At 63.8% G+C, this 113113-nt stretch carries 107 protein-coding genes (2 of these 107 cut by a window edge); 49 read left to right on the top strand and 58 right to left on the bottom strand.

What is annotated here, in order from left to right; genetic code table 11:
• From MUO32_RS01630 to MUO32_RS01610, 5 genes are all read left to right on the top strand, one after another.
• On the top strand, nt 1-829 hold the 3' portion of the coding sequence (locus MUO32_RS01630) for a sugar ABC transporter substrate-binding protein (protein ID WP_257946485.1). 218 nt of this gene lie to the left of the window's left edge; 829 of the gene's 1047 nt are visible here — the last part of the coding sequence; its start codon lies off the left edge, out of view; it ends in the stop codon at nt 827-829.
• 68 nt (nt 830-897) lie between these two features.
• Nucleotides 898-1716, top strand: coding sequence for an ATP-binding cassette domain-containing protein (locus MUO32_RS01625; protein ID WP_257946484.1), 819 nt, complete (start codon nt 898-900; stop codon nt 1714-1716).
• Nucleotides 1713-2957, top strand: coding sequence for a sugar ABC transporter permease (locus tag MUO32_RS01620; protein WP_257946483.1), 1245 nt, complete (start codon nt 1713-1715; stop codon nt 2955-2957). Before MUO32_RS01625 ends, MUO32_RS01620 begins: the two co-directional genes overlap by 4 nt.
• A gap of 26 nt (nt 2958-2983) precedes the next feature.
• Nucleotides 2984-3712, top strand: coding sequence for an SDR family oxidoreductase (locus tag MUO32_RS01615; RefSeq protein ID WP_257946482.1), 729 nt, complete (start codon nt 2984-2986; stop codon nt 3710-3712).
• Between the two features lie 62 nt (nt 3713-3774).
• The gene (locus MUO32_RS01610; protein ID WP_257946481.1) at nt 3775-5406 is read left to right on the top strand and encodes an FGGY-family carbohydrate kinase; all 1632 of its coding nucleotides are present in this window, start codon (nt 3775-3777) and stop codon (nt 5404-5406) included.
• A gap of 47 nt (nt 5407-5453) precedes the next feature.
• Here the strand turns inward: MUO32_RS01610 and treY are convergent, their stop codons facing one another.
• A complete protein-coding gene (gene treY, locus MUO32_RS01605) occupies nt 5454-8054 on the bottom strand; it encodes a malto-oligosyltrehalose synthase (RefSeq protein WP_257946480.1) in 2601 nt (866 codons plus the stop codon).
• A 166-nt stretch (nt 8055-8220) separates the two neighbouring features.
• On the opposite strand from treY, the gene MUO32_RS01600 reads away from it, so the two are divergent.
• On the top strand, nt 8221-9732 hold the full coding sequence (locus tag MUO32_RS01600) for a malonyl-CoA synthase (protein ID WP_257946479.1): 1512 nt from the start codon (nt 8221-8223) through the stop codon (nt 9730-9732).
• Here MUO32_RS01600 and MUO32_RS01595 read toward each other — a convergent pair.
• Nucleotides 9720-10577 carry a LysR family transcriptional regulator gene (locus MUO32_RS01595; protein ID WP_257946478.1) on the bottom strand — a complete coding sequence of 286 codons (858 nt, stop codon included), beginning with the start codon at nt 10575-10577 and terminating at the stop codon, nt 9720-9722. The two genes, MUO32_RS01600 and MUO32_RS01595, sit on opposite strands and share 13 nt — an antisense overlap.
• 147 nt (nt 10578-10724) lie before the next feature.
• Between MUO32_RS01595 and MUO32_RS01590 the strand changes: the two genes are divergently transcribed.
• Nucleotides 10725-11912 (top strand): cyanate transporter, encoded by a 1188-nt coding sequence (locus tag MUO32_RS01590; RefSeq protein WP_257946477.1) that lies wholly within the window; start codon nt 10725-10727, stop codon nt 11910-11912.
• Between the two features lie 79 nt (nt 11913-11991).
• Here the strand turns inward: MUO32_RS01590 and MUO32_RS01585 are convergent, their stop codons facing one another.
• Nucleotides 11992-12828: a bifunctional allantoicase/(S)-ureidoglycine aminohydrolase gene (locus MUO32_RS01585; protein WP_257946476.1), complete on the bottom strand. Its 837-nt coding sequence runs from the start codon at nt 12826-12828 to the stop codon at nt 11992-11994.
• A 78-nt stretch (nt 12829-12906) separates the two neighbouring features.
• A complete protein-coding gene (locus MUO32_RS01580) occupies nt 12907-13497 on the bottom strand; it encodes an ankyrin repeat domain-containing protein (protein ID WP_257947148.1) in 591 nt (196 codons plus the stop codon).
• A 231-nt stretch (nt 13498-13728) separates the two neighbouring features.
• On the opposite strand from MUO32_RS01580, the gene MUO32_RS01575 reads away from it, so the two are divergent.
• From MUO32_RS01575 to MUO32_RS01535, 9 genes are all read left to right on the top strand, one after another.
• Nucleotides 13729-14652, top strand: coding sequence for a cation diffusion facilitator family transporter (locus tag MUO32_RS01575; protein ID WP_257946475.1), 924 nt, complete (start codon nt 13729-13731; stop codon nt 14650-14652).
• Nucleotides 14653-14746: 94 nt separating this feature from the next.
• Nucleotides 14747-15532: an ABC transporter substrate-binding protein gene (locus MUO32_RS01570; protein WP_374708575.1), complete on the top strand. Its 786-nt coding sequence runs from the start codon at nt 14747-14749 to the stop codon at nt 15530-15532.
• A gap of 76 nt (nt 15533-15608) precedes the next feature.
• Nucleotides 15609-16259 (top strand): amino acid ABC transporter permease, encoded by a 651-nt coding sequence (locus tag MUO32_RS01565; protein WP_257946474.1) that lies wholly within the window; start codon nt 15609-15611, stop codon nt 16257-16259.
• A gap of 3 nt (nt 16260-16262) precedes the next feature.
• A complete protein-coding gene (locus MUO32_RS01560) occupies nt 16263-16922 on the top strand; it encodes an amino acid ABC transporter permease (RefSeq protein WP_257946473.1) in 660 nt (219 codons plus the stop codon).
• On the top strand, nt 16919-17683 hold the full coding sequence (locus MUO32_RS01555; protein ID WP_308311240.1) for an amino acid ABC transporter ATP-binding protein: 765 nt from the start codon (nt 16919-16921) through the stop codon (nt 17681-17683). The genes MUO32_RS01560 and MUO32_RS01555 overlap by 4 nt, the downstream gene beginning before the upstream one ends.
• Before the next feature lie 45 nt (nt 17684-17728).
• Nucleotides 17729-19099, top strand: coding sequence for an aspartate aminotransferase family protein (locus MUO32_RS01550; protein WP_257946472.1), 1371 nt, complete (start codon nt 17729-17731; stop codon nt 19097-19099).
• 10 nt (nt 19100-19109) lie between these two features.
• Entirely contained in the window at nt 19110-20039 is a 930-nt protein-coding gene (locus MUO32_RS01545) for a 3-keto-5-aminohexanoate cleavage protein (protein ID WP_257946471.1), read from the top strand.
• 9 nt (nt 20040-20048) lie between these two features.
• Nucleotides 20049-20543 carry a GNAT family N-acetyltransferase gene (locus MUO32_RS01540; protein WP_257946470.1) on the top strand — a complete coding sequence of 165 codons (495 nt, stop codon included), beginning with the start codon at nt 20049-20051 and terminating at the stop codon, nt 20541-20543.
• Entirely contained in the window at nt 20540-21565 is a 1026-nt protein-coding gene (locus MUO32_RS01535) for a histone deacetylase family protein (protein ID WP_257946469.1), read from the top strand. The genes MUO32_RS01540 and MUO32_RS01535 overlap by 4 nt, the downstream gene beginning before the upstream one ends.
• Here the strand turns inward: MUO32_RS01535 and MUO32_RS01530 are convergent.
• The gene (locus MUO32_RS01530) at nt 21562-22515 is read right to left on the bottom strand and encodes a LysR family transcriptional regulator (RefSeq protein WP_257946468.1); all 954 of its coding nucleotides are present in this window, start codon (nt 22513-22515) and stop codon (nt 21562-21564) included. The genes MUO32_RS01535 and MUO32_RS01530 overlap by 4 nt on opposite strands.
• A 92-nt stretch (nt 22516-22607) precedes the next feature.
• Here MUO32_RS01530 and MUO32_RS01525 point away from each other — a divergent pair, with 92 nt between their 5' ends.
• A complete protein-coding gene (locus MUO32_RS01525) occupies nt 22608-23024 on the top strand; it encodes a thioesterase family protein (RefSeq protein WP_257946467.1) in 417 nt (138 codons plus the stop codon).
• Here the strand turns inward: MUO32_RS01525 and MUO32_RS01520 are convergent.
• From MUO32_RS01520 to MUO32_RS01460, 13 genes are all read right to left on the bottom strand, one after another.
• On the bottom strand, nt 23021-23467 hold the full coding sequence (locus MUO32_RS01520; protein ID WP_257946466.1) for a pseudoazurin: 447 nt from the start codon (nt 23465-23467) through the stop codon (nt 23021-23023). The two genes, MUO32_RS01525 and MUO32_RS01520, sit on opposite strands and share 4 nt — an antisense overlap.
• A gap of 124 nt (nt 23468-23591) precedes the next feature.
• Nucleotides 23592-24623, bottom strand: a complete 1032-nt coding sequence (locus MUO32_RS01515) for an extracellular solute-binding protein (RefSeq protein ID WP_257946465.1) — start codon at nt 24621-24623, stop codon at nt 23592-23594.
• 3 nt (nt 24624-24626) lie between these two features.
• On the bottom strand, nt 24627-25436 hold the full coding sequence (locus MUO32_RS01510) for an ABC transporter permease (protein ID WP_257946464.1): 810 nt from the start codon (nt 25434-25436) through the stop codon (nt 24627-24629).
• Nucleotides 25429-26364: an ABC transporter permease gene (locus tag MUO32_RS01505; protein WP_257946463.1), complete on the bottom strand. Its 936-nt coding sequence runs from the start codon at nt 26362-26364 to the stop codon at nt 25429-25431. The genes MUO32_RS01510 and MUO32_RS01505 overlap by 8 nt, the downstream gene beginning before the upstream one ends.
• A gap of 5 nt (nt 26365-26369) precedes the next feature.
• On the bottom strand, nt 26370-27470 hold the full coding sequence (locus MUO32_RS01500; protein WP_308311239.1) for an ABC transporter ATP-binding protein: 1101 nt from the start codon (nt 27468-27470) through the stop codon (nt 26370-26372).
• A gap of 119 nt (nt 27471-27589) precedes the next feature.
• Nucleotides 27590-29257, bottom strand: a complete 1668-nt coding sequence (locus MUO32_RS01495; RefSeq protein ID WP_257946462.1) for an amidohydrolase — start codon at nt 29255-29257, stop codon at nt 27590-27592.
• 126 nt (nt 29258-29383) lie between these two features.
• Complete coding sequence (locus MUO32_RS01490) at nt 29384-30472, bottom strand: ABC transporter ATP-binding protein (RefSeq protein WP_257946461.1); 1089 nt, start codon at nt 30470-30472, stop codon at nt 29384-29386.
• Between the two features lie 10 nt (nt 30473-30482).
• Nucleotides 30483-32729, bottom strand: coding sequence for a glycoside hydrolase family 2 protein (locus MUO32_RS01485; protein ID WP_257946460.1), 2247 nt, complete (start codon nt 32727-32729; stop codon nt 30483-30485).
• Nucleotides 32730-32739: 10 nt separating this feature from the next.
• A complete protein-coding gene (locus tag MUO32_RS01480) occupies nt 32740-33555 on the bottom strand; it encodes a carbohydrate ABC transporter permease (RefSeq protein ID WP_257946459.1) in 816 nt (271 codons plus the stop codon).
• A complete protein-coding gene (locus tag MUO32_RS01475) occupies nt 33552-34448 on the bottom strand; it encodes a carbohydrate ABC transporter permease (RefSeq protein ID WP_257946458.1) in 897 nt (298 codons plus the stop codon). Before MUO32_RS01475 ends, MUO32_RS01480 begins: the two co-directional genes overlap by 4 nt.
• Nucleotides 34449-34547: 99 nt before the next feature.
• Nucleotides 34548-35813 carry an ABC transporter substrate-binding protein gene (locus MUO32_RS01470; protein WP_257946457.1) on the bottom strand — a complete coding sequence of 422 codons (1266 nt, stop codon included), beginning with the start codon at nt 35811-35813 and terminating at the stop codon, nt 34548-34550.
• Between the two features lie 135 nt (nt 35814-35948).
• A complete protein-coding gene (locus MUO32_RS01465) occupies nt 35949-36995 on the bottom strand; it encodes a LacI family DNA-binding transcriptional regulator (RefSeq protein WP_257946456.1) in 1047 nt (348 codons plus the stop codon).
• Nucleotides 36996-37229: 234 nt separating this feature from the next.
• Nucleotides 37230-38582, bottom strand: coding sequence for an alpha-glucosidase/alpha-galactosidase (locus MUO32_RS01460; protein ID WP_257946455.1), 1353 nt, complete (start codon nt 38580-38582; stop codon nt 37230-37232).
• Nucleotides 38583-38705: 123 nt separating this feature from the next.
• On the opposite strand from MUO32_RS01460, the gene MUO32_RS01455 reads away from it, so the two are divergent.
• On the top strand, nt 38706-39632 hold the full coding sequence (locus tag MUO32_RS01455) for an AraC family transcriptional regulator (RefSeq protein WP_257946454.1): 927 nt from the start codon (nt 38706-38708) through the stop codon (nt 39630-39632).
• Here the strand turns inward: MUO32_RS01455 and MUO32_RS01450 are convergent.
• Nucleotides 39619-40314 carry a fumarylacetoacetate hydrolase family protein gene (locus MUO32_RS01450; protein WP_257946453.1) on the bottom strand — a complete coding sequence of 232 codons (696 nt, stop codon included), beginning with the start codon at nt 40312-40314 and terminating at the stop codon, nt 39619-39621. The genes MUO32_RS01455 and MUO32_RS01450 overlap by 14 nt on opposite strands.
• 158 nt (nt 40315-40472) lie before the next feature.
• Between MUO32_RS01450 and hpaR the strand changes: the two genes are divergently transcribed.
• Nucleotides 40473-40964 (top strand): homoprotocatechuate degradation operon regulator HpaR, encoded by a 492-nt coding sequence (hpaR, locus tag MUO32_RS01445; protein ID WP_257947144.1) that lies wholly within the window; start codon nt 40473-40475, stop codon nt 40962-40964.
• Nucleotides 40965-40982: 18 nt separating this feature from the next.
• On the opposite strand, the gene MUO32_RS01440 is transcribed toward hpaR, so the two are convergent.
• A complete protein-coding gene (locus tag MUO32_RS01440; RefSeq protein ID WP_257946452.1) occupies nt 40983-42389 on the bottom strand; it encodes a pyridoxal-dependent decarboxylase in 1407 nt (468 codons plus the stop codon).
• Between the two features lie 191 nt (nt 42390-42580).
• Entirely contained in the window at nt 42581-43432 is an 852-nt protein-coding gene (gene hpaD / locus MUO32_RS01435) for a 3,4-dihydroxyphenylacetate 2,3-dioxygenase (RefSeq protein ID WP_257946451.1), read from the bottom strand.
• Nucleotides 43433-43731: 299 nt separating this feature from the next.
• Here hpaD and MUO32_RS01430 point away from each other — a divergent pair, with 299 nt between their 5' ends.
• The 5 genes from MUO32_RS01430 to MUO32_RS01410 are packed head-to-tail and all read left to right on the top strand — an operon-like array spanning nt 43732 to nt 49267.
• Nucleotides 43732-44988, top strand: coding sequence for a Tm-1-like ATP-binding domain-containing protein (locus tag MUO32_RS01430; RefSeq protein WP_257946450.1), 1257 nt, complete (start codon nt 43732-43734; stop codon nt 44986-44988).
• Nucleotides 44985-45629 (top strand): HAD family hydrolase, encoded by a 645-nt coding sequence (locus MUO32_RS01425; protein WP_257946449.1) that lies wholly within the window; start codon nt 44985-44987, stop codon nt 45627-45629. Before MUO32_RS01430 ends, MUO32_RS01425 begins: the two co-directional genes overlap by 4 nt.
• Nucleotides 45630-45641: 12 nt before the next feature.
• On the top strand, nt 45642-47000 hold the full coding sequence (locus MUO32_RS01420; protein ID WP_257946448.1) for an aspartate aminotransferase family protein: 1359 nt from the start codon (nt 45642-45644) through the stop codon (nt 46998-47000).
• 1 nt (nt 47001) lies between these two features.
• Entirely contained in the window at nt 47002-48285 is a 1284-nt protein-coding gene (locus MUO32_RS01415) for an aspartate aminotransferase family protein (protein ID WP_257946447.1), read from the top strand.
• Nucleotides 48266-49267: a phosphotransferase enzyme family protein gene (locus MUO32_RS01410; protein WP_257946446.1), complete on the top strand. Its 1002-nt coding sequence runs from the start codon at nt 48266-48268 to the stop codon at nt 49265-49267. Before MUO32_RS01415 ends, MUO32_RS01410 begins: the two co-directional genes overlap by 20 nt.
• A gap of 9 nt (nt 49268-49276) precedes the next feature.
• Here the strand turns inward: MUO32_RS01410 and pqqE are convergent, their stop codons facing one another.
• Genes pqqE through pqqA form a run of 5 tightly spaced genes read right to left on the bottom strand, consistent with a single transcriptional unit; the run spans nt 49277 to nt 52394 of the window.
• A complete protein-coding gene (gene pqqE / locus MUO32_RS01405) occupies nt 49277-50365 on the bottom strand; it encodes a pyrroloquinoline quinone biosynthesis protein PqqE (protein WP_257946445.1) in 1089 nt (362 codons plus the stop codon).
• Nucleotides 50362-50634, bottom strand: a complete 273-nt coding sequence (gene pqqD / locus MUO32_RS01400; protein ID WP_257946444.1) for a pyrroloquinoline quinone biosynthesis peptide chaperone PqqD — start codon at nt 50632-50634, stop codon at nt 50362-50364. The genes pqqE and pqqD overlap by 4 nt, the downstream gene beginning before the upstream one ends.
• Complete coding sequence (pqqC, locus tag MUO32_RS01395) at nt 50631-51401, bottom strand: pyrroloquinoline-quinone synthase PqqC (protein ID WP_257946443.1); 771 nt, start codon at nt 51399-51401, stop codon at nt 50631-50633. The genes pqqD and pqqC overlap by 4 nt, the downstream gene beginning before the upstream one ends.
• Complete coding sequence (gene pqqB, locus MUO32_RS01390) at nt 51398-52303, bottom strand: pyrroloquinoline quinone biosynthesis protein PqqB (RefSeq protein ID WP_374708593.1); 906 nt, start codon at nt 52301-52303, stop codon at nt 51398-51400. The genes pqqC and pqqB overlap by 4 nt, the downstream gene beginning before the upstream one ends.
• Nucleotides 52293-52394, bottom strand: coding sequence for a pyrroloquinoline quinone precursor peptide PqqA (gene pqqA / locus MUO32_RS01385; RefSeq protein ID WP_069063320.1), 102 nt, complete (start codon nt 52392-52394; stop codon nt 52293-52295). The genes pqqB and pqqA overlap by 11 nt, the downstream gene beginning before the upstream one ends.
• Nucleotides 52395-52585: 191 nt before the next feature.
• Here pqqA and MUO32_RS01380 point away from each other — a divergent pair, with 191 nt between their 5' ends.
• Nucleotides 52586-53386, top strand: coding sequence for a phosphate/phosphite/phosphonate ABC transporter substrate-binding protein (locus tag MUO32_RS01380; RefSeq protein ID WP_257946441.1), 801 nt, complete (start codon nt 52586-52588; stop codon nt 53384-53386).
• Between the two features lie 101 nt (nt 53387-53487).
• Here MUO32_RS01380 and MUO32_RS01375 read toward each other — a convergent pair whose 3' ends face one another.
• From MUO32_RS01375 to MUO32_RS01330, 10 genes are all read right to left on the bottom strand, one after another.
• Complete coding sequence (locus MUO32_RS01375; RefSeq protein WP_257946440.1) at nt 53488-54195, bottom strand: ParA family protein; 708 nt, start codon at nt 54193-54195, stop codon at nt 53488-53490.
• Nucleotides 54196-54300: 105 nt separating this feature from the next.
• A complete protein-coding gene (locus tag MUO32_RS01370; protein ID WP_257946439.1) occupies nt 54301-55389 on the bottom strand; it encodes a chemotaxis response regulator protein-glutamate methylesterase in 1089 nt (362 codons plus the stop codon).
• Nucleotides 55389-56240, bottom strand: a complete 852-nt coding sequence (locus tag MUO32_RS01365; RefSeq protein WP_257946438.1) for a protein-glutamate O-methyltransferase CheR — start codon at nt 56238-56240, stop codon at nt 55389-55391. The genes MUO32_RS01370 and MUO32_RS01365 overlap by 1 nt, the downstream gene beginning before the upstream one ends.
• A 17-nt stretch (nt 56241-56257) precedes the next feature.
• A complete protein-coding gene (locus tag MUO32_RS01360; RefSeq protein WP_257946437.1) occupies nt 56258-56752 on the bottom strand; it encodes a chemotaxis protein CheW in 495 nt (164 codons plus the stop codon).
• A 2-nt stretch (nt 56753-56754) separates the two neighbouring features.
• Nucleotides 56755-58560: a methyl-accepting chemotaxis protein gene (locus tag MUO32_RS01355; RefSeq protein ID WP_257946436.1), complete on the bottom strand. Its 1806-nt coding sequence runs from the start codon at nt 58558-58560 to the stop codon at nt 56755-56757.
• Nucleotides 58561-58746: 186 nt separating this feature from the next.
• Complete coding sequence (locus MUO32_RS01350) at nt 58747-60438, bottom strand: methyl-accepting chemotaxis protein (RefSeq protein WP_257946435.1); 1692 nt, start codon at nt 60436-60438, stop codon at nt 58747-58749.
• Between the two features lie 17 nt (nt 60439-60455).
• Nucleotides 60456-60974, bottom strand: coding sequence for a chemotaxis protein CheW (locus MUO32_RS01345; RefSeq protein ID WP_257946434.1), 519 nt, complete (start codon nt 60972-60974; stop codon nt 60456-60458).
• Entirely contained in the window at nt 60971-62968 is a 1998-nt protein-coding gene (locus tag MUO32_RS01340) for a chemotaxis protein CheA (protein ID WP_257946433.1), read from the bottom strand. The genes MUO32_RS01345 and MUO32_RS01340 overlap by 4 nt, the downstream gene beginning before the upstream one ends.
• Nucleotides 62965-63333, bottom strand: coding sequence for a response regulator (locus MUO32_RS01335; RefSeq protein WP_244762952.1), 369 nt, complete (start codon nt 63331-63333; stop codon nt 62965-62967). Before MUO32_RS01335 ends, MUO32_RS01340 begins: the two co-directional genes overlap by 4 nt.
• Nucleotides 63333-63659 carry an STAS domain-containing protein gene (locus tag MUO32_RS01330; protein ID WP_257946432.1) on the bottom strand — a complete coding sequence of 109 codons (327 nt, stop codon included), beginning with the start codon at nt 63657-63659 and terminating at the stop codon, nt 63333-63335. The genes MUO32_RS01335 and MUO32_RS01330 overlap by 1 nt, the downstream gene beginning before the upstream one ends.
• 365 nt (nt 63660-64024) lie before the next feature.
• Between MUO32_RS01330 and MUO32_RS01325 the strand changes: the two genes are divergently transcribed.
• The gene (locus MUO32_RS01325; protein ID WP_257946431.1) at nt 64025-65749 is read left to right on the top strand and encodes a chemotaxis protein; all 1725 of its coding nucleotides are present in this window, start codon (nt 64025-64027) and stop codon (nt 65747-65749) included.
• A 234-nt stretch (nt 65750-65983) separates the two neighbouring features.
• On the opposite strand, the gene MUO32_RS01320 is transcribed toward MUO32_RS01325, so the two are convergent.
• Nucleotides 65984-67459 (bottom strand): PLP-dependent aminotransferase family protein, encoded by a 1476-nt coding sequence (locus tag MUO32_RS01320; protein ID WP_257946430.1) that lies wholly within the window; start codon nt 67457-67459, stop codon nt 65984-65986.
• A 133-nt stretch (nt 67460-67592) separates the two neighbouring features.
• On the opposite strand from MUO32_RS01320, the gene tauA reads away from it, so the two are divergent.
• The 8 genes from tauA to pta all read left to right on the top strand — a co-directional run bounded on the left by tauA (nt 67593) and on the right by pta (nt 76258).
• Entirely contained in the window at nt 67593-68609 is a 1017-nt protein-coding gene (gene tauA / locus MUO32_RS01315) for a taurine ABC transporter substrate-binding protein (protein ID WP_257946429.1), read from the top strand.
• A 152-nt stretch (nt 68610-68761) separates the two neighbouring features.
• On the top strand, nt 68762-69574 hold the full coding sequence (locus MUO32_RS01310; RefSeq protein WP_257946428.1) for a taurine ABC transporter ATP-binding protein: 813 nt from the start codon (nt 68762-68764) through the stop codon (nt 69572-69574).
• Nucleotides 69567-70394: an ABC transporter permease subunit gene (locus tag MUO32_RS01305; protein WP_257946427.1), complete on the top strand. Its 828-nt coding sequence runs from the start codon at nt 69567-69569 to the stop codon at nt 70392-70394. The genes MUO32_RS01310 and MUO32_RS01305 overlap by 8 nt, the downstream gene beginning before the upstream one ends.
• Nucleotides 70395-70500: 106 nt before the next feature.
• The gene (locus tag MUO32_RS01300) at nt 70501-70881 is read left to right on the top strand and encodes a nuclear transport factor 2 family protein (RefSeq protein ID WP_257947143.1); all 381 of its coding nucleotides are present in this window, start codon (nt 70501-70503) and stop codon (nt 70879-70881) included.
• Nucleotides 70882-70897: 16 nt separating this feature from the next.
• Complete coding sequence (locus MUO32_RS01295) at nt 70898-72298, top strand: FAD-binding oxidoreductase (protein ID WP_257946426.1); 1401 nt, start codon at nt 70898-70900, stop codon at nt 72296-72298.
• Nucleotides 72299-72342: 44 nt separating this feature from the next.
• Nucleotides 72343-74118 carry a sulfoacetaldehyde acetyltransferase gene (gene xsc / locus MUO32_RS01290; RefSeq protein WP_257946425.1) on the top strand — a complete coding sequence of 592 codons (1776 nt, stop codon included), beginning with the start codon at nt 72343-72345 and terminating at the stop codon, nt 74116-74118.
• A gap of 74 nt (nt 74119-74192) precedes the next feature.
• The gene (locus MUO32_RS01285) at nt 74193-75230 is read left to right on the top strand and encodes a YeiH family protein (RefSeq protein WP_257946424.1); all 1038 of its coding nucleotides are present in this window, start codon (nt 74193-74195) and stop codon (nt 75228-75230) included.
• Nucleotides 75230-76258 carry a phosphate acetyltransferase gene (gene pta / locus MUO32_RS01280; protein WP_257946423.1) on the top strand — a complete coding sequence of 343 codons (1029 nt, stop codon included), beginning with the start codon at nt 75230-75232 and terminating at the stop codon, nt 76256-76258. The genes MUO32_RS01285 and pta overlap by 1 nt, the downstream gene beginning before the upstream one ends.
• A 39-nt stretch (nt 76259-76297) precedes the next feature.
• Here pta and MUO32_RS01275 read toward each other — a convergent pair whose 3' ends face one another.
• The 3 genes from MUO32_RS01275 to MUO32_RS01265 all read right to left on the bottom strand — a co-directional run bounded on the left by MUO32_RS01275 (nt 76298) and on the right by MUO32_RS01265 (nt 80199).
• Complete coding sequence (locus tag MUO32_RS01275) at nt 76298-76834, bottom strand: GNAT family N-acetyltransferase (RefSeq protein ID WP_257946422.1); 537 nt, start codon at nt 76832-76834, stop codon at nt 76298-76300.
• 171 nt (nt 76835-77005) lie between these two features.
• The gene (locus MUO32_RS01270) at nt 77006-78361 is read right to left on the bottom strand and encodes a sigma-54 dependent transcriptional regulator (RefSeq protein ID WP_257946421.1); all 1356 of its coding nucleotides are present in this window, start codon (nt 78359-78361) and stop codon (nt 77006-77008) included.
• Nucleotides 78358-80199, bottom strand: coding sequence for an ATP-binding protein (locus MUO32_RS01265; RefSeq protein WP_257946420.1), 1842 nt, complete (start codon nt 80197-80199; stop codon nt 78358-78360). Before MUO32_RS01265 ends, MUO32_RS01270 begins: the two co-directional genes overlap by 4 nt.
• A gap of 221 nt (nt 80200-80420) precedes the next feature.
• Between MUO32_RS01265 and MUO32_RS01260 the strand changes: the two genes are divergently transcribed.
• Entirely contained in the window at nt 80421-81752 is a 1332-nt protein-coding gene (locus MUO32_RS01260; RefSeq protein ID WP_374708574.1) for a dicarboxylate/amino acid:cation symporter, read from the top strand.
• Nucleotides 81753-81805: 53 nt separating this feature from the next.
• On the opposite strand, the gene MUO32_RS01255 is transcribed toward MUO32_RS01260, so the two are convergent.
• The 6 genes from MUO32_RS01255 to MUO32_RS01230 all read right to left on the bottom strand — a co-directional run bounded on the left by MUO32_RS01255 (nt 81806) and on the right by MUO32_RS01230 (nt 85683).
• The gene (locus MUO32_RS01255) at nt 81806-81994 is read right to left on the bottom strand and encodes a hypothetical protein (RefSeq protein ID WP_257946419.1); all 189 of its coding nucleotides are present in this window, start codon (nt 81992-81994) and stop codon (nt 81806-81808) included.
• Nucleotides 81995-82131: 137 nt separating this feature from the next.
• A complete protein-coding gene (minE, locus tag MUO32_RS01250) occupies nt 82132-82395 on the bottom strand; it encodes a cell division topological specificity factor MinE (RefSeq protein ID WP_257946418.1) in 264 nt (87 codons plus the stop codon).
• A complete protein-coding gene (minD, locus tag MUO32_RS01245) occupies nt 82392-83207 on the bottom strand; it encodes a septum site-determining protein MinD (protein WP_257946417.1) in 816 nt (271 codons plus the stop codon). Before minD ends, minE begins: the two co-directional genes overlap by 4 nt.
• Nucleotides 83208-83235: 28 nt before the next feature.
• The gene (minC, locus tag MUO32_RS01240) at nt 83236-83991 is read right to left on the bottom strand and encodes a septum site-determining protein MinC (RefSeq protein ID WP_257946416.1); all 756 of its coding nucleotides are present in this window, start codon (nt 83989-83991) and stop codon (nt 83236-83238) included.
• Between the two features lie 449 nt (nt 83992-84440).
• On the bottom strand, nt 84441-85280 hold the full coding sequence (locus tag MUO32_RS01235) for a DUF1365 domain-containing protein (RefSeq protein WP_257946415.1): 840 nt from the start codon (nt 85278-85280) through the stop codon (nt 84441-84443).
• Nucleotides 85281-85302: 22 nt separating this feature from the next.
• Nucleotides 85303-85683 (bottom strand): DUF2147 domain-containing protein, encoded by a 381-nt coding sequence (locus tag MUO32_RS01230; protein ID WP_257946414.1) that lies wholly within the window; start codon nt 85681-85683, stop codon nt 85303-85305.
• A gap of 118 nt (nt 85684-85801) precedes the next feature.
• Here MUO32_RS01230 and MUO32_RS01225 point away from each other — a divergent pair, with 118 nt between their 5' ends.
• On the top strand, nt 85802-86203 hold the full coding sequence (locus tag MUO32_RS01225) for a DUF2177 family protein (protein WP_257946413.1): 402 nt from the start codon (nt 85802-85804) through the stop codon (nt 86201-86203).
• Here MUO32_RS01225 and MUO32_RS01220 read toward each other — a convergent pair.
• The 5 genes from MUO32_RS01220 to MUO32_RS01200 are packed head-to-tail and all read right to left on the bottom strand — an operon-like array spanning nt 86168 to nt 89902.
• Complete coding sequence (locus MUO32_RS01220; protein ID WP_257946412.1) at nt 86168-86764, bottom strand: hypothetical protein; 597 nt, start codon at nt 86762-86764, stop codon at nt 86168-86170. The genes MUO32_RS01225 and MUO32_RS01220 overlap by 36 nt on opposite strands.
• A complete protein-coding gene (locus tag MUO32_RS01215; protein ID WP_257946411.1) occupies nt 86761-87798 on the bottom strand; it encodes a cyclopropane-fatty-acyl-phospholipid synthase family protein in 1038 nt (345 codons plus the stop codon). The genes MUO32_RS01220 and MUO32_RS01215 overlap by 4 nt, the downstream gene beginning before the upstream one ends.
• A complete protein-coding gene (locus MUO32_RS01210; RefSeq protein WP_257946410.1) occupies nt 87795-88610 on the bottom strand; it encodes a DUF1295 domain-containing protein in 816 nt (271 codons plus the stop codon). Before MUO32_RS01210 ends, MUO32_RS01215 begins: the two co-directional genes overlap by 4 nt.
• Nucleotides 88611-88613: 3 nt before the next feature.
• Complete coding sequence (locus MUO32_RS01205; protein WP_257946409.1) at nt 88614-89267, bottom strand: ChrR family anti-sigma-E factor; 654 nt, start codon at nt 89265-89267, stop codon at nt 88614-88616.
• Nucleotides 89264-89902 (bottom strand): sigma-70 family RNA polymerase sigma factor, encoded by a 639-nt coding sequence (locus MUO32_RS01200; protein WP_257946408.1) that lies wholly within the window; start codon nt 89900-89902, stop codon nt 89264-89266. The genes MUO32_RS01205 and MUO32_RS01200 overlap by 4 nt, the downstream gene beginning before the upstream one ends.
• A gap of 166 nt (nt 89903-90068) precedes the next feature.
• On the opposite strand from MUO32_RS01200, the gene MUO32_RS01195 reads away from it, so the two are divergent.
• A complete protein-coding gene (locus MUO32_RS01195) occupies nt 90069-91370 on the top strand; it encodes an NAD(P)/FAD-dependent oxidoreductase (RefSeq protein WP_257946407.1) in 1302 nt (433 codons plus the stop codon).
• Between the two features lie 47 nt (nt 91371-91417).
• Here the strand turns inward: MUO32_RS01195 and MUO32_RS01190 are convergent, their stop codons facing one another.
• From MUO32_RS01190 to MUO32_RS01160, 7 genes are all read right to left on the bottom strand, one after another.
• The gene (locus MUO32_RS01190) at nt 91418-91876 is read right to left on the bottom strand and encodes an RpiB/LacA/LacB family sugar-phosphate isomerase (RefSeq protein ID WP_257946406.1); all 459 of its coding nucleotides are present in this window, start codon (nt 91874-91876) and stop codon (nt 91418-91420) included.
• Between the two features lie 15 nt (nt 91877-91891).
• Entirely contained in the window at nt 91892-92662 is a 771-nt protein-coding gene (locus MUO32_RS01185; RefSeq protein WP_257946405.1) for a triose-phosphate isomerase, read from the bottom strand.
• On the bottom strand, nt 92659-93432 hold the full coding sequence (locus tag MUO32_RS01180) for a DeoR/GlpR family DNA-binding transcription regulator (RefSeq protein WP_257946404.1): 774 nt from the start codon (nt 93430-93432) through the stop codon (nt 92659-92661). Before MUO32_RS01180 ends, MUO32_RS01185 begins: the two co-directional genes overlap by 4 nt.
• A gap of 80 nt (nt 93433-93512) precedes the next feature.
• Complete coding sequence (locus tag MUO32_RS01175; RefSeq protein WP_257946403.1) at nt 93513-94457, bottom strand: sugar-binding transcriptional regulator; 945 nt, start codon at nt 94455-94457, stop codon at nt 93513-93515.
• 73 nt (nt 94458-94530) lie between these two features.
• A complete protein-coding gene (locus MUO32_RS01170) occupies nt 94531-95466 on the bottom strand; it encodes a sugar phosphate isomerase/epimerase (RefSeq protein WP_257946402.1) in 936 nt (311 codons plus the stop codon).
• Between the two features lie 7 nt (nt 95467-95473).
• Complete coding sequence (locus MUO32_RS01165; RefSeq protein ID WP_257947141.1) at nt 95474-96985, bottom strand: glycerol-3-phosphate dehydrogenase; 1512 nt, start codon at nt 96983-96985, stop codon at nt 95474-95476.
• A 50-nt stretch (nt 96986-97035) separates the two neighbouring features.
• Nucleotides 97036-98586 carry an FGGY-family carbohydrate kinase gene (locus MUO32_RS01160; RefSeq protein ID WP_257946401.1) on the bottom strand — a complete coding sequence of 517 codons (1551 nt, stop codon included), beginning with the start codon at nt 98584-98586 and terminating at the stop codon, nt 97036-97038.
• Nucleotides 98587-99355: 769 nt separating this feature from the next.
• Here MUO32_RS01160 and MUO32_RS01155 point away from each other — a divergent pair.
• The 12 genes from MUO32_RS01155 to MUO32_RS01100 all read left to right on the top strand — a co-directional run.
• Complete coding sequence (locus tag MUO32_RS01155; protein WP_257946400.1) at nt 99356-100006, top strand: DUF2291 family protein; 651 nt, start codon at nt 99356-99358, stop codon at nt 100004-100006.
• Nucleotides 100003-101544: a sugar ABC transporter ATP-binding protein gene (locus MUO32_RS01150; RefSeq protein ID WP_257946399.1), complete on the top strand. Its 1542-nt coding sequence runs from the start codon at nt 100003-100005 to the stop codon at nt 101542-101544. Before MUO32_RS01155 ends, MUO32_RS01150 begins: the two co-directional genes overlap by 4 nt.
• A 13-nt stretch (nt 101545-101557) precedes the next feature.
• Nucleotides 101558-102598 carry an ABC transporter permease gene (locus MUO32_RS01145; RefSeq protein ID WP_257946398.1) on the top strand — a complete coding sequence of 347 codons (1041 nt, stop codon included), beginning with the start codon at nt 101558-101560 and terminating at the stop codon, nt 102596-102598.
• Between the two features lie 119 nt (nt 102599-102717).
• On the top strand, nt 102718-103665 hold the full coding sequence (locus tag MUO32_RS01140) for a D-ribose ABC transporter substrate-binding protein (protein WP_117370188.1): 948 nt from the start codon (nt 102718-102720) through the stop codon (nt 103663-103665).
• 116 nt (nt 103666-103781) lie between these two features.
• Nucleotides 103782-104636 carry a DeoR/GlpR family DNA-binding transcription regulator gene (locus MUO32_RS01135; RefSeq protein ID WP_374708573.1) on the top strand — a complete coding sequence of 285 codons (855 nt, stop codon included), beginning with the start codon at nt 103782-103784 and terminating at the stop codon, nt 104634-104636.
• A gap of 68 nt (nt 104637-104704) precedes the next feature.
• Nucleotides 104705-106219 carry an FGGY-family carbohydrate kinase gene (locus MUO32_RS01130; RefSeq protein WP_257946396.1) on the top strand — a complete coding sequence of 505 codons (1515 nt, stop codon included), beginning with the start codon at nt 104705-104707 and terminating at the stop codon, nt 106217-106219.
• A gap of 18 nt (nt 106220-106237) precedes the next feature.
• Entirely contained in the window at nt 106238-107911 is a 1674-nt protein-coding gene (locus tag MUO32_RS01125) for a glycerol-3-phosphate dehydrogenase/oxidase (RefSeq protein WP_257946395.1), read from the top strand.
• Between the two features lie 90 nt (nt 107912-108001).
• Nucleotides 108002-109702 (top strand): dihydroxyacetone kinase family protein, encoded by a 1701-nt coding sequence (locus MUO32_RS01120; protein ID WP_257946394.1) that lies wholly within the window; start codon nt 108002-108004, stop codon nt 109700-109702.
• Nucleotides 109703-110018: 316 nt separating this feature from the next.
• On the top strand, nt 110019-110846 hold the full coding sequence (locus MUO32_RS01115) for a phosphogluconate dehydrogenase C-terminal domain-containing protein (RefSeq protein ID WP_257946393.1): 828 nt from the start codon (nt 110019-110021) through the stop codon (nt 110844-110846).
• Nucleotides 110847-110967: 121 nt separating this feature from the next.
• Nucleotides 110968-111909 carry a D-ribose ABC transporter substrate-binding protein gene (locus MUO32_RS01110; RefSeq protein WP_160860763.1) on the top strand — a complete coding sequence of 314 codons (942 nt, stop codon included), beginning with the start codon at nt 110968-110970 and terminating at the stop codon, nt 111907-111909.
• 68 nt (nt 111910-111977) lie between these two features.
• The gene (locus MUO32_RS01105; RefSeq protein ID WP_257946392.1) at nt 111978-112616 is read left to right on the top strand and encodes a DUF2291 family protein; all 639 of its coding nucleotides are present in this window, start codon (nt 111978-111980) and stop codon (nt 112614-112616) included.
• A 2-nt stretch (nt 112617-112618) separates the two neighbouring features.
• A protein-coding gene (locus MUO32_RS01100; protein WP_257946391.1) for a sugar ABC transporter ATP-binding protein crosses the window boundary here: on the top strand, nt 112619-113113 show its start. 1050 nt of this gene lie beyond the right edge of the window; only the first 495 of its 1545 coding nucleotides appear in the window; it begins with the start codon at nt 112619-112621; the stop codon falls past the right edge of the window.

Raw genomic sequence — 113113 nt, 5'->3', positions numbered from 1 at the left:
CCAGCAGCAGCAGTTCAACTCGGTGATCGCGCAGGGCGCCAAGGTCATCGTGCTCGACCCGGTCGATTCTGCCGCTGCCGCCGCACTCGTCGAAATCGCCCAGTCGCAGGACGTCAAGGTCATCGCCTATGACCGTCCGATCCCCGCCAAGCCGGCCGACTACTACGTCTCCTTCGACAACCAGGGGATCGGCAAGGCCATCGCGCAGTCGCTGGTCGAGCATCTGAAGGCCAAGGGCGTCGCCGATGGCGCCGGCGTGCTCCAGATCAACGGTTCGCCGACCGATGCGGCCGCCGGCCTCATCCGCGACGGTATCCATGAGGCGCTCTCCGCTTCGCCCTACAAGACGCTCGCCGAGTTCGACACGCCGGATTGGGCGCCGCCGAAGGCACAGGAATGGGCCGCCGGCCAGATCACCCGCTTCGGCGACGAGATCAAGGGCATCGTGGCTGCCAACGACGGTACGGGCGGCGGCGCGATTGCGGCGCTGAAGGCGGCCGGCGTCAAGGAAATGCCGCCGGTGACCGGCAACGACGCGACGATCGCGGCGCTGCAGCTCATCATCTCGGGCGACCAGTACAACACGATCTCCAAGCCGTCGGAAATCGTGGCTGCCGCCGCGGCCGGCATCGCCGTCAAGCTGCTCAAGGGCGAGACCCCGGAAGCCACCCACAAGCTCTACGAAACGCCTTCGCAGCTGTTCGTTCCGGCTGTCGTGACGGCTGAAAACATCAAGGCCGAAATCTTCGACAAGGGCATCAACAAGCCTGAAGAAGTCTGCACCGGCGAATATGTTGAAGGTTGCCGCAAACTCGGCATCATCAACTAATCCAGCCCATCGTGTCCGGCCGCGTTGTTCGCGGCCGGACATTCCGGTCCGTTGAAAGGTGCAGGGGCATGACAGCCACGCAAAGTCTTCCGCCCAAGGGGCAATCGGTGCTGCGTCTCAGCGGCGTTTCCAAGAATTTCGGGGCCGTATCCGCGCTGACGGATATCGAACTCGATGTGAAGGCCGGTGAGGTCGTTGCCCTTGTCGGCGACAACGGCGCCGGTAAGTCGACGCTGGTCAAGGTGCTCGCCGGCGTGCACCAGCCGTCCTCCGGTACCATCGAATTCTGCGGCCAGCAGGTGGCGCTCGACAGCCCCGCCAAGGCGCTGGACCTCGGTATCGCCACGGTCTTCCAGGACCTTGCGCTTTGTGAAAACCTGGACGTCGTCGCGAACCTCTTCCTCGGCCACGAAATGTCGCCCTGGGCGCTCGACGAGGTTGCCATGGAAGTGCGTGCCTGGACGCTGCTGCGCGAGCTTGCCGCACGCATTCCCTCCGTCCGCGAACCCATCGCCTCGCTGTCCGGCGGCCAGCGGCAGACGGTCGCCATCGCCCGTTCGCTGCTGCTCAATCCGAAGCTGATCATGCTGGACGAGCCGACCGCCGCCCTTGGCGTCGCGCAGACGGCCGAGGTGTTGAACCTCATCGAGCGTGTGCGCGACCGTGGCCTCGGCGTCATCATCATCAGCCACAACATGGAAGACGTGCGCGCCGTTGCCGACCGTATCGTCGTGCTCCGGCTCGGGAAGAACAACGGCATCTTCACACCCGACTCGTCCAACCAGGAACTCGTTTCCGCCATAACGGGCGCCACGGACAATTCCGTCTCGCGCCGCGCCGACCGCAAGGCCGGTGAAGCACACGAACATCATGGGGGAGCAGCATGAGCCAGAATCCGTCCCAGCCGACACTGGACCGCAGCGACGAACGCGTGCGCCACGATGACAGCTTTGCCGCCATGGCCCGAGGCTTCGTCGACCGCGTGCGCTCCGGTGACCTCGGCATGCTGCCGGTCGCCGTCGGTCTCGTCGTCATCTCCATCGTCTTTTCCGCGCTGAACCCGATTTTCCTCGCGCCGAACAACCTCGTGAACCTGCTCTTCGACTGCGCGACGGTGGGCGTGATCTCGCTCGGTATCGTCTGCGTGCTGGTGCTCGGCGAAATCGACCTCTCGGTCGGCTCGATGAGCGGGCTGGCGTCGGCCATGGTCGGCGTGCTCTGGGTCAATCAGGGCTGGCCGATCGTCGGCGCCATCCTTGCCGCCCTCGTCGTCGGTGCAGGCGTCGGCCTGCTCTATGCGACGCTCTACAATCGCCTGGGCATGCCGAGCTTCGTCGCCACGCTTGCCGGTCTGCTCGCGCTGCTCGGCATGCAGCTCTACATTCTCGGCCCGACCGGCTCCATCAACCTGCCCTATGCTTCCTCGCTCGTGCGCTTCGGCCAGATCCTCATCATGCCCGACTGGCTGTCCCATACGCTTGCGCTTGCGCCGGGTCTCGTTATGATCGGTCGCGGTCTTCGCACCCGCAGCCAGCGCCTTGCCGCCAATCTGTCGGCGCAGCCGATGCGGGCGCTGATCCTCAAGGCCGTCGTGCTGACGGTCGCGCTGGAAGCTGCAGTCTTCTACCTCAATCTCGGCCGCGGCATGCCGTGGATGTTTGCCCTTTTCATCGCGCTTGCCGTCGTCCTCAACTATGCGCTGACACGCACGAAGTGGGGCCGCTCGATGTTCGCCGTCGGCGGCAACAAGGAGGCGGCGCGCCGCTCGGGCATCAATGTGCGCCGCATCTATATGAGCGCCTTCATGCTCTGCTCGACGCTCGCGGCCCTCGGCGGCATCCTCTCCGCCTCGCGTCTGGCCTCGTCGAGCCAGCAGGCCGGCACGGGCGACGTCAATCTCAACGCGATCGCGGCTGCCGTCATCGGCGGCACCAGCCTCTTCGGTGGGCGTGGCAGCGCCTATTCGGCCCTGCTGGGCATCATCGTCATCCAGGCGATTTCGAACGGCCTGACGCTGCTCAACCTGTCGTCCTCGCTGCGCTACATGATAACAGGCGGCGTTCTCGCCATCGCTGTCATCGTCGACTCGCTCGCCCGTCGCTCGCGCGTCAGCCACGGCCGCGCCTAACGAATACTGAAATGGAGTTTTAAACTATGGCTGACCTCATGAAGGGCAAGATCGCCGCCATTACCGGTGCCGCCTCCGGCATCGGTCTCGAATGTGCCAGAACGCTTCTGACCGAGGGTGCGAAGGTAGTGCTCGTCGACCGCGCGCAGGACAGACTGGAGCAGCTCTGCAAGGAGCTTGGCCCGAACGCCCTGCCGCTCGTCGTCGACCTCCTCAAGCCGTCAGACGTTTCCGGCATGCTCCCGCGCATTCTGGAGATCGCCGGTGGACTGGACATCTTCCACGCCAATGCCGGCGCCTATATCGGCGGGCCGGTGGCGGAAGGCGACCCGGATGCCTGGGACCGCATGCTGAACCTCAACATCAACGCGGCTTTCCGCTCCGTCCATGCGGTGCTGCCCTACATGATCGGGAAGAAGACGGGTGACATCCTGTTCACCTCCTCGATCGCGGGCGTCGTGCCCGTCGTGTGGGAACCGATCTATACGGCCTCGAAATTCGCCGTGCAGGCCTTCGTGCATTCGACGCGCCGTCAGGTGGCGCAGCATGGCGTGCGTGTCGGCGCTGTCCTGCCGGGTCCGGTGGTGACGGCGCTGCTCGACGACTGGCCGAAAGAAAAGATGGACGAGGCATTGGCAAATGGCAGCCTGATGCAGCCGAAGGAAGTGGCCGATGCCGTGCTCTTCATGCTGACGCGGCCGCGCAATGTCACGATCCGTGACCTCGTCATCCTGCCCAACAGCGTCGATCTCTAAGCGAGCGGCAAGCGGCATGATGCCGCTTGCCCAAGAAAATCCTGATTGCAGGCGGTAGATCCATGAACACTCCTTCCTCCGCACGCTCGGCGGGCGGCGAACGCTATCTTGTCGGCGTCGATGTCGGCACGGGCAGCGCCAGAGCCGGCATTTTCGACCTCTCGGGCCGGATGCTCGCGTCGGGCAAACGCGACATTTCGCTGTTTCGCGAGCCGGGCGCCATGGTCGAGCAGTCGAGCACGGAAATCTGGGCCGCCGTCTGCGCCTCGGTGCGCGAGGCCGTCGAGAAGGCGGGGGTCGCACCGGAGACGGTCGCGGGTATCGGTTTCGATGCGACCTGCTCGCTGGTGGTGCTGGGGGAGGGTGGCAAGCCGCTGCCTGTCGGCCCTTCGGAGGATCCGGATCGTGACATCATCGTCTGGATGGACCATCGCGCGGTGGATCAGGTCGAGCGCATCAATGCGAAAGGCCATGGTGTTCTGCGCTATGTCGGCGGCATCATTTCGCCGGAGATGGAAACGCCGAAGCTCCTGTGGCTTAGGGAGAACCGCCCGCAGGTCTTCGACGCAGCCTGGCAGTTCTTCGATCTCGCTGATTTCCTGACCTGGCGCTCGACGGGCGATCTTGCCCGTTCCACCTGCACCGTCACCTGCAAATGGACCTATCTCGCGCATGAGAAACGCTGGGATTCGAGCTATTTCCACGGAATCGGCCTCGGTGTTCTCGCCGACGAGGATTTTGCCCGCATCGGCCAGCATGTCGTCGAGCCCGGCACGCCGCTCGGCAAGGGCCTGACGGAACGCGCGGCTAACGAACTCGGCCTTGTCGCGGGCACGCCGGTCGCCGCCGGCATGATCGATGCGCATGCCGGCGGCATCGGCACGGTGGGCGTCGATGGCCCGCCGGAGAACAATCTCGGTTACGTCTTCGGCACATCCTCCTGCACGATGACCTCGACCCATGAGCCGGTTTTCGTGCCGGGTGTCTGGGGTCCGTATTTTTCCGCCATGGTGCCGGGCATGTGGCTCAACGAGGGCGGCCAGTCAGCAGCGGGGGCGGCTATCGAGCAGCTTCTCTCCTTCCACCCGGCGGCCGGCGACGCCACGGCGCTGGCGAAGGCGCGCGGCCTTTCCCTGCCGGTGCTGCTGGCGCAACTGGCGTCTGAAAAGACAGGGTCTCTGTCGGACGTGGCAAGGCTCGCGGATGGCCTGCATGTCGTGCCGGAATTCCTCGGCAACCGCGCCCCCTTCGCCGATCCCCATGCCCGCGCGGCCATTGTCGGCCTCGGCATGGAGCGCGATCTCGACAATCTCGTTGCGCTCTATATCGCCGGGCTCTGCGGGATCGGTTATGGCCTGCGCCAGATCATAGACGCGCAGGCGGCGGCCGGCGCTCCGATCGACAAGATCGTCATCAGCGGTGGCGCGGGCCAGCTCGATCTCGTGCGCCAGCTTCTCGCCGACGCCACGGGTAAACCTTTGCTCGCGACGCGCGCGGACGAACCCGTCCTGCTTGGTGCGGCCATTCTCGGCAGCGTCGCCGCCGGGGCGTTCCCGGACGTGCGCGCCGCCATGGCGGCACTTTCGGCAACGGATCGCACCTACGAGCCCGCCGACGGCGAGATCATCGCCCTGCATGCCAGGCGTTACGATGCCTTCCGGCAGCTGCAGAACTTGGCACGCGACATTCGCTAGAGTTTGTCAGGGAAAAGTGGGGGCCGGTTTTCCCGAAAAGACAGACTCTAGCGGCTGAGCAGCAGCGCGACAGGGTCGGTGGAGAGCAGTTCCGAAAGCGGGATTGTGCCGCCGAGCCTGACCTCCCGGTTGTCGAGCACGGATCGCATCGTGTGGCCTTCGAAACCGGCGGGAAGGGTCAGCGACACATTCCGTGATACCGCTTCGGTCAGATACAGCGCATCCGGCCGGGTCTTGCCGAAGACGAGGCGCGGAGCGGCCGTGATCGCAAACGCCTCCGGCGTGCCGCGCAGAAAAGCGAGGGCCTGTCGGGAACCGTCGGAAAGATCAAGCGGGCGATACGGTCCGCTGAACGGTCGGGGCTGTTCGTTGCGTGCGGCAAGCACGGTCGCGATGAGCCATTGTTTATAGTCGGCGAAGTTCTCACGCGTGGGACGCGGGCGTTCAGGCACGGTCAGGGACACCACGTCCAGCAGGGGGCGGTTATCCGGATCGACCAGCGAAAAATCGCCGCGCTCGCTGCCCTGATAAATGTCGGGAATGCCCGGTGCCGTCAGCTTGACCAGGGTCTGCGCGAGAGCGTTCATCAGGCCGGCATCGATGAAGGGCGCAAGCGTCTCCGCGAAATCGCCCAGAAAAACCTCATGGCCGAGAACATCCTCTACGAAGCCAGTGACGTTTTGCTCGTAGTCGATGTCGGGCCGGTTCCAGTTCGAGCCGATCTTGGCCTCGCGCAGCGCCTTCACCACATAGGGCACCATGCGTTTTCCGAGGTCCGCGCGGCCGTGTATTGGCCATATGCCGGCCAGCGCCTGATAGATCAGCCATTCGACATCGGGCTCCGGCACCGTGCGTCCCCCGTGCGAGCGACGGAAGCGGAAGTTGAGGCTGGCCCAGCGCTGCGTGGCGTCGATCCAGTGTTCCGGCGCTTCGCTGAGCGTGTAGAGCCGCGCCCGCGCATCCTCGCCACGTTTGGTGTCGTGGGTCGATGTTGTCGACAGGCTGTGCGGCATGGTCTGAAACCGTGCCTGCATGGCGGCATGGAAGGCGGCGGGACCTTCGGTGGCCTCGCCCGGATTGCCGCCGACTTCGTTGAGCGCGAGGAAGGCGTTTTCGCGATAGAAAAGCATGTCCTCCAGCGCCTTGGCCATGATCGGGCCGCTTACCTGCTGGAAGCGGCTGCGGAATTCGGCGCAATCCTTGAAGGTGCCGGCGACACGGTCGTCGACAAGCAGCTCCCAGACGAAATCGATCGCCTCGCGCACCTCCGGCAGGGCGCTCTCCTGTGCGGCCTGCCGCGCGGTCGCAAGACGTTGGCGGTCGCGTTCCATGACGCCGGCCGAGGTCATGTAGGTTCGGTAGACGGGGAGGGCGATGATGATCGCCCGCACCGCCTCGGTCAGGAAGCTGCGCGAAAGGTCGGCCTGGGCGAGGTCCGCGATGCCTTTCGCGAGCGTCGCGAGACGATGGACCTCACCTTCGAAATTTTCGGTCAGCATCTGCCGTTTGCCGGCTTTCGCCTCTTCGGCATAGGTGCCCCGATAGTCCTCGTTCTTCAGGAGACGAAAAGCCCTCGCAAGCCGCCCGCTCTCCTGCTCGTCGGCGAATGCATCGGCGAGCGAGGCGATGAATTCGTAGCCTGTCGTTCCCGCCACCGGCCATTCCGGGGCAAACGGCTCGTGCTTCTCAAGAATCTTTTCCACGACGATGTAGACGTCGGGACCGACGGCGGCGCGCAGGCGCTCCAGATAGCCCGCCGGGTCGGCAAGTCCGTCGATATGGTCGATGCGCAGGCCATCGACGGTGCCGTTGCGCACGAGGTCGAGGATCAGCCGGTGGCTGTCGTTAAAGACGGCGGAATCCTCGACACGCAGGCCGGCAAGACCGGCGATCTCGAAAAAACGGCGGTAGCTGAGATGCCGGCTCGCCGTCTTCCAGTCCGTGAGCATCCAGGGCTGCGCCGCATGGATGGCGGCGATCCGTTCGGGATTCGCCGAGAGGGTATTGAGGTGCTTTAGCAGCGCGTGGCGGGAACCCGACGCGGAGAGCGCGGCGGAGAGAACCGCGCGGCCCTGCGGATCCGCCTCTGGATCGGGTACGGCGGCGGACAGGCCCGCTTCCACCAGCAATGCCCGGCAGGTCTGCGGATGCAGCGGATAGAAACTGTCGTGGTAGGCGAGGGCAGGGGCATCGTGCCGCGCGTCGATGGCGAGCCGGATCGTACCATCGGCCAGTTCTTTCGCAAAATCCTCGCCAAGGAAAGGCAGGGTCAGCTTCTGTGACCAGTCGATGTCGAAATGGCGGGCAAAGACGCTCTCGGCGCCCCAGGCAACGACACTGCGCCACCATGGATTTTCAAGGCTTGCGGCCATGTGGTTGGGCACGATGTCGAGGAGGAGGCCCATGCCATTTTCATGCAGATCCTCCGCCAGCAGGCGCAGTCCGTCGAGGCCGCCGAGCGCGGGATCGATCTCGTCGGCACGAGTGGCATCGTAGCCATGCGTCGAGCCGCTGACGGCGGTCATGAGGGGCGAGGCGTAGAGGTGGCTGATCCCCAACCGTTTAAGGTAGGGAACCAATCGGCGCGCTCGCGCGAAGTCCATGCCGTTGCGAAACTGCAGGCGGTAGGTCGAGTGGGGAGATGTCATAAAGCCCAGAAGATGCGAGTAAAGCCCGGCCCTAAACGCAGATCCTCCCGTTTTGTTCCAAATGGTTCTTCGGACTTTGGGGATGGCCCTTTTGCCATCACGGTTCCCGCTGGCCTTCCCCGCAGACGATGTGACAAGGTACGCGCAGCAGGAGAGGAATTCATCCATGGGCAATCATCTTTTCGACGCGATCCGGGCTGTTGCAACGCCGGACGCGGTCTTCATCGAAACGGCCGATGGCAGGCGATGGACCTATGGCGACATGATCGCCCTCTCTGGCCGGCTGGCGGGAGCACTTCAGGCACTCGGCGTGCGTGCGGGCGATCGGGTCGCGGTGCAGGTGGAAAAGAGCCCCGAGGCGCTGATGCTCTATCTGGCGTGCCTTCGGGCGGGGGCAGTCTACCTGCCGCTCAACACGGCCTATACGCTGGCCGAGCTTGATTATTTCATCGGCGATGCCGAGCCGGCGCTTGTCGTCGTCGGGCCGAAATCGCGCGAGGGCGTCGCGGCGATTGCCGGAAACCATGGCGGCCGTGTCGAGACCCTCGATGCGTCCGGCAGCGGCAGCCTCATCGAGCGGGCGGCAGACGAACCCGTGGATTTCACCGATGTCGAGCGCGGCCCGGACGATCTGGCGGCGATCCTGTACACGTCTGGTACGACCGGCCGCTCCAAGGGCGCCATGCTGACGCATGACAATCTGCTCTCGAACGCCCTGACGCTGCGCGACCACTGGCGTTTCACGAGCGCCGACCGGCTGATCCACGCGCTGCCGATCTTCCACACGCACGGTCTCTTCGTCGCCTCGAACGTGACGCTGCTTTCCGGCGCCTCGATGTATCTGCTGCCGAAATTCGATGCGGACGAGGTTTTGACGCTGATGGAAACCGCGACCGTCATGATGGGGGTGCCGACCTTCTACGTCCGGCTGGTGCAGCATCCCGGCCTTACCGGCGAGGCGACCGCGAAAATGCGGCTGTTCGTCTCCGGTTCCGCGCCGCTTCTGGCGGAAACTCACAGGGCGTTTTCGGAAAAAACCGGGCATGCCCTTCTCGAACGCTACGGCATGACCGAGACCAACATGAACACGTCCAATCCCTATGAAGGCGACCGGATCGCCGGAACGGTCGGTTTCCCGCTGCCGGGGGTTTTGCTGCGCGTCAGCGAGCCGGAAGGCGGCAGGCCGGTGCCGGATGGCGAGACGGGCATGATCGAGGTGAAGGGGCCGAACGTCTTCAGGGGCTACTGGCGCATGCCGGAAAAGACGGCGGCGGAGTTTCGCGCCGATGGCTTTTTCATCACCGGTGATCTCGGGAAGATCGATGAGCGCGGCTATGTCCATATCGTCGGCCGCGGCAAGGACCTCGTGATCTCCGGGGGCTACAATATCTATCCGAAGGAAGTCGAGACCGAGATCGACGCCATGCCTGGTGTCGTCGAAAGCGCGGTCATCGGTCTGCCGCATCCCGATTTCGGCGAGGGCGTGACGGCGGTGGTGGTGCGTGCGAAGGGCGCGACACTCGACGAGAAGGCCGTGCTGGATGGTCTCAAGGACCGGCTGGCGCGCTACAAGCAGCCCAAACGTGTCCTCTTCGTCGAAGACCTGCCGCGCAACACGATGGGCAAGGTGCAGAAGAACGTGCTGCGCCAGACCTATGAGGATCTCTACAAGGCCTGATCGTAGGCAAAGTGCTTTCGAAGAATGTCGAGAACCTCGGTTGCGAGCTCGCCGACAATGCCGCCCCGTTCCCAGGAATAGAGCGAGGCGACGACGGGTGGCTCCGGCGCGAATTCGGCGAGCGGCTTGATCCGCCAGCCCCTGGCGGCGTCGATCGGCAGCATGGAGAGGCCGAGCCCGGCCTCGATGGCCATCAGCACGTTGCGCAGGCTGGCGGAGGTGAAGGCGACGTACCAGCGCCGCCGCTCCCGTTCCAGCCGCTCGAACATCGCGTCGCGATAGAGCCCGCCGGTCGGGAAGGTGACGAGCGGCACGGGATCGGGAAGATCGGCGGCCGCGTCCATGGCGGTGAACCAGGCGATGGGCTCTTCGAAACTCGCCCAGGCGTCGGCGTTCGGCGTGTCCTCCTTCAAGACCACGATGTCGAGTTCTCCGGCGCGGTAACGCCGTGTCAGGTCCGAGCGCAGGCCGGTCGTGACGTCCAGCCGGGCTTCCTTGTGGCGCTTGGTGAAGGTGGCGAAGACGCGGGCCATTTCGGGCGTGGCGATATCGTCGGGCATGCCGATGCGCACAGAGGTGGTGCCGGAGGTCTCGGCCACCAGCGCCAGCGCCTCGCTCTGCAAGGCGAGAATGCGGCGGGCATGGCCGAGCAGGCGCTCGCCGGTCACCGTCAGGCGCACCGGGCGGGCGGCGCGGTCGATGAGGTCGCGGCCGATCATCTCCTCCAGGCGGGCGATCTGCTGGCTCATCGTCGACTGGGTCATGTGCAGCCGGTCGGCGGCAGCGGTGAAGCTGCCGGCATCGGCGATCGCTACGAAAGCCCGGAGCAGGCGCGGGTCGAGCACGATATCTCCATTGAAAACCGGAATGGTGGGTATCTAAACATGTAATTTGCGCATGATTCAAGCGAATGGTAGCGATGGAGTAGCAAGACGGCGCGATCCCGCGAGCCGCCAGATGACAGAAGTCAAGCGTCAGCAGGAAGTCGAACCATGGCAGATACGCGCGCCGCCCGTGATTGGGCAATGCTCGGGCTGGTCGTCCTTGTCGGACTGAACCTGCGGCCCTTCCTCGCCGCCCCCGCGCCCATTCTCAACGAGATCGTGGCGGATACGGGCCTCGGGCTTGGCGGCGTGGCGCTTCTGACGCTGCTACCGATGTTCCTGATGGGGGTCGGCGCCTTCGTGGCGCCGGGGCTGCAGGTGCGCATCGGCACGCGGCGCGGCCTGCTGATCGCTCTTGCCATCCTCCTGGCGGGTTCGGCATTGCGGCTCTATGCGCAGAACGGTGTCGCGCTGATTGCGACGGCAGCCCTCTGCGGCATCGGCGTCGCCTTCATCCAGGCGGCCTTTCCCGGCATCATCAAGGCGCGCTTTCCGACGAGCGTACCCGTCGTCACCGGGCTCTACTCCGCGATGATCATGGCGGGCGGCGCCTTTGGCGCGCGGCTGATGCCCGCCTTTATCCATGCCGGCTATTCCTGGCGGGCAGCGCTTGCCTGGCTGGCGGTGCCGGTCGCCATCGCGCTCGCCGCCGCCTGGCGCATCCTCTCGGACGTGCAGGCGAACCGTCCTGACGGCACATTGACGCGCCGGCTGCTGGCGCGGCCGCGCACCTGGGTGCTGATGGCCGCTTTCGGCCTCATCAATGCCGGGTATTCCTCGATGATCGCCTGGCTTGCGCCCTACTACCAGGCGCAGGGCTGGACCAGTGCCGACAGCAGCGGCCTCGTCGCGGTCATGGCCATCTGCCAGGCGGCCGCGGCGCTTGGCCTGCCGACGCTGGCGCGCGGCAATGTCGACCGCCGCCGCTGGTTGTGGCTGACCATCGCCTTCCAGGCCATCGGCTTCTTCGGGCTCGCCAATCTGCCGGAAGCCGCCCCCATGGTCTGGGCGGGGCTTTGCGGCGCGGGCCTTGGCGGCAGCTTCGCGCTTGCCCTCGTGACCGCACTCGACCATCTGCCGCGACCGGAGCAGGCCGGCGCGCTGGCCGCGCTCATGCAGGGTGGCGGCTTCCTCATCGCGGCGCTCGGCCCCTACGCCGTGGCGTTGCTGCACGACTGGACGGGCGGCTTTGCCGCCGGCTGGATGCTGCATCTCGGTTGCGTGCTGGTGACGGCGCTGCTCTACCTGCGCTTCGATCCGCGCCGCTACAATGTCGCCATGTCCCTTGTGCGTTGAACGAAAAACCCGCGCTTCGTAAGGGCGCGGGTTTTCAAAGAAGGGAAGCCGATGCGAACTCGCGTCGGCTGGAAATGCTCTAGCGGCGCGACCCGAAGGGTTTCAGCGCCATGTGACGGTTGACGTCCTTGTAGAGCAGGTAGCGGAACGGCTCGGGACCGCCGGCATAACAGGCCTGCGGGCAGAAGGCGCGCAGCCACATGAAGTCGCCGGCTTCCACTTCCACCCAATCCTGGTTGAGACGATAGACCGCCTTGCCCTGTAGCACATAGAGGCCGTGCTCCATGACGTGAGTTTCGGCGAAGGGAATGACCGCGCCGGGCATCAGCGTGACGATGGTGACGTGCATGTCATGGCGCAGGTCATTGGGATCGACGAAGCGTGTGGTCGCCCAGCCGCCGTTCGTGCCGGGCATTTCCGATGGCTTGATGTCCTTCTCGTTGAGGATCAGCGGTTCGGGATGCGGCAGGCCATCAACGGCTTCATAGGCCTTGCGGACCCAGTGGAAGCGCGCATGGGCGCCCGAACGGTTGCGCAGCGACCATTTCAGCCCCGGCGGCAGAAAGGCGTAGCCACCAGGTTCCAGCGTGTGCTTGCCCGATGGCAGCGACAGCTCCACTTCGCCATCGACGACGAAGAGTACGCCCTCGGCTTCCGGATCCTGCTCCGGGTTGTCGCTGCCGCCGCCCGGCGCCACTTCCATGACATATTGCGAGAAGGTCTCGGCAAAGCCGGAGAGCGGGCGGGCGATTACCCAGCAACGCGTGCCGTCCCAGAAGGGCAGGAAGCTGGTGACGATGTCCTGCATCACGCCCTTGGGGATCACCGCATAGGCCTCGGTAAAGACGGCTCGGCCTGTCAGGAGGTCGCTCTGCGGCGGATGACCGCCGAGGGAGGAATAGTAGCTGCGTTGCATCGTCTCAGGCCCTTTGATGTGAGTGTTTCCGATATTTTATGAACACGGCGTTGGCCGCCGCGCTGTTCTTGGAGAGCGCTATTTCGCCCCCGCCTTTTCGAGAAGAGCAACGATCTCGCCGAAGCCGCGCCCCCGCGCGTGCTGGAGCGGCGTAATGCCGTCATTGTCCGCGAGGTTGACGTTCGCGCCGGCCTTTATCAACAGATCGGCGATTTCGACATGGCGCCGCCCGCCATCGCCGAGGATGATGGCCTCGAGAAGGGCCGTCCAGCCAAGCCGGTTGACATGGTCGACATCGACGCCTGCCTTGATCAGCGTCTCGACCGTCTCGACATGGCCGCGCTCGGAGGCGGGGATGAGCGCCGTGCCGCCGTAGCGGTTGATGCTTTTGAGATCGGCACCGTGGGTGAGCGCCAGCTTGAGGATTTCCAGGTGCCCGCGGGCTCCGGCATAGAGATAGGGGCTGTCCTCGATATCGTCCTTGGCATTGACGTCGGCGCCGGCATCGATCAGTGCGCGGGCGGCATCCACCTTGTTGGCATGAGTGGCGACGAGAAGTGCCGTGGCACCGCTGCCGTCGCGCGCCTCGATTGCCGCGCCCTTGTCGAGCATGGTCTTGATCGCGGCGACATCATTGGCGGCGGCGGCCTTGTGCAGTTGAAGATCCATGGCGTCACCGGCAGCAAGAAGGGGAGAGCAGAGGGCCGCAAGGAAGAGCCAGGCCGACAGCAGGAAGAATTTCAGCATGCGCTATCCCATTGGTTTGTGAAGGTGAAACTAGCAGGGGGCGGCGCCATTAGAAAATTAAATGTGTAAATCCGGATCATGCAGAAGTTGGAATTTGGCCGTGCCTGAGGCTATAAGCGGCAAAGACCATCGAACACGCGAAAGGGCGGATCCATGACCACGGAACAGGGGCTGCTGCGCATTTCCATCGCTGTCACCATCGTGCTGGCCGGCGTCGGCATCCTGTTCGGTATCCTCTCGGGTTCCTTCGCCATCGTCTTCGATGGGGTCTACGCCCTGACGGACGCCGTCATGACCATCGTCGCGCTGCTCGTCTCGAACCTCATCGCCGCCTCGGCCTCCGGCAGCGGCAAGGGGCGTTTCGTCAAGCACTTCACCATGGGCTTCTGGCATCTCGAGCCGATGGTGCTCGGCCTCAACGGCATCATGCTGACGGGCGCGGCCATCTACGCGCTGATCAATGCCATCGGCTCCATCATGGACGGTGGACGGGCGCTCAATTTCGACCAGGCGATCATCTATGCCGTCGTGACGATCGCGGTCACGGTTACCATGGCGATCATCGGCACGCGGGCGAACCGTACGATCCAATCGGATTTCGTAGCGCTCGACGCCAAGGCCTGGATCATGTCGGCGGGGTTGACGAGCGCGCTGCTCGTCGCCTTCGTCATCGGCTATTTCATCCAGGGCACGCAGCATGAATGGCTCTCGCCCTATATCGACCCGGTGGCGCTGGCGCTCGTCTGCATCGTTATCATTCCCATTCCCGCCGGCACCATACGCCAGGCGCTCGCCGATATCCTGCTCGTCACCCCGGTGGATCTGAAAGGCCATGTCGACACGGTCGCCAAAGCGATTGTCGAAAAACACGGTTTTCTCTCCTACCGCGCTTATGTCGCCCGCGTCGGCCGGGGCCGGCAGATCGAGCTCTATTTCATTGTCCCCGAGAATTTTCCGGCGCGGAAATTGCAGGATTGGGATCGGATTCGCGATGAAATCGGCATTGCAATCGGCGATGAAGGCCCGGATCGCTGGCTTACCATTGCCTTTACGACCGATCCGGAATGGGCGGATTGAGCATTCCTTTGCGGAATGTTTGGCATTTTGACTATCTATTTGTGTAATGTATGGGCATGCCCGATCTTCCCCGCCAGCAACAAGGGGAACGAACATGTTCAAAAGCATTCTATCCTGCGCCATGGCCGCCGGCCTTGCCTTCTCGGTTCTCGCGACGCCCTTCGCGGCGAGCGCGGACGATCTGGAAACCGTCAAGGCGGCAGGCGAATTCAAGTTCGCCAACAGCGGCGCCTATCCGCCCTTCAGCTTCGTCGATGACAGCAACCAGACGGTCGGCTTCGACGTCGATATCGGCAACGAGATCGCCAAGCGTCTCGGCGTGAAGGGCACCGGCCTCAGCACCGCCTGGGACGGTATTATCGCGGGTCTGCTTGCCGGCAAATACGACTCGGTCATCGGCAGCATGACCATCACGCCGGAGCGTGAAAAGGCCGTCGATTTCGTCGGTCCCTATTACAAGTCCGGCCGCGGTGTCTTCGTTGTCGAGGGTTCCGAGGTCAAGTCGATCGACGACCTCAAGGACAAGACGATCGGCGTGACGCTCGGCGAAACCCACGAGAAGTGGGCCCGCGAGCGCGGCGGCTGGGAAATCCGCACCTACAAGGGCCTGCCGGAACTCTTCCTCGAGCTGAAGGCCGGCCGTATCCAGGCGATGATCGTCGATGCCGTTCCGGTCTCGATCGCCATCAAGGAAACCGGCGAGAAGTTCACCAAGCTCGACGTGCCGGAATTTGCAGGCACCGAGGACAAGATCGGCATCGCCATCCGCAAGGGCAATCCCGAGCTGAAGGCCGCCATGCAGAAGGCGCTCGACGACATGATGGCCGACGGCACCTACGAGGCCATCGCCATGAAGTGGGTCGGCTCGGACATCCGCTGATCGTTTTCGCATCCTGAGACGGCTGTCCGGCGGGAAATCGCGCCGGACAGCCTGACCGATTGCCGAGGATCCGGGAATGGACATCGCTCTCATCGGCCGCATCATCCCTGTCTTCGTCCAGGCGGCCTGGACGACCGTTCAGCTCTCGCTGCTTTCGCTGGTCCTCGGTCTTGCCGTGGCGGCGCTGATCGCGGGCCTGCGGCTTTCGCATCTGGCGGTGCTGCGCTTCATCGGCACTGCCTATGTCAGCGTCTTTCGCGGCACGCCGGCACTTCTCCAGATCTTCCTGCTCTATTTCGGCGGCCCGCAGATCGGCATCCAGCTCGAGCCCTTCGCGGCGGGCGCCATCGCGCTCGGCCTCAACATCGCGGCCTATATGGCGGAATCGATCCGTGGCGGCGTGCTGTCGGTGGATCGCGGCCAGATGGAGGCGGCGCGCTCGCTCGGTTTCGGCGAGGGCCAGTCCATGCGCTGGATCGTGCTGCCGCAGGCCGCCAAATTGATGATCCGCCCGCTCGGCGTCAATGCCGTTGCGCTGGTCAAGGGCACGGCGCTCGTCGCCACCATCTCGGTCGTGGAGCTCACCTATACGGCGCAGCGTTTCATCGGCTCCACCTACAAGCCCTTCGAGATCTTCGCGGTGACGGCGGTGCTCTACATGATCATGGTCTACGGCCTGACGCTTGTCATCGACAGGCTCGACCGTGCCTATGCCGAGGAGGCGTAAGCCATGCAGGGTCTCGATTTCAGCATCGTTCCGGAATATCTGCCGCTGATCGGCAAGGGCCTGTGGTGGACGGTCGTCATCTCCGTCGTCTCCGCCCTCTTCAGCATCATCGCCGGCATGGGCTTTGCCCTCATCGTGCTCTATGCGTCGCCCGTGGTGCGCTACCCCGTGCGCCTCTTCATGTGGCTCTTCATGGGCACGCCGCTGCTCTTGCAGCTGTTCCTGATCTATTTCGGCCTCGTGCAGATCGGCATCGATATCCCGGCCCTCTGGTCCGGCATCATCGGCCTCAGCCTGCATTTCGCCGTCTACAACGCCGATATTTTTCGCGCCGGCATTGTCTCGCTGGATAAAGGGCAGACGGAAGCGGCGCGCTCGCTCGGCTTCGGCGCCTGGCAGACGCGGCTCTACATCGTCGTGCCGCAGGCGCTGCGCAACACGGTGCCGGCCGTCGGCAACATGATGATCGCGCTCCTGAAGGAAAGCTCGATCGTCTCGATGATCGGCATCGCCGAACTGGTGCACAGCGCCCAGCTCGTCATCAGCGAGACCTACCGGCCCTTCGAATTCTACCTGACGGCCGCCGCCCTCTATTACGTCCTCAATCTCATTCTCGAAGCGGTCCTCGGCAGGATCGAACGGAAAGTGGAGCTTTCGCGATGACCGATGTCCGTCCGATGATCGAGGTGCGCGGCGCGCGCAAATTCTTCGGGCCGCTGGAGGTGCTGAAGGGCATCGATTTCAGCGTGGCGCGCGGCCAGATCGTCGCCGTGATCGGTCCGAGCGGTTCGGGCAAGAGCACGCTGCTGCGCTCGATCAACCATCTGGAAACGCTCGACGGCGGCGAGGTGTGGCTGGATGGCGTCAAGGTCAACCAGACGCTCCCCCGTCGCGCCTTCGAAAAGCACATCAACAGCGTGCGCCAGCAGATGGGCATGGTGTTCCAGCATTTTAACCTCTTCCCGCATCTGAGCGTGGCGGAAAACATCGCCATCGCCCCGATGAAGCTGAAGGGCATGGCGAAGGTGGACGCGCGGGCGCTCGCCCTGAAGATGCTCGACAAGGTAGGGCTCGCCGACAAGATCGACGCGTTCCCGGCGCGCCTTTCCGGTGGGCAGAAGCAGCGTGTCGCCATTGCGCGAGCGCTCGCCATGCAGCCGAAGGTGATGCTGTTCGACGAGGCGACCTCGGCGCTCGATCCGGAGCTGGTGGACGAGGTGAACCTCGTCATGAAGCAACTCGCGGCCGAGCACATGACCATGGTGATCGTCACCCACGAGATGCGCTTTGCCGCCGAAGTCGCCGACCGGGTGATCTTCATGGCGGATGGCGCGGTCGTCGAGGAGGGCAAGCCCGACGATCTCTTCCGAAATCCGGTGCAGGAACGCACCCGCAGCTTCCTCAAGAAGTTCCTCAACGGCTAGACTGTCTCCGGCCGCTGCATTTTTATCTTTTTCAATGGATCGATCATGAGCCAGCAATCGACTGCGCCCGGTGAACGCCCGGCATCGCACCTCTTCTACCAGTCCCGCATGCGTCGGCCGCTCGCCGACCGCGCCGAGGGCATCTATATCTGGGACGAGCACGGCCGGAAGGTCATCGACGGCTCCAGCGGCGCGATGGTCGTCAATATCGGCCATTCCAACCGCAATGTGCTCGACGCCATGAAGCGGCAGATGGACAAGGCGACTTTCGCCTATCGCCTGCATTTCGAGAACCAGCCGGCGGAAGACCTGGCGCGCCGGCTTGCCGGCCATATGCCCGAGGGGCTTGACCGGGTGTTCTTCGTCTCCGGCGGTTCTGAAGCGGTGGAATCCTGCCTGAAGCTCGCCCGCCAATGGGCGCTCGCCACCGACCAGCCGGAACGCTGGAAGGTCATCTCGCGCTTCCCCTCCTATCACGGTTCGACGCTCGGAGCGCTCGCCGTCACCGGCTACGACGAGCTGAAAAAGCCCTTCCTGCCGATGCTGCGCGACATGCCGCACATCAAGGCCCCGACCGCCTATCTCGACCGCGACAACTTTTCGATGGAAGAGCGCGGGCTTCGTTATGCCGACATGCTGGAGGAAAAAATCCTGGAGGAGGGCGCCGAAAGCGTGCTCGCCTTCATCATGGAGCCGATTGGCGGGGCCTCCACCGGCGCACTCGTGGCGCCCGACAGCTACTATCCGCGCATTCGCGAGATCTGCGACAAGTACGGCATCCTGCTGATCCATGACGAAGTGATGAGCGGCGCGGGCCGCACCGGCCGCTATCTTGGTGGCGATCACTGGAACTGCCGGCCTGACATCATCGCGCTCTCCAAGGGGCTCGGTGCCGGCTATTGCCCGCTCGGCGCGATGATCGCCCATTCGAAACTGGTCAAGCCGGTGCTTGATCGCGGCGGCTTCGCCCATGGCTACACCTATGCCGGCAATCCGCTCGCCTGCGCCGCCGGCCTTGCCGTGCTCGACGAGATCGAGCGGCAGGATCTGCTCGGCAATGCCACCCGCATCGGCGATCTGATGAAGGCCGAGCTTGAGGGATTGGCGGAACGTTATCCCTTTATTGGTGACGTGCGCGGCAAAGGCCTGCTGCTCGCCGCCGAATTCGTCTCCGACCGCGAGACCATGGCGCCGTTGCCCAAGGCGCTGGAGGCGCACCAGCGGGTCGTCGATATCGCCTATGAACGCGGCCTGATCATCTATTCGCGCCGCACGCGCGGCGGCGTGGAGGGCGACCATTTCCTCGTCTGCCCGCCGATGATCACCACGGAAGAACAGGTCGGCGAGATTGTCACGATCCTCGACGCGACGCTGGCGCAGCTTGCCGGCGAGCTGTCTTTGCCGGTGCGAAAATAAGGGGCAGGCCATGAAATCCAACAAGGTCATCATCACCTGCGCCGTCACCGGCTCGGTGCACACGCCCTCCATGTCGCCGCATCTTCCCTACAAGCCGGAAGACATCGCCGCCCAGGCCATCGAGGCGGCAGAGGCAGGGGCCTCGATCCTGCATCTGCATGCCCGCGACCCGGAAAACGGCCGTCCTACCGCCGATCCCAAGGTCTTCATGCGCTTCCTGCCGGTCATCAAGCAGGCGAGCGATGCGGTTATCAACATCACCACGGGTGGCTCCTCCTTGATGACGCTGGAGGACAGGACGGCGGCAGCGCTCGCCGCCGAGCCGGAAATGTGCTCGCTCAACATGGGCTCGATGAATTTCGGCCTCTACCCCATGCTGGACCGCCCGCGCGAATGGCAGCACGCCTGGGAGCCTGAACTTCTGGAGGCGACGCGCGGCACGATCTTCCGCAACACCTTCGGTGACATCGAGACGATCCTCAAACGCCTCGGCGAGGGCTGCGGCACGCGCTTCGAATTCGAATGCTATGATGTCGGGCATCTCTACACGCTCGCGCATTTTCGCGATCGCGGCCTGATACCAGGCACGCCCTTCATCCAGTTCGTCCTCGGCATTCTCGGCGGCATAGGGGCCGACCCCGAGAACCTGATGCATATGAAACGCATCGCCGACAAGCTGTTCGGCGACGACTACCGCTTCTCCGTTCTGGCGGCAGGCCGCAAGCAGACGCCGATGATCACCATGGCAGCGACCATGGGCGGCAGCGTGCGCGTCGGGCTGGAGGACAGCCTGTTCGATGGCCGCGAACTTGCCACCTCCAACGCCGTCCAGGTTCGCCGAATCCGCGCGATCCTCGAAGGCCTGTCGCTTGAAGTCGCGACGCCTGACGAGGCGCGCGCTATGCTCGGTCTCAAGGGCGGCGACCGCGTCGCGTTCTGAGGAGAGACCATGCAGGACAACATTCGAATTCGGCTCGCGCTCGTCGATGACGCCGAAACCATTCATGCGGGGCTGAGGGACATGGCCGCCGGCATGAAGGCCGGGCCGAAATTCGTCTCGACGGTCGAGGATATCAGGCACCATGGGTTTGGTGCGGTAGCGGCTTTCGAGGTGCTGCTTGCGGAAGCGGACAATGCCTTCGCCGGTCTCTGCCTGACGTTTGCGAGCTTTTCGACCTGGATGGGCACGCCCGGCATCTATGTGCAGGATCTTTTCGTCGCGGATGCTTTTCGCGGCCGGCGCATCGGAGAGCGGCTTCTGCATGCGGCGGCCCGTCGCGGCCGGGAAAAGGGCGCGCGTTACATGCGCCTCTCGGTCGACGTCGAGAACCCGAGGGCGCAGGCCTTTTACGACCGGATCGGCATCCGCCACTCCCGCGATGAGCTGATCCATATGATCAAGGGCGCGGATTTCGACGCCTTCGCCGGTGAGGACACAGCATGAAGACCTTTTTTGCCGAAGAACAGAAGCGTCACGACCCGACATTCTTCCTGTCGAGCGGTGCGCCGCAGCCGAACCCGGAGCAGCCGGAACGTGTCGAGCGTCTGCTTGCCGGCGCTCGGGCCGCAGGCACGGAAATCCTGCGGCCTGGAGATCACGGTCTCGGACCGGTCTCCGCCGTGCACAGCCCGGAATATCTCGATTTCCTGCGCCGCATCTATGAACGCTGGCAGCGTATCGAGGGCGCTTCGGCGGAAGTCATCCCGAACATTCATCCGATTGCCCGCACCGGCAGCTATCCGGCCTCGGCCGTGGGACAGGCCGGCTATCATATGGCCGATACGTCCTGCCCGATCTCCGAGCACACCTGGGAGAGTGCCTGCTGGAGCGCCTTCACTGCCGTCTCGGCCGCCGAGGCTGTCATGGCGGGAGATGAATGGTCCTACGCCCTCTGCCGCCCACCGGGGCATCATGCTTTCAGGGATGTTGCCGGCGGCTTCTGCTTTTTCAACAATTCCGGGATCGCCGCGCAGCATCTGCTGCGGCAGGCAAAGCGTGTCGCCATCCTCGATGTCGACCTGCACCACGGCAACGGCACGCAGGGCATGTTCTATGAGCGTGCCGACGTGCTGACGGTGTCGATCCACGCCGATCCGGTGCGTTTCTATCCGTTCTTCTGGGGACACGCGGATGAACGCGGAGAGGGGCTTGGCCTCGGTTACAATCTCAACCTGCCGCTCGCCCGCAAATCCGGCGATGCCGTCTATCTCGAAGCGCTCGCCGCCGCCATCCGCCGTGTCGAGGCGTTCTCGCCGGATGCGCTCGTCGTGGCGCTTGGCCTGGATGCTTTCGAGAAGGACCCGTTCGGCGGTCTTTCGGTCTCCACGCCCGGTTTCGCGCGCATCGCCGAGGCTATCGCCAGGCTTCGGCTGCCGACGGTCATCGTGCAGGAGGGCGGTTATCTCTGCGACGAGCTCGGCGACAACCTGACCGCCTTCCTTACCGGTTTTGGTGCAAAAGCCTAGGGATAGGTCCGTTGCTCGAAGGGGATCGTCGCAATCGCCTGGTGCAGCTCCGCCAGCAGCAGGCTTTCCGCACGGCTGCGGCGGGCCGAGCCGTCATAGACGACATGCACATCGATGACGGGCGCATTCTCATAGGGGGGCAGACGCCAGAGGCGGCCGGCGCGCACGTCTTCCTCCACGACATGGATCGGCAGCGGCCCGAAGCCGAAGCCGGCGATGATCAGGCGCTTGACCTCTTCGAGATGCGAGGAGGTGCCGACCGTCTGCCCCTCGAACCCCTCCTGCTGGCGCAGGAGGGCGACCGGCCAGAGCGCGCCGGACATCTGATCCGTCTTGAAGGAGACATAGGGTTCCTGGCGCAGCGTCGAGATCGGCAGGTCCTTCTTGCCGAACAGCGGATGCCGGGCGCCGCAGAAATAGCCGAAGCTCTCGCGGAAAAGCACGTCATATTCGAGCCTCGGATGACGCTCCTGCATCAGGCAGATGCCGAAACAGGCGTCGCGGTTCAGCACCGCCGCCACGACATCGTTGCTGGAGGCGACGGAGAGCGAGAGCGTGACCTGCGGAAAGGCGCTGTGGAACGCGGCGAGCGCCTCGTCGAGGAGCGGGCAGACGACATGGCTGGCAAGCGCGATCTCGATATGGCCCGTCAGGTCGCCGGGTTGCTCTTCCATATGCTGCGGCAGCCCGGAGACGATGTCGAAAAGGGCGACGCATTCGCTGTAGAGCCGTTGACCTGCGGGTGTCACCGCGAAAAGCGAGGCGTTCCGCTCGATGAGCCGGCAACCCATATGGGTTTCCAGCCGCTTCAGCGTGTTGCTGACGGTCGGCTGCTTGAGCGAGAGCTTTTCTCCCGCTGCCGTCAATCCACGTTCCTGCACGATCACCATGAAGGTGCGCAGCAGATTCCAGTCGATTTCCCAGACGAAACGCCGTCTTTGCCGCGCCATGCCTATCATTCTCCAAAGCTATGCTGTGGGGCAGACCTATTGCATGGCGCGATCCCGCATCAAAGTCCCAAGCCGGACAAAGGAGGTTTGCCGTGCCGTCTCTGACCTATCAGGGTGTTGTCTATCCCGCGCAATGCGATGCAATGGGCCATATGAACGTGCAGTACTACATAGCCGCGTTCGATCAGGCGCTTTGGCACCTGATGGCGGCGGCCGGCTATTCGGCAGACTGGATCACGACGCGGAAGGAAGGCTGGGCGGATCGCCGCTACGAGATCGATTTCCGCAGGGAATTGCCGGTCGGCAGCCTGTTCGAAATCCATTCTTCCGTCGTGAAGGTGGGGCGTACTTCGCTCACGACGCAGCACCGGCTGACGAACAAGGCGGACGATGCGCCATGCGCCGAACTGCTGGCTGTCTCGGTCTATTTCGATCTCGCCGCGCGGCAATCCCTGCCGCTGCCGGCCGCAATCGTCGCTGCGGCCGGCAATCTCGTGGAAGCCCCTTAGAGGCCGGCTGCCGCGATGGCGGCATCCATGCGCTCGCGCGCCTTCTTCGGCAGCTTGCCGGTCTTGACCACATCGAGATTGGCCGGCGCATCGCCGACGATCACCACACCCACCATGCCCATGCCGGTATGCGGGGTGCACTTGACGCCATAGGCGCCGGCCTTGTCGAAGGTGACCTTGTAGGTTTCGTTCATCTTGCTCTTGAAGGCTTCCGCACCTTCGGGGATCATGTCCTTGATCGTCTCGACATTGTGCCCCTTGTCGGTCGGGATGAAGGTGACGGTGTCGCCGAGGGCGACCTTCACGAAGGCGGGCTCGAACACCATGGCGCCGGCGGCGCCCTTGTTGAGCATATGCACTTCAAAATCTGCCGCACCGGCGGGAAGGGCGAGCGCGAAAAGGACCGCTGCTGCGCCGACGATGCTCTTTGCTATGATACGCACTGGAATTCTCCTTGCTGACGAACGTCAATCGTTCATGTGCAAGGGATAGGCCTGCCGCACCCCTCCTTCTTTGACGTTGATCAAACAAGGCGGAGGGGTGCGCGTGGCGTCCTGTCGCAGGCGCTTACTTCATCAGGTCGGTCCAGATCTTCGTATAGATCTGCTGGACGTCGGGCGAGCAGGCGAGGTTGAAGGACCCGGCTGCCTGGAACTCCGCCGGGATGTTGACCTCCGGTGCGGTCTTCATGTCCTCGGGCATGAACTGTTCAGAACCCTTGATGCCGTTGCCGTAGCGGGCGAAGGCGGAGATCAGGGCGGCGTTTTCCGGGTCCATGACGAAGTTCATGAAGAGCTTTGCGTTCTCGACATTCCTGGCGTCCTTGATAATGCCGAGATTGTCCATCCAGATCGGATACCCTTCCTTCGGATAGCCGTAGACGATGTCGGGGTTTTGCAGGCGGGTGCGGAAGGCGGCACCGTTCCACTCGACGCCGAGGGCAAAATCGCCCTTTGTAAGCGAGTCGATCGTGCCGTAGTCGAGCGAAAGCCACTTCGGCTTGGCGGCAAGCAGCACTTCACGCGCTTTCTTCAGCACCGCAAGGTCGTTCGTGCAGGGCTCGCCGCCGACATAGCGGATGGCGAGGAACATGATGTCGGACATTTCAGGCACGACATTGATCTTGCCTTCCAGTTCCGGCGGCGGATCGAGGAAGAGGGCCGACGTGTTCGGGTCGCCCTTGTAGACGGTCTTGTTGACGGCAACGCCCGTCGTGCCCCATTGCCACGGAACGGTGTAGTGGCGGCCCGGATCGAAGTCGACATTCAACCAACGCTCGTCGACATTCTTGAAATTCGCCATCTGGTCGGGCCGCGCCTCGAGCAGCAGGCCTTCGTCGATCCAGACCTTCAGCACGTTGGCGGAAGGCACCACCATGTCGAAGCCGTGGCCGCCCTGGCGGATCTTCGCCAGCGCCGTGTCGTTCGAATCGTAGTCCGTCACGGTGACTTTGACGTCGAATTCCTTCTCGAACTTCTTGATGAGGTCGGGATTTGTGTAGTTGCCCCAGTTGAAGATGTTGAGCTCGCCGGCCGCATGGGCGGTCGTGGAGCAGAGAAGCATGAGGCCGAGTGCGGCGAGCCTTGAGGTTCGTGTCATGGATCAATCCTTTTTGCGGCTGATGAAGAAGAAGGCGGTGACGATGGCGATGGACAGGAGCAGGAACACCGTCGAGATCGCGTTCATTTCGGGCGTGACGACGCGGCGCAACTGGCCGAGCATGTAGGTCGGCAGTGTGTCCTGCCCGCCCGATTTGACGAACTCGGTGATGACGACGTCGTCGAGCGAAATGACGAAGGCGAGCATCAGGCCGGCGAGAATGCCGGGCCACAGCAACGGCAGCGTCACCCTGCGGAAGGCCCTAAGGGGCGTCGCGTAAAGATCGGCGGCGGCGGTTTCCAGCGAGAGGTCCATGCTCTCCAGCCGTGCCCGGATCGGCAGGTAGGCGAAGGGGATGCAGAAGGCCGTGTGGGCGGCGACGAGATAGCCGAGGCCGGAATAGCCGGTCGCCATCTTGATGCGCGAGAAGAAGATCAGGAGCGCCACGGCGACGACGATTTCCGGCACCATCAACGGCATGTTGATGAAGGCGTATTTCGCGTCGAGGCCGCGATAGTTCCGTGTGCGCGTGGTGGCAAGCGCCGCCATGGTGGCGACCACGGTCGCGATGAGGGCGGCGCAGGCTGCGATCTGCACCGAGCGGATCGAGGCTTCCACCACCTTGTCATTGTTCCACGCCTCGGCAAACCAGCGCAGCGACAGGCCTTCCCAGGTGGCGATCGAGGTGCCGTCGTTGAACGAGAAGACGACGAGGGCTGCAATCGGCAGGTAGAGCAGGAAGAAGCAGACCACCGCGACGGTGGGAAAGCCCGCCTGTCGGCGGACGTCGAAGGTTTCAGTCGGATCAGCCATGAGCATTGCCTCCCTGACGTCCGGCGAAGCGGACCTGAAGCATGAGCGCCACCATGACGATGGCGAGCAGCGCCATGGAGAGCGAGGCGCCGAGCGGCCAGTTGCGGCCCTGGCCGAACTGCAGTTCGATGAGGTTGCCGAGCATCATCTTGCTGCCGCCGCCCAGCATGCGTGGCGTCACGTAGGAGCCGAGTGAGGGGATGAAGACGAGGATGGAACCGGCGATGACGCCGGGCTTGACCAGCGGCAGGATGATGCGCTTCAGCACGCGCCAGCGGCTGGCATAGAGGTCATAGCCGGCCTCGACGAGGCGGAAATCGACCTTTTCCAGGCTCGCATAGAGCGGCAGCACCATCAACGGGAAGAAGACATAGGTCATGCCGGTGAGGATGGCGAAGTCGGTGTACATCATCTGGATCGGCGCCGAGATCAGGCCGGCCTTCATGAGCAGCGTGTTGATCATGCCCTCGTTGCGGATGAGTTCCTGGATCGCGAAGGTGCGGATGAGCAGGTTCGTCCAGAAGGGGATGGTGATGAGGAACAGCCAGATCTCGCGTGTGCGCTCGGGCCGTGTCGCGATGAAATAGGCGGTCGGGAAGCCGAGCAGGAGCGTCGTGACGGTGGTCAGCAGCGACAGCCAGACGGAGCGCCAGAAGATCGACAGATGCGCATCGGCGATCGACCAGGTGCCGTCGAAGATATCCTTTTCGAGGAGTACGGCGATCCATGCGTCCGGCGAAAACGTCCAGACGACGTCGCCGTAGCTGCCGGGCATCAGGAAGGAATAGACGAAGACGATGGCGAGTGGCCCGATGGCCGCAAGTGCGATGATGAGGAGCGCCGGCGCGGAGAGGAGCCAGCGGTTGCGGATATCCTGCGCCTCGACGCGGCGCGCGGCTTCGTTTGCGGTGCTGGTGAGGGTGCTCATAGGTGTCAATCCTTCAGCACCTGGGCCGCGCCCGTCTCCAGCACGACGCCGACCATATCGCCTTCTGCGAAGGCCGCGCCCTGTTCGAGACTGTTCTGGCGGCGCACGCAGAAACTCTCGCCGCTTTCCAGCGCGACGCGGAAATGCGTGTCCGTGCCCACATAGACGACGCTCGACAGCTTGCCGCGCAGATGGGCGCCGTCCGGGTTGGCGACGATGGCGGCATGTTCCGGCCGCGTGACGACCGTGACCTTGCCATGGGGGACAAAACCTTCGGCCAGACGGGCGCAAACACGCGTGCCGCCGGGCAGCACGACATCCGCCTTACCGTCTGCGACCGTGGCGACATCGGCCTTCAGGAAGTTCGTCTCGCCGATGAATTCGGCGACGAAGCGCTCGGCGGGTCGGTCGTAGATATCGCGCGGGCCGCCGATCTGGAGGATCTTGCCTGCCGACATGACCGCGATGCGGTCCGACATGGTCAGCGCCTCCTCCTGGTCATGCGTGACGAAGATGAAGGTGATGCCGGTCTCCGTCTGCAGCCGCTTCAGCTCGATCTGCATGTCCTTGCGCAGCTTGTAATCCAGCGCCGACAACGGCTCGTCGAGCAGCAGCACCTTCGGCTGCGGGGCAAGCGCACGGGCAAGCGCCACGCGCTGCTGCTGGCCGCCGGAAATCTGCGCCGTCTTGCGGTCCTTCAGGTGTCCCATCTTGACGAGCGCCAGCATCTCCTCGACGCGGGCGGAAATCTCGGCCTTGGGGCGGTCGAGCATTTCAAGGCCGAAAGCGATGTTTTCGCCCACCGTCATATGCGGGAAGAGCGCGTAGTTCTGGAACACCGTGTTGACCGGTCGCTTGAACGGCGGCAGCGCCGCAATGTTTTGGCCGTAGAGCCTGATCTCGCCGTCCGTCGGATAGGTGAAGCCGGCGATCATGCGCAGGAGCGTGGTCTTGCCGCATCCGGAGGGGCCGAGCAGGGTGAAGAACTCGTTTTCCCTGATATCGACGCTTACATGGTCCAGGGCCTTGAACGCGCTGTCGCCCGCGCCGAAGACCTTGCTGACGTCACGGACTTCAATGGCACTTTTGTGGATTCGATCCGTCACTATCGATCGTCCTCCCGTTTTGCCCCTTGCGGTGGCGATGATTGTCGAATGGGTGCAGCGCATCGTGCCCGCAGCGTGCGCTGCGTGCCGATATGTCTTCCCGTTGAAAGAATGAGACCTCAGGCCTCGTAGGTGACCCGGCCGCCGCAGATCGTCGTCTTCGGACGGATCTCGTGGATGCGTTCCGGATCGATGGCCTCGATGTCGTTGTCGAGGATGACGAGGTCGGCGAAGTAGCCCGGTTTGAGCATGCCCTTGCGGTCTTCGGCAAATCCGGCATAGGCGCTGCCGATCGTATAGGCGGCGATGGCGTCGTGCAGGCTGACGGAATGGTCGGGATCGCCCTCCTGCCAGAGCTTCCGCGTCACCGCGGCGTGGATGCCGGCGATGGGATCGATCGGCGAGACCGGCCAGTCGGAAGAGAAAGCGAGTGCGGCGCCCGTCTCCTTGATGCGCCGCCAGGCATAGGCGAGGTAGCGGCGCTTTTCACCGATGCGCGAGAGGGTCGGCTCGAGCGGAAAGCACATGCCGCCCGGCGGATGGGGCGGCTGCATGGAGGCGACGACGCCGAGTTCGGCGAAACGCGGCATGTCCTCTTCGGTGATCAGTTCGACATGCTCGACGCGGTGGCGGCTGTCGCGCACGCCATTGGCCTTCTGCGCCGCCTCGTAACCGTTCAGCACGCGGCGCACGGCGCCGTCGCCGATGGCGTGCACGGCGATCTGCAGGCCGCGCCGGTCGATCTCGGTGGCGAGTTCGGCAAATTCCTCATTGCTGAAATAGGGCTCGCCGTGCCAGTCGGGCCGGTCGGCATAGGGTTCCACGAGGAAGGCGGTGCCGGATTCCATCACGCCGTCCATGAAGACCTTGACCATGCCCGAGGAGATCCATTCTCCGCGGTAACGCCTGTCCATCTCGCTTGCCTTTTCGAGGTCGGCGAACGTCATCGGCTTCTTGAAGTGGAAGGGGACCTGGCCGCGCACGGTGATGGTGCCGTCCTCCTCCAGCGCCGACAGGAGCTGGAGTTGGTAGAGATTGCCATCCATATTATGGAACGAGGTGATGCCGTGTCTGGCGGCGTGCGCAAGGCCGGCGCGCATGATCGCCTTGTCGGCCTCCCATTCCGCCGCCGTCGGTGCCGGATCGGGCTCGCCGCCGGTCTCGATGCCGAGATGCGTGCGGTTCGGGCCGGCAAGGTGCAGGACGGGCGACATGGCCTCGCCCTCGCGCAATTCGCCCGTCGCAAGGCCATCCGGCCCCATGACCACCTCGTTGCCGGGATTGACCACCTTGCCATGCAGGATGCCGGCCAGTTCCAGCGCCCTGGTATTGGCCCAGCAGGTGTGGTGGTCGGCGGCGACGATGACCACGGGACGGTCGGCGACGATGCGGTCGATATGATGGCGTGTCAGCGTCTCGGTTTCGGAGATGATCGTGTAGCCGGCACCATGCGCCTTCAGCAGGGCATCGTCCGGGTGGGCTGCGGCGTGGGCCGAAAGGCTCGCCTTCAGCGCCTCGAAGCCCTCGATCTCCGCGACCTGCAAATGCGGCAGCTCCTCGGCGCCGCCGAACATGTGGATATGGCTTTCGATGAAGCCCGGCAGTACGGACGTGCCGCCCGCATCGATAATCTGCGTCTCCTCGCCCTTCAGCGCGAGAACATCGCCGGTGCTGCCGACGGCGAGGATCCGCCCGCCAGCGAGCGCGATGGCTTCCGCGCGCGGATTGGCGTCATCCATCGTCAGGATGTGCGCATTTGTGACAATCAGATCGGCGGTTACGGGCATGCAGGTTCCTCCTCTTGCTACCCCGGACGCGATCATCGAGCGACCGTGTCTGTCCTTTGGCGCAGGCGACAAGACGAAGGAATACACCAAAGGGATAGGTGCCTGCCGGGAAGACGGATATCCGCATCAGCGGATGCGGGCACCTGCGGCGTCGAAGAGGAAGGATTTTGCGGCGGAGAGGCCGACGGTCAGCCGGTCGCGGTTGCCGGTTCCGCGAAAGCCCTGATGTTCGACGATGATACGCTCTTCCGGCGAGGCATTCGCGTAAACATAGCTCGTATTGCCGAGATGTTCCGCCACATCGACGTCGAGTGCCAGGTCCGCATCGCCGCTGCCGGCCGGGAGAAAGTGCTCAGGGCGCACGCCGAGGCTCACCTCGTCACCGGGCTTCGCCGTCGTCGAGGCAAGGGGAAGGCGAAGCTTGCCCTCGGGCTGGCTCGCCAGCGCCACGGTGACATAGCCCGGCTCGCCGGTGACCACGCGGGCCTTCAGGAAATTCATGCGCGGCGAGCCGATGAAGCCGGCGACGAAGGTGTTGTTGGGGTCGTCATAGAGATCGAGCGGCGCGCCGACCTGCTCGACGATGCCGGCGCGCAGCACGACGATCTTGTCGGCCAGCGTCATCGCCTCCACCTGATCGTGCGTGACGTAGATGATGGTCGATTTCAACGCCTTGTGCAGCTTGGCGATCTCGACGCGCATATGCACGCGCAGTTCCGCGTCGAGGTTGGATAGCGGTTCGTCGAACAGGAAGACATCGGGATTGCGCACGATGGCGCGGCCGATGGCGACGCGCTGGCGCTGACCGCCGGAGAGCGCCTTGGGCTTGCGCTCCATCAGGGGGCCGAGTTCGAGGATGCGGGCGGCGTCGTTGACGCGCCGCTCGATCTCGTCCTTGGCCATGCCGGCGAATTTCAGCGCGAAGCCCATGTTCTCGCGCACCGTCATGTGCGGATAGAGCGCGTAGGACTGGAAGACCATGGCGATGCCGCGCTTCGACGGATCGACATCGTTCATGACCGTGCCACCGATCGTCAGTTCTCCGGAGGAAATATCCTCCAGGCCGGCGATCATGCGCAGCAGCGTCGATTTTCCGCAGCCCGAGGGGCCGACGAAGACGACGAACTCGCCTGTCTTGATCGAGAGGTCGACACCCTTGATGATCTCAAGGGAGCCGAAACGCTTGCGAATGTCGGTAAGGCGCACATCGGCCATGGGCTCAATCTCAGCTGACGGTGAAGGTGATGGACTGCGGCAGCAGGCGGCGTGTCGAGGCGGTCAGGTAGAGCTTGCCCTTCTCGTCGCCGGCCTCCACCCAGAAGCCGGTCGCGCCGCCCTTCAGCGTGTGCTCACTCGGGCCGATGATACGGCCGGGGCCGGAGAGCACAAGCGACACCGGTTCCTCAAAATACGGCAAGAGGTTGCCGCACTGGTCGAGCACGCGCACGACGACGCGCACGGCATCCTTCTCGCCGGCGCGGAGCGCCGTGTCGTCGGCCACGACTTCCAGCGTCGTCGGCACCGGATCGGCCGGCAGCGTCAGGGTCTTCACGGCCTTACCGTCGACATAGCCGGTGAAGGTGCCTTCACGCCAGACGCGGCCCCAGGTGCCGAACTCCTCCGGCGTGACCGAGCGCAGGTCGAGCACGACGGGCGGATGCGCCAGATGCGGATAGTTTTCCTTGTCCGGATAGACGCGCTTGGCCGGCCATTCGCCGAACTTCACCTCGACATAGTCGCAGTTGGTGAGAACGATCAGCGGCAGCACGCCGCCGATGTTGCGCTCGCCGCGCGCCCAGAAGGTCACGGGCTGCATCACGACATTGTCCTTCGGATCGCCCTGCGATGCATAGGCGTAGGCCGCGAGCTTCGGGATGCGGTACATGTCGAGCACGCCGTGATAGCAGACGCGGTCGCCGGAGCCGAAATCCTTGTGCGTGTTGTAGTCGAACATGCACCAGCCGGTGGAACCCGAAATGTCGCTGTCGCCGGCCACCGCATTTAGGATCAGCAGGTGGCGGGTGACGTGTTCGGCCTGTCGCTGCTCCTGGTCGAAGCGCTTGGTCGGGTACATGTGGCCGTTATATTCGGTGATCATATAGGGGATCGGCTTGGTGATGCCCGTCGTCTCCACCCGGTCGCGCAGCACGACGCGGCCGCGGTTGTTGCCGGGCATTTCCTCCTGGCCCAGGATGAAATCGTTCATCGTGTAGACGTCTTCGAGCATCTCGGAGTTGGTGATGAAGCGCACGCCGCCGGTCTGGCGCGTCGGGTCGAGTTCGCGGGCGAGGCGGTTCGTCTCGGCATAGAAGGCGTGGTTATCCTGGCTCTCGTTGATGCGCACACCCCAGATGATGATCGAGGGGTGGTTCCAGTCACGCTCGATCATGCGGCGGACGTTCTCGATGGATTCCTGCTGCCAGGCCGCGCCACCGATATGCTGCCAGCCGGGGATTTCCTCGAAGCAGAGCAGGCCGATCTCGTCGCAGCGCTCGATGAACCATTTCGACTGCGGATAGTGCGAGGTGCGTACGATATTGCAGGCAAGCTCGTATTTCAGGATGTCGGCATCCTTCTCCTGCGCGCGCCGGCCCATGGCATAGCCGGTATGCGGCCAGGCCTGGTGGCGGTTGAGGCCACGCAGCTTCAGCGGCCGGCCGTTGAGCAGGAACCCGTCCGGCGTGAAGAGTGCCGTGCGGAAGCCAAAGCGCTGCGTCAGCACGTCCTCGCCGTGACCGGTCGAAAGTTTCAGCGAGAGGGCATAGAGGCTCGGGTTGTCGATGTCCCAGAGTTCGATGCCGGTGAGGCCGGTGAAGGTGAGCGTCGCTTCGTTGCCGTCGATGGCAGCCGAGGTCGCCGCGACATCCCCGCCGCCCTTGCGCCGAATTTTCGCGTCGAGCGTGCCGGAGATCGCAAGGCCCTGCGGATTGGCGAGGAAGACGCGGGCGGTGACGGTCTTTTCCTCGGCCAGCGCATCCGGCGTCTCGATCTTCACATTGGCGATGGAGACGGGGCTTGCCACCTTGAGCCAGACGTCGCGATAGAGACCGGCATAGCAGAGATAGTCGATCTGGCCACCGAAGGGCGGGATCTCCGGGTTTTCCGAACCGTCGATCTTCACGGTGATCAGGTTTTCGCCCTGCTTCAGATGCGGCGTCAGCCGCGCCGTGAAGGGCGTGTAGCCATCCTTGTGGGCGATGATTTCCTTGCCGTTCAGATAGACCACGCTGTCGGCCATGGCGGCGTCGAAGACGAGTGAGACTTCCCGGCCTTCGAAATCTGGCCGCCAATCGAGCACCTTCTGGTAGGTGAAGGGCTTCTGGTACTCCGTCTCGTCGAAATAATTGTAGGGCAGCTCGACGGCGCTGTGCGGCAGGCGCACGGTCTCGCCCTCCTGCACCACGCCTGCACGGGCGGCGTCGAAACCATGACGGAAGAGCCAGTTGCCGTTGAAGTTTTCGGTAATGCGCATGGAGGTATTCCTATTTGACCGAGCCGAGCATGCCCTGCACGAACTGGCGCTGCATGACGAAGAAGACGAAGAGGGTGGGGAGCGTGGCGAGGATCGTGCCGATCATGACCACGCCGTAATCGGGGTAGTAGGCGGAGGCGAGCGAGGAGACGACGAGGGTGATCGTCTTGGTCTCGTTCGACTGGAGAACGATGAGCGGCCAGAGATAGTTGTTCCAGTTCGTCATGAAGACGATGACGAAGGCGGCCGCATAGGTGGAACGCATCACCGGCATGTAGATGTAGAAGAAGATCTGCCACTCCTTCAGCCCATCCACCTTGGCGGCGTCGCGCAGTTCCGTCGGGAACGCTTTCGTCGACTGACGGAAGTAGAAGATGATGAAGGCCGATGCGATGGTGGGCAGCATGATCGCGATATGCGTGTTGATGAGCCCGGTCTTCGCCATCATCAGGAACAGCGGGATCATCAGCGCGCCGAAGGGGATCATCAGCGTCAAGAGCACCAGTGAATAGACGCGCTCGCGCGCCTTCGACTTGAACATCTCGAAGCCGTAGCCGGCGAGCGACGAGACGACGATGGTGAGCACCGTCGCCAGCACCGCGACCTTGGTCGAGTTCCAGAAGACCAAGGGCACATCGACCTGCGTGAAGAAGTTCACGACGTTGGTGCGGAACGCCGCGCCGAAACTCGTCTTGCCGCCGATGATGTCGATCGAGGTGTTCGACGCGCTGACCAGCATCCAGAAGAACGGGAAGATCGACAGGAAGGCGGCAAGGCCGAGAAAGGCATATTGCAGCGCCGTGCCGAAGTGACGCGAGGTGTTCATGACCGGTCCCTCGCGGCATAGAATTGGAGGAACGAGAGCAGCGCCACCATGATGACGATGACGTAGGAGATCGTCGCCGCGTAGCCGAAGCTCGGCATGAAGCGGAAGGTGAGGTTGTAGATGTAGAGCGAGAGCGTGATGGTCGAATTGGCCGGGCCACCCTTGCCCTCGGTGAGGTTGTAGACCTCGTCGAATAGCTGGATCGTGCCGATGGTCGAGATGATCGTCGTGAAGAGGATCACGGGCTTGAGCATGGGGATGGTGATATAGACGAACCGCGCCCAGGCCGGCACGCCGTCGATCTTCGCCGCCTCATAGATCGACTTGTCGATGTTCTGGAGAGCGGCGAGGTAGAAGATCATGTTGTAGCCGGTCCAGCGCCAGGTGATGGCGAGGATGACGAGCACCTTGGCCCAGAAAGGCTCGGTCAGCCAGCCGATCGGCGAGCCGATGAGGCCGATCGTCATGAGCGCCTGGTTCACGACGCCATCGACCGAGAACATGCTCTTGAACAGCACGGAATAGGCCACCAGCGAGGCGACGCAGGGCAGGAAGATCGCCGTGCGGAAGAAGCCGATGAACTTCAGTTTTTCATTGTTGAGAACCGACGCCAGCATCAGGGCGAGCAGGATCATGATCGGCACCTGCACCACGAAGAAGGTGACGGTGTTGATGAGCGCCTGGATGAAGACCGGGTCGTTCCACAGGCGCACGACGTTTCCGAAGCCCGCGAACTTCATCATCATGCCCTTGCCGGAGAAGAAGGACAGATAGAGCGAGCGGAAGATCGGATAGACGAGGAAGATCGCAATCAAGAGGACGGACGGGGCGATGAACAGCCAGCCGTTCAGATCATGATAGCGCTTCAATCCGCCTGTTTTGCCGGCAGCCATGGAACGACCTTCAGTGCAGGGAACAAGGACCGGACCTCCCGCCCGAAGGCAGGAAGGGTCCGGGAGTGGGGCGGGCGCCAGGCGCCCGCCGGGAGGATACTACTGGATCTGGCCCTGTGCCTGGCTGTCGATGGCTTTGAGCACCTCATCGATATTGGCGCCCTGGCCGAGCGACGGCAGGTGTGCCGTGACGGCGGTGTCCACCTCGTTGGTGAAGACGCCGTAGTTGACGGCGGGAACCTTGGCGAGCCAGTCCGAGAAACTCTGCCAGACCTTTTCGCCGCCGAAGAAGGCGTCGGCCTCGGAATAGGCCGCACCCGTGCGGGCGGCGAGCAGCGAGCCGACGGCACCGCGGTCCGCCAGGATCTTCTGGTAGAAATCGACATCCTTGGCATAGACCTCGTTGAGGAAGTCGATCGCCTCGTCCTTCTCCGCCGAGCCCGCCGTGACGTACCAGCTGGAACCGCCGAGGTTGGATGCATGTCCCGCACCCTCGACATTGAGCTTCGGAATGGGGGCGATGCCCCACTTGCCGCTCTGGTCGGCCTGCGCCTTGACCGTACCGGTGATCCACACACCCGTCGTGACCGTGGCGACATCGCCCGACGTGAAGGCGTTGACCCATTCCGTCCAGCCGGCGGACGGCTTGTAGATGTTGGCCTGGAGGATCTTCTGCGTGGTTTCGAGCGCGGCCTTCAGCGCGGGGTTGTCGGCGATCGAGAGATTGCCGTCCTTGTCGAAGTACCAGCCGCCGGCAGACTGCATGAGGATGCGGATGAAGCCGGCGTCGTTGATATCGAGACCGAGCATCTTCTTGCCAGTCTTGGCTTCGACATCCTTGCCGATCTCGATGAAGCGGTCCCAGGTCAGGTCCTGCATGTCCGCGGGCTTGAAGCCGGCCTGTTCCAGATAATCCTTGCGGTAGTAGAGGCCGGTGACGCCGGAATCGAAGGGCATGCCGTAGACGGCGCCGTCGAGCGTCATCAGCTCGACCTTGTAGGGTGCGAAGCCGGAGAAATCGATCTTGCTGGACAGTTCGGCGAAGGCGCCGGGGAAGGACTGGAGGTACTTCTGCGCGCCGTAGTCCTCGATCAGCACGATATCCGGCAGCGCGTCCGTGGTGCCGGAGGACAGGCCCGTCTGGAGCTTCTGCTCGACATCGGCCTTGGCGAAATCGACGATGTTGAAGGTCGTGTCCGGATGCTTCGCGGTATAGCGCGCGGCGGCTTCCTTCATGATGGCGACGTTGAAGTTCGGGTCCCAGCACCAGACGGTGACTTCGCCTGCAAAGGCGGCCGTGGATGCCAAGAGGCTCGCACCGGCAAACAGGCCGGCAGCAAGGCGCGACAGAATCATCTTGTTCATCGTTTCCTCCCAAGAAACCTGATGCGGCAGGGATCTCCTCTCCCGCCGTCGGAGGGAAGATTTACCGAATTTCAGGAAACGCGCAAGGAAAATTTAGTAAATATTTATTGCGCCTGCGAAGGCTTTTGAAAAGTATTATAATTCCAATGGCTTGCGGCAGCTGTCGCGCCAGATCAACTCGGTCGCGATGCGCACCTGCTTGCCGTAGCTGCGCCCGGAAAGGCGCTCCAGCAGAAGATCGACCGCCGTCTCGCCGATATGCTCGCCGTGAATGCGCACGGTGGTGAGCGGCGGGGTGAGGAATTGCGCGACGGGGATGTCGTTGAAGGAGATGACGGCAATATCCCTGGGGATCGAAAGACCGGCTTCCTGTAGCGCGCGATAGGCGCCGATCGCCATGTTGTCGTTGGAGGTGACGATGACGTCAGGCCGTTCCGTCAGGGCAAGGAGATCCTGTGCCAGGCGGTAGCCGGTGTCGAGCCTGAGGCTTTGGCCGTTGGAGCAGTCGGCGAGCACCAGAAGGTCCGGATCGAAGGTGCCGTTTTTCTTCTGCCAGTCGATGAAGGCGACGCAACGCTTTTCCGCGAAATGCTGGACGCTGCCGTTCAGGCTCTCGTGGCTGCCGATGAAGCCGACACGCTTGTAGCCGCTGGATTTCAAGGAATCGAGGATCTTTTGCGTGGCAAGCCCGACATCGGAGAAGACGCTATCGAGGTGGTCGCTCTTGGGGTCGAAATCGGCGAAGACGACGTGGCGGGCATGCTGTCTCAGCCAGGCAATTTCATTGTCGGAATGTTTGCCGATGACGATGATCCCGGAGGCGCTTTCGAGTAGCGAAGCCTCCGGCAGGTCGTCGGAATGAAAGACCTTGACGATCTCCGTCTTGAGATCGCGGCACCTCGTTTCGATGCCGAGGCGCACGCCGACATAATAGGGGTCGGCGATCTCGTCCGAAGGCTCCAGGAAATGCACGATGACGAGCTTGGTGAGCAAGCTCGGCGCGACAGGGCCATTCGCCTTGTTGCGGTTGCGCGGCGTCTCGTAGTTGAGCGCCTCCGCCGTCTCGATGATCGCCTGCCGCTTGACGGGCGAGATCGACAAAGCCGGGTCGTAGTTCAAAACGCGCGAGACCGTCGCGGAGGAGACCCCGACGGCCTTGGCGATTTCCTTGATCGTCACCATTCCGACATTCCTTGCTCGCCGCAATGTGACACGGATTTGGGAAAATCGAAATCGCTTTCAGTAAATTTTTACTTCAGCGTGACGCGCGAAAACCCCGCCCGGACGGCGATAACGGCGTGAATGCCGCAGGTTGCCGGTATAGCCAAGCGGTAAAATCTTCTCAAGCGGGGTCTGCGGATCGACGCAGGAATGGCCAAACGGTCGTTTGAGGCACGGTGATCGGTAAAAACTGTCCTAGCCGACACGCGCCCATTCGGGGATCCAGTCGCGATGGGCAATCAGCAGATCGTCCATCAGCGCCCAGATCTGGTCGAGGTCGAGTTCGGCGGCGGTGTGCGGGTCCAGCATGGCGGCGTGGTAGAGGTGCTCGCGGTTTTGCGTCATCAAGGCCGCGACGGTGAGTTCCTGCACGTTGATGTTGGTGCGCATCAGTGCGGTCAGCTGTGGCGGCAGCGCGCCGATATGGGTCGGCTGGATGCCGGAGGCGTTGACGAGGCAGGGCACTTCCGCGGCGCAGTTTTCCGGCAGCGATGGGATGCAGCCATTGTTGCGCACATTGCCGTAGATGACGGAAGGTTCGCCGGTCCAGACCGAATTCATGATGGAGGAGGCGTATTCGTGGCTCGCCTTCACCTCTATCGTCTCGGCCGCCTTGTAGGCCGCCGCCTCGCTCTTCCATCGCTCCACCTGCTCAATGCAGCGCTTGGGATATTCATCGAGCGGGATGCCGAATTTCTCGATCAGGTCCTCGCGGCCTTCCTTGATGAAATAGGGTGTGTATTCGGCGAAATGCTCCGAACTTTCGGTGACGAAATAGCCGAGTCGCGTCAGCATCTCGTAGCGCACCTTATTGGGGCAACGCGGATTCCAGTGGCTGGGCTTGGGGAAACGGCCTTCGCGATAGCCGGCGAGAAGGTCCGGATAAAGGTCGCGACAGCTGCCGTCGGGCTGGCGGTGTTCGAAGGCGAGATAAAACGCCATATGGTTGATGCCGGCGGCGCGGTAGCGGATTTCGCCGACGGGGATATCGAGATCGCGCGCCAGCTCATAGGCCGTGCCCTGCACGGAATGGCAGAGGCCGACCTGGCGGATATCAGGATATTTCTCGGCGATCGCCCAGGTGTTGATGGCCATCGGGTTGACATATTGCAGCAGGATCGCACGCGGGCAGACCTCGAGCATGTCCTCGCAGATTTTCCAGAGATGCGGCACGGTGCGCAGGCCGCGCATGATGCCGCCGACGCCGAGTGTGTCCGCGATCGTCTGGCGCAGGCCATATTTCTTCGGCACCTCGAAATCGGTGACGGTGCAGGGCTCGTATCCGCCGATCTGGAAAGCCACGACGACGAAGTCGGCCCCTTCGAGCGCCTTGCGTTGGTCCGTATGCGTTTCGATCACGGCCTTGCTGCCGAGGGTCGCCGCGAGTTTTCGCGCGACGGTCTCGCTTTCGGAGAGGCGCTCCCGGTCGATGTCCATCAGGGCGATCGTCGCATTGGCCAGCGCCGGCCGCTGCAGGGCGTCGCCGATGATGTTCTTCATGAAGACCGTTGAACCGGCGCCGATGAAGGTGATCCTAGGGTGCTGCATGGGCGTCTTCGTTCTCTTCGCAGGGGGTGGGGTAAAATCGCGCGCCACCAACCGGCTTGCCGACTGGTCACAACAAGAATTATTCTGGCTATATGTGCGCGTATAGGGAGGGATTGTGCTTTCATGGGTAATTCTGTGCTGAACAAGCTCGTCGCTTCCGGATCTTTCATGAAGACCATATCGCTGCCGCACGGGCGCCAGCGCCTGCATACCATGCCGACCAGCACGGGTTACGAGATCCGCACGCAGCCGAGCTATGACTGGGATGGCCGCAAGCGCGGCCAGACGCCGTTCACGGTGCTGCAGCACACGCTGGAGGGAGCTGGGAACCTTTGCTACGAGGGCCGCACCTATCGCATCAGGCCCGGCGAAACGCTGTTGCTCACCGTGCCGCACAATCATCGCTACTGGCTGGAGGAGGGGGGGCGCTGGGCGTTTTTCTGGCTGTCGATGAACGGGGAGGAGGCGCTGCGTTTGCACAGGGCTATCCTTGCCGCGGCCGGTCCCGTTCTGCGGCTGAAGCCCGCAACGATCGACCAGTTCGCCTTATGCAGTCTGCGCCTGGCCGAAGGCGAGGGCGAAACCCCCGGCCGCGCTTCGGCCGCGGCCTATGAGGCGGCGATGGCGCTCTATGACGACGTCTTTGGCGCGCATGCGCCGGATGGTCGGGAGGAGGGCGCGATGCGGCATGTCGTCGAGCATATCGAACGAAACCTCGACCAGCCGCTCCCGGTCGAGGAGCTGGCACGCCTGTCGGGTCTCAGCCGCGCGCATTTCTCCCGCGCCTTCCTGAGGGCAGAGGGCATGCCGCCGGCAGAATTCGTGCTTGCCCGGCGGCTCGCCAGGGCAACGAAGCTTTTGACGGAGACGCAGGCCGTATCCGTCAAGAACGTCTCCGCCCGCTGTGGCTTCGACAATGCCAACTACTTCGCAAAGGTTTTTCGCCGGCATTTCGGCGCAAGTCCCACGGAGTTCCGAACGACCGGCATGTATGCCAGCCTGCCGGCAGAGCGGGACGGCCCCACGGCACCTGTCGTCAGAGGACCGTGACGGTGATCGCGCCGAGGCCGTCGATCTCTGCCTTCATGATATCGCCCTTTTCGACGGCGCCCACACCGGCCGGCGTGCCGGAGAAAATGAGGTCGCCCGGTTGCAGCGTGAAGAAGCGGGAGAGATAGGTGATCATTTCCGGTATTTTCCAGATCATCTGGTCGAGATTGCCGTTTTGGCGCAACGCATCATTGACGGAAAGCCGGATAGCGCCCTCCGCAGGGTGGCCGATATCGCTCGCGGCATGGAGCGGGCCGCAGGGCGCGGACTTTTCGAAGGCTTTTGCGATTTCCCAGGGGCGCCCGTGTTTCTTCGCTTCCGCCTGCAGGTCTCGGCGCGTCATGTCGAGGCCGATGGCATAGCCGAAGACGCAGTCGAGCGCCTGTTCGACCGGAATGTCGCTGCCGCCGTCTTTCAGGGCGACGACCAGTTCGACCTCGTGATGTACGTCCTTGCTTGCGGGCGGATAGGGAAAGCCTTCGGACGGGGCCGTCAGTGCGTCAGGGTTCTTCTGAAAGAAGAAAGGCGGTTCCTTGTCCGGGTCGTGCCCCATCTCGATGGCGTGGTCGGCAAAGTTCCGGCCGACGCAATAGACGCGGTGCACCGGAAAGAGCGCAGCACGGCCTTCGACCGGCAGCGCGGGAACCGGGGCGGGAGTGAAGACGTAAGCTTGCGATGTCATGGCGTACGGCACTTTCGAGTGGCTGATTTGCGTGGCACGCTAGCATGGCGGGAGGCGGCAATCGATTCGTTCTTCCTGGCCCGTATGGCCTCATGATTGCGCGAACTCCAAAAATCGCGGATAGAGGCAGGATGACGAAGGATGCCTCTGTGGACACGATGCCCCCCGACACGACGCCCGCCGGTGCGGCAAAAGACAAGCCGCGGCGCGAGCGCCGGCGGTCGCTTGCCATCGGCCTCCTCAAGGCGCGCGAAGCCGTCATGAGCCATTTCCGCCCGATTCTCGCCGATCACGACGTGACCGAGCAGCAATGGCGCGTGCTGCGTACGCTGTCGGAAGCCGGCCTGCTCGATGCGACCGAAGTGGCGGAAAAAGCCTTCATTCTCGCGCCGAGCCTGACGCGCATGCTGCGTTCGCTTGAAGAGCGCGGTTTCATCACGCGCCACAAGGACAAGGCCGACGGCCGCCGCGTACTGCTGCGGCTCGAGCCGGCGGGGCAGACGATTATCGATGAGGTCATGCCGGATTCGCGCCGCGTCTATGCGGATCTCGATGCGCGCTTCGGCGCCGAGCGCGTCGAGCAGCTGCTGGACATGCTGGAGGAGCTTGCCGCCCTCAAGCTGGATGGCAAGGCGGGCGGCGAGGAATAGTCCCGCCGCCGCGATTTTCTATATCCGTCCGCGGGCGATCTCGGTGATGACCGTAAAGGCGGTCTCGGCATCGTCACGTGTCATTTCGAACTGGCCGGCCTGGAAGCGGATGGCGATGCGGCCTTCCACGCGCGTCTGCGTGAGGTAGATGCGGCCATCGTCGTTGATGGCGTTGACGAGAGCGATATTGTGCTGGTCGGCGTCTGCACCACCCGTGTGGCGGAAGGAGAAGAGCGATAGCACCGGCGTGCTGACGATCTCGAAATCCGGTTCCTTGGCAAGGCGTTCCGCCAGTTCCTCCGACCACGCCACATGATTGCGGATCATGCCGCGCAGGCCCTCGAGCCCATGATAGCGCATGAGGAACCATAGTTTCAGCGCGCGGAAACGGCGGCCGAGCGGCACCGACCATTCGGAATAGTTGATGATGCCGTCATGGCCGTGGGTCTTCAGATATTCCGGCTGGATGGCGAGCGTGCGGACCTGGTCTTCCGGGCTGCGGATGAATTGCACCGAGCAATCGAAATTCGCGCCGAGCCATTTGTGCGGGTTGAAAACGATGGAATCCGCCTCCTCGACGCCGTCCCACAAGGTGCGGAATTCCGGGCAGATCATCGCCGATCCCGCCCAGGCGGCATCGACATGCAGGTAGAGCCCGTGCGCCTTGACGACAGCAGCGACGGCGCGGATCGGATCGCAGGCGCCGATCGAGGTGCCGCCGGTGCAGGCGATGACGCCGGCGGGGATGTGGCCGGCTGCCAGATCCGACTTGATGGCGGCGTCCAGCGCCTCCGGGTCCATGCCGTTGAGAGGCCCCTTGGTCGGGATGCGCACGAGGTTCGCCTCGCCGATGCCGGCGATCCAGATCGCGCGGTCGATGGAGGTGTGGACCTGTTTGGAGGCGTAGACGCGCACGGCCTTGTGCGCCGCCAGCCCCTCGCTGTTGCCCTTCCAGGCCAGCGCCTTCTCGCGCATGACGAGCACGGCGGCGAGCGTGGCGGTGGAGGCGGAATCCTGGATGACGCCGGCAAAGCCGTCGGGCAGGCCCATGGCCTGGCGCAGCCAGTCGACGACGCGGGTTTCCAGCTCGGTTGCGGCCGGTGAGGTCTGCCAGAGCATGCACTGGGCGGCGACCGACGTGATGAGGTAATCCGCGATCACCGATACCGGCGCGGCATTGGCCGGGAAATAGGCGAAGAAGCGCGGATGTTGCCAATGGGTGAGGCCATCGGGAATGATACGCTCGAAATCGGCGAAGATCGCGTCCATCGCTTCGCCGGATTCCGGCGCCGCATCGGCGATCTGTTTGATGATGTCGCCCGGCTTCGTCTGCGCCCTTACTGGCCGCTCGCGCAGGCCGGCACGGTAGTCGGCGCCCCAATCGGCCACTGTTCGCGACCACTGGCGGAATTCTTCGCTGTCCATGTCTCACTCCCTGTCCGGTTGCCTTTTTCGGCGCTCGGATGTGCAATTGCAATGGCCCCTGGGCTCCTTCAGGGGTGTTTTAATTAACATGTTAAAAACATGGGAGGGCTGTCAAGGGCGAGAAGACAGGTGTGTGGCCGGCTTGCTGGCGCGTTCTCTCAAGGGATGGCCGCATACGCGGCCTGAACCGGTCAGGCCGCGAGTGGAAAAACGGCGTTGACCTGCCCCGTGCCGGACGAGGTAAAATACTCTGTCAGGATTTCGGCCTGGCCGCCATAACGCTCACCGCCGAGCGCGCCAAAAAGCATGGCGGTGTCATGCATGAAGCCTTCGCCGTGGCAGAGCTTCGAATAGAGCGGCAGCATCTTCACGAATTCGTCGTGGCGGCCTTCGCGCCAGAGGTCGAGCACGCGCAGATCCACCTGCTTGTAGAACTCGTCGGAGATGGTGTGGATGCCGGCGGGCGCGGCGTTGTTGTCGTGGATGCGGTGCGAAAGCGAGCCGCTGGCGAGGATCGCGGCGTTGCAGCCGCTCGCTTCAATCGCTTCGCGCACCGCGCGGCCGATGCGGAAACTTTCCTCCATCTCGTGCCAGGGGCACCAGGCCGAGATCGACAGAACCCGGAAGCGGGCGTCGGCGTTGATGTAGCGCATCGGCACGAGCGTGCCATATTCCAGTTCCAGCGTATCGACGTGATGCGCCATCATGCGGATGCCTTCGGCCGAGACGCGGCGGGCGATGTTGTCGCCGAGCTCAGGGGCGCCGCGATAGTCGTAGTCGAGGTTCTGGATGAAGTGGGGGAATTCGTTGCTCGTATAGATGCCCTTGTACCGCTCGCGGGCATTGATGTGATAGGCCGTGTTGACCAGCCAGTGCGTGTCGAAGACGACGATCGTATCGACGCCGAACGTATCGCAGCGCCGACCGATCTCTTTCAATCCGTCGATCGCGGCCTGTCGGCAGCCGTGGTTCGGGCCGGGCATTTCGGAAATGAACATGGATGGGACATGCGTGATCTTGGCAGCGAGCGACAGGGTTCCCATGGCTTTCTCCTCCTTTGGCCGTGTGGGAAAAGGATAACCGGGGCGGACGAGCGCACGTTGATCCAGATCAAATACTAAACATGTTAAATATCAACCGGCTGACATCAATGGTTCAACATCTGAACCAACGCTTCAAATATAGACTTGCAATGCGTTTGGTTTCTTGCCAGATTAATTCTCATGTTAAGTAATCCGCTTGCTCATGCCGGAGGGGTAGGGTGTGCGGATCGGGCTTGACGCCGGGAGAACCGAATGGATGTCCCGGTAGAGCCCGCCATACCAACGAGGAGGAATGGTTGATGAGCCTGAGCGCCCGTCCGCCGAAGATTCTGGTGATCGGCACCGGTGACACCAAGAGCGAAGAACTGCTGTTCATGGCCGAAGTCATCGGCAAGGCCGGCGGCGTTCCCGTCATGGTCGATGTCAGTGTGCTCGGCGAGCCGCCCTATGCGCCTGAGCACTCCAAGCACGACATCGCCAAGGCTGCTGGTACGAGCATTCAGAACATCGTCGACAGTGGTGACGAAAATACCGCCATGGCGCTGATGGCCAAGGGGGCGGCCGAACTGGTGCGCGGGCTCTCGGATGCCGGTGCGGTGGACGGCATGATCGCGCTCGGCGGTTCGCTCGGCACGGATCTGGCGCTCGACGTCGCCGCCGTGCTGCCGCTCGGCGTGCCGAAGTTCATCGTCTCCACCATTGCCTACTCCCATCTCCTGCCGCCGGAGCGTATCGCGCCCGACCTCATGATGATCCTATGGGCCGGCGGGCTCTATGGATTGAACCCGATCTGCCGGGCGGTGCTGTCGCAGGCCTGTGGCGCCGTCGTCGGCGCGGCGAAGGCTGCCGAACGGCCGGACCGTGTGCGGCCCTTGATCGGCATGACATCGCTCGGCTCCTCCTGCCTCAAATATATGAAATACCTGAAGCCGGAGCTGGAAAAACGCGGCTATGACGTCGCCGTCTTCCATGCCACCGGCATGGGCGGCCGGGCCTATGAGGCCGTGGCCGCAGACAGAGGCTTTGCCGCCGTCTTCGATTTTTGCATCCAGGAAGTCACCAATGCCGAAAACGGTTCTGTTGTCACCTCGGGGCCGGATCGTCTGGAAAATGCCGGTCGCGCCGGCATTCCGCAGATCGTCGCACCCGGCGCCGTCGACATGGTGGACATGCCAGCCTGGCAGGATACGCCTGCACGCTTTGCCGGCCGGCCCTATCATGCTCACAACCGGCTGATCGCCTCCGTGACGGTCTCGCCCGAGCAGCGCCGGGAGGTCGCCCGCGTCGTCGCCGCCAAGATGGCCGGCGCCTCTGCTCCCGTCGCCTTCCTCCTGCCGTCGCAAGGCATTCAGGAATGGGACCAGGAGGGCGAGCCGCTGCACGAGCCCGCCGCCCTCGCTGCCTTCCTGGACGAGATGCGCAAGGTCGTAACCGCCGCCGTCGCCTTCGAGGAGGTCGATACGCATATCAACGCCCCGGCCTTCGCCGCCAAGGCTTTGGAAGTCTTCGATCGCTGGGTTGCCGAAGGCATCGTCGAGAAAGGCCGTATCGCATGACCAAGGCACTGATCCTCGATTTCGGCGGGGTCGTCACCCGCACGCTGTTCGAGACGCATGACATCACCGAACGCGCGCTCGGCCTGCCGGCGGGCACCCTGACGTGGCGTGGCCCCTTCGATCCCGCGACCGACCCGCTCTGGGTGTCGATGCAGGCGCGGGAAATCACCGAGCGCGACTACTGGATGACCCGCACCCGTGAGGTGGGCAGCCTGCTCGGCGAAGAGTGGACGGACATGAAGACCTTCGTGCAGCGGGCACGCGGGGCGGATGCCGAGCTGGTGCTCCGCCCGGAAGCGCGCGATGCCATCCTAAAAGCCAAGGCGGCCGGACTGAAGCTCGCCATCCTCTCCAACGAACTCGACCTCTTCTACGGCGTCGAGTTCCGCAAGCGTTTTCCGCTGATCGAGCTTTTCGACGTCATCGTCGATGCCACCTATACGAAGATCCTGAAGCCCGATCCGCGCGCCTATGAACGGGTGATCGCCGAGGTCGGCATCGACCGCGCCGACTGCGTCTTCGTCGACGACCAGAAGAAAAACATCGAGGGTGCGCACGCCGTGAACCTCCCCTACGTGCATTTCGACGTGACCCGGCCTGCCGAAAGCTACGCGCAGGCGCTGAAAATGCTTGGAATTTGAAAGGATATCCCCATGCGCGATTCCAACTTCCTGATCGAGAACAATGCCCGCCATCTCTGGCACCCCATGGCCCATCCGGCTGAAATGCAGGCCAAGCCGCCGCGCATCATTCAGGGCGGCGCGGGCGTGGATGTGGTGGATATCCATGGCAAGACGGTGCTCGACGCCGTCGGCGGCCTGTGGAACGTCAATCTCGGCTATTCCTGCGAGCCGGTGAAGCAGGCGATCCGCGACCAACTGGACACGCTGCCCTACTACTCCACCTTCCGAGGCACCACCAATTCGCCCCTGATCGAACTGTCCTATGAACTTGCCGAATTCTTCAAGGAGGACGGCCTGACGCGCTCGTTCTTCACGTCGGGCGGTTCTGATTCGGTGGAGACGGCGCTCAGGCTCGCCCGCCAGTTCCACAAGATCAACGGCCAGCCGGAACGCACCAAGTTCGTGGCGCTCAAGAAGGGTTATCACGGCACGCATTTCGGCGGCGCCTCGGTCAACGGCAACGCCAATTTCCGCCGCAACTACGAGCCGCTCCTGCCCGGCGTCTTCCATCTCGCCGCGCCCTATCCCTATCGCAATCCGTTCAACACGACCGATCCGGCCGAGATCGCGCAGGCGATCGCCCGCCAGTTCGAGGACGAGGTGGCCTTCCAGGGCGCCGATACGATCGCGGCCTTCATCATGGAGCCGGTGCTGGGGGCGGGCGGCGTGATCGTGCCGCATGAAACCTTCATGCCGCTTATGCGCGCCATCTGCGACAAACACGGCATCCTCCTGATCGCCGACGAGGTCATCACCGCCTTCGGCCGAACTGGCGCCTGGACCGGCTCGCGCGGCTGGGGCGTCAAGCCCGACATGATGACGACCGCCAAGGCGATCACCAACGGCTATTTCCCCTTCGGCGCCTTAATGATCTCCGACAAGGTGGCGACGGCCTTCGAATCCAACAAGGATTCGTTCGGCTCGATCGGCCATGGCTACACCTATTCCGGCCATCCGGTGGGTGCGGCCGCCGCCCTTGCGACGCTCAGGGAGACCGCCAAGGTCAACACGGCCGCCAATGCCGCCGCCCGCGGCATCGAACTCATGGCAGGCCTCGAAGGCCTGAAAGCGAAGCACGAGCTCGTGGGCGACGTGCGCGGCAAGGGCCTGATGGCGGCGCTGGAGCTTGTCTCCGACCGCGCCAAGAAGAGCGCTGCCGCCAAGGATGTGGTGCAGAAGGTCTATGACACGACCTATGAGGCGGGCGTCATGGTGCGTACCTCTGGTGCCAACGTCATCATCTCGCCGCCGCTCATCATCACCGCGGCCGATGTGCAGAAGATCGTCTCGGCGCTCGATGAAGGCCTCAGCGCGGCGGAAGGCAAGTAGGATGGCGGGCGAGGAGGCTCTGCGCGCCCGGCGCGAAAAACTGCTCGGCCGCAACATGTCGCTTTTCTACGAGGACCCGGTTCATCTCGTGAAGGGCGAGGGTGTGTGGCTGTGGGATGCGGACGGGAAACAGTATCTCGACTGCTACAACAATGTGCCGCATGTCGGCCATTGCCATCCGCGCGTTGTGGAGGCGATCTGCCGGCAGGCCTCGACGCTCAACACCCACACCCGCTATCTGCACGAAGGCATCCTTGACTATGTCGAGCGCCTGACCGCGACCTTCGACAAGAGCCTCGACAGTGCCATCCTGACCTGCACCGGCAGCGAGGCGAACGACGTGGCGCTGCGCATGGCGCAGGCCGTGACCGGCAAGACGGGCGTGATCGCCACCGACTTCACCTATCACGGCAACACCACGGCGGTATCGCAGCTTTCGACCCGCATGCCGCCGGTCGGCGGCTATGGCGGCCATGTCCGCCATGTGCCCGCACCCGATGCCTATCGGCCGCTCGGCGGCGAGGGCGGTGCTGCTTTCGCAACGGCCTGGGCGGTGAAGGTGGAGGAGGCCATCGCCTCGTTGCAGGAAAGCCCCTTCGGCTTTTCCGCGCTGATCATCGATCCCTTCTTCGCCAATGAGGGTTTTCCGGACCTGCCGGAAAACTTTCTCGCCCCCGCCGTCGCTGCCGTGCGCAAGGCTGGCGGCATCGTGATCTGCGATGAGGTGCAGCCCGGTTTCGGCCGCGCCGGCACCCATATGTGGGGCCACCAGAAAGCGGGTATCGTCCCCGACGTCGTTACCCTCGGCAAACCGATGGCCAATGGCCATCCGGTCGGCGGTGTCGTCGCCGGTGCCGAGACGCTGAACGCCTTCCGCAAGGCTTTTCGCTACTTCAACACCTTCGGCGGCAATCCCGTCTCCTGCGCGGCGGCCCTGGCGGTGCTCGACGTGCTGGAGGATGAAAAGCTGCAGGAAAACGCGCTGGACGTCGGCGCCTATGCCCGTGCAGGCCTGCAGAAACTGGCGGATAAACACCCGCTGATCGGCAATGTACGCGGCAGCGGCCTGTTCTTCGGCGCCGAACTGGTGCTCGACCGGGCGGAGAAGACCCCGGCCTCCGACATTGCCACCCGCGTCATCAACGGCATGCGCGAGCGCGGCGTGCTGATGGGCAAGCTCGGCATCCACCAGAACGCCACGAAAATCCGCCCGCCCATGCCTTTCTCGAAAGAGAACGCGGACCTGATGTTGTCGACGCTCGACGATGTCCTGGGCGGGCTCTGAGCCGATGGGCGGCATGGAGGAGATGCTGACGCGGCGGGCCATCGCCGCGCTTGCCCATTGGGATCTGCCGGAGCAGGTGCCCGAACTCATCAAATACCGCGAAAACGCGGTGTTCAAGGTAAAGCTCGCCTGGGGCGATCCTGCGGCACTGCGGCTGCATCGCCCGGCCTATCATTCGCAGGCAGCACTCGCCTCGGAACTCGCCTTCATGGCGAACCTGCGCGATCGTGGCCTTGCCGTGCCGCAGCCGATTCCGGCGGCAAACGGCGCCTTGCTCGTCGCCTTCGGCGATGGGCCGCATTACGCCGACCTTATAGGTTGGATCGATGGCGAACCGCTCGGCGAGACCGGTGTTCCGCTCTCCGAAGAGGGCCGCGACCTGCCGGTGATCTTCGATGCCATTGGCCGAGAAATGGCGCTGCTGCACGGTGCCGCCGATGCCTTTCGCCAGCCGGTGGGTTTCGAACGTCCCGCCTGGGATGCTGCCGGCCTGCTCGGCGAAACGCCGTTCTGGGGCCGGTTCTGGGATTGCGCAGCGCTCTCTGCCGAAGACCGGACCTATTTGACGGCGCTGCGTGAAACGCTCTCGGTTCGCCTTGCATCCGTCGCGTTGCGCCTCGATTACGGCCTGATCCACGCCGATATCGTGCGGGAAAACATCTTCGTGCGCAAAGGTGCGGTCGCTTTCATCGATTTCGACGATTGCGGCTTCGGCTTCCGCCTGTTCGACCTGGCGACGACGCTGCTGCGCAACCGGCGCGAACAATCCTATCCGATCCTGCGTGCCGCATTGCTTGACGGTTACGCCGCCATCAGGCCGCAGGCGCAGGCGGAATTCGAATATCTGCCGCTCTTCCTGCTCTTGCGTGCGCTCACCTATATCGGCTGGGCTGCGGCCCGTCCGGACCTTGCCGACAACGCCGCCCGCTTGCAGCGTTACGTCGCCGACGTGCGGTCGCTGGCGGTCGATTTCCGCGCTTGAAAGCTGCCGCTAGTGCTTGTGGGTTCGGTAGGTGAAGTGCGCGGCCGTCGAAGCCTGTTCGGCGATGATATGATCCACGATGGGGCGAGCCGGCGCATGGCGGCAGACCGGGTCGGTCGCCGTGGCATCGGCGGCCAGCGCCATCGCCTGGCAGCGGCAGCCGCCATGGTCGTGGTCGCGCCGGGCGCAGCTCCGGCAAGGCTCCTGCATCCATTCATGGCCCCGGAACGCGTTGAAGGCGGCGCCCTCGTACCAGATGGTCGAAAGGGATGTTTCGGTCACCCGGTCGAATACGAGACCGGGGATGGTCGCCGCGGCGTGGCACGGCAGGACGGCGCCGTCGGGGGCTATGTTGATGCCGGTCGAGCCCCAGCCGCCCATGCAGGCCTTGGGGTAATCGGCATAGTAGTCGGGCGGAACGAAATCGATGGTCATGCGCCCGGCATAGACCCGACGTGCGGCGGCGACGGCCTCCTTGGCATGTTGGACTTGTGCGCGCGTCGGGAGCAGGGCGGCGCGGTTTGCCAGAGCCCATCCGTAGAATTGCACGCAGGCCACCTCGATCCGGCGGGCGCCAAGATCGGCGGCGAAGTCGATTGCGGCCTCGATGTCGTCGATCGTGTGCCGGTGCATGACGGCATTGACCGTCAAGGGAATGCCGCGCCGACGGACTTCGTCGGCGAAGGCGAGTTTGCGGACAAATCCCCCCTTGTAGCCTCCGACCCAGTCGGCCTTTTCGGCCGTCGTCGCCTGCAGCGAGAGCTGGACGTGGTCGATCCCTGCTACTTCGAGCGCATCGAGACGCGCCGGCGTGAGCCCGATGCCCGACGTGATCAGGTTGACGTAGAGTGCCGCATCCCGCGCCGCCTTCACGAGGGCTTCGAGATCGCGCCGGGATGCCGGTTCGCCGCCGGAAAGGTGCAGTTGCAGCACTCCGAGATCGGCGGCCTGGCGAAAGACGTCCGACCAGACTTCGGTCGACAGCTCATTGTCACGCGCTGTCAGCTCCAGCGGGTTCGAGCAATAGGAGCAGGACAGCGGACAGCGATGCGTCAGTTCCGCGAGCATGGCGATCGGTGGGGCGGGACGGTCCGTCATCGATAGTCCACCAGCCTCTGGGCAACGAGCCCGCCGAGAAAGTCGCGGACATCCGACGCAACATCCGCCTCCGGCGCGCCATAGCGCTCTGCGAGGCGGGCGGAAATCGCTCCGAGGGACAAGCGGCCATCGACCTCGCCGAGAATGGCGCTGCCGATTTCGTCGAGCAGAAGCGCGCGCTCCGGAACGAGCAGAACCATCGTGCCGCGCACCCGGTCATGGTGCAGGCGGGTTCCGCGCGGGAGGAGGGGAACGGGATCGTCCGTCATGCGCGCTCCATCCTTTGTCCTTCGCCGGGCTTCCAGGCGCCCGGCGGTCTGTGTCCCTCGACATAGCCGCCCCAGAGCGCATCGAGCTGCGCCCAGAGCACATCCGTCTTGAAGGTCAGCGCGGCGATCGCGGCTTCCTGCTCCGTGCGGGTCGCGGCGTGGGTCAGCACCCAGTCGAGCGTGAACCGAACATCCTTCGGCGCTTCGCTCAGGCGGTGGCGGAAATAGGAGATCGTTTCGCGATCGGCGAAATCGTAATGCTCCAGCAGGCCGTCGATACGGCGCGTGTGGATGGCGGGCGCGAACATCTCGGTCAGGGAACTCGCCATCGCGGCAATGAGCGGTTCATCGCGCACGAAGCGGATATAGGCATCGACGATGAAACGCGTTGCCGGCATCACGCCGCGACCGGAGGCGACATAGGCCGGATCCAGCCCGACGCCTTCCGCAAGCCGCAGCCAGCGCCGGATGCCGCCGCCATCCTCGGGGCTGCCGTCGTGGTCCTCGATGCGCGACCGCCAGATGCGGCGCAGATCCGGATCGCGGCAACGCGACAAGAAAGCGGCGTCCTTCATGGGAATGGAACACTGGTATTGCCAGCGGTTGATCACCCAGGCCTGCACCTCGTCCATCGTGCAGGCGCCACCGTGCAGCCGGTCGTGAAAGCGATGTTTGTCGTGATAGCGCTCCTCGCCGACCCGGCGCAGGCGCGCCTCGAATTCGTCGCGGCCGAGGGGCTGGTCTTCGTGCTTTTGGCTCGGGCTCACAGGACGACCTCCATGCCATCGCTCGCGATTTCCCATCCGGCGGCGGCGATCGCGATGCGTGCCGCGCTTTCGGGTATCAGTGCCGGGTTCGTGTTGTTGACATGCGTGTAGATGCGTCGGCCCCGAAGCCCGGCGAGGCGTTCAAGCGAGCCGCCCGCACCGCTCATCGCGATATGCCCCATGCGCGCGCCGGTCTTGGCGCCGGTGCCGGACCGGGGCATCTCGTCGTCGGTCCAGATTGTACCGTCGAAAAGCACGGCTGCGGCGGGCGTCAGCCGATCCACGAGCCAGTCCGGCAGCGCAGCACATCCGGGAACGTAGTGCGCCTCATGCTCCCCGGATTGTAAACGCAGCCCAACCGTCTGCTCGCCGAGCATCGCCAGATCGGGCGCGCCGTCTTCGAGATAGAGCGGGACCTTTCCCGGAACGGCATAGGCCGTGACCATCAGGCCCGGAAGCGGGCTGAAGGGCTGGTCTAGGGTGATGGTCCGGCGCTCCACCAAAGCCGGATCGAGAACGCCGAAGACAGCATTTTCCAAAAGGACCCGATGGGTCGCCTCGGTGGCATGGAGGGTGAAGCCGGTCTTCTCGCGCAGGGTCAGAAGACCCGCGATATGATCGACATCGCCATTGGTCACCACCACCGCTTTCACCGGGCTGTCCCGCAGCCCCTTCGGATGCAGCGACGAGCAGGCGGCGAGCTGCTGACGCAGATCCGGCGAGGCATTGAGCAGCACCCAGCCTTCGCCATCGACGCTCACGGCAAGCGTGCTCTGGCTCATCGGAGCAATCAGGCCCTGCCGCGCGGCGGCGCACTGCGGGCAGCCGCAGTTCCATTGGGGCAGGCCCCCCCCGGCGCCTGCCCCGAGAACAACGATACGCACGGTCTCCTCAGAACGGATGATCCGGACGCGGATCGTCTTCCGAAGGTCCGTACATGTTGATTTCCATGCCGCAGGCAATGTCTTTGATGACGGGTTTCTTCCAGGCCATATGCTTCTCCTCCAGATGTGGAACAGCCACCCCGTCAGCTTGCGCTCGTTGCCGGTGGCCACACAATGCGACCAAGGTCTCGATCCTCTCGATCGCCAACCCGGAGCGGTCTATGGAGCGCGCGAGCAACGAAATCCCGTTGCTATTCAAATCCGCGCATTGCATTGGTTTTTCGGTTCCGGAGTTCGTCCATGCCGCTCGCCAGCCTCTTCATGTATGTCAGCCCGCCGCCGGTTGCGCAGGCGACGCATCTGTTCTGGGCGGCGCTGGGCCGGCGCGCCCGCGCACTTGGCCTTGAAGCACCGGCGACGCTTGACGATATCTCTCCCGACACTTGGCTCAGGCCGGATCTGCTGTTTAGCCAGACCTGCGGATATCCCTATGTCCAGCATCTGCGCGGCAAGGTGCAGCTTGTCGCAACGCCGGTCTACGGGCTCGCGGGCTGCGATGGTCCGCTCACATGCAGCTTCATTATCGTCAACGCCCAATCCTGCGCCACCGCGATCGAGGATTTGAGAGGCGCGCGTGCCGCGATCAACGAACCCGGCAGCAATTCCGGATACAATCTCTTTCGCCATTCTGTCGCGCCTCATGCGATCGACGGTCGCTTCTTCTCGTCGGTGATCGAGACCGGGGGCCATCGGGAGAGCATCGATGCGGTTGCCCGTGGCGAGGCTGACATTGCGTCGATCGACTGTGTCACCTTCGGCAACACGCTGCGCTTTGATGCCGATCGTGTTGCCGGCGTGCGTATTCTCGCCGAAACCGCCAGGGGGCCGGGCCTACCCTTCATCACCTCCGCCTCGACCCCGGCGAAGGATCTCGCCATCCTGCGCCGCGCTTTGGCCGAAACCATTGCCGATCCCGATCTTGCCGAGACCTGCGATACGCTGTCGCTGCGCGGTATCCGCCTGCTTGGCGATGCCGACTACGAGGTGCTGGCGGAGCTGGATCGGGAGGCCGCGCGTCACGGCTATCCAGCAATCGCCTGAGGTTGATTGCTGGTGTTTCTCCGCGACATGGCGCTGTTGGCATCGGCTGCAAACCAAGCAAGGTCCGTCGCCGGATCGATCCGGTAGGGGGCGTCCTGTGGCTACGCGACCTCTTTCATGCCGTGGCCATCGACGGAGACAGCGCTGGGAATCTGCCGGAGCACTTCGAGCGCCAGCGCGCGGGCGTTTTCCTGCGCCTTGTCGAGGTTGCTGACCTGTCTCGCATCCATCGAGTAGAGCGTGCCACCGCAGCCGAAGATGTCACGGAAGGCGGAGCGTTCGACGATAGGCGTTTCGAGCAGGTGCACGCGGCGCGCGGCGAGGAGGTCTTTCACGGCATTCATCGCGCGGGTCGTCACCATCGAATTGACGCGGGTGAGCACCACGGAGTGGCGGATGCGGATGTTGGCCTTGTCCTCGAGATACTGAAGGAGCTCGATGACATTGGCGCCGCCCTGGGCATCCATGGCCGAGCCCTGCACGGGGATCAGCACGTAGTCGGCATGACCGACCGCCTTGGCGAGCAGGGAGCTGCGTGATCCCGGCAGATCGATCAGCACGAAGTCGGCCCTGGCCTTCTCTTCGGCGAGCTGCCGGTCGATCGTGCTCATGGTGACATAGGGAACGACATGCAGCCGATTGCCGCGAGCGCCCTCGGAATTCTCATACCAGCGGGTGATCCAGTGCTGCGGATCCGCGTCGAGCACCGAGACGCGAAAACCAAGCCGTGCAAGCTCGGTCGCGAGCAGCAGCACCGCGGTCGTCTTGCCGGCGCCGCCCTTGGTATTGGCGAAGGTGATGACGGGCATGAGCCTCTCTGGATCGGTTCGTGAGCCGGTCATCGCTCGAACAAGACACCCCGCATGGTGCTTCGTCACTCTGGCCAATTATGGTTAACGGCCGGTGAAAATGCTTTATCGGCGACGGTCCGCCGCAAGGATTTCGCGGGCAAGCTGGTCGAGGGGCAGGATCTTGTCGACGCCGCCATGGGCAATTGCTTCCTTCGGCATGCCGAAGACGATGGAGGTTGCCTCGTCCTGCGCCACCGTATAGGCGCCGGCCTGATGCATCTCGGCCATGCCGCGTGCCCCATCGTCCCCCATGCCGGTCATGATGACGCCCATCGCATTGCCGCCGGCCGAACGGGCGGCGGAACGGAAGAGCACATCGACGGATGGCCGGTGACGGGAGACCAGAGGGCCTTCGCGCACCGCGACGTGATAGCGCGCGCCCTGCCGCTCCAGCATCATGTGTTTGTCGCCGGGCGCGATCAGCACATGGCCGCGCAGCACAGGATCGCCATGCACGGCCTCCTTGACCTCGACGTCACACAGACTGTTCAGCCGCTTGGCGAAGGCGGCGGTGAATTTTTCCGGCATGTGCTGCACGATCACGATGCCTGGAGAGTTGGCCGGCAGTTGCTCGAGCAGCACGCGCAGCGCCTCGGTGCCGCCGGTCGATGCGCCGATACAGGTAACCATTTCCGTCGTCTTTGCCATGGCGCGGCCGCTTGGCGGCGGCAGCACGGCGTCAGCGGTGAGCTTTGCCGTCGGGCCGCTCGAAACTGCCGCGCGCCGGCCGTGGCCAAGGCGCGCCACCGCGGCGCCTTTGACCGCCTCACGGATGCGCGTGCCGGATTCGGCAAGGTGGTCGGCGGCGCCGATCTTGGGCTTCAGGATGATGTCGACGGCGCCGGCCTCCAGGGCCTGCATCAGCGTTTCGGAGCCTTCCTCGGTCAGCGATGAGCACATGACGACTGGGATCGGCCGCTGCGACATCAGCTTGCGCAGGAAGGTGATGCCGTCCATGCGCGGCATTTCCACGTCCAGCGTGATGACGTCGGGAATTTCCTCCTGGATCTTCTTGGCCGCCATGAACGGGTCGGAGGCGGCCCCCATCACCTCGATCTCCGGATCCTGCTCCAGAACGTGGGTCAGCGCCTGGCGCACGCTTGCCGAGTCGTCGATGATGAGAACGCGGATCTTCTTGACCGGAAGGGGCATCAGATCTTCTTGAAAACCGTGTTGGCGACCTGGCGCACCGGCAGGGAGATGCCGGTGACCGTTTCGGAATGGCCCACATAGAGATAGCCGCCGGGTATCAGGCAATCGCACAACCGCGACAGCACCTTCGCCTGCGTCGGCTTGTCGAAATAGATGAGCACGTTGCGGCAGAAGATCATGTGCATCGGCTCGCCCACCTTGTAGGCGCTGTCCATGAGGTTCATGCGCGCAAAGCCGATGGCTGCGCGCAGCCGGGGATGGATACGCACTTCGCCACGCGAGGCATCGCGCGAGACCATCACGTAGCGCCGCTGTACGTCTGTCGGCACGGGCTGGACCATGTCGCGCGGATAGACACCGCGGCGTGCCGCCTGCAGCACGTCCGTCGAAAGATCCGTCGCCAGGATGCGATAATCGATGCCCGGTGTGCTCTCGGCGAAATCCTGCAGCACCATCGCCATCGTATAGGGTTCGGCGCCGACGGAGCAGGCTGCGCTCCACAGGCGCAGTCGCTTGTGTCCGGCCGCGGCGAGTTCCGGCAGACCGGTTCGTTCCATGAACTCGAAATGCTTCGGCTCCCGGAAGAAGTCCGTCTTGTTCGTCGTCACGGCATCGATCAGGAAGATCGCTTCCTTCTCGATGCCGCCATGCTTGAAGAGATAGTCGCAATAGGCATTGAAGTCGGCGATGCCGGTGGCCCGGAGGCGTCGCCGCAGGCGGCCTTCCAGCATCGTCAGCTTGGTGATCGGCATCTTGATGCCGCTGTAATCGTAGATGTAGCGCGACAGGGCCTCGAAATTCCGGCTGCTCAAGCCGTCTCCGCTCGCCTGTGCTCGCAATGCTGCTCCCACGCCCGTCTCCTCGAAAATTATGCCGTGGCGGCGATGCGGTTTGCCGAGCCCATCATCGCGACTTCCGCACCGGAAAAGAGACGGGCGAGGTCGACGATGACGACGAAGCCGCCGTTGCGGCGCACGACGCCTGCGATGTAGTCGGAGGACCAGCGCACGCCGATGTCCGGCGCGCCCTCGATCTCCTCGTTTCGGAAGGGAATGACCTCGTAGACGCGATCGGCGACGAGGCCGAGCGTCAGGGTCTTCTCGCCGATCGGCACGTCGAGCACCAGCGCTCGCGTGTGCTGCGTTTTCTGCGTCTTCGTCATGCCGAGACGAAGACGCAGATCGATGACCGGCACGCCCTGGCCGCGCACGTCCCTGAGACCGAGCAGATAGTCCGGCCCATTCGGGATCCTGAAGGCCTCCTCATGGTCGAGGATTTCCCGGACCACCGAAACGGGGACCGCGAAAACCTCGTTGTCGAGGGAGAAGGTGACATACTGGGATTCGGAGGACGTGCCGGCCATGATCAGGCGCTTTCCCGGAAATCAGCGTCGTCGGCATCCGGACCGCCCATCGACATGTCGAGGGCGAAGCCGCGGGCGCGAGCCTGCTGGGCGTTGACGGTGTTGTCGGCCTTTCGGAACGGCGCGGCGGCGGGTTTTGCCGCCGGACGGGTCGCGACCGGTGCCGGACGGCGCTGCGCGGAAGCCGGCGCACCTGCCGCGCGATCGACGCGGAAGAAGGCGATGGACGTCTGAAGCTCCTCGGCCTGTGCGGCGAGTTCTTCCGAGGTGCCGGACATTTCTTCCGAGGCGCCGGCATTCTGCTGGGTCACCTTGTCGAGCTGCTGGATGGCCTCGTTGATCTGCGAGGCGCCGATATCCTGCTCGCGGCACGCGGCCGAGATTTCCGAGACCAGCTCGGCGGTCTTGCGGATGTCAGGCACCAGCCGGTTCAGCATGTCGCCGGCTTCGGTGGCGACGGAGACCGTCTGGCCCGACAGCGTGCTGATTTCGGCGGCTGCCGCCTGGCTGCGCTCGGCGAGCTTGCGCACTTCCGAGGCGACGACGGCAAAGCCCTTGCCGTGCTCGCCGGCACGGGCCGCTTCCACGGCGGCGTTCAGGGCGAGCAGGTCGGTCTGGCGGGCGATCTCCTGGACGATGGAAATCTTCTCCGCAATGGTGCGCATGGCGCCGACGGCGCGACCGACGGCCTCGCCGGAAGCTTCGGCATCCTTGGCGGACTGGCGGGCGATCTTTTCGGTCTGGGCGGCGTTGTCGGCGTTCTGCTTGATGTTGGCGGCCATTTCCTCCATCGAGGCGGAAGCCTCTTCGGCCGACGAAGCCTGTTCGGTCGCGCCCTGCGAAAGCTGTTCGGAGCTGGCCGAGAGTTCCTGGCTGCCGGAGGAGACGTTGTTGGCGGCCGAAAGGGCATCGCCGACGACGCCGCGCAGGCGTTCGACCATGCTTTCCAGGGAAGCGCCGAGCGTATCCTTGTCGGAGAGCGGCTTCGGCGTCACGGTCAGGTCGCCATTGGCGATCTGGTCGGCAATGGTTGCCGTATTGCGCAGATTGCCGGTCATCACGTTGATCGTATCGACCAGATCCTTGATCTCGTCGTTCGTCTTGATTTCGACATTCTGGTTAAGGTCGCCGATGGCGACAGCTTCCGCGACCGCCCTGATCTTGCGCAGGCCGGTGTTGATGCCGAGTGCAATCCAGAGGGCAGCGCCGACCGAGAGCAGGAAGGCGGCAACCGTCAGCGTAACGAGCGTGTAGAAGGCCGTCTCGTAGCTCGCGTCGGCCACGGTATCGGAATCCTTGATGGCGGCCTCGGTCAATGCCGAAAGACCTGCGGTCATTTCGTCGAGCTTGTCGGCTGCGGCGCCGCCTTCCGTCTGGTTGACTTCAAGAGCGAGGTCGCGCTGGCCGGAGGCGATGAGGGAAACGATCCTGTCGTTGATGGCCATGTAGTCGTCCCAGAAATCCCGGACTTCCTGCCACTTCGCCTTGAATTCGCCGGTCGCGTCGTTCTGGCCGTCGTTGAGCGCCTTTTCGAATGTTTCCCGTTCCGCCGCGATGGTCGCCTTCGCCTTGTTCGCCCGCTCCGGCGTGGTGGCCATCAGCAGGTCGCCTTCGGCAAGGCCGAGCCCGTCGAAGGCGGCGGCGAGATCGTTGGCGTAGTCGTCCTGCTGGATCGGGCCTTCGATGAGCTCGTTGCGCAGCGTGTTCATTTCGCTGAGGCTGCGAACGCCGATGCCAGCCGAAATGCAAAGTAGGGTGATCAGGAAGCCAAAGGCGAGGCCCAGCTTCAGCTTGATGGTAAGACGCATCCCGGATTCTCCTTGTCGCAGATGCCTTTAGGGCGGAGTGGCGCGATTGCGACACTCCCATGCGTGAAGACCGATACACTCACCCTTCCGCGGGCTGCGGATGCAGCCCTTTTCCGGCGTCTACATGCGCCGGGTTCGATTGCACGGCGCGCCCGTCGCAGGGCGCGCCGTCATCATTGATTTCGATCAGGCGCTTTCACGGAAGTCCGCGTCGTCCGAGTCCGGGCCACCCATCGACATGTCGAGGGCAAAGCCGTTGCTGCGCGGCGTCTTGGACGCCGCCGTTGCGGTGCGGTGCACGGCCGGGCGCTTGACGGCGGCAGGGGCCGCCATCTTCGCGGCGGTCGCGCGCAGCTTTTCGGCGTGCTTCGCTTCCCTGCGGCCGGCATTGTCGACACGGAAGAAGGCAATCGAAGCCTGCAACTCCTCGGCCTGTGCGGCGAGTTCCTCCGAGGTGCCGGACATCTCTTCCGAGGCCCCGGCATTCTGCTGGGTCACCTTGTCGAGTTGCTGGATGGCCTCGTTGATCTGCGAGGCGCCGATATCCTGCTCGCGGCAGGCGGCCGAGATTTCCGAGACCAGTTCGGCGGTCTTGCGGATGTCGGGCACCAGCCGGTTCAGCATGTCGCCGGCTTCGGTGGCGACGGAGACCGTCTGGCCCGACAGCGTGCTGATTTCGGCGGCTGCCGCCTGGCTGCGCTCGGCGAGCTTGCGCACTTCCGAGGCGACGACGGCAAAGCCCTTGCCGTGCTCGCCGGCACGGGCCGCTTCCACGGCGGCGTTCAGGGCGAGCAGGTCGGTCTGGCGGGCGATCTCCTGGACGATGGAAATCTTCTCCGCAATGGTGCGCATGGCGCCGACGGCGCGACCGACGGCCTCGCCGGAGGCTTCGGCGTCCTTGGCGGACTGGCGGGCAATCTTTTCGGTCTGGGCGGCGTTATCGGCGTTCTGCTTGATGTTGGCGGCCATTTCTTCCATCGAGGCGGAAGCCTCTTCGGCCGACGACGCCTGTTCGGTCGCGCCCTGCGAGAGTTGCTCGGAGCTGGCCGAGAGTTCCTGGCTGCCGGAGGAAACGTTGTCGGAGGCCGAGAGCGCATCGGCGACAACGCCGCGCAGGCGCTCGATCATCGTGTTGACGTGGCCGAGCATGTCGCCGATCTCGTCCTTCGTGGTGATTTCGGCAAAGCGGGTGAGGTCGCCATCCGCCACGCCTTGTACGGCGCTTGCAGCGCGATTGAGGCCGCGGTTGATCGACAGCACGATCCAGACGGCCGCCATGATGGCAACGAGGACCGCGATGGCGGCGGCTGTGACCATGAGCGTGCGCGTGCCTTCATACTGGGCCTGGGCATTCGCCTCGGCTTCCTCGAGACGGCCTTCCTCGAGCTTGACGACTTCGCTGAGCAGGGTGTCGATCTCGTTGGTCACGGCGCGCGCATCGGTGGTCGAGATGCGTGTCGCACCGGCCATGTCGCCGGCAAGCGCCAGGGTGCGGATGCGGTCGTCGTCGCGGCGGAAATCGGTGGTGAAGGCGGAGAGCTTGCTCCACATCACCTTGCCCTGTTCCGTCGCCTTGGCGAGGACCTTTTCAATCGTCGCATCGAATTCCTTGCGCGCTTCGTCGCTGAGGCCGATGTAGCGGTTCGTCTCCGTGGCATTTGCGGACAGAAGCATGTTCTTCTGCTGGCGGATCTGCTGGAGTTGCAGGTTGTTCAGCGACTGGGCGAGCTTCAGACGCTCGGCCGGACCATTCAGCACGTCGCCAAGCGTCGTGTTGAGGCCACCGAGGCTCATGATGCCGTAGCCCGCGGTGCCGACGAGCACGGCGATCATGAAGCCGAAAGTCAGGAACAGCTTGAGTTTGATGGTAAAGCGCATGGGTCTCTCCTGAGCGCCTAGTTTGGCGCTTGCGCGTTGCCGGCTCGATCCTTCCGGGATGAAAAGATCGCGTGCAGGTTCGGAACGATGATGAATTCGCCGCCTCGCTTGACGAGGCAATTGATGTAGTCGGCGCGCCAGCGCATGCCCACGCTCGGCGGCGGCTCGCTTGCGACCTTCGACAGCGTCGTGACTTCATTGACCTTGTCGGTGCGGATGCCGACCAGCGTGGGTTCGTCGTCGAGGTCGAGTTCGATGACGATGATGCGGCTGTCGATGGTGGTTTCCGTCGCCTCCATGCCGAAGGCGAGACGAATGTCCGCAAGCGGGATCACCTTGCCACGGAAGTTGATGACGCTCGAAACGAAGGGCTTGCTGCCGGGAACATGGGTTTCCGGCAGAAGGTCGAGGATTTCCTGCACGACGATCGCCTCGATGGCGAAGGTCTCGCCGTTGAGGTTGAAGGTGAGGACGGAAAGGTCGTCCTCGTTACCCCAGATCGTGCCGTAGTCGAGTTTCCGTGCCGCTTCGCTCATCCTGCCGCCCGCATTTGCGCCTCCTGGTGCTGTCCGGCCGCGACGAGATGCGTGACGTCAAGGATCAGCGCGACGCTGCCGTCCCCGAGGATGGTCGCGCCCGAGAAGGTGGCGACGTCATGGTGCAGCTTGGACATGGATTTGATGACTGTCTGGTGGTCGCCGATGATCTGGTCGACGACGAGGCCGACACGCTCCGAACCGGTCGAGATGACGACGACCTTCTGGTGTTGATCGGGCTGGGTACCGGTACGGAAGAGTTCCCGCAGGCGCAGGAACGGTACGAGACTGTCGCGCAGCGAAATGAAGGAGCGTCCGCGCGAGCGCAGGTCGTCTTCGAGCGACAGTTCGAGGCATTCCTCGACGGCCGAGAGCGGGATGACGTAGCAGCCCCCGCCGACGCGCACGAGCAGGCCTTCGATGATGGCGAGCGTCAGCGGAATGCGCAGCGACACTTCCGAGCCGTCGCCCGGCTTGCTGGTGATGTCGATGGCCCCGCGCAGCGCTTCCACCGTCTTCTTCACCACGTCCATGCCGACGCCGCGGCCGGAGAGGTTGGTGACGGCCTGGGCCGTCGAGAAGCCGGGCTGGAAGATGAGTTGCAGCAGTTCCGGATCGGAAAGCGCCTGTCCCGGCTGGATCAGGCCGGAGGATTCGGCCTTGGCGCGCACGCGCTCGCGGTTGATGCCGCGTCCGTCGTCCTTGATGGTGATGATGACCTCGCCACCCGTCTGGTGCGCCGAGAGAATGACCTTGCCCTTCGGGTCCTTGCCGGCGGCGATACGCTCTTCAGGTTGTTCCAGACCGTGGTCGATCGAGTTGCGCACGAGATGGACGAGGGGATCGGCGAGGCGGTCGATGACCGTCTTGTCGACCTCGGTGCTTTCGCCCTCGGTGACAAGCTCGATTTCCTTGCCGGTTTCGCGCGACAGGTCGTGCACGAGGCGGCGGAAGCGGCTGAAGAGGCTGGCGACCGGCATCATGCGCAGCACCATCATCGTGTCGCGCAACTCGCCGGAAAGACGTTCGATTTCCTCGGAGACGGAACGCAGGCCAAGATCGGCCGCGCTGCCCGCGAGCTGGGTGAGGCGGGACTGGGCGATGACCAGCTCGCCGACACGATCCATCATCTCGTCGAGGCGTTCGGCTGGCACGCGGACGTTTTCCGCGGATTTCGCCTGTTTGGAATCATTGGCGGCCTGGATGGCCGGCGCCTCGCGCTCCGTGACCACCACGGCCTTCGGTATGGCCGCTGCAACGGGGGCCGGGGCCGGGCCTTCGGCGGCGATCTGCGTGATGTCGAGCTCCATGTCGTCCATGACGAAGATGAAGACGTCCTCGATGTCGCTGCGGGGCTTTTCGGTCTTGAGCGTCACGTCCCAGGCAAGATGGATGTCGCGCGGTTCGAGCGTGGCGAGGTCGGGAACCTTTGCCGTGTCGGCGACGATCCGGCATTCGCCGAGGTCGCGCATTTCATCGAGCAGGCCAAGCGGGTTGGTGCCGTTCGCCATGGCATTGACCGGCAGGCTGAAGCGGATGCGCCATTCGCGCATCCCGCCAGCGGCTTCGGCCCGGGGTGCCGCCGTTGGGGCAATGCTGACGGCGGGGGTAGGAGAACCCGCACCGTTGACGGCGCGGTGCAGATTGTCGAGCAGGCTGGCGCTCATCGCGTCGTGGTCGCCGTTCGGCGTCTCGAGCAGGGCGCGCATATGGTCCTGCGCGGAAAGGACCGCCGAGACCAGCTCGTGCGTCGCGGGCACATCGCCTTTGCGCACACGGTCGAAGGCGGTTTCGCAATGGTGCGTGAAGGCGGCGAGCGCCTCGAAACCGAACATCGCGCCGGAGCCCTTCAGCGTGTGCAGGCCGCGGAAGACGGCATCGATCTGGTCGCGGTCGTCGAGGCTGCGCGTCAGGTCGAGCAGGCCGGACTCGATCTGTTCCAGCAGTTCGGCCGCTTCTGTCCGGAAAACTGAGATCGGGTCCGGGTTGCTCATTTGCCGAGAACCTTCCTGGCGATCTTGACGAGGCTTTCCGGATCGAACGGCTTGGTCAGCCAGCCGGTGGCGCCGGCGGCCTTGGCCTGCGCCTTGATTTCGCCGTCGGATTCCGTGGTGAGGAAGATGACCGGCACGCCGGTATGCGCGGGCAACTTGCGCAGTTCGCGGATCATCGTGAGGCCGTCCATGTTCGGCATGTTGAGGTCGGTGATCACGAGGTCGTATTCACCGGCCTGCAGCTTGCTCAGACCGTCAAGTCCGTCGACCGCTTCGGTCACGGTGTAGCCGGCATTGCTCAGGGTGACGCGTGTCGTCAGCCGGATGCTGGCGGAATCGTCCACGGTCAAGATTTTCGCGGTCATCAATTTTTCTCCTGATGCAACCAGAAATGTGCGGCGTCCGGCGTCATCTCGTCGAGAAAGCCGCCACGCTTCAGCACGTCGTAAAGGTCTCCTGCCGCCGGGCGGGAAAGTAGAAGCTGGACCCCGCGCGACTCAGCCTGCTTGCGCGCTGCCGTCACGAGCTGGACGAAGCTGAGGTCGACCTGCGCCTCCGCGTCGATATCAAGTATCGCTGCTGAATTATCGGCCAAATGGTTCAAGATAATCTCTTGAACGGCTAATATATTCTTGATGGTGAGCGTATTTGGTAAGGTTAATGACGCGTCACCGGACAAGGTGGAGGACATGCTGGCCCCGATAAACGTTTTGCAAGGGAGTATTCCCCGCGCCAGAATTCCTCGATAGGCTTAATGAATCGTAAAGTACGGTTGCTAAATTCATCCCTCGGTGGTTGCTGCAGTGCTTATACACCAGGTCACGTAAAGTGAGGAATTTGCATTAAGTTACTGATTTAAATATATAAATTAAAGGAGACTACATTAGAGATATTATTTATAAATCCCTAATTCTAGTGATGCTCACATCCACGGGTAGGGCTGTGCAAAACGGCTTCCGGAAGGCTGTTTCTACTACATGAGGGGATGCGAATTTACGGTGCGTTACATTGTTCGCCCTAGGCTCAGGTCAGGGTTTCTTGAAAGTGGGGTATGGCGTGTCAAGAACAGCGAGCGCAGTCCGCGTAGAGCGGCAGACGACCGAGACGGAACTCGTTTCCCGTCTCGAAGGGGCCCGTTCCCGCATCGAACAGCGCTTCCTCGACGGCGGTGTCGTGCTGCTCGCCGTACTCGACGTCCTGAACCGTCTGGTTGCATCGCTGGAGAATCTGTCACGGTCTCTCGATGACGAGACAGCCGAGGCGACGATCGGCCGGCTGGTCGCGACGGTCGATCATCTTACGGCTCTGCCTGCCATCGAGGATACGCGCCAGCAGCGTCTCGCCGGCGTGGCGGTGACGAAGAAGTCGCTCTGCACCTATATCGCGGATATGCAGGAGACGCTGCGATATCTGCGCACCTTCGCGACGACGGCCAAAATCACGGGTGCCGCCATTCCGGATTTTTCCGGCTTCGCGGAAGAGATCCTCGAACGCATCCAGTTCGGCACGCGCGAGGTCAATGCGCTCGGCGCCAAGATCGACACGCTCGGCAGCGTGATCGACGCGGCTTCGGCCGGCGGCGGTGAAGCGTTGGAGCGCTTTCGCCGCAGCGTGCCGGATATTGCCGGCAATCTCTCGCGCAATGCGGCGGAACTCACTTCTCAACGCAAGCACCTTTCGCAGCTCGCCGGCAAGGTCGGCAGCTCTGCGCGCCTCGTGCAGACAAAGGTTGCGACCACGCTCTCCTCCATGCAGATTGGCGACATCACGCGCCAGCGCATCGAACATTGCCAGTCGGCCTTTGCATTCCTGGAAGAGTATCTTGCGGCTGCCACACTCGATGGCGAGGCCGCTGGACGCCTCACCGTCCTCGTGCGCCATCTCGTGCACGACCAGCTTGTCGAAATCACCAGCGACTTCGGGCGCGAATGCAAGACCGTCGTCGGTACGATCCGCAGTTTCGGCGCTGATATCGACAGGCTGATGGCGCTTTACGGCGATATGGATGCGACCGACGGCCACTCGGCCGACCGGGCGATGCGCACGCTGGAGGCCGATATCGATGCGGCCCGCACCGTCGTGCGCGACATCGAGCAGGCTGCCGGCAAGGCGAATGCGCTGGGTACCAGCACGGTCGAGACGGTGCAGGAGCTTTTGAAGGGCGTGAAGACGATCCAGCTGGTTCGCACCGACATCCACTATATGGCGCTCAACACAAACCTGCGCTGCAGCAAGCTCGGTGAAGAGGGGCGGGCGATCAATGTGGTAACCGCGGAACTGCGCAGCTTTTCCGCGCAGCTCGACGAGACGGCCGAACGCATTCTCACGGAGCTGCAGTCGCTGGAAGGCGATGCCGTCAAGCTTGGCGAAGCCGGCAATGCGGCGGGCGGCTCGCTCGACGCCCATCTCGAAGAAGTGCTCGAGCATATCCGCCGTGCGGGTGACCGCATGGAAGAGGATATGGCAGCGCTGCGCGATTGCGGCGCGGACATTTCGGCCAAGGCCAGCCGGACCATTGCAGGCCTCGACTTCAACGCCGAACTCGGCGACGTGCTCGCCGACTGCGCGGCAAGCGCGGGAACCCTGATCGATCGCGACATGCCCGACACTGCCGGCCTCGAAGACGCGATGGCCGATCTCGGCAGCCGTATTGCGCGTGTCTACACCATGGCCTCCGAGCGCGAGATCCATATGCGCGTGTTCGGCGGGATGATCGATGCGCAGGCCGCGCAAACCGTTGCCATGAGTGACGAAGATCTCTTTGACGATGCGCTGTTCTGACGCTTCGTCAAATGGGTCGGTTCAAGCCTTGTTCGAATACCGTACTCCCTGTCTATCGAGGAACTTAGCCGGTTGTCGTTACGGACGGCCGGTGGCGGTCGTTCGTGGGCATAACATGGCATTCAGTTGAAAAGGTAAGTCTGGGCTTTCCAAGAAGCGGCTTCGTCTCCTCTGGCAGTCGGGGTCAAGGGGAGACCTCCTATCGGGAGGGGGCGGTCGATTCCAGACGCGTTGTTATCCCGTCAACCGATCGATGCATGCCTTCACGCGTGCAACGCCCTCCACGATGTTGCCGCGCGGGATCGAGGAATAGCCCATGCGGAAAAAGCGGCAGGGCTGATCGCTCTGCGGGAAGAAGGGCGATCCGGATTCGACGAGGACGCCATCGCGACGCAGCTCGCTGACAAGCTGGTCGGCGTCGAGGCCTTCAGGTCCCTCCATCCAGAAGGACGTTCCGCCGAACGTGGATGCTCCGACGATCTTCAGGTCCTTCCCGCGCAGTGCCGTGGCCATCACATCGTGACGTTTATGATATTCGGACCGCATACGGTGAAGCACCGCGTCATAGTGCCCGAGTGCAAGGAAGTAGGCGACGGTGCGCTGCAGGTGGCCCGGCGGATGACGCAGCATCAGCGAGCGCAGGGCGCGCGCTTCCCGGATGAAGGGGGCGGGCGCCACCAGATAACCGAGCCTGAGGCCTGGGAACAGCGATTTGGAAAAACTGCCGATGTAAAGGACACGCCCCGCCGTATCGAAGGACTTCAGCGCCGGCGAGGGTGGGGCGAGGTAGCTGATCTCGAACTCGTAGTCGTCCTCGACGATCACGAAATCCCGCTCGGCGGCAGCCTGCAGAAGCCGTATGCGCCTGTCGATCGGCATGGTCGCGCCTGTCGGCGAATGGTGGCTCGGCGTTACGAAAACGGCTTCCGTGTCGTCAGGAAGATTTTCCGGCGGCAACCCCTCGCCATCGACATCCACGGTCGTGACCCTTGCACCGCTGAGCAGGAGCGAGGCGCTGATATCGGGATGGCACGGATTTTCGCATACGGCGCTCGATCCCTTTTCGAGGATCAGCCGTGTGACGATCCACAATGCGTTCTGCGCGCCGACGGTGACGAGGATTTCGTCCGGCGTCGCGTGAATACCGCGTCGCGGCAGGGTTCGTGAGCAGATGTAGTTGACGAGCTGTACATCGTCGGCGGCAGCAAAATCGCTCGCCATCAGGATGAAGTCCTCCTGCGCCAGCGCCCGCCTGGCACAGTCGCGCCAAGCGTTGAGATCGAACAGTGTCGGGTCCATCTGGCCGTAAAGGAACGGATAGGGATATCGTCGCCAGTCCAGAGGTTTCTCGACGCGGCGGACGACGCCGAAATCCATCTTCAGCTTGCCGCTCCAGTCCACCGTGGCGGATCCCGAGGTCGGGAGATCCCGCCCCAATGCCTGATGAGGCGGGTTGAGTGCGATGCGGTAGGAACTGCGATCGGCGGCTTCGGCATAGCCCTGGGAGACGAGCTCCTGATAGGCAAGGGTTACGGTGATGCGCGAGATGTTGAGATAGTCCGCGAGCTTGCGGGTCGAGGGCAGGTGCGCTCCGGGTTGCACGCGCCCGGCCAGAACGGCCGAAACCACCGCCTCGCGCAACTGGGCCTGCAAACCGACACGCGTGTCCCGGTCGATGAAGAAGATCGTCTCGGACACATTGGTGCGCACAGGCATCTCCATCACGAAGCTAAACTGGCATTATTCAACTTCCAGACTGGATATAAGGCAAGTGGGATGTCACCATTATCTCTATTCGGACAAGACCGGGACATCCGGCTGGGAACCACCAAAGGAGGACAACATGCTTTTCAGAACTATTCGTGGCCTCGCGGCCACGACGAGCATCATTGCAGGGCTTTTTGCGTCAGGCGCCGCTTACGCTGAAACCCAGCTGGTCGTCGGCTACCAGCAGATCGTCGGCCCCTTCGTCGCCGCCATCGCCGACGGCCGCTTCGATGCCGCCGCCAAGGAAGCGGGCTACGCCATCGACTGGCGCCAGTTCTCGTCGGCCGGCGACATCACGACGGCGCTCGCCTCGGGTGACGTGCCGATCGGCGTGATCGGTTCCACCGGCACGGCTGCGGCGGCGACGCGTGGCGTCGACCTGCAACTGTTCTGGATCCTCGACAATATCGGCAAGTCCGAAGCGCTGGTTGCCCGCAACGGCTCGGGCATCGAGACGCCGGAAGACCTCAAGGGCAAGAAGGTCGCGGTGCCTTTCGTGTCCACCTCGCATTTCCACCTGCTCGTCGGCATGAGCCAGGTGTGGAAGGTCGATCCGAAGGAGGTCGAAATCCTCAACCTGAAGCCGCCGCAGATCGTCGCCGCCTGGCAGCGCGGCGATATCGACGCCGCCTACGTCTGGCCGCCGGCACTGTCGGAAATCCTGAAAACCGGCAAGGCGATCTCAGACAGCGAGGTCGTCGGCGCGGCGAGCGTGCCCACCTTCGACGGCCTGGTGGTCGACAAGGCCTGGGCGGCGGAGAACCCGAAGCTGATGGAGGCCTTCACCAAGGTGCTCGCCCAGTCCTATGCGGACTACAATGCCGACAAAGCGGCCTGGACGGCGGATTCAGCCCCGGTCCAGAACATCGTCAAACTCATCGGCGGCGACGGTCCAAGCACGGTCGAGGCGCTGGGCCTGCTGTCCTTCCCCAATGCCGACGAACAGGCATCCGATACCTGGCTTGGCGGCGGGGCGACCCGCGCGCTCAATGAAAGCGCGAGATTCCTCGTCGAGCAGAAGCAGATCGGCAAGGCGCTCGACGACTATGCGCCCTTCGTGAACGCCGATTTTGCGAAAGCGGCCGCGAAATAGCGCACAATCGCCGCTCTGGCACTGGCCGCTCCCGGCGGCCGGTGCCACCGTCATCGCATAGAGCAATTTCAGCAAACGTGTTTGAACGGGTTGCGTCCGGAGTTGCGTAAAACTCTATACGAACCGTGACCGAGTGCAGGGAGGCATGTCGCATGGAAACGCTTAGCGTCAGGAATATCAGTCTAACCTATCCGGGGCTCTACTCGGACCAGGCGGTGATCGCCCTCAAGGGGGTCAATCTCACCATCAACAGCGGCGACTTCGTCGTGGCACTCGGCGCATCGGGCTGCGGAAAGACGACGCTGCTCAACCTGATGGCGGGCTTCATGGCGCCGTCGGACGGCGATATCTCGCTTGGCAACCACCGGGTCAACGGCCCGGGCGCCGAGCGCGGCGTGGTGTTCCAGAAACACGCGCTCCTGCCCTGGCTGAACGTCATGGAAAATACGGAATTCGGCCTGAAGCTGCGCGGCGTCGACAAGACGACACGCCGGGAGCTGGCGGCCAAGAACCTTGCCCTTGTGGGGCTGCAGGATTTCCACAACCACATGATCTATCATCTTTCGGGCGGCATGCAGCAGCGCGTCGGCATCGCACGCGCCTTGACCTGCGATCCCGCCATGCTGCTGATGGACGAGCCGATGGCGGCGCTCGATGCGCTGACGCGCGAAACCATTCAGGAACTGCTGCTGAAGGTCTGGCAGCTCACCAACAAGATGTTCTTCTTCATCACGCACAGCGTGGAGGAGGCGCTCTTCCTCGGCTCGCGGCTGATCGTCATGTCGCCGCGCCCCGGCCGCATCACCCATACCTACGAACTCGATTTCAATCGCCGGTTCCTCGAAGAGGGCAATGCCCGCGCCATCAAGTCCAGCCCCGAATTCATCCGCATGCGCGAAGAGGTCCTGGGCATCATCTATGGTGACGAGCGAGCGTCCGGCAATCCGGAGGTGGCCCATGCTTGACCGTGTGACCCGCGCCAAACCCGCCAAGGCGGGCAGGATCTTCGGCGCCCCCGGCGAGGGTGCCAGCGGAATGATCAGTCTGATGACTGCGACCGTGCTGATCGCGCTGTGGTTCCTCGTCACGGAATCCGGCTGGGTCAAACCGCTCTTCCTGCCATCGCCGCTGGCGGTCTGGGAGAAGTTCGTGATGGCGCTGACGGAGGGGGTCTCCAATTCCACGCTCTGGCAGCACACGCTGGCCAGTATCGGCCGCGTCTTCGGCGCCTTTGCGCTCGCTCTCGTCACGGCGGTGCCGATCGGCGTCCTGATGGGCGTCAACCGCTTCGTGCGCGGCCTGTTCGATCCGATCATCGAGTTCTACCGTCCGCTGCCGCCGCTCGCCTACCTGCCGCTGGTCATCATCTGGCTCGGCATCGGTGAATTCCCGAAGGTCTTCCTGATCTATCTGGCGATCTTCGCGCCGATGGCGATTGCTGCAAGGGCAGGTGTCCGCTCGGTCTCGACGGAGCAGATCCATGCCGCCTATGCGATGGGGGCCACCCGCGGGCAGGTCATCAGCCAGGTGATCATGAAAGCCGCCCTGCCGGAAATCTTCACCGGCATGCGCATCGGCATCGGTGTCGGCTGGACGACGCTGGTGGCCGCCGAAATGGTGGCGGCCAATCGCGGTCTGGGCTTCATGGTGCTGAACGCGGCCGAAAACCTCGAAAGCGATACCGTGATCATGGGCATCTTCATCATCGGCATCTTCGCCTTCGCCTTCGACCTTCTGATCCGCTACCTCGAAAAGGTGCTGATCCCCTGGAAGGGGCGCATCTAAGCCCCACCACCCCATTTCGACCCCGGCCATGGCGGCCCTGCAGGACGGCATTCGCCGCCCACGGCGGAGCCATGCCTTCCGACAGACAGAGGACATGACGATGACTTTGACCGCAACCGACCTGAAATCGCTTTTCGACGCCTTCAACCGGCACGACATCGACGGGGTCATGCATTTCTTCGCCGAGGACTGCGTCTTCAATGCGGTTGGCGGCCCGGAGGTCCATGGCACCCGCATCACCGGGGGGCAGGCGATTGCCGAAGCCTTCAGCGGTGTCTGGACGGCGATGCCCGATGCGGAATGGGGCAACCACAGCCACTTCGCCGATGGCGAGCGCGGCGTCTCCGAATGGACCTTCTCCGGAACGGCGGCCGATGGCAGCCGCATCGAAGCGGAGGGCTGCGACCTCTTCACCTTCCGCGACGGCAAGATCGTGCGCAAGCAGGCGTTCCGCAAGAACCGCCCGGTCCTGCAACCCCGCTACTGATGGCCGGAGCAAAGCCATGCATCAGCACGCCACGCCCCTGAAGGCCGAAAGACGGCCCTTTGATCCCGCCTACGACCCCAACCATGCCCCGAGCCCCGGCACTGGAAAGGACTATGCCCCGACCTACTGGATCGGCACGGCCGGCCCGGAACCGGAAGATGACGGCCCGATCACGCGCGACGTCGATGTCGACGTCGCCATCATCGGCTCGGGTTATACCGGTCTCTCCTGCGCCATCCATCTGGCGCGCGAGCACGGCATCAAGGCGACCGTGCTGGAAGCCAATGGCGTCGCCTGGGGATGCAGCACCCGCAATGGCGGGCAGGCCCAACTCTCCGCCGGCCGGCTGAAGCGCTCGCAATGGATCGCCCGCTGGGGCGTCGATGTCGCAAAGCGCATGCATTCCGAGATCGCCGAGGGTTTCGACCTGTTCCGCGCGCTGGTCCGCGAGCCGGAGATCGACTGCGATCCGCAGGATGGCGGCCATCTCTACATCGCGCATCGCGACAAGGTTCTTCCGGCGCTCGAAAGCGAGACCCGCATTCTAAACGATGTCTTCGGCTACCGCGCCCGCATGGTTTCGCGTGAGGAAATCCACAGCGATTTCGTCAATGATGCAGAAGCCCGCGGCGCCATGTACGAGCCGGACGGCATGGGCATCCACGCCGCCAAGCTCGCCTTCGGCTATCTCCGGCTGGCGCGACGCCTTGGTGCCACGGTACACACGTCGAGCCCCGTGCTCGACTGCACCGCCAAGGGCGGCGTGCATTACCTCCGCACCCCGGGCGGTACGGTGCGCGCCCGCGCCGTCTGCATCGCGACCGCCGGCTACACGTCTCCCGGCATGAACGCGCTGACGAAGCATCGCCTGATGCCGATCCTGTCGAACTCCATCGTCACGCGGCCGCTGACGGCGGGCGAGCAGCAGGCGCTGAATTTCAAGGCGCGCATTCCGCTGACCGATACGCGCACGCTGCGCCACTATTACCGCATGCTGCCGGACGGCCGGGTGCAGATCGGCAGCCGCAGCGCCATCACCGGGCGCGACGCGACCAACCCGAAACATCTCACGCTGTTGCTCGAAGGGCTCTACCGAAAATTCCCGACCTTGCGCGGTATCGAGGTCGACTATTCCTGGTGGGGATGGGTGGATGTCAGCCATGACATGATGCCGCGCATCTTCCAGCCGGATGCCAGCCAGAGGCTGTTCTACGCCATGGGCTACGGCGGCAACGGCGTCATGTATTCGGCCCAGGCCGGCCGTCGCATGGCGCAGATGGTCGCTGGAAAAAGCGCCAGCCTCGACCTTCCGATCTTCACCTCGCCGCTCCCGAGCCACGGGCTTCTCACGCCGTTCCGTCGGCTCGGCCAGTGGGGAATGTACCGCTGGTACGCCCTGCGCGACGAAATCCTCTAACCGCCAGACATCTCGATCAATTCCGTCAGGGAAAGGAACCCGCCATGAAAATGACCACCGAGGAAGCCTTCGTCAAAGTTCTCCAGATGCATGGCCTCGAACATGCCTTCGGCATCATCGGCTCGGCCATGATGCCGGTGTCGGACCTGTTTCCCAAGGCCGGCATCCGCTTCTGGGACTGCGCGCATGAAACCAATGCCGGCATGATGGCGGACGGATTCAGCCGCGCGACCGGCACGATGTCGATTGCCATCGGCCAGAACGGCCCCGGCGTCACCGGCTTCATCACCGCCATCAAGACCGCCTACTGGAACCACACGCCGCTCCTGATGGTGACGCCGCAGGCGGCCAACAGGACCATCGGCCAGGGCGGCTTCCAGGAAGTCGACCAGATGGCGATGTTCGAGGAGATGGTCTGCTACCAGGAAGAGGTGCGTGACCCCTCGCGTATTCCCGAAGTGCTCAACCGGGTCATCGAGAAGGCGATCCGAGGCTGCGCCCCGGCGCAGATCAACATCCCACGTGACTACTGGACCCAGGTGATCGACGTCGATCTGCCGTCCATTGTGCGCTTCGAGCGCCCGGCCGGCGGACCGGAGGCGATCGCCGAGGCGGCAAGGTTGCTGTCGGAAGCCAAGTTCCCGGTCATCCTCAATGGTGCCGGCGTCGTCATCGGCGGCGCGATCGACGCGTCCATGAAGCTTGCCGAACGGCTTGATGCCCCGGTCTGCTGCGGCTACCAGCACAACGACGCCTTCCCCGGCAGCCACCGCCTGTCGGTCGGCCCGCTCGGCTACAACGGTTCGAAGGCGGCGATGGAGCTGATCTCCAAGGCCGACGTCGTGCTGGCGCTCGGCACGCGGCTCAATCCGTTCTCGACCCTGCCGGGCTACGGCATCGACTACTGGCCGAAGAATGCCGCGATCATCCAGGTCGACATCAATGCCGACCGCATCGGCCTCACCAAGAAGGTGAGCGTCGGCATCTGTGGCGACGCCAGGCAGGTGGCGGGCCAGATTCTCGAGCAGCTTTCCTCGACTGCCGGCAATGCCGGCCGCGACGAGCGCAAGGCGACCATCCACCAGACCCGCTCGGCCTGGCAGCAGCAGCTCTCCTCGATGGACCATGAGGACGACGATGTCGGCACTGAGTGGAACGAGGCCGCCCGCAACCGCGAGCCGGACCGGATGTCGCCGCGCCAGGCCTGGCGGGCGATCCAGGCTGCGCTGCCGAAGGAAGCGATCATCTCGACCGACATCGGCAACAACTGCGCCATCGGCAACGCCTATCCGACCTTCGAGCAGGGCCGGAAATATCTCGCACCCGGCATGTTCGGTCCCTGTGGCTACGGCTTCCCGTCGATCGTCGGCGCCAAGATCGGTTGCCCGGATGTGCCGGTGGTCGGTTTTGCCGGCGACGGAGCCTTCGGCATCTCGATGAACGAGATGGGCGCCATCGGTCGCGAGGGCTGGCCGGCGATCACCATGGTGATCTTCCGCAACTACCAGTGGGGTGCGGAAAAGCGCAACACGACGCTCTGGTACGACAACAACTTCGTCGGCACCGAACTCAACCCCAATCTCAGCTACGCCAAGGTGGCCGAGGGCTGCGGGCTGAAGGGTGTTTCCGTCGATACGCCCGCCGCGCTCACCGAGGCGCTGTCGAAGGCGATCACTGACCAGGCGCGTGGCGTGACGACCTTCGTCGAAGTCATCCTCAACCAGGAACTCGGCGAGCCCTTCCGCCGCGACGCGATGAAGAAGCCGGTGCCGGTTGCCGGCATCGACCGTGCCGACATGCGCCCGCAGAAGCGCGCCTGATCGGCCCGAACGATCCATGTCCTGCCCGGCGGAAGTCGGGCGGGCGAGGCCCCGCCAGCGACCGGAAAGACATCATGACCTTCGCCGCCTCCGTCCAAGACCGTTTCCGGGGCATGCCCTCCGGGTTTGCCACCTATTGGCCGGGTATCGCCGTCACCGCGGCCGTCGCCGTGGCGGCCCAGTTCCTGTCCGACCATTACGGGGCACCGGCCATGCTGATGGCGCTGCTGCTCGGCATTGCCTTCCATTTCCTGTCCGAAGAGGGGCGCTGCGTGGCAGGCATCGACTTGTGCGCCAAGAAGGTGTTGCGGATCGGCGTGGCTCTGCTCGGCATGCGCATCAGCGTCGAACTGCTGATCGGGTTGGGTGCGAGCACGATCCTGCTGCTCGTCTCGGCGCTGGTCGCCACGATCTGTTTCGGGCTGCTCGCGGCAAAGCTGCTCGGCCGCGGCTGGCGGATGGCATTGATCACCAGCGGATCGGTCGCCATTTGTGGCGCGTCCGCCGCCATGGCCATTGCCGCCGTGCTGCCCAAGAACGAGTTCTCCGAACGCAACCTTATCTTCACGGTGCTGTCGGTCACGGTGCTCTCCACGCTCGCCATGATCGCCTATCCGATCATCGCCCAGACCATGGGGCTCGACGCGCGCGCCACCGGCATCTTCTTCGGCGGCACCATTCACGATGTTGCCCAGGTGGTCGGTGCCGGCTTCTCCGTTTCGCCGGAGGCGGGCGAAACCGCGACGCTCGTCAAATTGATCCGCGTCACCATGCTGGCGCCGGTGGTGCTGGTCTATTCGATCTCGCTGCGCAACGTGCCGCAGCCGGAGGGCGAAACCGGCAAGCGCCCGCCGCTGCTGCCGGGCTTCGTCGTTGCCTTCCTGATCCTGGCCGCCCTCAATTCTTTCGGCCTCGTTCCGGAGATGGTGGCGAAAGCCGGGATGGAAACCTCCCGCTGGGCGCTGCTTGCCGGCATCGTCGCGGTCGGCATGCGAACCTCTTTGCGCCGGGTACTCGATGTCGGCGGCGATGCGGTGGCTCTCGTCGTTGCCGAGACCGTCTTCATCGCCGTCTTCATCCTTGTCGGCATTCACTATCTGGGACACGCCTGATGAAACCGCTCGACCGCATTCTCGAAGCCGCGAAAGCCGCACCCCGTCATATCGTGCTCCCCGAGGGAGAGGACGCGCGCATCGTCGAGGCGGCCGTGCGCGCGGTGCGTGCCGGCATCGCGTCGATCACGCTGGTGGGCGATCAAAAGTCCGTCGAAGCCCGGCTGGCGGCGCTCGGTGCCGATGCAGGCGAGATCCGCATCGAGGATCCGGCGACGTCCGCGCTCACGCCCCGCCTTGCGGCCGCCTATCATGCGCTTCGCAAGAGCAAGGGCATCGACGCGGCGGCGGCGGCGGCCGCGATGGGCTCGCCACTCGTCTTCGCCGCGATGATGGTGCGCGAGGACGAGGCGGACGGCACGGTGGGCGGGGCGGTCGCGACCACTGCCGATACGGTGCGCGCCGCGCTCCAGACCATCGGCCGTGCGCCGGATGTCGGCCTGGTGTCGAGCTTTTTCCTGATGATGCTGTGCGCGTCCCATCATGTGAAGAAAGGCGCCTTCGTCTTCGCCGATTGCGGGCTGGTGGTCGATCCGGACGCCGCGGGCCTTGCCGACATTGCGGTCATGTCGGCGCGCTCCTTCGAGGCATTGGCCGGCAAGCCGGCGAAGGTGGCGATGCTCTCCTTCTCGACGGCGGGCAGTGCGGCGCACGAGCGCGTCTCCAAGGTGGTGGAGGCGACGCGGCTGGCGCACGAGGCCGCGCCCGGTCTCGTCATCGACGGCGAGTTGCAGTTCGACACCGCCTTCGTCGAGGCCGTCAGCGCGGCCAAGGCGCCGCAGTCGGCGCTCAACGGCGAGGCCAATGTCTTCGTCTTCCCGAACCTCGATGCGGCCAATATCGGCTACAAGATCGCCCAGCGTATCGGCGGCGCCTCCGCAATCGGCCCCATCCTGCAGGGCCTTGCCAAGCCGGCCAACGATCTGTCCCGCGGCTGCAATGCCGACGACGTCTTTCACATGATCGCCATCACGGTGGTGCAGGCAAACGAAGGCCAGCGCCGGGATCGGCCCGACGCGTCACGTTGAAAGGCCGAACCCGGACGGCAGCGTCCTCTGTTTCTCGGTTCAGATGCTGGGCGATGCAGGCCGCTGATCGGGGAGGTCTTGCCGCAGCAAGCTCATCATGGCCGTGTCCCAACGCGCGCCTTCGACGCGTGCGGAGGATCTGCGCACCCCTTCCAGACTGAAGCCCGATCGCTCGTAGGTCCGTATGGCCGGGGCGTTCCAGGTGTAGACGTTCAATTCCAGCCGTTCAACCGTCTCGAAACGGAATGCCGTTTCGATCGCCAGCGCAATCAGCGGAAACGCCAGGCGCCGGCCTCTCATGTCAGGTGCGATGGCGACGCGCGAGAGCAGGGCGTTTCCATTGCGCCAGTCGAAACCGAGCTGGACATGGCCGACGGGAACGCCTTCGCTTTCCGCCATCCAGCATAGCCGTGCCGGGGGATCGGACCTGCCTTCCGCGAGCATGCGTTCCAACTGATCATGCGACAACGGAAACTCCAGCAGCGGCCCGCCCCATTGCACGAGCTCGACATGGGTTGGAAACCAGTCGAGGAGGAGCGCGAAATGCGCTGAGGTGAAAGGTGTCAGCGTCAGCATGGCATGTCCGGGAAGCAACTATTTGGCAGATCGCCGAAGCGGTTTTGAGAAGGATGGTACAATACGTCCCTGCTTTCGTTGCCGGCAACCGCCTGCAGCAAGCCCGGCGCGGGGAATTGCGACGCAAACCATCGTCTTTCCCTGCATGGCACTCGCCGAGCATCGGAGAGGCTAGAGATCGTCGCTCGCGGAAAATTCTTTCCTGACGATGCCGTGGCGCTGGAGCTTGTCATAGAAGGTCTTTCGCGGGATGCCGAGCGCGGCGATCGTTTCCTGCACATTGCCGCCATGGGTGGCGAGCGCTTCACGGATGATCTCCGCTTCCAGTCGTTCCAGCCTCCTGGGAAGCGAGCCGGTTTCCATCGATGCCGTGGCGGAGACCTGCGACGTGGCCGCCGGTGGCACCATGCCCAGCACGGCACGCTCGGCGAAGTGGGAGAGTTCGCGCACATTGCCCGGCCAGTCGTGTTCGCGCAGGTGACGCAGGATATCGGCCGACAGCGTCGGTGCCTCGCGTTGAAAACGACGGGCGGCGCGTTCGGCGAAGTACCTGAAGAGCAACGGAATGTCGTCGCGCCGTTCGCGCAGCGGCGGGATGGTGAGAGAGACGACGTTGAGGCGGTAGTAGAGATCCTCGCGAAACGCCCTGCGCTGTTCGGGATCGGCAAGATCGACCTTGGCGGCCGCGACGATGCGGATATCGACGGGACGCACCTCGTTGGTGCCGAGCGGTGTCACTTCGCGCATTTCCAGAACGCGCAGCATCTGGATCTGCGTCGAGAGCGGCATGCTCTCCAGTTCGTCGAGGAAAAGCGTGCCGCCGCTCGAATGCTCGATACGGCCGATGCGCTTCTTCTGCGCGCCGGTGAAGGCGCCGGGCTCGTGGCCGAAAAGCTCGCTCTCGATCACCTGTTCGGGCAGGGCGCCGCAGTTGAGCGCCACGAAGTTGCCGCGCGCGCGGCGGCTCCAGCCATGCAGCAGGCGTGCCACGACCTCCTTGCCGCTCCCCGTTTCGCCCGTCACCAGCACATCGACATCGGTATCGGCGATCTGACGCAGGGTCTGGCGCAGCCGATCCATCACGGGTGTCTGGCCGATCAACGGGAAGTCGTCCTCCGCCTGCCGCACGGCCTCGCGAAGGCGGCGGTTTTCGAGCACGAGGCCGCGCTTTTCCACCGCGCGATGCACGCACTGGATCAGCCGCTCGGCGGCGAAGGGCTTGGCGATGAAGTCGTAGACGCCATCCTGGATAGCCTTGACGGCGGTGGGAATGTCGCCGTGGCCGGTGATGAGGATGACGGGAATTTCCGCATCGATCTGGCGGATTCGTTCGAAGAGCTGGAGACCGTCCATGCCCGGCATGCGGATATCGGAGACGACCACGCCTGAAAAATCCGCGCGGAGAACCGACAATGCCTCGGTTGCCGAGCCGAGCGCCGTGACGGTGAAATCCGCCAGTTCCAGCGTCTGTGCCGTGGCATGCAGCAACTGCTTGTCGTCATCGACGAGAAGGACAGGTGGGTTCATTTCCCAACCTTTCTGAGATGGATACGGAAGCTGGCGCCGCCGGCATCGGTCTTGACCTCCAGCTGCCCGCCATAGTCGGAGACGATGTCCTTGGCGATGACGAGCCCCAGTCCAAGACCCTTTTCCTTCGAGGTGTTGAAGGGTTCGAAGAGTTGGGCGAGGATCGTGTCAGACAGGCCCGGGCCGTTGTCGGTGACGGCGATCAACACTGCGCCCTCGTGAACCTCCACGGTGACGTCGACGCGGCCATCGGCGCGGGGCTCGACGGCTTCCAGCGCATTCTGGAACAGGTTGATCAGCACCTGCTCCAGCCGCAGCCGGTTGCCGAAAACCTGAAGACCCGCTGGCAGCGGCGCGATGACAAGCCGCTCCAGCCGACCGGTGAAGCGGCTGCGTAGCAGGAGGATCGCACCGTCGATGACCTCGCGCACGGCGACCGGCTCCTCGGCGGTGCGGCCCTTGCGTGCCAGTGCCTTGAGGTCTTCCGTGATGGTGGCGATGCGGTCGGTCAGGCCGGCGATGTGATCAAGGTTTTCGAGGACGGGTTCGGGTTTGCTGCGGCCGAGAAATACTTTCGCATTGTCGGCATAGGCGCGAATGGTGGCGAGCGGCTGGTTGATCTCATGGGCAACGCCGGCCGCGACCTGGCCGAGAATGGCAAGCCGGTTTGCCTGTACCAGATCCTGCTGCACGAATTGAAGTTTTGTCTCGGTCTCCCGGTGATCGGCGATCTCGGTCTCGAGGCGATCGCGCGCCAGGCTCAGATCGCGCGTTCGCTCGACGACGCGTCGCTCCAGTTCCTCGCGCGCTGCCTGTTCGCGCGCCGCATTGGCGAGTGCCCTCTGGCGACGCTGCAGCCAGAAGGCGGCGAGAAGGGTGATGGCGCCAAGCAGGAGAAGGGCGAAGAGCCGGGCTTCGCGCATGGCTGCGGCGACGGCTTCGCCCGTCGGGACGAGATATTCGAATTGCCACGGCGTCGAGATGACGGGGACGGTGATGCGCAGGTAGGATTGCGTGCCCCCGCCGGGCAGGAGGGCGCGAATGAGGTTATCGTCGGCCTGCCTTTCGAAAGGGAGGGGCGCGAGCGGCGCTTCGCCGAACTGTAGGCTTTCGCGGATGGCAGCCAGACCGTCGGCCGGCAGCGGCTCGGTGGTCATGAAACGCCAGGAGGGGATGCTGCTGATCAGCACGACATGGTTGGCGTCGACCACATAGGAGGGGCGCTGCGTTTCGTGCCAGTCCCTTTCGAGCTGGTCGAACTCCATCTTCACCACCACGACGCCGAGCGGCGCGGTCGCCGGGCCGATCCGGTGCGAGATGTAGAGGCCGGGCCGCTTGCTGACCGAACCAAGCGCGAAGTGCTCGGCTGTGCCGTCTTTCATCGCGCGGGAAAAATAGGCGCGAAAGGAATAGTCGTTGCCGACGAAACTCGTCGGTTCGCGCCAGTTGCTCGCCGAGACCGCCACGCCCCTGGGGTCGATGACGTAGATCACCGCCGCACTCGTGCCGGTGACGAGCTCTTCCAGCTTGCGGTCGAGGAATTCACGCTTGCCGGCTGCGGTGTCCGTCAGCGCATCCGAAACGTCCCTGTCGCGGGAAAGCAGGAACGGCAGGGCGCGCGGACGCTCCAGCACGGCGCGCAGAAGGGCGACCTTGAGGTTCGCCTCGGTTCGCCCCTGTTGCTCCAAGACGGAAAGCGCCGTGGCCCGGCCGTAGACGCCGGCTGCATGGAGCGCGCCGAACGACAGGACGAGAAGAAGCGCGGCGAAAGCAAGCCACTGCCGCCGTGTCGAGCGGGAGAGGTCGGCGGAGCTGCGATTGGCCGATGGGGCGTCCATTGTGTAATTTGAGCATAAAGCCGCACGACTTTCAATGTGCGCGTGCGGAAATCCGCACAGTGCTTGACGTCGAGTTCTGTGCCAGGAGAAATAATCCAGCGATTATAATAGCTTAGATTGCGAATTACGAATTGGCACATCCCTTGCTGAGCTTGTCGCAGTTACAGCAAGTCACCCCGGGAAGAGCCGGTTCTCCGGTTGGGGTGCGAAAGGAGGAAGCCGTGCATATCTCGTCTGCCGTCACGGAAACGCGTGACCCGAAACCCTTCTACACCCATCTCTATTTCCAGGTGATCGTCGCCATCGTCGCCGGCATGCTCGTCGGCCATTTCTATCCTGATTTCGGTGCGGGGTTGAAGCCGCTCGGCGATGCCTTCATCAAGCTGGTCAAGATGATCATCGCCCCGGTGATCTTCCTGACGGTCGCAACGGGCATTGCCGGCATGTCGGATCTGAAGAAGGTCGGCCGCGTCGCCGGCAAGGCGATGATCTACTTCTTCACGTTCTCGACGCTGGCGCTCGCCGTCGGCATGCTGGTCGCCAATGTCGTGCAGCCGGGCGCGGGCATGCATATCGATCCGGCGTCGCTCGATGCCAATGCGGTTGCGACTTACGCCACCAAGGCGCATGAATCGACCATCACCGGCTTCCTGATGAACATCATCCCGCAGACCATCGTCGGCGCTTTTGCCGAAGGGGACATCCTGCAGGTGCTGTTCTTCTCGGTGCTCTTCGGCATCGCGCTCGGCATGGTCGGCGAACAGGGCAAGCCCGTCGTCGATTTCCTGCAATCGCTGACGACACCGGTCTTCCGTCTGGTCGCCATTCTCATGAAGGCCGCCCCGATCGGCGCCTTCGGCGCGATGGCCTTCACCATCGGTAAATATGGCATCGGCTCCGTCGCCAACCTCGCCTTCCTGATCGCCACCTTCTACCTCACCGCGCTCCTCTTCGTTTTCGTGGTGCTGGGGGCGGTGGCAAGGTACAACGGCTTCTCGATCGTGGCGCTCATCCGCTATATCAAGGAAGAACTGCTCCTCGTCCTCGGCACCTCGTCGTCGGAAGCGGCGCTGCCGGGCCTGATGCAGAAGATGGAGCAGGCGGGCTGCAAGCGCTCGGTCGTCGGCCTCGTCATCCCCACCGGCTACTCCTTCAACCTCGACGGCACGAACATCTACATGACGCTGGCGGCGCTCTTCATCGCGCAGGCCGTCGATATCCCCTTGTCGTTCGGTGACCAGGTCCTGTTGCTGCTCGTCGCCATGCTGAGTTCGAAGGGCGCGGCCGGCATTACCGGCGCTGGCTTCATCACATTGGCCGCGACGCTCTCGGTCGTGCCCTCCGTGCCGGTCGCCGGCATGGCGCTGATCCTCGGCATCGACCGCTTCATGTCCGAATGCCGTGCGCTGACCAACTTCGTCGGCAACGCGGTCGCGACGATCGTCGTCGCCCGCTGGGAAAACGAGCTCGATGTCGAGAAGCTGAACGCGGCGCTGAAAGGCGGCGTCACGGAAACGCTTGTCGAGACGCCGGCCCTGCAGCCCGCCGAGTGATCCGACACCCCAAAAGCAACAACCCCGCGTAGGCGGGGTTGTTTTGTTCGTGGCTAAGCCTGCTGCCGGGCGGCATCGCCGGTCTGTTGTTGCACAATACCCGCTGCCTGCTCGCACACGTCCACATGCCGTGCCAGCGCCTGATTGGAGAGGATGGCGCTGATCGTGGTGATGTCACGGCCCTGGTATTTGGGCATCTTCTGGGCGACTTTCAGTCTCTCCAGCAACGCTAAACGGCTCATGACACTCTCCTTTTCAGTGGTTTAAGCATGCGGCTCCGGTCCTCTTTTGAGGCGCCGGTGGCCTGGGTTGTGGTCCTTCTTCGGGATTGCCCGTTGCCGCTGTCCCTGAAGGGCGCGGCGGTTGAATGTTTCTGGCGTCAGGCGGCTTTCTTGCCGGCGTCGAACGGGATCTCGATATCGACGGCAAGCGTCGAGACCTGTGGACCTCGTTCCATCTTGATCGTGACCTTTTCGTCGTCGACCTGCATGTGCTTGGAAATCGCCTTCAGGATTTCGTCGCGCAGCTTGTTGACGAGATCGATGTCGCCTGTCGCGGCCCGCTCATGGGCGAGCAGCACCTGCAGCCGCTCGCGGGCGGCCGGTGCCGACTGGGCACGGGAGAAAAAGCGGAAAAGGTTCATGCCGCTTTCCTTCCGAAGATCTTGCCGAAGAATCCGCGCTTGTCGCCAGGGATGGTGATCGGCAGGTTTTCGCCCTTGAGGCGGCGCGTCGCTTCGAAATAGGCGATGGCCGGCGCGCTGCGATTGTCGGCGAGCGTCACGGGGGCGCCGACGTTGGAGGCGCGCAGGACGTCCATGCTTTCGGGAATGATGCCGAGCAGCGGAATGGAGAGGATCTCCAGGACGTCGTCGACCTTCAGCATGTCGCCGCGCTCGGCGCGCAGGGCGTCGTAGCGGGTGAGCAACAGGTGCTTTTCGACGCGCTCGCCGTTCTCCGCCTTCAGCGTCTTGGAATCGAGCAGGCCGATGATGCGATCGGAGTCACGAACCGAGGAGACTTCCGGGTTGGTCACGACGATGGCGACATCCGCATGGCGCATGGCGAGCGTGGCGCCACGTTCGATGCCGGCGGGGCTGTCGCAGATCACCCAGTCGAAAGCGTTCTTCAGCGCAGCGATGACCTTCTCGACGCCTTCGGGCGTCAGGTTGTCCTTGTCGCGGGTCTGGGACGCCGGCAGCAGGTAGAGCGTTTCGACGCGCTTGTCACGGATCAGCGCCTGGGTGAGCTTGGCCTCGCCCTGGATGACGTTGACGAGATCGTAGACGACGCGGCGTTCCGCACCCATGACGAGATCGAGATTGCGCAGGCCGACGTCGAAGTCCACGACGACGACCTTTTCGCCGCCCTGTGCGAGTGCTGCGCCAAGGGCTGCCGACGACGTCGTCTTGCCGACGCCGCCCTTGCCCGATGTGACAACGATTACCTTACCCATGTACCTCTCCAGTGGTTGGGGATTCTGTTCAGCCGAGTGTCGCGGCCTTGATGGTTTCGCCTTCGAGCCAGACCTGTACCGGCTTGCCGCGCAGTTCGGGTTCCATGTCGTCAGCCGTCTTGTAGAAGCCGTCGATGGCGATCAGTTCCGCCTCGAGCTTTCGGCAGAAAATGCGTGCTTCCGCATTGCCCATCGTGCCGGCCATGGCACGGCCGCGTAAGGGGCCGTAGACATGGATCGAGCCGCCGGCGACGACTTCCGCGCCAGAAGCGACCGAGCCGATAATAGTGACGTCGCCCTCTGGGAAGAAGATCGACTGGCCGGAGCGCACGGGCCGGGAGACGACCAGCGAGGGTGTCGTCGTGGCGGCGCCGGAGACGGGCTCCATCACAACACTCTGCACCGGATCGGCCGCGCCCGTCTTTTCGGAAGCGGTCTTCTCTGAAACCGCCGGGGCCTCGAAATCGGCGGCCGCGCGGCCGTCGGTCATGGCGGGCGGCATGTCCGGGCCGAGCTGCGAGGTGCGAGCGCCCTCGATACCCATGACGCGCACGTTGCGGGTCGAGAGTTCGTTGACGAGATCGCGCAATTCCTGACGGTCGATGTCGAGGCCCTCGACGTCGAGCACGACCGGCCGGCGAAGGAAGAAGCCGGCCGAACGGGCAGCCAGATCGTCGAGCCGCACCAGCCAGTCCTGGACGGGCAGCTCAGGGGTCAAGGCGAGCGCAAGGAAGGAGCGCCCCTTGAGGCGGATCGGCCGGGGTTGAGTTAACACGTCAGTCATCTTGGTTAATTTTCGGTTGCTTCGGTGTACCGGTGAAATGGTTAACAAAGCGTTAATTTACAGTGCTGGCTGGTGCGAGGCATGCCGTGCCACAATGTGCCCGCTGACCGTGTGGCGAACGCGGATTGCATCTTTACTCCGGCGACGAGCCTCTATTAACAGACTGAATATGTTTCATTCTTTGCGAAAATCGAGTGTTAGTGGAGCTGCGCGCCTATCCTGGGTTTCCCGCGAACGCGCGTCCGTCGCACGCTCTTCCCCGATTGACGACTGGCAATTCAAGGGGCGCCGAAAACCGGGGCGATCCTCTGGGGAATGGCTGGCGAAAAATCGGCCAGACCGCGCAACACTCTGCCATTTGCGGGTTCTGCCCGACCGCCATGGGATTCGCGGGTCTTTGGCCTGTCGCGCGATGATTCGTCCTTCGTGGCCGGCGCTGATTCTGTGCGTCACGGTGCCGGTGCTTGCTCCTCGTCGCGGAAACTCGCCGTTGCCGGTGGGTGGGGGCTGGTGCGGAAGCGGGCCCCCTTGAGCCAGAGTTTGAGCGCTTCCCAGTGAATGCCGGCCATCACCTTCAGCGTCATAAAGGGAAAGCGCAGGAGGCAGCGCGCGAGATTTACATCGGTGAGCGCCGCAGCTTCCGCATTGAAGGTGGCGGCAAGCAGCGGTTCCGTGCCGGCGGTTTCGTGGATGCGCACGCGCACGGTTTTTCCCGGCGGCAGGATGCGGAAATGGTAGCGCAGACCCATATCCATGAAAGGCGAGACGTGAAAAACCTTCGTGCGCGTCTGGCGAATGCCGGCAGGGCTTTCCTCGCCGGGAAGGACCGGCGCCACATAGCTGTGCCGTTCGCCGAACGTGTTGCGCACGGCATAGATGATCGCGATCAGGCGTCCCGCCGTGTCATAGGCGAAATAGGTCGAGAGCGGATTGAAGACGTAGCCGAACATCCGGGGATAGGCCAGAAGCAGGATGCGCGCCGCCGGCTCCTCAAGTCCGGCGCGCGCCAGCAGGCGGTCCACGAACTGGCGCAGCGTCTCGCCATCCTCTTCCACATGGTCGCGCGCGTGGAAGGAGAGGACGCCGGGCCGGTTGACCGCAAGCAGGCGGGAGAGGCGAGCAAGTTCCCCGAGCCGGTCGATATCGACCAGCAGCGAAAAGACCGTGTAGCTGAAGCGGTGGCCGAAGGGGTTGAGCCGCTGGTGCATGACCTTGCCGGGATAAAGCGTTCCGGCGGACGTGGGTGGCGGACCGTTCTCCTCCATGCTGGTGATGCGCTCGGCCTTCATGTCTCGACCCCTGCCGCCATCGTCACTTCGCCGGTTTCCAGTGCACGTTCTTACACAGCACGCCGCCGAGAATGCAGCCGCGCGTAAGAAGCGCGTTGTCGGAAACCTGTACGGTGATCGCATAGGTACGGTCACGCTTGGCATCGTACGCCGTTCCCGTCAGCGTGTCCGGCGATTTCGGCTTGAGCGACATGACCAGACGATCGCCCGGCTCTTCGCCTTTGCTGGTATCGCCGATCCAGAGATTGGTTGCGCAGATATTGCTGCCGCAGGGTGCGATGCGCACGCGCGCATTGCCATCGTCCCGCAGCCACACGCCGGTTGGGTCGACGGATTGTTGTGCGAGCCCAGGGGCAATCGTGACCATCAGCACGGCAAAGGCAGCCGAAACCGTCTTCATCATCGGTCGATCTCCTCGCTTTGCCTTCTATACGCAGACGGGTGCCGACCGGTTCACTCGAGGGTGATCCGGCGAAGCGGGAATCGCGTAGCCATCTTTAAACGCCAGCGGAGGCTCCGGCATGAAAACCGTCATCACCGCCTATCTCGCGGCCGGCATCGCCTTCCTGATCGTCGATGCGATCTGGCTGACGACGATGGCCGACATGCTCTACCGACCGCTGCTCGGCGACAAGCTGGAGCCCCAGTTCCGGCTTGCGCCGGCGGTCTGCTTCTACCTGATCTATATCGCCGGCATCGTGTTCTTCGCGATCCTGCCGGCGCTTCAGAGCGGTGGGCTTGCCAAGGCGGCGTTGAACGGCGCGGTGCTCGGCCTCGTCGCCTATGCCACCTACGACCTTACCAACCAGGCGACGCTCAGGGGCTGGCCGCTCGCCATCACGCTTGCCGACATTCCCTGGGGTGCCTTCGTGACCGCCGTCGGCGCCTCAGCCGGATTTCTCGCCGCGCGCCGCTTCGGCTGACCGTTCTGCCTCCGAGAGCATATTGGAAAAGAGAAGGGCGACGAAAGCCGTGAGTGCGCTCGCGCTCATGATGTTGAGACGGGCGAGCGCGGCATATTCCGTTGCGTCATAGTGCGCCAGCGGCTGTCCGTAGACGCCGTGCAGCAAAAGGAAGGCACCGAACGCGAGGCCCGCGAGCGACAATCCGACAAGACGTTCGGTCGGGCGGAAGAGCAGCAGGGCAATCACGCCACAGGGGATGAGAAAGATTTCGACTGCCGAGGGCGTGCCGAAAAGCCAGGCGGAGAGGACCGTGTTGCCGATGCCCGCAAGCGGCAGCAGTGCTCGGCCCGCCAGCGTGTTCCAGCGCGCAACGGCCGGCACGGCGAGGAAGAAGGGCGTCGAGAAAAACGTGAACCAGGCGGGCTTGATGTCACTGCCGACGAACCAGAGCAGGTAGAGCGGATAGAACGGCTGGTTCGAGGCGACCAGCAGGGAAATGATGTTCGCCGCGGCGACGCGTGGATCCGGATGGCGGGCGTAGGTCCGCACCGCTCCGGCCAGGGCGTTCAGCAGCGTCATCGTTCTTGGCCGGTGGGGCGCAGCCTGTAGTGGCTGACGCCCCATTCCTCACCGTCCGCATGGCCGAAAAGCCCCGCCGTCGCAAGAAAGAACAAGCGCCAGCGCCGCAGCCAGAGCGCGGCGTCATGGCCATAGGTCGCCTCGAAGATCGTCCGGATCGCCTCGCGGTTCCGGTCGAAATTGTCGAGCCAGTCGAGGGCCGTCCGCGCGTAGTGCTTGCCGTTCCAGCGCCAGTCCTTGTCGACGGTAAAGCTCTCGCCGAATTCGCGCACCAGGCCATGGCTCGGCATCACGCCACCGGTGAAGAAATGCTGGGCGATCCAGTCCGCCTTGTCGGCATGGTCGAAGCGGTAGGCCGTCGTTCGGTGGGAGAACACATGCAGGAAAAGCCGGCCATCGGGGCGCATCCAGCTGCGCGCCCGCGCGAGCAGGGCCTGCCAGTTGGACATATGCTCGAACATTTCGACGGAGACGATGCGGTCGAAAGTGCCTTCCGGGGAAAAGACGTTCATGTCGGCGGTGATCACCGTGAGATTTTGAAGGCCGCGCCGTTCGATTTCCGTCTCGATGTAAAAACGCTGCGGGGCGGAATTCGACACGGAGACGATGCGCGCATTGGGATAGCGCTCGGCCATGAAGAGCGAGAGCGAGCCCCAGCCGCAGCCGAGTTCCAGAATGTCCTGCCCGTCGGCGAGGTCGGCATGACTGCAGGTCTCCTCAAGCGCCGCGATCTCGGCGTCCGCGAGCGTCGTGCCGGCTCCGGGATAGAGGCAGCAGGAATATTTGCGCCGGGGCCCGAGCGCCAGTGCGAAGAATTCCGGCGGCAGTTCGTAATGCTGGGCATTGGCCTCGTCGGTGTGCACGGCGATCGGCCATTCGCCCATCGCCTTTGCGAAATCGCGGTCCGTCGGGTCGTCCCCGTCCGCCAGCAGGCGGCGCGTGCGGCTGATGAGCTGGTCGATGCCGAAGCGCAGCGCGCTGTCGGGAAGGGGCAGCCGCTCGGCGGCAGTGATGGCGGTGACGGCGAGGTTCATGTCGGCTTCTCCCTGTTTTGCGGGCCTGGCCAGAAGGCGTTGACGCGACTGGCATAGGAGGCGAAGGCGATGCCGCGTGAACGCAGCATATGCGCTTCCAGCGGCGGAATTCCCGAGACATGCACGAGCAGCCAGTACATGAAGGCCGGACCGGCGAGCGCCACCCAGCCCCAGCCCCATGTCCCCGCCGGACCGATGGCGATGACCGCATATCCCGTCCAGCCGAGCCACTGGAAGAAGTAGTTGGGATGGCGCGAAAGGCCCCACAGCCCGACATCGCAGACCTTTCCCTTGTTAGTGGAAGTGCCGCGGAACCGCGTCAGCTGGGCATCCGCCAACCCTTCGCCAAGCACGGCGATGAGCAGGACGGCGGTGCCGGCAATGTCGCTCCACCGCAAACCCGGCGCGGGATTGCGGGCAGCGAAGAAAATGGTCGTTGCCAGCAGGAGTGCGGCGGCCGCCTGTATCTGCAGGAAGAGGAAGAGACGGGAGCGCCAATGTTGCCCCCACTCTTCGCGCAGCCTGGCATAACGCGGGTCCTCGCCGCCATGCAGCGTGCGCCTGGCAATATGGAGGCCGAGGCGGCAGGACCAGAGACCCACGAGGATGGCAATCAAGATCCTCCGCTCGCCGTCTCCCTCCCATCCGCTGACCGGAAGGAGCGCCGCGGCCATTCCCGCCGATCCCACAAGGAAGGACCAGATCGCATCGACCCAGCCGGACTTGGCGCCGCGCAGGACGAGAAGCCAGGCGAGGGTCATGACAAGGGACAGGGCGGCGGCGAGGAGGAGGAAGAACGCCGCCGGGCCCATGGCTCAGATCCCGAAGATGGGTTGCAGCATACGGCCGATGACGCTCTTGAAGCGCATCCTGCCCTCCATGGCTGCGAGACAGATGCATTCGCCGTCCGTGTCGACCACCGGCTGGTGTTCGACGTCATCGTCCATTTCGGCGAGGTCTCCCGGCCGGAACGTGCCGAACCTATCGGTGAACGAGCCCGAGACGATATAGGTGAATTCCGTTCCGACATGCCCGTGATCGGGCAGGGCGCGGCCCGGGCCGACCTTGAGCAGAATGAGATTGGCATCCGGATCCTGCGGCACGCCGACCCGGCTCATCTTCATGCCGGGACCGATCCAGCGCCAGCGCCCGATATCGCAGCCGCGCAGCGCCTCCGGCAGGCGAATGCCCTCGATCTCCACCGGCGCCAGTGGCGGGGGCACAGCAACCGCCGCGTCGTCCTCGTCATCAAGGAGGGCAAGAACGTCGTTCAGCGCCGTCGCCGAAAGCGGCGTGGGTTCGATGTCTTCGAGCAGGGCGCCGCCGAGCGCCTCATAGGTTGCGACGCGGGCACGGCAGGCCGGGCAGCTTGCCAGATGCGCCTTCACGACGATGGCAGGCGCGGCGGCGAGCGTGCCGGCGGCATAACGCATCAGGGTCTCGTCGGTTGCGTGATGTGTTTGGCTCATGGTTGGTCTTCCAGCAGCGCGCGCAGACGGTTCATCGCGAGGCGTGTTCTCGATTTCACGGTGCCGAGGGGTATTCCCAGTTCATCGGCGATTTCGGTCTGCGATTTCTCGCTGAAATAGGAGAGGCGGATGATCGTCTGCTGCTCCGTGGACAGCGCCGTCAGCGCATGGCGCACCTGCGCGTCCCGTTCGGCACCGAGCAGTCCGTCCTCTACCGTCTCCGGTGCCTCCTCCGGATCGGGCGGCAGGGTGGAAGGATCGCGTTGCCGACGCAGGTGATCGATGCGGATATTGCGCGCCACCGTAAAAATCCAGGTCGCGACGCCAGCCCGCGCCGGATCGAAGTAGGAGGCCTTGCGCCAGACGGTCAGCATCGTTTCCTGCACCAGGTCCTCCGCCACGCCGGACGAGATCGTCCAGCGCAGGAAGAAGGTCTTCAGCCGCGGTCCGAAATGGCGGAAGAGCAGCGCGAAGGCCTGCCGGTCCCGGTCACGGGCAACCTGCATCATGAGGCCCGCCAAAACGTCGGGCGTCGGCATCTGCGGTGTGTCGATCGAACTCACGACGGCAAGCCGCCGGCCAGCCGCAAAAGCAGGCGGTATTTCCAACACGACGGGGCTCGAAGCTTCATACATGCACCCTTTTACGGGACCGCTTTGGGAGCGGATCACCGGTTTTCGAACAGGCGTCGGACGGTGATCCGCCGGAGGCCCCTCATCGTAGAAGGTATAGAAAGTCGCCGATCAAATCGACAGCCGCAGAAGGACCGCGATGCGCCATTTTCCCCAATCGGACCGGCCCATGAAAATCGCCGTGGTCGGCACGGGCATTGCAGGCCTTTCCGCGGCCTGGCTGCTCGCGCAGCGTCATGATGTGACCGTGTTCGAGGCGGAGGCGCGGATCGGCGGGCATTGCCATACGGTGGATGGTGGCGGCACGCCCGTCGATACCGGCTTTATCGTCTATAACGAAACGACCTATCCGAACCTCACGGCGCTGTTTCAGCATCTCCGCGTTCCGACCAAGGTCTCGGACATGTCCTTCGCCGTATCGATGGATGAGGGGCAGCTCGAATATGCCGGCACCAACCTTGCCGGCCTGTTCGCGCAACGCAGCAACCTGGCAAGCATCCGCTTCTGGTCGATGCTGCGCGATCTCGTGCGCTTTTATCGGCAGGCGCCGAGCGGCGTGCGCAATCTCGACCCCGCCGCAAGTCTCGACGACTATCTTGACGGCGCGGGTTTCGGCCGGGCTTTTCGCGAGGATCACCTTTATCCGATGGCGGCGGCGATCTGGTCGACGCCGGCGCTGGAGATCGGCAATTATCCAGCCCTCTCCTTCGTACGGTTTTGCGAAAACCACGGTCTCCTGAAATTCGTACGCCGCCCCGCGTGGCGCACGGTGGACGGTGGCAGCCGGGCCTATGTGGAGCGGCTGACGGCGCCCTTCCGGGATCGCATCCGCACGAACGCACCGGTCAAGGCGATCCGCCGGGTCAACGGCGCGGTGGAGATCACGGTGCCGGGTGCCGAACCCGAATGGTTCGACCGTGTGGTCATCGCCGCCCATGCCGACCAGGCGCTCGGCATGTTGGCCGACCGGTCGGACCGGGAGGCCGACCTTCTGAGCGCCTTCGCCTATGGCGATAACGAGACCGTGCTTCACAGCGATGAAAGCCTGATGCCGCGTCGGAAGCGGGTCTGGGCGAGCTGGAATTACCTTGCCAGCTCCGGGCGCAAAGGCGCTGCGCCGCGCAAACCGTGCGTGACCTACTGGATGAACCGCCTGCAGGGCATTCCTGACGAGCACCCGTTCTTCGTAACACTGAGCCCGCTGCATCAGCCGGCGGAAGACAAGGTGATCTGGCGCGGCCTCTACCAGCATCCGCTGTTCAACGCCGCGACGCTGTCGGCGCAACAGCAGCTCTGGTCGCTGCAGGGCCAGTCCAACACCTGGTTCTGCGGCTCCTACTTCGGCTCCGGCTTCCACGAGGACGCGATCCAGGCGGGGCTTGCGGTCGGGGAAAGTCTCGGCGGCGTCAGCCGGCCATGGTCCGTCGAAGGGGAATCGGATCGGATCTTCCGGAGTTTTCAGTCCGTGTGAAGGCGGTTGCCGACACGCCCGAACAGGCGTGTCGGCGCAAGGCCGGTTTACTTGCCGGCGTTGTACTTGGCGTCGACCTCGTTGATCGCCTGGACGTTGCCGGCCGAACGGCCGTTTTCGTCAAAAGTCTGGGCGAGGTAGGCGTCGGCGATGGCCTTGGCGAGTTCCGAACCGATGACGCGGGCGCCCATGGTGATGATCTGGGCGTTGTTGGAGAGTGCTGCGCGCTCGGCCGAATAGGTGTCGTGCGTCAGCGCGGCACGGATGCCGGGCACCTTGTTGGCGGAAATGCAGACGCCGATGCCGGTGCCGCAGACGAGGATCGCACGGTCGTATTCGCCGGCGACGACGGCCGAGGCGACGCGGTCGGAGAGAGTGGCGTAGAAGGCGTCCGGGCCGGCATCGGTGCGCGAGACTTCGTGCACGTCATGGCGGTCCTTCAGGTGATCGGCGAGGACCTTGGCGAGACCTTCGCCCGCGCTGTCACCGGCAATAGCGAGTTTCATGGGAATTCTCCTTCTTCAGATGGTGGCGGCTGAGCGCGCCAGGATGTCGAGGTAGCCTTCAACCTTCCAGGCAGAACGGCCGATGAAGAGCCCGTCGATATCGGGGCAGGCGATCAGTTCTTCGCAATTCCCGGGGTTCACCGAGCCGCCGTAGAGGCAGGGAATGCGGCGGCCGAGAATATCTTCCGCCACCTTCGCGATTTCGGCATGGCGTGCGTTGGCATAGTCGGCGGTGGCGGGAATGCCGTTTTCGCCGATCGCCCAGACAGGCTCGTAGGCGAGCAGGATTTCGGCTTGTTTCTGCGCACCTTCGAGCTTGCCAAGCGCGCCGCGCACCTGCGCGGCCAGCACATCCGCCGCACGGCCGCTCTCGCGGTCGGCCAGCGTTTCGCCGATGCAGATCAGCGGCACGAGTCCATGACGCACGGCGGCTTCCGTCTTGAGACCGACGCGCTCATCCGTTTCGCTAAAATGCTCACGGCGTTCGGAATGGCCGAGTTCGACGAGGTCGAGATTGCAATCCTTCAGCATGACGGGCGAGACTTCGCCGGTCCATGCACCTTCATCGGCCCAGTGCATGTTCTGCGCGCCCACCTTCACGGAGGTATCCGCCAGGAGAGCCTTGACTTCGCGCACGGCGGTAAAGGGCGGGATGACGAAGCGCTGGATGCGGGCGTCACGGCCGTCATCGGCGGCCTTCAGACCTTCGGCGAAGACTTTTGCCTCCGCCAGCGTCTTGTTCATCTTCCAGCTCGTGCCGACCCAGAAATTCCGGCCGTGGCTCATGTCGTCGTCTCCTTGGCGATGCGCACCACGGTCTTGCCACCGCCAAGTTCGGCGGATGTGTCGTGGGGCAGGGGTTTGTCTGAAATGACGGTGTCGAATTCGGCGAGATCGGCGAGCACATGCAGTGCGGTGTGGCCGAAGCGTCGGCTGTTGATCATCAGGCAGGTCTGGCGGCTCGACGCCATCATGGCCCGCTTGGTGCGCACCACGGCCTCGTCCATGTGATAGGAGAGGCGGCCCGATGCCGCAGGCGCCGAGATGAAGGCAATGTCGGCGCGAAGCCGCGACAGGGCCTCTTCCGTGACGATGCCGAAATAGGCGTTGAACTTGGCGGAATAGACGCCGCCGACGGCAATCAGCGTCACCCCGGACAGGCCCTTGGCGCGCTCCATGATCGCGGCATTGTTGGTGATGATGGTGATCGGCTTCTTCTCGGCGAGCACATCGCCGAGCACCGAAGCCATCGAGCCGTCGTTGATCATCACGGTCATGCCTGGTTCGACGAGCTCGGCCGCAGTCTTCGCCAGCGCGCGCTTGACGTCGGCCTCCTGCAGTTCACGGAAACGGAAGTCGCTCTCGAACTGGGTGCCCGCATCGATCGTCGCGCCGCCACGCACCTTGCGCAGCACACCGGCGCGTTCGAGATCGTCGAGGTCGCGGTGAATGGTCATCTTGGAGACACCGAAGCGCGCCGCGATGTCATCGAGTTCGACGGCCCGGCTTTCGACCAGAAGATTGATGATCTCCTGCCTGCGCTCTTCCCGTTTCACCGCATCCTCCTGATGTTCCCAGTTCTATAACATCAAATTCGGCAAATTATAACATGAAAAGTGTGATTTTGTGATTTTTGTCACGCCGAACTTTGCAACAGAAGACGTGCGGTCCGCTCGTCGGTAATGAGCCCGTGGAGCTTGTGGCTGTGCAGCACGGCGCGGATCGCCTCGGTCTTCGCAGGGCCGCCGGCAATGGCGACAACCCGGTCACGCCCGGTTTCCGAGAAGGAGGCAGCAAGCGTGCGTGCCGTAACCGACGTCTCGAGGATCCGGCCCTTGCTGTCGAAGAAATGACCGAGCAGTTCGCCGACGCCGCCAAGAGCTACGATCTCTTCCAGCTCGTCCGGCTGCAGCATGCCCGAGGTGACCAGGTGGGCCTGATTGTCGACCGTACCGATACCCACGAGCTTCAGGTCTGCGCTGCGGGCGAGATTGAAGACCTCGCTCACGCCGCGCTGGGAGAGCAGCACCTCGCGGTCTTCCTCCGTATTGGCGAAGAAGGGCACGGGCATCACATAGGCCTGGGTGCCGGTCTTGGCCGCCAGCCGATGCATGACATCATAGGGATTGGCGGCATAGTTTCGGGTGAGGCCGCCGAGAAGCGAGACGAAGCGCGTGCCGCTGGCGCTGATGCGGGGCAGATGGTGGACGGCCGCCGAAAGCGTGCGCCCATGACCCAAACCGATGACGGCCACTTCGCCGCGTTCGATCTCGCGGCGGAGGAAATCCGCGCCGACATGGCCGAGCGTCGTCAGCGCCAGCGCATCGTCGTCGACATCGGGGGCCACCTCGCAATAGTCGAGACCGTACCGTTTGGAGAGTTCCACTTCCAGGTTGACGCATTCGGCGATATCGCCGTCGATGCTGACCTTGACCACGCCTTCGGCGACCGCGCGCGCGATCAGCCGATGCGCCTTCACCGAGGGAATGCCGAGGCGCTTGGCCACGGCGGACTGCGTGAAGCCCCCGATGTAATGCAGCCAGGCGGCGCGGACGGCGAGGGAATCTTCATTGTCGGTCATCGGCGATGTCCTGTCCTGCTCTGCAAGCGAAAGCGCTTTTCAGGTCCAGTCTTAGCAAGCGGTCGAGGAACGGTCAGCCCAGCTTGAGATCGGACTCACCGGTATCGATATGCGGCGCCCAGAAGGCGATGCTTTCGGCGATCTGCGGAATGACCTGCCGGTCGTTCGGCTCGCGTTCTTTGAAGGAGAGTTCCAGGCAGATTTCGTTGTCGAGCGCGCCGCCCTCGGCAAAGGCCTTCAGCAACGGTTCCGGCTGGATGCGGCCCTTGGCGTTGAATTCGGCGGTAAAGGGACGGTGGCCGCCCTTGTCCATCAGGCTCTGCTTGATGTGGATGATCGGCGAGATTTTTGGAACTGCGCGCGCCCAGGCATAGGGCTCGTAATCGTCAGGATTGCTGGAGGTCACGTCGCCATGGTCGATATCGGCCATCATCCACATGGGGACGGCCATGTCGGCGGTGGTCAGCCGGTCCTGAAGCTTGATGCACTCGGCGATCGTCTCGCCGAATTCTCGGCCGACGCTCATCGGTTCCCAGAAGACATAGGAAAGGCCGGCACCTTTGGCGTGCTCGGCCACTTCGGCCCAGCAGTCGATGGCGATCCGGATCAGCTCCTCACGGCGAACCGGGTCGTCAAAATCCTTGTAGGTGAAGATGGCGAACTGGGTGCCGACGGAGGTGCCGCCGAGATCGCCGATGATATCGGCAAAGGTCTTGAACCAGTCGACATAGTAGCGACGCACATCCGCATCCGGATGGCCGAAATGATTGAGGCGGCCATAGGGACCGGTCATGCCCGAGGTGACGCGAACGCCGGTGCGCTGAAGCGCCCTGTCCATCTGCCGCGTCAGCCGGTTGATCGTCGCGGCATTCCAGCTCGGATTGATGAATTCGTGCGTAAGCTGGAGATCGCGCAGCTTCAGGTCCCTTGCGACGGTCTCGATGAGATCGTCGGGATCGGCGAAGCGGTTGACCAGCGGATTGGTGTTGAGCGAGAGCGTCAGCGACATGGAATCCTCAGGCGGCGGCAAGGCGGGTGGCGTTGAACCAGTCGGCGAAAGCCGCACGTTCGGCTTCCGTCAGGTGCAAATAGTGTTTGGTGCGGCGGTAGAGCACGTCTTCCGCCCGTTGCGCCCATTCACTGGCGACGAGGTAGCGCGCTTCCGCCTCATAGAACTGCCCGCCGAAATGCCGACCCAGGCCTTCCAGGCTGGTCGCGGTGCCGACAATGGCTTTCGTGCGGGTGCCGTAGAGACGGCCGTAGTGCTGCACCAGCTTGCGCGGCATCCAGGGATAGGCATCACGCAAGCTATTGGCGAAGGTCTCGTAGTCGGCGTTCGGCATGTCGCCGCCCGGCAGCGGGGCCTTCTCCGTCCAGTCGCCGCCCATGTTGGGGAAGATGTGCTGGAGGCGGTGCATGCCGCGCTCGGCCAGCTCGCGGAAGGTGGTGATTTTGCCGCCGAAGACGTTGAGCAGCGGCGCGCCCCCGGTTTCGTCGAGGTCGAAGACATAATCGCGGGTGACGGCGGACGGGTTGCCCTTGCCGTCGTCGAACAGCGGGCGCACGCCGGAGAAGGAATGCAGCACGTCCTGCCGGCGCAGCTTCTCCTTGAAGTAGCGGTTCACCGCCTTCAGCAGATAATCGATCTCAGCCTCGTCGGCCGAGACGTCCTCGGCGCGGCCTTCATAGGCGATATCGGTGGTGCCGATCAGTGCCTTGTCGCCCTCGTAGGGGTTGATGAAGATGACGCGCTTGTCGTGGTTCTGCACCAGATAGGCATTCGCGCCTGCCCAGAACTTCGGCACGATGATGTGGCTGCCCTTGACGAGGCGCACATTTCGCGACGAGTTCGAGCCGGCGACGCGGTTGATGATGTCGGAAACCCAGGGGCCGGCACAGTTGACGAGGCATTTCGCGCGGAAGGTTCTGGTTTCTCCGGTCGCACCGTTCGTCGTCGTGACCGTCCAGGCGCCGTTTTCGCGGCGGGCGGAAGTGGCGGGCGAGCGGGTCAGGATGACGGCGCCCTTTTCGGCGGCGCCGATGGCGTTCAGCGTCACGAGGCGGGCGTCATCCACCCAGCAGTCGGAATATTCGAAGCCGCGCGCGTACTGGTCGAGGATCGGCGTGCCCTCGGGATCGCGCTTGAGATCCAGCGTGCGCGTGCCCGGCAGCTTCTTGCGGCCGCCGAGATGGTCGTAGAGGAAGAGCCCGAGGCGCACGAGCCAGGCCGGACGATCCTGCGGGCTATGTGGCAGCACGAAACGCATCGGCCAGATGATGTGGGGAGCGGCATTGAGCAGCACTTCGCGCTCGATCAAGGCCTCGCGCACCAGGCGGAATTCGTAATATTCGAGATAGCGCAGGCCGCCATGCACAAGCTTGCCGGAGCGCGACGACGTGCCCTCGGCCAGGTCGTCCTTCTCGCAGAGCACGACCTTCAGTCCGCGGCCCGCCGCGTCGCGGGCAATGCCGGCGCCGTTGATGCCGCCGCCGATCACGAAGAGGTCAATAAGCTCGGGCTCGTTCATCTCGTTCTCCTTCAGCGCCGGCCAGGGAGGGCCGCGCATTCGTCATTTCGTCAGCGCGCGGCCAGGATGTCCCAGGCCGGCGCGATGCCTTGGCGCACCTCGGAATAGGCGGCGAAGAGGCGGGTCATGCGTTCGGTGTCTTCGGGTTTGGGCTGTTCGGCATCGCCAAGCTCCGGCGTCACCCAGTCGGCAATGCAGTCGTCCATCGTGCGATAGGCGCCGATGGCGACGGCGGCCATCATTGAGGCGCCCGCAGCGCCCGCTTCTTCACGGGTGCTGACGCGAACCGGCGCGCCAAGGGCCGCACCGAGCGTTTTCCGCAGCGAGGCCGAGCGGGCGGCACCGCCGCTGACGCGAAGTTCGGAGGGCAGGGCGCCCATGGCGGCGTAGCAGTCGCGCGTCGCCATGCCGAGGCCTTCCACGACGGCGCGCACGAGATCCGGATAGCGGTGGCGGCTCGCAAGGCCGGTGAAATTGGCGCGAGCGCGGGCGTTGACGAAGGGGCCGCGTTCGCCGGCCTCGGAGATATAGGGGTGATAAAGGATGTTGCCGGGCTTGCTCGCGGCAATCCACTGGTCGACGCGGCCGATCATGTCGTTGAGCCCGACGGTGACGCCGAATTCGCCGAGAAGATCGGCGCCGAGCTGGAGCAGCCAGTCGAGATTGATCGTCGCGCCCATATTGGTCTGGACCTGCGTGACGATGCCGGGGATGGGGAGCGCGATGACATAGCCGGTGCGTTCGGCGTTCAGCACGACGTCGGCCACGGATTTCGCCTGGAGATGGACGCCCGTCGAGCCGATGGCGGAACAGGCGGCATTGCGGCCTTCGCTGCGAACGCCCGCACCCAGCGCCGTCATGCACATGTCGACATAACCGAGGCAAACAGGCGTTCCGGCTTTAAGGCCCGCGGCCGCCGCGGCTTCCGCCGTCAGCGGATGCGTGGTTTCCGTGCCCTCGATGACTTCGGGCAGCAGGTTGCGGCGATGCGTCAGGCCGAGGGCGGCGAGCACGTCTGCGTCGTAGCATCGCGTGCGAAAATTGCCGAAGGTGAAGCTCACTTCGGAAGGATCGGTGGCGCGCACCCCCGTCAAATTGAGATAGAGCCAGTCCTTGCAATGCATCGCGACTTCCGCGCCGGCAAGCAGTTCGGGGAAGTGGCGGTCCATATGGGCAAGCTGCGTGCCCTGCTGGCAGGTGTTGAGACCGGTGCCGGTCGCCTCGAAGCGCTGGCGGTCGGCATCGCTGGCGGCCAGCCGTTCGACGGTCGGTGCCGCGCGGGCGTCAAGCCACAGCCAGGCGTCACCAACGGGGCGGTTGCCGGCACCGACGAGCCAGGTGCCGTCGCCCTGTGCCGTGACGGAAATGGCGGCGGTGCGTTCGGCGAGATTCTGGACCTTTTCGGCGAGCCCGCGCAAAGCGCGCGTGCAATCGAGCCAGGTCTGTTCGAGGGATTGTGTGACGGAGCCATCATCGCTGGTCTTGTAGCTGTTGCGCACGGAAGCGCTGGCGATCTGGCGCCCGGCGAGCGTGAAGGCGACGGCTTTCATGACCGACGTGCCGGCGTCGATGCCGATGATCAGGCCTTGCGCCTCAGTCATGGCGCGCACCTATGCCGGCCGCGACAATGCGCGCCGCTTCGCCTGACCCGAAACAAAGCATTCGATCCTCCCGATAGTCTCACGAAAGCGCGTGCGCTCCTCATGGCCACTTGGCCGGGGTCTCGACGACCCTGCAAGGAATTTCCACGCGGATCTCCCGTGCCTCGCAAAATAACATAACATAAAGTTATCACGTGTCTCGTAAAATTTTTCTTATTAAGAATTTTTTTTCAAGTATGATGCCTGGGTGAGGCGTGAAAGAGATGCGGCGCATCTCGATGGTCTCATGGCTCCGCATCCTGATGCATATAGATAACACCAGCCGCTTTGAAATTTCCGATTTCACGGATTTTTTCAAGGAAAAACAGCCTTACTTCCACCTTTTGTATGCCTGTTTTCCTACTGCTTCCGTGGTGACAGAGGTTGCGCGTAGATTCCGTGTTCATGGGTAATCTGCCAGTTTTGGGCAGCGATCACAAAACGGTGCAGTCTGAAATCGTCGATTGACAGTCTGTGTTAAATTAACATATACACTGGGACATATCACACACATATATCGCAACTGCGAAAAAGTGTGCACTGCAGCGCAAAGCGGGTGAGGAGATCTGGCTGGCGCGTTCATGGGGAGGACATCATGACATGTTCTGTTTGGAAGGCATCGACACAGGGCCCTGGCGCCATAGATGTGTTTCTCAGCCGATTGATGCCACCGGCTCTCCGCCGGCGCGCCCGCTGACGCTTCCATCGTTCAACTGCAAGGCCATCTGACATGACTGACGCCACGCTCCCGAAATCGTCCCAGCCTGCACGCAGCTATCGCTGGATCGGCATAGCCGCTGCCGTCGTGCTGGTCGGCGCCATGGCCTTCGATACGAAGATCGTGCAGATCGGCTCGGAGGCCGACGTCCAGGTCCAGAAATTCTCGCCGGTGGCGTTCGGGGCCGAGCAATTCCCCGTCATCAAGCAGAGCGTCGAGACGCGCGCGGCCGATGCGGTCGAGCTGGCGCAGGCCATTGCTGCCGACAAGAAGGCGGCAAGCGAGAAATATGGCGTCAAAACCACAACCGGCCCGGTCTTTCCGGTCAAGTTCACCGGTGTGATCGGCGAGCGCAAGGCGAATTACAGCGTCATCGCCGTCGAAGGTCTGCCGGCCGAACTGACACTGCGCGTCCAGACCGGCCCGGCGTTGAACGGCACGGACCTGCGCGATGCGACGGGCCAGATCGAATTCGGTCAGTTCAAGAACCAGATCGAATATCAGGACGCGGGCTCCGCCATCAACAACGAAGTCAAGAAGGTCGTTCTCGGCGACCTCGACCCGGCATCGCTCTCCGGCAAGACCGTTTCCGTCATCGGCGTCTTCAAGCTCGTCAATCCGAAGAGCTGGATCGTCACTCCTGTCAGGTTCGACGTCCAATGAGCGCGATCCCGGAAGCCGGCCCGAAAGGCGAAGTCGTTCTTGCCGCGCGCAACGTGGCAAAGTCCTACGGCAGCGTCCATGCCCTCAAAGGCGTCAATTTCGATATTCATCGCGGGCAGGTAACGACCCTGTTCGGCGAGAACGGCGCCGGCAAGTCGACGCTGATGAAAATCCTGTCCGGTGTGGTCAAGCCGACATCGGGCGACATTATTCTCGATGGGGAATCGGTCGTTTTCGCGTCATCCTCCCAAGCACGTGACCGCGGTATCTCCATCATCCATCAGGAGCTCAGCCTCGCCCCGAACATGAACGTTCGCGACAACATCTTTATGGGTCGCGAAATCATGACGGCGACGGGTGTTGATTTCGCCGAGGAAGAGCGCCAGACGCGTCTCCTGATGGAAGAACTCGAAGAGGACATCGATCCTCTGACGCCTGTCGAGGACCTGCGCCTCGGCCAGCAGCAGATCGTCGAGATCGCGCGTGCGCTTTCGGTCAATTCGCGCATTCTGATCATGGACGAGCCGACCTCGGCGCTATCTGCCTCGGAAGTCGAGGTGCTGTTCAAGGTCATCCGCGACCTCACCGCCCGCGGCGTCTCCATCGTCTATATCTCACATCATCTTGAGGAGGCGCTGCAGATCACCCATCACGCGGTGGTGCTGCGCGACGGCACGATGACGGCCTATGCCGAGCGCAAGGATATCGATCTCGAATGGATCGTTCGCCACATGGTCGGCGACAATTTCGACCTCGGCTCGCCGCCCTCCGGTTATGAAATGGGCAATGTTTCGCTCTCCATCGAGGGGCTGACCGTTCCCGATCCGGGTGGTGCCGGCTACTCGGCCGTTGACGGCATGTCGCTGTCGGTGCGCGCCGGTGAAATCGTCTGCATCTATGGGCTGATGGGCGCCGGGCGCACGGAGCTTCTGGAAACGGTCGCAGGCCGTCTGAAACCCGCGGCCGGCAAGGTCGTGCTGAAGGGCAGGGACGTCACCGGCCAGTCGATTGCCGAATGCATTCGCGACGGGCTCGTGCTCGTGCCGGAAGACCGGCAGCGCGACGGCCTGGTGCAGACCATGACCGTCGGCCGCAATCTCTCGCTTGCCAGCCTCGGCGCTTTCACGCGCGGCCTCTTTACCTCGACCTCCCGCGAAAACGGGCTTGTCGAAAATGCGATCCGCAAGGTGCACATCAAGACGGATGGCGGCGCAGCGCCGATCGGCTCGCTCTCCGGCGGCAACCAGCAGAAGGTCGTCATCGGCAAGATGCTGGCGACGGACCCTGAAGTCATCCTGCTCGACGAGCCGAGCCGCGGCATCGACATCGGCGCCAAGGCGGAAGTCTTCAAGTTGCTCGCCGAGCGCGCAAGGCAGGGTCTCGCGGTCGTCTACACGACCTCCGAGGTCGGCGAGTGCCTCAGCATCGCGCATCGCATCATCGTCATGCGGCGCGGCCGCATCTCCGCCGAATTCGGTCCCGACGTGACCAAAGAACAGATCATGGCCGCCTCGGGCGAAGCCGTGCATGCCCATTAGGAGCGCTGAATCCATGTCAGTCACACCTGCAATCCAGACAAAGGCAGCGGTAAGCGGCGGCAAACGCAAGAAGAGCTTCGTCGAGCTCCTGTTCGAGGGGCGCGCCTTCTTCGCGCTGATCGCCATCATCGTCGTCTTCTCCTTGATGTCGCCGAACTATTTCACGGTCAGCAACTTCCTGATCATGGCCTCGCATGTCGCCATCTTCGGCCTGCTCGCCATCGGCATGCTGCTGGTCATCCTCAATGGCGGCATCGACCTCTCGGTCGGTTCCACGCTCGGCCTCGCCGGCGTCGTCGCGGGTTTCCTGATGCAGGGCGTGACGCTGCCGCAGCTCGGCATCATCCTCTATCCCTCGGTCTGGGTTGTCGTGGTGCTGACCTGCCTGCTCGGTGCCGTCGTCGGCGCGGTGAACGGCGTGCTGATCGCCTATCTCCGGGTGCCGGCCTTCGTCGCGACGCTCGGCGTGCTCTACGTTGCCCGCGGCGTCGCGCTGCTCATGACGAACGGTCTCACCTACAACAATCTCGGCGGCCGCCCCGACCTCGGCAATACCGGTTTCGACTGGCTCGGCTTCAACCGTCTTGCCGGCGTGCCGATCGGCGTCCTCGTGCTCTTCGTCTTCGCCATCGCCTGCCACATCCTGCTTGCCCGCACGGCCTTCGGTCGCTGGCTCTATTCGTCCGGTGGCAACGAGCGTGCGGCGGAACTGTCGGGTGTGCCGGTCAAGCGCGTGAAGATCACGGTCTATGTGCTCTCGGGCATCTGCGCCGCCGTCGCCGGCCTCGTTCTTTCCTCGCAGCTGACCTCCGCAGGCCCGACCGCCGGCACCACCTATGAGCTGACGGCGATCGCGGCTGTCGTCATCGGCGGCGCGGCCCTGACGGGTGGCCGTGGCACGGTCATCGGCACCATGCTCGGCGCCTTCGTGATCGGCTTCCTTTCGGACGGCCTCGTGATCATCGGCGTCTCGGCCTACTGGCAGACGGTTTTCACCGGCGCCGTCATCGTTACCGCCGTTCTCCTGAACAGCGTCAAATACGGCCGCCGCTGAGATCAGCGACGACCGACACCAACTGACCGATGCCGGGAGAGGCGGACCACCGAGTGGCCCGGCAGCGGAAAGTATTGCCGAAAATCGGCGTAAACGAACTCAACAAAGGGAGTGAGATCATGTTCAAAAAAGGTATGCGTGTACTCTTCGCAGCAACTGCCGTCATGCCGCTGCTGTTCAGCTCTGCCTGGGCCGAAGGTCTGATCACCGTCATCGTCAACGATCCGTCGAACCCCTACTGGTTCACGGAAGGCGAAGTTGCCAAGAAGACGGCTGAAAGCCTTGGCTACACGGCCAATGTCGGCGCCCACAAGGGTGACACGAACACCGAGAGCAATCTCGTAGACACCGCCATCACCAACAAGTCGGTCGCTATCATCCTCGACCCGGCAAATGCCGACGGTTCGGTCGGTGCGGTCAAGAAGGCCGTTGCTGCCGGTATCCCGGTCATCCTCGTCAATGCCGAGATCAACCAGGAAGGCCTTGCAAAGGCGCAGCTCGTTTCGAACAATGCCCAGGGTGCCGCTCTCGGTGCGCAGCAGTGGGTCGAAGCGGTCGGCGACAAGGGCAAGTATGTCGAGCTCTTCGGCGCGCCCTCCGACAACAACGCCGCAACGCGTTCGAACGGCTACGAAACCGTGCTGACGCAGTATCCGGACCTTGAAAAGTCCGGCAAGGAAGTGGCTGACTGGGATCGCACCAAGGGCCACGCCAAGATGCAGTCCCTGCTTCAGGCAAACCCCGACATCATCGGCGTGATCAGCGGCAACGACGAAATGGCGCTGGGTGCTATCGCAGCGCTCAAGGAAGCCGGCAAGCTCGAGCAGGTCAAGGTTGGCGGTTTCGACGGTTCGCCGGACGCAGTCGCCGCCATCAAGGCCGGTGAACTGCAGTACACCGTCCTTCAGCCGGTCGCCGTGTTCTCGGAAGCGGCCGTCAAGCAGGCCGATAACGTGATCAAGAACGGTTCGACCGGTGTCGACACCGAAAAGCAGCTGTTCGATTGCCTGCTGATCACCAAGGACAATGTCGACAAGTACACCGCTCCCTTCGTTCTGAGCGAGTAATCGATATCGGGGGCGCCTTTCGGGGCGCTCCCACCCTCATGCCCCGGGGCATCCCGGGTCAGCTTGGCATTTTCCTTGCCGCCCGATACGAGATACGAAAGCTCTCACCTCGAAGCATGGCAGGATCTCCCGTGAACAAGAAAGTCGACGTCAAGGATTTGCTGTCGGAAGAGTTGCCGAGCGACAGCCGGCACGCGCGCCAGCTCGTGCGGCGTCAGATGATCGCCGAGACGGTCATCGCCGAAGGCTCCATCCGCATCGAGGACCTGACCGAGCGCTTCGGCATCAGCCTGATGACGGCGCACCGCGATGTCGACGACCTCGTGAGCCGGGGGCTCTTCCGCAAGACGCGCGGCATCGTTTCGGCCGCACCCACCAGCCTCATCGAATCCTCCGATGCCTACCGCGCCACAAAGCAGGCGAAGGAGAAGAAGGCGATCGCGAAGGCGGCGATGCAGTTCGTCGAGCCGGGGCAGGCGATCTTCATGGACGATGCCACGACCGTGCATGAGATGACGCGGTTTCTGCCGGCCAAGGTGCCGCTGACGGTCATCACCAATTCGCTCGTTCTCATCAACGAGCTGAAGGAGGTGAGCGATCTCAACCTCATCTGTCTCGGGGGCCAGTTCTACCATTGGTGCAATGCCTTCATGGGGCATATCACCACCAACGAAATCCGCCGGCTGCGCGCCGACACCGTGTTCATGTCGCTCTCGGCCATCGTCGACGACGTGGTCTACCACCAGTCGCCGGAAACCGTCGCGACGAAGCGCGCGATGTTCGAAAGCTCCGCCCGGCGCGTGCTTCTGGCGGATCACACCAAGTTCGAGCGGCGCGCGTTGCACCACTTCGCGACGCTTGAAGAATTCGACGCCGTGATCGTCGACGAAGATATCCCGATCTCCCACCTGTCGCGCATGCGCTCGAAGGGGATCAACGTCATTGTGGCGGACGGGGAACGGGCCGGCTGAGGTTTCCGCTGTCGCGGATATCCTGATGCCGTGTGCCGTTCTTCCTTCGTTTGAGAATGGAGAGAGCGATGCCCTGCATCATGGGTATAGACAGCGGCCTGACGGTCACCAAGGCTGTTATTTTCGACGCGGACGGAACGGTGCTCGCCATCGCCCGTCGCCGCGTTCCGCAGCTGATCCCCGCGCCGCAGCATGTCGAGCGCGACATGGATGGGCTGTGGACGGCAACGGCGGATGCCATACGCGAGGCGGTCGCCGCCTGCGGTCGTCCGGCCTCCGATATCGTTGCGATTGCCGCAACGGCGCATGGCGACGGTATCTATCTGCTGGATGACGACAAGAAGCCTCTCGGCAATGCCATCGTCTCGCTCGATACGCGCGCCGGTGCGATTGCCGATGCGTGGAACGAGGGCGAGGTCGGCGAACAGTCGTTGGCACTCACGGGGCAGAAGCCGCATGCCTCCGCACCCTCCGCCATTCTCCGCTGGATTCGCGAGCATGAGCTGGAGCGCTACGCCCGTATCGCCCATTTCATCGCGGCGAAGGACTGGTTGCGGTTCTGCCTGTGCGGCACGATCGGCACGGACCGCACCGAGGCGAGCACCTCCTTCACCAATGTGCAGACGCAGGACTATGCCGACGACGCCTTCCGCCTCTTCGGGCTGGATCGCCTTTCCGGCCGGCAGCCGTCGATGGCGGGCTCTACCGAGGTCGTCGGCGGCGTGACGGCCGAGACGGCGCGGCAGACCGGTCTCGTCGCCGGTACGCCGGTCATGGCGGGCCTGCATGATGTCACGGCGTCTGCGCTCGGCATGGGCGGTTATGGCGAGGGCGTCGTCGCCGTCATCGCCGGCACCTATTCGATCAACGAGACGGTGTCGCCGGCGCCGAAGGTCGATGCTCGCTGGTTCTGCCGCAACGGCATTCTGCCGGGCGAATGGAACAACATGTCCATCTCGCCCGCCTCTACCGCCAACTACGATTGGTTCATCGAGCAGTTCTGCGCCGGCGATGCACGGCAGGCCGAGGCGTCAGGCGAGAGCATCCACGCGATCCTCGGCAAGGAATTCGAGGTCGCACGCCGGCGCCCGTCGAGTGCCTTCTTCCATCCCTATCTTTTCGGCTCGCCCTTCGGCGGTGCGTCGAGCGCCGGCTTCTACGGGCTGAATGCCTGGCATGACCGGGGTGATCTGGTGCGCGCCGTGCTGGAGGGCATCGCGTTCAACCATCGCGTCCATGTCGAAGCGCTGCGCGATGGTTTTGCGCCGACATCTGCACGCCTCACCGGTGGTATCTCGCGCAATCCCGCCATGGCGGGTCTCTTTGCCGATATCCTCGGCCTGCCGGTCACGGCGACGCGTACGGAAGAGGCGGCCGCATGGGGAGCTGCGCTTTGTGCAGGCGCGGGTGCCGGGCTCTTTGCCTCGCCCACCGCCGATCCACGCGACCTTGCGTCGATCGAGACGACGTATCAGCCGGATCCCGACCGGCAGCGCGCCTATGACGAGAAGTATCGGGTCTTCCTCGATCTCGCCGAGGCCATGAAGCCGCTCTGGCCGACCCTCCGGCGTCTCGGCGCGTAGACAACAGGAATCCCCATCATGACGGACACAACAGCCGGCCCGGTCGAGACCTTCGACGTCATCATCCTCGGAGCGGGCATCAACGGAGCAGGGCTTTTCCGGGACCTCTGCCTCCAGGGCCTGAAATGCCTTGTTGTCGATAAGGCCGACTTCGGCTCCGGCACCAGTTCAGCCCCCTCCCGCCTCATCCATGGCGGCATCAAATACTTGGAGACGGGCGAACTCGGCCTCGTTGCGCAGTCGACGCTGGAGCGCAATCTCCTGCTGCGCAACGCGCCGCATTGCGTCGAGCCGCTGCCGACGTTCATTCCATCGTTTTCGCTGATGAAGGGAGCCTTTGCGGCGCTCCGCACGCTGCTCGGCTCGACGACCGCGCCACGCAGCCGCGGTGCGGTGCTCATCAAGATCGGCCTTGCGCTCTACGATCTCTACGGCGCGCGCCATCGCGTCATGCCGAAGCATCAGTTCTTCTTCCGCCGCAAGGCGCTTGAGGAGATGCCGGAGATCACGCCGCGCATCGTTGCCGGCGGTATCTACTATGATGCCAAGATCAGCCGGCCGGAACGGCTGGTCTGGGAAGTGGTGCGCGACGGTCTCGACGCGAGCCCGATGTCGGGCGCGATGAATGACACGACGTTGCTCGGACAGCACGATGGCGTGCTGCGGCTAAAAGATCCCCGCGGCGGCGAGCGACTGGTTCGCGCCGGCATCGTGGTCAACGGGGCCGGGCCATGGATCGACCACGTCAACGCGACGCTCGGCATTTCGGGCAAGCTGATAGGCGGCACGAAGGGCTCGCATATCCTGCTGAAGCATCCCGAACTGGTGAAAAGCCTGAAAGGCCGCATGATCTATTTCGAGGCGGACGATGGCCGCATCTGCCTCGTCTACGATTTCCTGGGCCTAGCCCTCGTCGGCTCGACCGACATCAAGGCCGACAACCCGGAGACGGTGCGCTGCGAGGAAGACGAAATCGACTACTTCCTCGCAAGTCTCGGCTCATTGTTGCCAAAGTTGCGCTTCGGCCGCGACCAGATTGTCTATGCCTATAGCGGCATCCGTCCGCTCCCGGCTTCGGACGCCAACAATCCCGGCCTGATCAGTCGCGACCATTCGGCGCCCGTGGCGGAACCGGCTGATGGCCGGCCGTTCCCCGTCATCTCGCTCGTCGGCGGCAAGTGGACGACCTTTCGCGGTTTTGCCGAGGAGGTGGCGGATACGATCCTTGCCCGCATGGGGCGTAGCCGCAAGACCAGCACGCAGATGCTGCCGATCGGTGGCGGGCGAGCTTTTCCGGTGGACGAGACGGCACGCCGCGCCTGGATTTCCGAACGCGCCGCAAGAAGCGGCCTGCCGGCTGCGCGCATCGAGGCCCTCCTGTCGTGCTACGGAACGACGGCGGACGCCATCCTTGCCCATATCGCGCAAGCCGGTGACGCGCCGCTTGCCCATGTCGAAGGTTACGGCCGCGCAGAGATCGGCTGGATCGCGCAAAACGAAATGATCGAACATCTCGCCGATATCGTCATGCGCCGCACGACACTCGCGATTGAGGGCAAGGTAACGGCGCAGGGACTGGACGAACTGGCCGATATTGCCGCGGCGGCACTCGGTTGGGACGAGAGCCGCCGCGCCTCGGAGGTTGCGGCTATTGCCGAGCAGTTGAGGGCCTTCAACCGCGTAAGCCTTTGACGTGTCTTAGACCGTCGGTTGTTTCTTTGCCCTTTTCTCCGCTCGATCCATGTTGCATCTTCGCGGCATGATTGCCCGCAGGAGACGCCCGTGACCAAGATCGTCGACGACCCCGAAGCCTTTGCCTCATCCGCGCTTGCGGGCTTTTCCCGCGTCTATGGGCGCTATGTCCGGCTAGTGAAGGGCGGGGTCGTCCGCGCGACGGCGGTGCCGCTGGGCAAGGTCTCGGTCATTGTCGGTGGTGGTTCCGGCCACTACCCGGCCTTTGCCGGTTATGTCGGGCCGGGCATGGCGGATGCGGCGGTGGCCGGAGAGATTTTTGCCTCGCCATCCACGGCGGCGGTTGCGCGCGTCTGCCGCAATGCGGACCATGGCGGCGGTATCCTCCTCGGTTTCGGCAATTATGCCGGTGACGTTCTCAATTTCGGCGTCGCGGCTGAACGCCTGCGCGCCGAGGGGATCGATGTGCGTATCGTCACCGTCACGGATGACGTCGCCAGCGCCCCGGCGGAGCAACATCTGCGGCGGCGCGGGATTGCGGGCGATTTCGTCGTCTTCAAGGTCGCGGGCGCAGCGGCAGAGGCCGGGCTTGCAATCGACGAGGTCGAGCGCGTGACGCGGCTTGCCAACGCTCGCACCTTTTCTTTTGGTGTCGCCTTCGGCGGCTGTACGCTTCCGGGGAGCAAGGAGCCGCTGTTTACCGTGCCGAAGGGCATGATGGCGCTGGGCCTGGGCATTCATGGCGAGCCCGGCATCCGGGACACGGAGATCGTGCCTGCAAACGCGCTCGCAAGGCTGCTGGTCGATACCGTTCTGGCCGAGCGCCCGACCGGTGCGCGCCGCGCCGCCGTTCTGCTCAATGGTCTCGGCGCCACCAAATACGAAGAGCTCTTCGTGTTGTGGAATGCGGTGGAACCGCTGCTGGCCGCCTCCGGCGTCGATCTCGTTTCGCCCGAAGTCGGCGAATATGTCACCAGCCTCGACATGCAGGGCTGCTCGCTGACCGTGCTGTGGCTGGACGAGGAACTGGAGCGCTACTGGCTGGCACCATGCGACACGCCGGTCTTCCGTCGAGGCGAAGTGTTCCGGACGGAGCCGGCCGCATTCAAGGCGAATGCCGAGGACGAGACACCGGTCTTCGGCCCGGCATCGTCGGCTTCGCAGGAAAGTGCCCGCTGCCTTGCCGGCATTCTTGATGCCATGGTGTCGGCGCTTCAGGAAGCGGAAGCCGAACTGGGGCGGATCGATGCCTTTGCCGGCGATGGCGATCACGGCCAGGGCATGCGTCGCGGCGCAACTGCCGCCCGTGATGCGATCCGGCAGGCCGTGGCGGCCGGTGCCGGCGCGAAGAGTGCGCTTGGTGTTGCCGGCGACGCCTGGGCGGACCGGGCGGGCGGCACCTCCGGCGCGATCTGGGGTCTGCTGCTGCGCTCCTGGAGTTCCGCCTTTTCCGATGAGAAAGCCATCGAGGGGGCCGACGTGGTGCGCGGTGCCGGCATCGCGCTTGACGACGTCATGCGCCTCGGCGGCGCAAGGCCCGGAGACAAGACGTTGGTCGATGCCTTCGTGCCCTTCGTCGCCACGCTTGAAACGGCAAAGGCCGATGGTCTTTCCCTGAAGGAGGCGTGGCGGAAGGCGAGTGTCACCTGCAAGGCGGCGGCGGAAGCGACCGCTCCGCTCGCGCCACGGCTTGGCCGCGCGCGACCGCTCGCCGAGCGCAGTATCGGCCATCCCGATGCCGGCGCCGTCTCGCTCTCCCTCATCGCCGGGACGATCGACGCCTTTCTCTAACGGTTTTTGGGCGCGATTGTCGGCGCCGAACACCACATCCTTGATGTGACTTTGAGCCGGACGTTGTGTGACGTTCGGCTTTTTTGTTGTTTCGTCGTCTGGAAAAATCTCGTTTTTCCAATCTGTTGCCCGGTTTTTCGGATATTCGCGCACGATCCGGTGGCATGTGATGTTTGCCGCACATCACATATTCCACTAGATAGTTATTGACTTGTTATACCAGTTGAGAAATATAAGCCCATACCGGGCGACCGGTGGAGGAAGTTTCCGGCCGGGCGCGTTTCGTTCAGGCCGTCTGCAGTTAGGGAGATCTTCGATGACATCGATCGCGTTGTTCGGCGCCGGCGGTAAAATGGGCTATCGGCTCGCCAAGAACCTCAAGGGTTCGCGCTTCGATGTCCGGCATATCGAGGTGAGCGACGCCGGCAAAGCGCGCCTTGCCGACGATCTCGGGCTCTCCTGCGTGTCTGCCGATGAAGGCCTCGATGGCGCTGATGTCGTCATTCTCGCGGTTCCCGACACGGCGATCGGCAAGGTCGCAGCCGGCATCGTCGACAAGCTGAAGCCGGGCACCATGGTCGTGGCGCTCGATGCTGCCGCCCCCTTCGCCGGCCACTTGCCGGAACGCGCGGACCTCACCTATTTCGTCACGCACCCCTGCCACCCGCCGATCTTCAACGACGAGACGGATCCGGCCGCCAAGCGCGACTTCTTCGGCGGCGTCGCTGCCAAGCAGCACATCGTGTCCGCGCTGATGCAAGGTCCTGAAGAGGCCTACGCGCTCGGCGAGGAGATCGCCAAGGTCATCTGGGCGCCGGTCATGCGTTCGCACCGCGTCACCGTCGAGCAGATGGCGCTGCTGGAGCCGGGCCTGTCCGAAACCGTCTGCGCCTCGCTGCTCGTCGTGATGCGCGAAGCCATGGACGAATGCGTGCGCCGCGGCGTTGCCAAGGAAGCCGCCCGCGACTTCCTGCTCGGCCACATGAACGTGCTCGGCGCGGTGATCTTCGAGGAGACGCCGGGCGTCTTCTCCGATGCCTGCAACAAGGCGATCGAGTTCGGCAAGCCCGTGCTCATGAAGGACGATTGGAAGCGCGTGTTCGAGCCTGCGGAAATCGCAGCCAGCATCCAGCGTATCACCTGATTTCCGGCGGGCCTGGCCCGCCGCGGCCGGCGTCACGCGCCGGCTAAAGATCGCACCGGGGCGGCCATTTTCAATGGAGGGATGGCTGCTGGAATTCGGTGCCTAACCGGGAGGAGAGACTATGAACATTACCCGCAGACTGATCACCGTCGGCTTCGCTGCCGTCATGGCCGCAAGCGTTGCCATGCCGTCTTTCGCGGCCGACCTCATCGCCATCATCACGCCAAGCCACGACAACCCGTTCTTCAAGGCGGAAGCGGTTGGTGCGGAAGCCAAGGCCAAGGAACTCGGCTACGAGACGCTGGTTCTGGTGCATGATGACGACGCCAACAAGCAGTCGCAGCTGATCGACACCGCCATCGGCCGTGGTGCCAAGGCGATCATCCTCGACAATGCCGGCTCGGAAGCTTCTATCGCCGCCGTGCAGAAGGCCAAGGATGCGGGCATTCCCTCCTTCCTGATCGACCGCGAAATCAACGCAACGGGCGTCGCCGTCTCGCAGATCGTCTCGAACAACTACCAGGGCGCCCAGCTCGGTGCCGAAGAGTTCGTCAAGCTGATGGGCGAGAAGGGCAATTATGTCGAGTTGCTCGGCCGCGAAGCCGATCTCAATGCCGGCATCCGCTCCAAGGGCTACCACGACGTCATGGACGAATATCCTGACATGAAGATGGTCGCGCAGCAGTCGGCCAACTGGAGCCAGACGGAAGGCTACTCGAAGATGGAGACCATCCTTCAGGCGAACCCGGACATCCAGGGCGTGATCGCCGGCAACGACACGATGGCCATGGGCGCGATTGCAGCACTCCAGGCTGCCGGCCGCAAGGACGTCATCGTGGTCGGTTTCGACGGGTCGAACGACGTGCGCGACTCCATCAAGGCAGGCGGCATCAAGGCGACCGTCATGCAGCCGGCCTATGCCCAGGCCCAGCTCGCCGTCACCCAGGCGCATGAGTACATCACGACCGGCAAGGCGCCGGCCGAGGAAAAGCAGCTCATGGACTGCGTGCTCATCACCGCGGACAATGCCGGCAAGCTCGAGACCTTCGCGCTCTCCGAATAATCCTCCCGCGATGGCGCGAGGCGGGGTCGGTCCCGCCTCGCGTTTTCTGTTTGTGACGGAGAATGGGAATGCTGAGGTTCAACGCTGCCTGTACACTCGTGCTTGCGGGCGCACTCGCGCTCAGCGGCTGCAAGTTCGTTAAGACAGAGGACGAGCAGAAGCAGGCGGCGGCGGGCGCCTTCAACCCCGACAAGCTGGTCGCCGACATATGGGACGCCAAGGTCGTGCCCTATCTCGAGGAGCGCGGTGGCGCCTTCCAGGACGTCTCGGCTCTTGCGGCAAGCGATTTGAACGCGGCCGCAGAAAAATACGGCCACAAGGAAAAGCAGGGCAATGCACCCTGGACCTTTGCCGCCAAGATCGACGGCGTGATCGTCGGCGAAGAGACCAAGTCACGTGCCGGGTACGTCGACGTGGATGTCGATGGCGACAAAAAGGCCGACGTGCGCGTTTCGATCGGCCCGGCAATCCGCGGCACGGCGCTGCGCGACAGCCTGAAATTCGTGAACTTCAACGAGTTCAAGAACCAGATCGAATGGGCGCAGTACGGCAAGTCGTTCAACACCTATGTGAACGGTGCGCTGCTGGAGAAACTGTCGCGCGAAGGCCTGACCGGCAAGACGATCAAGGCGACCGGCGCCTATCCGCTGCCCGCCAAGGGACAGCTGCCGCAGTTCGTGCCGGCCACCATCACCGTGGGAGGCTGACGATGGCCGAACAGGACGACGGCGACGTCATTCTCGAACTCAAGGACATCACGAAGGCCTATTCGGGCATCGTAGCACTGAAGAAGGCGGACCTGAAACTTCGGCGCGGCGCAGTGAACGTGCTCGTCGGCGAAAACGGCGCCGGAAAGTCGACGATGATGCGCATCATTGCCGGCGTCGAGCGGCCGACGCTCGGCGAGATCTGGATGGATGGCGAGCGCATCCATCTCAACAGCCCGGCGGACGCGGTGCGCCACGGCATCGGCATCGTCTTTCAGGAGTTGAACCTGTTCGGCAATCTCTCTGTTGCCGAAAACATCTTTGCCACCCGCGAGATTACCCGCGGTCTGCGCGGCATCGACCATAAGGCGCAGGTGGAAAAAGCCAACGAATTCCTGAACCGTCTCGAGGCCGGCATTTCCGCCGACACGCTGGCGGAAGACCTGCCGATCGGCCAGCAGCAGCTTGTCGAGATCGCCCGCGCCGTCTCGCTGGAT

The organism is Shinella sp. CPCC 101442, from assembly GCF_024704725.1.
Taxonomy (GTDB): domain Bacteria; phylum Pseudomonadota; class Alphaproteobacteria; order Rhizobiales; family Rhizobiaceae; genus Shinella.
This window is presented reverse-complemented; position numbering and strand designations above follow the sequence as displayed.

What these genes read in the sequence shown, in the direction of transcription:
- MUO32_RS01610 (WP_257946481.1), top strand. Translation starts at nt 3,775, where the DNA reads ATGAACACTCCTTCCTCCGCACGCTCGGCGGGCGGCGAACGCTATCTT.
- MUO32_RS01210 (WP_257946410.1), bottom strand. Translation starts at nt 88,610, where the DNA reads ATGGGCCCGGCGGCGTTCTTCCTCCTCCTCGCCGCCGCCCTGTCCCTT.
- MUO32_RS01615 (WP_257946482.1), top strand. Translation starts at nt 2,984, where the DNA reads ATGGCTGACCTCATGAAGGGCAAGATCGCCGCCATTACCGGTGCCGCC.
- MUO32_RS01155 (WP_257946400.1), top strand. Translation starts at nt 99,356, where the DNA reads ATGACTGACGCCACGCTCCCGAAATCGTCCCAGCCTGCACGCAGCTAT.
- MUO32_RS01135 (WP_374708573.1), top strand. Translation starts at nt 103,782, where the DNA reads ATGGCAGGATCTCCCGTGAACAAGAAAGTCGACGTCAAGGATTTGCTG.
- MUO32_RS01225 (WP_257946413.1), top strand. Translation starts at nt 85,802, where the DNA reads ATGAAAACCGTCATCACCGCCTATCTCGCGGCCGGCATCGCCTTCCTG.
- MUO32_RS01430 (WP_257946450.1), top strand. Translation starts at nt 43,732, where the DNA reads ATGAGCCTGAGCGCCCGTCCGCCGAAGATTCTGGTGATCGGCACCGGT.
- MUO32_RS01560 (WP_257946473.1), top strand. Translation starts at nt 16,263, where the DNA reads ATGCAGGGTCTCGATTTCAGCATCGTTCCGGAATATCTGCCGCTGATC.
- MUO32_RS01190 (WP_257946406.1), bottom strand. Translation starts at nt 91,876, where the DNA reads ATGAAACTCGCTATTGCCGGTGACAGCGCGGGCGAAGGTCTCGCCAAG.
- MUO32_RS01330 (WP_257946432.1), bottom strand. Translation starts at nt 63,659, where the DNA reads ATGTCCTCCACCTTGTCCGGTGACGCGTCATTAACCTTACCAAATACG.
- MUO32_RS01200 (WP_257946408.1), bottom strand. Translation starts at nt 89,902, where the DNA reads ATGTATGAAGCTTCGAGCCCCGTCGTGTTGGAAATACCGCCTGCTTTT.
- MUO32_RS01115 (WP_257946393.1), top strand. Translation starts at nt 110,019, where the DNA reads ATGACATCGATCGCGTTGTTCGGCGCCGGCGGTAAAATGGGCTATCGG.
- MUO32_RS01110 (WP_160860763.1), top strand. Translation starts at nt 110,968, where the DNA reads ATGAACATTACCCGCAGACTGATCACCGTCGGCTTCGCTGCCGTCATG.
- MUO32_RS01415 (WP_257946447.1), top strand. Translation starts at nt 47,002, where the DNA reads ATGGCGGGCGAGGAGGCTCTGCGCGCCCGGCGCGAAAAACTGCTCGGC.
- MUO32_RS01375 (WP_257946440.1), bottom strand. Translation starts at nt 54,195, where the DNA reads ATGCCCGTCATCACCTTCGCCAATACCAAGGGCGGCGCCGGCAAGACG.
- MUO32_RS01535 (WP_257946469.1), top strand. Translation starts at nt 20,540, where the DNA reads ATGAAGACCTTTTTTGCCGAAGAACAGAAGCGTCACGACCCGACATTC.
- MUO32_RS01565 (WP_257946474.1), top strand. Translation starts at nt 15,609, where the DNA reads ATGGACATCGCTCTCATCGGCCGCATCATCCCTGTCTTCGTCCAGGCG.
- tauA (WP_257946429.1), top strand. Translation starts at nt 67,593, where the DNA reads ATGCTTTTCAGAACTATTCGTGGCCTCGCGGCCACGACGAGCATCATT.
- MUO32_RS01170 (WP_257946402.1), bottom strand. Translation starts at nt 95,466, where the DNA reads ATGTCGCTGACGCTCTCGCTCAACACCAATCCGCTGGTCAACCGCTTC.
- MUO32_RS01160 (WP_257946401.1), bottom strand. Translation starts at nt 98,586, where the DNA reads ATGACTGAGGCGCAAGGCCTGATCATCGGCATCGACGCCGGCACGTCG.
- MUO32_RS01370 (WP_257946439.1), bottom strand. Translation starts at nt 55,389, where the DNA reads ATGCCCCTTCCGGTCAAGAAGATCCGCGTTCTCATCATCGACGACTCG.
- MUO32_RS01490 (WP_257946461.1), bottom strand. Translation starts at nt 30,472, where the DNA reads ATGGCCGATGTGCGCCTTACCGACATTCGCAAGCGTTTCGGCTCCCTT.
- MUO32_RS01295 (WP_257946426.1), top strand. Translation starts at nt 70,898, where the DNA reads ATGCATCAGCACGCCACGCCCCTGAAGGCCGAAAGACGGCCCTTTGAT.
- MUO32_RS01440 (WP_257946452.1), bottom strand. Translation starts at nt 42,389, where the DNA reads ATGGACAGCGAAGAATTCCGCCAGTGGTCGCGAACAGTGGCCGATTGG.
- MUO32_RS01465 (WP_257946456.1), bottom strand. Translation starts at nt 36,995, where the DNA reads ATGGTGACGATCAAGGAAATCGCCAAGGCCGTCGGGGTCTCCTCCGCG.
- MUO32_RS01475 (WP_257946458.1), bottom strand. Translation starts at nt 34,448, where the DNA reads ATGGCTGCCGGCAAAACAGGCGGATTGAAGCGCTATCATGATCTGAAC.
- MUO32_RS01450 (WP_257946453.1), bottom strand. Translation starts at nt 40,314, where the DNA reads ATGACATCGCAAGCTTACGTCTTCACTCCCGCCCCGGTTCCCGCGCTG.
- MUO32_RS01205 (WP_257946409.1), bottom strand. Translation starts at nt 89,267, where the DNA reads ATGAGCCAAACACATCACGCAACCGACGAGACCCTGATGCGTTATGCC.
- MUO32_RS01540 (WP_257946470.1), top strand. Translation starts at nt 20,049, where the DNA reads ATGCAGGACAACATTCGAATTCGGCTCGCGCTCGTCGATGACGCCGAA.
- MUO32_RS01550 (WP_257946472.1), top strand. Translation starts at nt 17,729, where the DNA reads ATGAGCCAGCAATCGACTGCGCCCGGTGAACGCCCGGCATCGCACCTC.
- MUO32_RS01410 (WP_257946446.1), top strand. Translation starts at nt 48,266, where the DNA reads ATGTCCTGGGCGGGCTCTGAGCCGATGGGCGGCATGGAGGAGATGCTG.
- MUO32_RS01505 (WP_257946463.1), bottom strand. Translation starts at nt 26,364, where the DNA reads ATGAGCACCCTCACCAGCACCGCAAACGAAGCCGCGCGCCGCGTCGAG.
- MUO32_RS01530 (WP_257946468.1), bottom strand. Translation starts at nt 22,515, where the DNA reads ATGGCGCGGCAAAGACGGCGTTTCGTCTGGGAAATCGACTGGAATCTG.
- pqqA (WP_069063320.1), bottom strand. Translation starts at nt 52,394, where the DNA reads ATGGCCTGGAAGAAACCCGTCATCAAAGACATTGCCTGCGGCATGGAA.
- MUO32_RS01235 (WP_257946415.1), bottom strand. Translation starts at nt 85,280, where the DNA reads ATGAAGGCCGAGCGCATCACCAGCATGGAGGAGAACGGTCCGCCACCC.
- MUO32_RS01515 (WP_257946465.1), bottom strand. Translation starts at nt 24,623, where the DNA reads ATGACACGAACCTCAAGGCTCGCCGCACTCGGCCTCATGCTTCTCTGC.
- MUO32_RS01420 (WP_257946448.1), top strand. Translation starts at nt 45,642, where the DNA reads ATGCGCGATTCCAACTTCCTGATCGAGAACAATGCCCGCCATCTCTGG.
- MUO32_RS01545 (WP_257946471.1), top strand. Translation starts at nt 19,110, where the DNA reads ATGAAATCCAACAAGGTCATCATCACCTGCGCCGTCACCGGCTCGGTG.
- MUO32_RS01555 (WP_308311240.1), top strand. Translation starts at nt 16,919, where the DNA reads ATGACCGATGTCCGTCCGATGATCGAGGTGCGCGGCGCGCGCAAATTC.
- MUO32_RS01585 (WP_257946476.1), bottom strand. Translation starts at nt 12,828, where the DNA reads ATGCAACGCAGCTACTATTCCTCCCTCGGCGGTCATCCGCCGCAGAGC.
- MUO32_RS01285 (WP_257946424.1), top strand. Translation starts at nt 74,193, where the DNA reads ATGACCTTCGCCGCCTCCGTCCAAGACCGTTTCCGGGGCATGCCCTCC.
- MUO32_RS01150 (WP_257946399.1), top strand. Translation starts at nt 100,003, where the DNA reads ATGAGCGCGATCCCGGAAGCCGGCCCGAAAGGCGAAGTCGTTCTTGCC.
- MUO32_RS01345 (WP_257946434.1), bottom strand. Translation starts at nt 60,974, where the DNA reads ATGAGCGAAGCGGCACGGAAACTCGACTACGGCACGATCTGGGGTAAC.
- pqqE (WP_257946445.1), bottom strand. Translation starts at nt 50,365, where the DNA reads ATGACGGACCGTCCCGCCCCACCGATCGCCATGCTCGCGGAACTGACG.
- pqqD (WP_257946444.1), bottom strand. Translation starts at nt 50,634, where the DNA reads ATGACGGACGATCCCGTTCCCCTCCTCCCGCGCGGAACCCGCCTGCAC.
- MUO32_RS01105 (WP_257946392.1), top strand. Translation starts at nt 111,978, where the DNA reads ATGCTGAGGTTCAACGCTGCCTGTACACTCGTGCTTGCGGGCGCACTC.
- MUO32_RS01340 (WP_257946433.1), bottom strand. Translation starts at nt 62,968, where the DNA reads ATGAGCAACCCGGACCCGATCTCAGTTTTCCGGACAGAAGCGGCCGAA.
- xsc (WP_257946425.1), top strand. Translation starts at nt 72,343, where the DNA reads ATGAAAATGACCACCGAGGAAGCCTTCGTCAAAGTTCTCCAGATGCAT.
- MUO32_RS01130 (WP_257946396.1), top strand. Translation starts at nt 104,705, where the DNA reads ATGCCCTGCATCATGGGTATAGACAGCGGCCTGACGGTCACCAAGGCT.
- MUO32_RS01625 (WP_257946484.1), top strand. Translation starts at nt 898, where the DNA reads ATGACAGCCACGCAAAGTCTTCCGCCCAAGGGGCAATCGGTGCTGCGT.
- MUO32_RS01195 (WP_257946407.1), top strand. Translation starts at nt 90,069, where the DNA reads ATGAAAATCGCCGTGGTCGGCACGGGCATTGCAGGCCTTTCCGCGGCC.
- MUO32_RS01215 (WP_257946411.1), bottom strand. Translation starts at nt 87,798, where the DNA reads ATGAACCTCGCCGTCACCGCCATCACTGCCGCCGAGCGGCTGCCCCTT.
- MUO32_RS01600 (WP_257946479.1), top strand. Translation starts at nt 8,221, where the DNA reads ATGGGCAATCATCTTTTCGACGCGATCCGGGCTGTTGCAACGCCGGAC.
- MUO32_RS01265 (WP_257946420.1), bottom strand. Translation starts at nt 80,199, where the DNA reads ATGGACGCCCCATCGGCCAATCGCAGCTCCGCCGACCTCTCCCGCTCG.
- MUO32_RS01480 (WP_257946459.1), bottom strand. Translation starts at nt 33,555, where the DNA reads ATGAACACCTCGCGTCACTTCGGCACGGCGCTGCAATATGCCTTTCTC.
- MUO32_RS01590 (WP_257946477.1), top strand. Translation starts at nt 10,725, where the DNA reads ATGGCAGATACGCGCGCCGCCCGTGATTGGGCAATGCTCGGGCTGGTC.
- minD (WP_257946417.1), bottom strand. Translation starts at nt 83,207, where the DNA reads ATGGGTAAGGTAATCGTTGTCACATCGGGCAAGGGCGGCGTCGGCAAG.
- MUO32_RS01380 (WP_257946441.1), top strand. Translation starts at nt 52,586, where the DNA reads ATGCCGCTCGCCAGCCTCTTCATGTATGTCAGCCCGCCGCCGGTTGCG.
- minE (WP_257946418.1), bottom strand. Translation starts at nt 82,395, where the DNA reads ATGAACCTTTTCCGCTTTTTCTCCCGTGCCCAGTCGGCACCGGCCGCC.
- MUO32_RS01175 (WP_257946403.1), bottom strand. Translation starts at nt 94,457, where the DNA reads ATGACCGACAATGAAGATTCCCTCGCCGTCCGCGCCGCCTGGCTGCAT.
- hpaR (WP_257947144.1), top strand. Translation starts at nt 40,473, where the DNA reads ATGCCCCCCGACACGACGCCCGCCGGTGCGGCAAAAGACAAGCCGCGG.
- pta (WP_257946423.1), top strand. Translation starts at nt 75,230, where the DNA reads ATGAAACCGCTCGACCGCATTCTCGAAGCCGCGAAAGCCGCACCCCGT.
- hpaD (WP_257946451.1), bottom strand. Translation starts at nt 43,432, where the DNA reads ATGGGAACCCTGTCGCTCGCTGCCAAGATCACGCATGTCCCATCCATG.
- MUO32_RS01355 (WP_257946436.1), bottom strand. Translation starts at nt 58,560, where the DNA reads ATGCGTCTTACCATCAAGCTGAAGCTGGGCCTCGCCTTTGGCTTCCTG.
- MUO32_RS01140 (WP_117370188.1), top strand. Translation starts at nt 102,718, where the DNA reads ATGTTCAAAAAAGGTATGCGTGTACTCTTCGCAGCAACTGCCGTCATG.
- MUO32_RS01310 (WP_257946428.1), top strand. Translation starts at nt 68,762, where the DNA reads ATGGAAACGCTTAGCGTCAGGAATATCAGTCTAACCTATCCGGGGCTC.
- MUO32_RS01270 (WP_257946421.1), bottom strand. Translation starts at nt 78,361, where the DNA reads ATGAACCCACCTGTCCTTCTCGTCGATGACGACAAGCAGTTGCTGCAT.
- MUO32_RS01230 (WP_257946414.1), bottom strand. Translation starts at nt 85,683, where the DNA reads ATGATGAAGACGGTTTCGGCTGCCTTTGCCGTGCTGATGGTCACGATT.
- MUO32_RS01575 (WP_257946475.1), top strand. Translation starts at nt 13,729, where the DNA reads ATGACCACGGAACAGGGGCTGCTGCGCATTTCCATCGCTGTCACCATC.
- treY (WP_257946480.1), bottom strand. Translation starts at nt 8,054, where the DNA reads ATGACATCTCCCCACTCGACCTACCGCCTGCAGTTTCGCAACGGCATG.
- MUO32_RS01350 (WP_257946435.1), bottom strand. Translation starts at nt 60,438, where the DNA reads ATGCGCTTTACCATCAAACTCAAGCTGTTCCTGACTTTCGGCTTCATG.
- MUO32_RS01470 (WP_257946457.1), bottom strand. Translation starts at nt 35,813, where the DNA reads ATGAACAAGATGATTCTGTCGCGCCTTGCTGCCGGCCTGTTTGCCGGT.
- MUO32_RS01360 (WP_257946437.1), bottom strand. Translation starts at nt 56,752, where the DNA reads ATGGCCGGCACGTCCTCCGAATCCCAGTATGTCACCTTCTCCCTCGAC.
- MUO32_RS01165 (WP_257947141.1), bottom strand. Translation starts at nt 96,985, where the DNA reads ATGAACGAGCCCGAGCTTATTGACCTCTTCGTGATCGGCGGCGGCATC.
- MUO32_RS01125 (WP_257946395.1), top strand. Translation starts at nt 106,238, where the DNA reads ATGACGGACACAACAGCCGGCCCGGTCGAGACCTTCGACGTCATCATC.
- MUO32_RS01335 (WP_244762952.1), bottom strand. Translation starts at nt 63,333, where the DNA reads ATGACCGCGAAAATCTTGACCGTGGACGATTCCGCCAGCATCCGGCTG.
- MUO32_RS01570 (WP_374708575.1), top strand. Translation starts at nt 14,747, where the DNA reads ATGTTCAAAAGCATTCTATCCTGCGCCATGGCCGCCGGCCTTGCCTTC.
- MUO32_RS01425 (WP_257946449.1), top strand. Translation starts at nt 44,985, where the DNA reads ATGACCAAGGCACTGATCCTCGATTTCGGCGGGGTCGTCACCCGCACG.
- MUO32_RS01485 (WP_257946460.1), bottom strand. Translation starts at nt 32,729, where the DNA reads ATGCGCATTACCGAAAACTTCAACGGCAACTGGCTCTTCCGTCATGGT.
- MUO32_RS01305 (WP_257946427.1), top strand. Translation starts at nt 69,567, where the DNA reads ATGCTTGACCGTGTGACCCGCGCCAAACCCGCCAAGGCGGGCAGGATC.
- MUO32_RS01495 (WP_257946462.1), bottom strand. Translation starts at nt 29,257, where the DNA reads ATGCCCGTAACCGCCGATCTGATTGTCACAAATGCGCACATCCTGACG.
- minC (WP_257946416.1), bottom strand. Translation starts at nt 83,991, where the DNA reads ATGACTGACGTGTTAACTCAACCCCGGCCGATCCGCCTCAAGGGGCGC.
- MUO32_RS01460 (WP_257946455.1), bottom strand. Translation starts at nt 38,582, where the DNA reads ATGCAGCACCCTAGGATCACCTTCATCGGCGCCGGTTCAACGGTCTTC.
- MUO32_RS01580 (WP_257947148.1), bottom strand. Translation starts at nt 13,497, where the DNA reads ATGGATCTTCAACTGCACAAGGCCGCCGCCGCCAATGATGTCGCCGCG.
- MUO32_RS01510 (WP_257946464.1), bottom strand. Translation starts at nt 25,436, where the DNA reads ATGGCTGATCCGACTGAAACCTTCGACGTCCGCCGACAGGCGGGCTTT.
- MUO32_RS01620 (WP_257946483.1), top strand. Translation starts at nt 1,713, where the DNA reads ATGAGCCAGAATCCGTCCCAGCCGACACTGGACCGCAGCGACGAACGC.
- MUO32_RS01220 (WP_257946412.1), bottom strand. Translation starts at nt 86,764, where the DNA reads ATGACGCTGCTGAACGCCCTGGCCGGAGCGGTGCGGACCTACGCCCGC.
- MUO32_RS01455 (WP_257946454.1), top strand. Translation starts at nt 38,706, where the DNA reads ATGGGTAATTCTGTGCTGAACAAGCTCGTCGCTTCCGGATCTTTCATG.
- MUO32_RS01185 (WP_257946405.1), bottom strand. Translation starts at nt 92,662, where the DNA reads ATGAGCCACGGCCGGAATTTCTGGGTCGGCACGAGCTGGAAGATGAAC.
- MUO32_RS01145 (WP_257946398.1), top strand. Translation starts at nt 101,558, where the DNA reads ATGTCAGTCACACCTGCAATCCAGACAAAGGCAGCGGTAAGCGGCGGC.
- MUO32_RS01275 (WP_257946422.1), bottom strand. Translation starts at nt 76,834, where the DNA reads ATGCTGACGCTGACACCTTTCACCTCAGCGCATTTCGCGCTCCTCCTC.
- MUO32_RS01255 (WP_257946419.1), bottom strand. Translation starts at nt 81,994, where the DNA reads ATGAGCCGTTTAGCGTTGCTGGAGAGACTGAAAGTCGCCCAGAAGATG.